Source organism: Futiania mangrovi, from assembly GCF_024158125.1.
In the GTDB taxonomy this organism is placed as follows: domain Bacteria; phylum Pseudomonadota; class Alphaproteobacteria; order Futianiales; family Futianiaceae; genus Futiania; species Futiania mangrovi.
Map to the genome: position 1 here is coordinate 391,580 of NZ_JAMZFT010000001.1, position 110,710 is coordinate 502,289.

119 protein-coding genes, 5 tRNA genes and 1 pseudogene (2 of these 125 cut by a window edge) are annotated in these 110,710 nt (G+C 66.7%); 91 read left to right on the plus strand and 34 right to left on the minus strand.

Features of this window, described 5'->3' with window-relative positions:
• A protein-coding gene (locus NJQ99_RS01895) for a tyrosine-type recombinase/integrase (RefSeq protein ID WP_407933353.1) crosses the window boundary here: on the minus strand, positions 1-790 show its 5' portion. Its footprint begins 89 nt before the window's first position; the window shows 790 of its 879 coding nt (coding positions 1-790); it begins with the start codon at positions 788-790; the stop codon falls past the left edge of the window.
• Between the two features lie 7 nt (positions 791-797).
• Between NJQ99_RS01895 and NJQ99_RS01900 the strand changes: the two genes are divergently transcribed.
• From NJQ99_RS01900 to NJQ99_RS01940, 9 genes and pseudogenes are all read left to right on the plus strand, one after another.
• Complete coding sequence (locus NJQ99_RS01900) at positions 798-1,955, plus strand: tyrosine-type recombinase/integrase (RefSeq protein WP_269331108.1); 1,158 nt, start codon at positions 798-800, stop codon at positions 1,953-1,955.
• Positions 1,952-2,617 carry a hypothetical protein gene (locus NJQ99_RS01905; RefSeq protein ID WP_269331109.1) on the plus strand — a complete coding sequence of 222 codons (666 nt, stop codon included), beginning with the start codon at positions 1,952-1,954 and terminating at the stop codon, positions 2,615-2,617. The genes NJQ99_RS01900 and NJQ99_RS01905 overlap by 4 nt, the downstream gene beginning before the upstream one ends.
• A gap of 467 nt (positions 2,618-3,084) precedes the next feature.
• Positions 3,085-3,465, plus strand: coding sequence for a hypothetical protein (locus NJQ99_RS01910; protein ID WP_269331110.1), 381 nt, complete (start codon positions 3,085-3,087; stop codon positions 3,463-3,465).
• Positions 3,462-5,228: an AAA family ATPase gene (locus NJQ99_RS01915; RefSeq protein ID WP_269331111.1), complete on the plus strand. Its 1,767-nt coding sequence runs from the start codon at positions 3,462-3,464 to the stop codon at positions 5,226-5,228. The genes NJQ99_RS01910 and NJQ99_RS01915 overlap by 4 nt, the downstream gene beginning before the upstream one ends.
• Before the next feature lie 583 nt (positions 5,229-5,811).
• Positions 5,812-5,967 (plus strand): hypothetical protein, encoded by a 156-nt coding sequence (locus tag NJQ99_RS01920; RefSeq protein WP_269331112.1) that lies wholly within the window; start codon positions 5,812-5,814, stop codon positions 5,965-5,967.
• 15 nt (positions 5,968-5,982) lie between these two features.
• Complete coding sequence (locus NJQ99_RS01925) at positions 5,983-6,654, plus strand: uracil-DNA glycosylase family protein (RefSeq protein WP_269331113.1); 672 nt, start codon at positions 5,983-5,985, stop codon at positions 6,652-6,654.
• A 47-nt stretch (positions 6,655-6,701) separates the two neighbouring features.
• Entirely contained in the window at positions 6,702-7,700 is a 999-nt protein-coding gene (locus NJQ99_RS01930) for a restriction endonuclease (RefSeq protein WP_269331114.1), read from the plus strand.
• Positions 7,701-7,863: 163 nt separating this feature from the next.
• Complete coding sequence (locus NJQ99_RS01935; protein ID WP_269331115.1) at positions 7,864-8,955, plus strand: DUF262 domain-containing protein; 1,092 nt, start codon at positions 7,864-7,866, stop codon at positions 8,953-8,955.
• Positions 8,956-9,817: 862 nt separating this feature from the next.
• Positions 9,818-10,211 (plus strand): annotated as a pseudogene (locus tag NJQ99_RS01940) (transposase); the annotation flags it as partial.
• A gap of 71 nt (positions 10,212-10,282) precedes the next feature.
• Here the strand turns inward: NJQ99_RS01940 and NJQ99_RS01945 are convergent.
• The 4 genes from NJQ99_RS01945 to NJQ99_RS01960 form a co-directional block, all read right to left on the minus strand.
• A complete protein-coding gene (locus NJQ99_RS01945) occupies positions 10,283-10,699 on the minus strand; it encodes a very short patch repair endonuclease (protein ID WP_269331116.1) in 417 nt (138 codons plus the stop codon).
• A 1-nt stretch (position 10,700) separates the two neighbouring features.
• Positions 10,701-11,579 carry a NaeI family type II restriction endonuclease gene (locus tag NJQ99_RS01950; protein WP_269331117.1) on the minus strand — a complete coding sequence of 293 codons (879 nt, stop codon included), beginning with the start codon at positions 11,577-11,579 and terminating at the stop codon, positions 10,701-10,703.
• Positions 11,580-11,637: 58 nt separating this feature from the next.
• Positions 11,638-12,594 carry a DNA cytosine methyltransferase gene (locus NJQ99_RS01955; RefSeq protein WP_269331118.1) on the minus strand — a complete coding sequence of 319 codons (957 nt, stop codon included), beginning with the start codon at positions 12,592-12,594 and terminating at the stop codon, positions 11,638-11,640.
• A 367-nt stretch (positions 12,595-12,961) separates the two neighbouring features.
• Positions 12,962-13,037: transfer RNA gene (locus NJQ99_RS01960), tRNA-Thr, on the minus strand.
• Between the two features lie 263 nt (positions 13,038-13,300).
• Between NJQ99_RS01960 and metG the strand changes: the two genes are divergently transcribed.
• Together metG and NJQ99_RS01970 are read left to right on the plus strand one after the other, a co-directional pair.
• Positions 13,301-15,010 (plus strand): methionine--tRNA ligase, encoded by a 1,710-nt coding sequence (metG, locus tag NJQ99_RS01965; RefSeq protein ID WP_269331119.1) that lies wholly within the window; start codon positions 13,301-13,303, stop codon positions 15,008-15,010.
• Between the two features lie 4 nt (positions 15,011-15,014).
• The gene (locus NJQ99_RS01970) at positions 15,015-15,596 is read left to right on the plus strand and encodes a hypothetical protein (RefSeq protein WP_269331120.1); all 582 of its coding nucleotides are present in this window, start codon (positions 15,015-15,017) and stop codon (positions 15,594-15,596) included.
• Between the two features lie 3 nt (positions 15,597-15,599).
• Here NJQ99_RS01970 and rlmB read toward each other — a convergent pair whose 3' ends face one another.
• A complete protein-coding gene (gene rlmB / locus NJQ99_RS01975; RefSeq protein ID WP_269331121.1) occupies positions 15,600-16,412 on the minus strand; it encodes a 23S rRNA (guanosine(2251)-2'-O)-methyltransferase RlmB in 813 nt (270 codons plus the stop codon).
• A gap of 97 nt (positions 16,413-16,509) precedes the next feature.
• Here rlmB and NJQ99_RS01980 point away from each other — a divergent pair, with 97 nt between their 5' ends.
• The 48 genes from NJQ99_RS01980 (at position 16,510) to NJQ99_RS02215 (ending at position 53,227) form a co-directional block, all read left to right on the plus strand.
• Positions 16,510-16,821, plus strand: coding sequence for a YrhK family protein (locus NJQ99_RS01980; protein ID WP_269331122.1), 312 nt, complete (start codon positions 16,510-16,512; stop codon positions 16,819-16,821).
• A 112-nt stretch (positions 16,822-16,933) separates the two neighbouring features.
• A tRNA-Tyr gene (locus tag NJQ99_RS01985) sits at positions 16,934-17,018 on the plus strand.
• A 54-nt stretch (positions 17,019-17,072) separates the two neighbouring features.
• Positions 17,073-17,146: transfer RNA gene (locus tag NJQ99_RS01990), tRNA-Gly, on the plus strand.
• Positions 17,147-17,309: 163 nt separating this feature from the next.
• The gene (gene tuf / locus NJQ99_RS01995) at positions 17,310-18,500 is read left to right on the plus strand and encodes an elongation factor Tu (protein WP_269331123.1); all 1,191 of its coding nucleotides are present in this window, start codon (positions 17,310-17,312) and stop codon (positions 18,498-18,500) included.
• Positions 18,501-18,723: 223 nt separating this feature from the next.
• Positions 18,724-18,799: transfer RNA gene (locus NJQ99_RS02000), tRNA-Trp, on the plus strand.
• A gap of 96 nt (positions 18,800-18,895) precedes the next feature.
• Positions 18,896-19,093, plus strand: coding sequence for a preprotein translocase subunit SecE (secE, locus tag NJQ99_RS02005; protein WP_269331124.1), 198 nt, complete (start codon positions 18,896-18,898; stop codon positions 19,091-19,093).
• Positions 19,094-19,108: 15 nt separating this feature from the next.
• Complete coding sequence (gene nusG, locus NJQ99_RS02010; RefSeq protein ID WP_269331125.1) at positions 19,109-19,639, plus strand: transcription termination/antitermination protein NusG; 531 nt, start codon at positions 19,109-19,111, stop codon at positions 19,637-19,639.
• A gap of 126 nt (positions 19,640-19,765) precedes the next feature.
• A complete protein-coding gene (gene rplK / locus NJQ99_RS02015; protein ID WP_269331126.1) occupies positions 19,766-20,194 on the plus strand; it encodes a 50S ribosomal protein L11 in 429 nt (142 codons plus the stop codon).
• A gap of 2 nt (positions 20,195-20,196) precedes the next feature.
• Complete coding sequence (gene rplA, locus NJQ99_RS02020; protein ID WP_269331127.1) at positions 20,197-20,895, plus strand: 50S ribosomal protein L1; 699 nt, start codon at positions 20,197-20,199, stop codon at positions 20,893-20,895.
• A gap of 263 nt (positions 20,896-21,158) precedes the next feature.
• A complete protein-coding gene (rplJ, locus tag NJQ99_RS02025; RefSeq protein WP_269331128.1) occupies positions 21,159-21,674 on the plus strand; it encodes a 50S ribosomal protein L10 in 516 nt (171 codons plus the stop codon).
• A 46-nt stretch (positions 21,675-21,720) separates the two neighbouring features.
• A complete protein-coding gene (gene rplL, locus NJQ99_RS02030; protein WP_269331129.1) occupies positions 21,721-22,098 on the plus strand; it encodes a 50S ribosomal protein L7/L12 in 378 nt (125 codons plus the stop codon).
• Between the two features lie 173 nt (positions 22,099-22,271).
• Positions 22,272-26,375, plus strand: a complete 4,104-nt coding sequence (gene rpoB, locus NJQ99_RS02035) for a DNA-directed RNA polymerase subunit beta (protein WP_269331130.1) — start codon at positions 22,272-22,274, stop codon at positions 26,373-26,375.
• Positions 26,376-26,410: 35 nt separating this feature from the next.
• On the plus strand, positions 26,411-30,616 hold the full coding sequence (gene rpoC / locus NJQ99_RS02040; RefSeq protein WP_269331131.1) for a DNA-directed RNA polymerase subunit beta': 4,206 nt from the start codon (positions 26,411-26,413) through the stop codon (positions 30,614-30,616).
• Between the two features lie 332 nt (positions 30,617-30,948).
• Positions 30,949-31,320 (plus strand): 30S ribosomal protein S12, encoded by a 372-nt coding sequence (gene rpsL / locus NJQ99_RS02045; protein ID WP_269331132.1) that lies wholly within the window; start codon positions 30,949-30,951, stop codon positions 31,318-31,320.
• Positions 31,321-31,332: 12 nt separating this feature from the next.
• On the plus strand, positions 31,333-31,803 hold the full coding sequence (gene rpsG / locus NJQ99_RS02050; RefSeq protein WP_269331133.1) for a 30S ribosomal protein S7: 471 nt from the start codon (positions 31,333-31,335) through the stop codon (positions 31,801-31,803).
• A 57-nt stretch (positions 31,804-31,860) separates the two neighbouring features.
• Positions 31,861-33,957, plus strand: coding sequence for an elongation factor G (fusA, locus tag NJQ99_RS02055; RefSeq protein ID WP_269331134.1), 2,097 nt, complete (start codon positions 31,861-31,863; stop codon positions 33,955-33,957).
• A 59-nt stretch (positions 33,958-34,016) separates the two neighbouring features.
• Positions 34,017-35,207, plus strand: a complete 1,191-nt coding sequence (gene tuf, locus NJQ99_RS02060; protein ID WP_269331123.1) for an elongation factor Tu — start codon at positions 34,017-34,019, stop codon at positions 35,205-35,207.
• Between the two features lie 64 nt (positions 35,208-35,271).
• Positions 35,272-35,580 carry a 30S ribosomal protein S10 gene (gene rpsJ, locus NJQ99_RS02065; RefSeq protein WP_269331135.1) on the plus strand — a complete coding sequence of 103 codons (309 nt, stop codon included), beginning with the start codon at positions 35,272-35,274 and terminating at the stop codon, positions 35,578-35,580.
• 16 nt (positions 35,581-35,596) lie between these two features.
• Positions 35,597-36,337 carry a 50S ribosomal protein L3 gene (gene rplC, locus NJQ99_RS02070; RefSeq protein WP_269331136.1) on the plus strand — a complete coding sequence of 247 codons (741 nt, stop codon included), beginning with the start codon at positions 35,597-35,599 and terminating at the stop codon, positions 36,335-36,337.
• Positions 36,334-36,954 (plus strand): 50S ribosomal protein L4, encoded by a 621-nt coding sequence (gene rplD / locus NJQ99_RS02075; RefSeq protein ID WP_269331137.1) that lies wholly within the window; start codon positions 36,334-36,336, stop codon positions 36,952-36,954. Before rplC ends, rplD begins: the two co-directional genes overlap by 4 nt.
• Positions 36,951-37,244, plus strand: a complete 294-nt coding sequence (locus tag NJQ99_RS02080; protein WP_269331138.1) for a 50S ribosomal protein L23 — start codon at positions 36,951-36,953, stop codon at positions 37,242-37,244. Before rplD ends, NJQ99_RS02080 begins: the two co-directional genes overlap by 4 nt.
• 22 nt (positions 37,245-37,266) lie before the next feature.
• On the plus strand, positions 37,267-38,103 hold the full coding sequence (gene rplB / locus NJQ99_RS02085) for a 50S ribosomal protein L2 (RefSeq protein WP_269331139.1): 837 nt from the start codon (positions 37,267-37,269) through the stop codon (positions 38,101-38,103).
• 12 nt (positions 38,104-38,115) lie between these two features.
• A complete protein-coding gene (rpsS, locus tag NJQ99_RS02090; protein WP_269331140.1) occupies positions 38,116-38,394 on the plus strand; it encodes a 30S ribosomal protein S19 in 279 nt (92 codons plus the stop codon).
• A gap of 4 nt (positions 38,395-38,398) precedes the next feature.
• Positions 38,399-38,779, plus strand: a complete 381-nt coding sequence (gene rplV, locus NJQ99_RS02095) for a 50S ribosomal protein L22 (RefSeq protein WP_269331141.1) — start codon at positions 38,399-38,401, stop codon at positions 38,777-38,779.
• Positions 38,779-39,471: a 30S ribosomal protein S3 gene (gene rpsC, locus NJQ99_RS02100; protein ID WP_269331142.1), complete on the plus strand. Its 693-nt coding sequence runs from the start codon at positions 38,779-38,781 to the stop codon at positions 39,469-39,471. The genes rplV and rpsC overlap by 1 nt, the downstream gene beginning before the upstream one ends.
• A gap of 37 nt (positions 39,472-39,508) precedes the next feature.
• Complete coding sequence (gene rplP / locus NJQ99_RS02105; RefSeq protein WP_269331143.1) at positions 39,509-39,922, plus strand: 50S ribosomal protein L16; 414 nt, start codon at positions 39,509-39,511, stop codon at positions 39,920-39,922.
• A 16-nt stretch (positions 39,923-39,938) separates the two neighbouring features.
• Positions 39,939-40,136, plus strand: a complete 198-nt coding sequence (gene rpmC, locus NJQ99_RS02110) for a 50S ribosomal protein L29 (RefSeq protein WP_269331144.1) — start codon at positions 39,939-39,941, stop codon at positions 40,134-40,136.
• 16 nt (positions 40,137-40,152) lie between these two features.
• Positions 40,153-40,401, plus strand: a complete 249-nt coding sequence (gene rpsQ, locus NJQ99_RS02115) for a 30S ribosomal protein S17 (RefSeq protein WP_269331145.1) — start codon at positions 40,153-40,155, stop codon at positions 40,399-40,401.
• Positions 40,402-40,441: 40 nt separating this feature from the next.
• Complete coding sequence (gene rplN, locus NJQ99_RS02120; RefSeq protein WP_269331146.1) at positions 40,442-40,810, plus strand: 50S ribosomal protein L14; 369 nt, start codon at positions 40,442-40,444, stop codon at positions 40,808-40,810.
• Positions 40,811-40,817: 7 nt separating this feature from the next.
• Positions 40,818-41,135, plus strand: a complete 318-nt coding sequence (rplX, locus tag NJQ99_RS02125) for a 50S ribosomal protein L24 (RefSeq protein WP_269331147.1) — start codon at positions 40,818-40,820, stop codon at positions 41,133-41,135.
• On the plus strand, positions 41,128-41,682 hold the full coding sequence (gene rplE / locus NJQ99_RS02130) for a 50S ribosomal protein L5 (RefSeq protein WP_269331148.1): 555 nt from the start codon (positions 41,128-41,130) through the stop codon (positions 41,680-41,682). Before rplX ends, rplE begins: the two co-directional genes overlap by 8 nt.
• A 24-nt stretch (positions 41,683-41,706) precedes the next feature.
• Positions 41,707-42,012, plus strand: a complete 306-nt coding sequence (gene rpsN, locus NJQ99_RS02135; protein WP_269331149.1) for a 30S ribosomal protein S14 — start codon at positions 41,707-41,709, stop codon at positions 42,010-42,012.
• Positions 42,013-42,025: 13 nt separating this feature from the next.
• The gene (gene rpsH / locus NJQ99_RS02140; RefSeq protein WP_269331150.1) at positions 42,026-42,424 is read left to right on the plus strand and encodes a 30S ribosomal protein S8; all 399 of its coding nucleotides are present in this window, start codon (positions 42,026-42,028) and stop codon (positions 42,422-42,424) included.
• Positions 42,425-42,457: 33 nt separating this feature from the next.
• Positions 42,458-42,991, plus strand: coding sequence for a 50S ribosomal protein L6 (gene rplF / locus NJQ99_RS02145; protein ID WP_269331151.1), 534 nt, complete (start codon positions 42,458-42,460; stop codon positions 42,989-42,991).
• Positions 42,992-43,001: 10 nt separating this feature from the next.
• Positions 43,002-43,358 carry a 50S ribosomal protein L18 gene (gene rplR / locus NJQ99_RS02150; protein WP_269331152.1) on the plus strand — a complete coding sequence of 119 codons (357 nt, stop codon included), beginning with the start codon at positions 43,002-43,004 and terminating at the stop codon, positions 43,356-43,358.
• A 14-nt stretch (positions 43,359-43,372) separates the two neighbouring features.
• Positions 43,373-43,927 (plus strand): 30S ribosomal protein S5, encoded by a 555-nt coding sequence (rpsE, locus tag NJQ99_RS02155; protein ID WP_269331153.1) that lies wholly within the window; start codon positions 43,373-43,375, stop codon positions 43,925-43,927.
• A gap of 11 nt (positions 43,928-43,938) precedes the next feature.
• Positions 43,939-44,130, plus strand: a complete 192-nt coding sequence (gene rpmD / locus NJQ99_RS02160) for a 50S ribosomal protein L30 (RefSeq protein WP_269331154.1) — start codon at positions 43,939-43,941, stop codon at positions 44,128-44,130.
• 43 nt (positions 44,131-44,173) lie between these two features.
• On the plus strand, positions 44,174-44,653 hold the full coding sequence (rplO, locus tag NJQ99_RS02165; RefSeq protein ID WP_269331155.1) for a 50S ribosomal protein L15: 480 nt from the start codon (positions 44,174-44,176) through the stop codon (positions 44,651-44,653).
• A gap of 71 nt (positions 44,654-44,724) precedes the next feature.
• Complete coding sequence (gene secY, locus NJQ99_RS02170; RefSeq protein WP_269331156.1) at positions 44,725-46,059, plus strand: preprotein translocase subunit SecY; 1,335 nt, start codon at positions 44,725-44,727, stop codon at positions 46,057-46,059.
• A gap of 13 nt (positions 46,060-46,072) precedes the next feature.
• Positions 46,073-46,729 carry an adenylate kinase gene (locus tag NJQ99_RS02175; protein ID WP_269332059.1) on the plus strand — a complete coding sequence of 219 codons (657 nt, stop codon included), beginning with the start codon at positions 46,073-46,075 and terminating at the stop codon, positions 46,727-46,729.
• A 142-nt stretch (positions 46,730-46,871) separates the two neighbouring features.
• Entirely contained in the window at positions 46,872-47,240 is a 369-nt protein-coding gene (rpsM, locus tag NJQ99_RS02180) for a 30S ribosomal protein S13 (protein ID WP_269331157.1), read from the plus strand.
• A 27-nt stretch (positions 47,241-47,267) separates the two neighbouring features.
• Positions 47,268-47,663 carry a 30S ribosomal protein S11 gene (rpsK, locus tag NJQ99_RS02185; RefSeq protein WP_269331158.1) on the plus strand — a complete coding sequence of 132 codons (396 nt, stop codon included), beginning with the start codon at positions 47,268-47,270 and terminating at the stop codon, positions 47,661-47,663.
• Positions 47,664-47,793: 130 nt separating this feature from the next.
• Positions 47,794-48,810: a DNA-directed RNA polymerase subunit alpha gene (locus tag NJQ99_RS02190; RefSeq protein ID WP_269331159.1), complete on the plus strand. Its 1,017-nt coding sequence runs from the start codon at positions 47,794-47,796 to the stop codon at positions 48,808-48,810.
• A 34-nt stretch (positions 48,811-48,844) separates the two neighbouring features.
• The gene (gene rplQ / locus NJQ99_RS02195) at positions 48,845-49,273 is read left to right on the plus strand and encodes a 50S ribosomal protein L17 (RefSeq protein WP_269331160.1); all 429 of its coding nucleotides are present in this window, start codon (positions 48,845-48,847) and stop codon (positions 49,271-49,273) included.
• A 157-nt stretch (positions 49,274-49,430) separates the two neighbouring features.
• Complete coding sequence (locus NJQ99_RS02200) at positions 49,431-50,765, plus strand: replication-associated recombination protein A (protein WP_269331161.1); 1,335 nt, start codon at positions 49,431-49,433, stop codon at positions 50,763-50,765.
• An 88-nt stretch (positions 50,766-50,853) separates the two neighbouring features.
• Entirely contained in the window at positions 50,854-51,843 is a 990-nt protein-coding gene (locus NJQ99_RS02205; protein WP_269331162.1) for an RluA family pseudouridine synthase, read from the plus strand.
• Complete coding sequence (locus NJQ99_RS02210; RefSeq protein WP_269331163.1) at positions 51,840-52,529, plus strand: HAD-IA family hydrolase; 690 nt, start codon at positions 51,840-51,842, stop codon at positions 52,527-52,529. The genes NJQ99_RS02205 and NJQ99_RS02210 overlap by 4 nt, the downstream gene beginning before the upstream one ends.
• The gene (locus tag NJQ99_RS02215; protein WP_269331164.1) at positions 52,526-53,227 is read left to right on the plus strand and encodes an ATP12 family chaperone protein; all 702 of its coding nucleotides are present in this window, start codon (positions 52,526-52,528) and stop codon (positions 53,225-53,227) included. Before NJQ99_RS02210 ends, NJQ99_RS02215 begins: the two co-directional genes overlap by 4 nt.
• Before the next feature lie 13 nt (positions 53,228-53,240).
• Here the strand turns inward: NJQ99_RS02215 and NJQ99_RS02220 are convergent, their stop codons facing one another.
• Positions 53,241-54,086, minus strand: coding sequence for a hypothetical protein (locus NJQ99_RS02220; protein ID WP_269331165.1), 846 nt, complete (start codon positions 54,084-54,086; stop codon positions 53,241-53,243).
• A 296-nt stretch (positions 54,087-54,382) separates the two neighbouring features.
• On the opposite strand from NJQ99_RS02220, the gene NJQ99_RS02225 reads away from it, so the two are divergent.
• Complete coding sequence (locus NJQ99_RS02225; protein WP_269331166.1) at positions 54,383-55,915, plus strand: acyl-CoA carboxylase subunit beta; 1,533 nt, start codon at positions 54,383-54,385, stop codon at positions 55,913-55,915.
• Positions 55,916-55,959: 44 nt separating this feature from the next.
• Here the strand turns inward: NJQ99_RS02225 and fghA are convergent, their stop codons facing one another.
• Complete coding sequence (gene fghA / locus NJQ99_RS02230; protein WP_269331167.1) at positions 55,960-56,805, minus strand: S-formylglutathione hydrolase; 846 nt, start codon at positions 56,803-56,805, stop codon at positions 55,960-55,962.
• Positions 56,805-57,914: an S-(hydroxymethyl)glutathione dehydrogenase/class III alcohol dehydrogenase gene (locus NJQ99_RS02235; RefSeq protein ID WP_269331168.1), complete on the minus strand. Its 1,110-nt coding sequence runs from the start codon at positions 57,912-57,914 to the stop codon at positions 56,805-56,807. The genes fghA and NJQ99_RS02235 overlap by 1 nt, the downstream gene beginning before the upstream one ends.
• Positions 57,915-58,030: 116 nt before the next feature.
• On the opposite strand from NJQ99_RS02235, the gene NJQ99_RS02240 reads away from it, so the two are divergent.
• The 9 genes from NJQ99_RS02240 to NJQ99_RS02280 all read left to right on the plus strand — a co-directional run bounded on the left by NJQ99_RS02240 (position 58,031) and on the right by NJQ99_RS02280 (position 65,059).
• On the plus strand, positions 58,031-58,354 hold the full coding sequence (locus NJQ99_RS02240; RefSeq protein WP_269331169.1) for a heavy metal-binding domain-containing protein: 324 nt from the start codon (positions 58,031-58,033) through the stop codon (positions 58,352-58,354).
• Positions 58,355-58,447: 93 nt separating this feature from the next.
• Positions 58,448-59,461 carry a hypothetical protein gene (locus NJQ99_RS02245; RefSeq protein ID WP_269331170.1) on the plus strand — a complete coding sequence of 338 codons (1,014 nt, stop codon included), beginning with the start codon at positions 58,448-58,450 and terminating at the stop codon, positions 59,459-59,461.
• Positions 59,462-59,544: 83 nt separating this feature from the next.
• Positions 59,545-60,000, plus strand: a complete 456-nt coding sequence (locus tag NJQ99_RS02250) for a chorismate mutase (protein WP_269331171.1) — start codon at positions 59,545-59,547, stop codon at positions 59,998-60,000.
• A 174-nt stretch (positions 60,001-60,174) separates the two neighbouring features.
• Positions 60,175-60,465, plus strand: a complete 291-nt coding sequence (locus NJQ99_RS02255) for a chorismate mutase (RefSeq protein WP_269331172.1) — start codon at positions 60,175-60,177, stop codon at positions 60,463-60,465.
• Between the two features lie 104 nt (positions 60,466-60,569).
• Positions 60,570-60,887 carry a chorismate mutase gene (locus NJQ99_RS02260; RefSeq protein WP_269331173.1) on the plus strand — a complete coding sequence of 106 codons (318 nt, stop codon included), beginning with the start codon at positions 60,570-60,572 and terminating at the stop codon, positions 60,885-60,887.
• Between the two features lie 71 nt (positions 60,888-60,958).
• The gene (locus tag NJQ99_RS02265; protein ID WP_269331174.1) at positions 60,959-62,218 is read left to right on the plus strand and encodes an MgtC/SapB family protein; all 1,260 of its coding nucleotides are present in this window, start codon (positions 60,959-60,961) and stop codon (positions 62,216-62,218) included.
• An 83-nt stretch (positions 62,219-62,301) separates the two neighbouring features.
• The gene (locus NJQ99_RS02270; RefSeq protein ID WP_269331175.1) at positions 62,302-64,326 is read left to right on the plus strand and encodes an acetyl/propionyl/methylcrotonyl-CoA carboxylase subunit alpha; all 2,025 of its coding nucleotides are present in this window, start codon (positions 62,302-62,304) and stop codon (positions 64,324-64,326) included.
• Between the two features lie 23 nt (positions 64,327-64,349).
• Complete coding sequence (locus tag NJQ99_RS02275) at positions 64,350-64,772, plus strand: gamma-glutamylcyclotransferase family protein (protein WP_269331176.1); 423 nt, start codon at positions 64,350-64,352, stop codon at positions 64,770-64,772.
• Positions 64,769-65,059, plus strand: a complete 291-nt coding sequence (locus NJQ99_RS02280; protein WP_269331177.1) for an acylphosphatase — start codon at positions 64,769-64,771, stop codon at positions 65,057-65,059. Before NJQ99_RS02275 ends, NJQ99_RS02280 begins: the two co-directional genes overlap by 4 nt.
• A 49-nt stretch (positions 65,060-65,108) precedes the next feature.
• Here NJQ99_RS02280 and lipB read toward each other — a convergent pair whose 3' ends face one another.
• Positions 65,109-65,813 (minus strand): lipoyl(octanoyl) transferase LipB, encoded by a 705-nt coding sequence (lipB, locus tag NJQ99_RS02285; protein WP_269331178.1) that lies wholly within the window; start codon positions 65,811-65,813, stop codon positions 65,109-65,111.
• A 13-nt stretch (positions 65,814-65,826) separates the two neighbouring features.
• On the opposite strand from lipB, the gene NJQ99_RS02290 reads away from it, so the two are divergent.
• From NJQ99_RS02290 to NJQ99_RS02305, 4 genes are all read left to right on the plus strand, one after another.
• On the plus strand, positions 65,827-66,096 hold the full coding sequence (locus tag NJQ99_RS02290) for a FliM/FliN family flagellar motor switch protein (RefSeq protein WP_269331179.1): 270 nt from the start codon (positions 65,827-65,829) through the stop codon (positions 66,094-66,096).
• 80 nt (positions 66,097-66,176) lie between these two features.
• Positions 66,177-66,263 (plus strand) — tRNA-Leu (locus NJQ99_RS02295).
• Positions 66,264-66,406: 143 nt separating this feature from the next.
• Entirely contained in the window at positions 66,407-67,792 is a 1,386-nt protein-coding gene (gene mgtE / locus NJQ99_RS02300) for a magnesium transporter (protein ID WP_269331180.1), read from the plus strand.
• 107 nt (positions 67,793-67,899) lie between these two features.
• The gene (locus NJQ99_RS02305; RefSeq protein ID WP_269331181.1) at positions 67,900-69,072 is read left to right on the plus strand and encodes an isovaleryl-CoA dehydrogenase; all 1,173 of its coding nucleotides are present in this window, start codon (positions 67,900-67,902) and stop codon (positions 69,070-69,072) included.
• Between the two features lie 4 nt (positions 69,073-69,076).
• Here NJQ99_RS02305 and NJQ99_RS02310 read toward each other — a convergent pair whose 3' ends face one another.
• A complete protein-coding gene (locus tag NJQ99_RS02310) occupies positions 69,077-69,346 on the minus strand; it encodes a DUF3253 domain-containing protein (protein ID WP_269331182.1) in 270 nt (89 codons plus the stop codon).
• Positions 69,347-69,433: 87 nt separating this feature from the next.
• Here NJQ99_RS02310 and NJQ99_RS02315 point away from each other — a divergent pair, with 87 nt between their 5' ends.
• The 9 genes from NJQ99_RS02315 to NJQ99_RS02355 all read left to right on the plus strand — a co-directional run bounded on the left by NJQ99_RS02315 (position 69,434) and on the right by NJQ99_RS02355 (position 78,784).
• A complete protein-coding gene (locus NJQ99_RS02315) occupies positions 69,434-71,056 on the plus strand; it encodes a carboxyl transferase domain-containing protein (RefSeq protein ID WP_269331183.1) in 1,623 nt (540 codons plus the stop codon).
• 10 nt (positions 71,057-71,066) lie between these two features.
• On the plus strand, positions 71,067-73,085 hold the full coding sequence (locus NJQ99_RS02320) for an ATP-binding protein (protein WP_269331184.1): 2,019 nt from the start codon (positions 71,067-71,069) through the stop codon (positions 73,083-73,085).
• A 25-nt stretch (positions 73,086-73,110) separates the two neighbouring features.
• The gene (locus NJQ99_RS02325) at positions 73,111-73,398 is read left to right on the plus strand and encodes a TMEM165/GDT1 family protein (RefSeq protein WP_331283237.1); all 288 of its coding nucleotides are present in this window, start codon (positions 73,111-73,113) and stop codon (positions 73,396-73,398) included.
• A 48-nt stretch (positions 73,399-73,446) separates the two neighbouring features.
• Positions 73,447-73,890 (plus strand): DUF1489 family protein, encoded by a 444-nt coding sequence (locus tag NJQ99_RS02330; RefSeq protein ID WP_269331185.1) that lies wholly within the window; start codon positions 73,447-73,449, stop codon positions 73,888-73,890.
• A gap of 101 nt (positions 73,891-73,991) precedes the next feature.
• A complete protein-coding gene (locus tag NJQ99_RS02335; RefSeq protein ID WP_269331186.1) occupies positions 73,992-74,855 on the plus strand; it encodes a division plane positioning ATPase MipZ in 864 nt (287 codons plus the stop codon).
• A gap of 221 nt (positions 74,856-75,076) precedes the next feature.
• On the plus strand, positions 75,077-75,646 hold the full coding sequence (locus tag NJQ99_RS02340) for a vWA domain-containing protein (protein ID WP_331283238.1): 570 nt from the start codon (positions 75,077-75,079) through the stop codon (positions 75,644-75,646).
• A 13-nt stretch (positions 75,647-75,659) separates the two neighbouring features.
• Positions 75,660-76,415, plus strand: a complete 756-nt coding sequence (locus tag NJQ99_RS02345) for a J domain-containing protein (protein ID WP_269331188.1) — start codon at positions 75,660-75,662, stop codon at positions 76,413-76,415.
• A 96-nt stretch (positions 76,416-76,511) separates the two neighbouring features.
• On the plus strand, positions 76,512-77,402 hold the full coding sequence (gene galU, locus NJQ99_RS02350) for a UTP--glucose-1-phosphate uridylyltransferase GalU (RefSeq protein ID WP_269331189.1): 891 nt from the start codon (positions 76,512-76,514) through the stop codon (positions 77,400-77,402).
• Between the two features lie 62 nt (positions 77,403-77,464).
• A complete protein-coding gene (locus NJQ99_RS02355) occupies positions 77,465-78,784 on the plus strand; it encodes a UDP-glucose dehydrogenase family protein (protein ID WP_269331190.1) in 1,320 nt (439 codons plus the stop codon).
• Positions 78,785-78,839: 55 nt separating this feature from the next.
• On the opposite strand, the gene NJQ99_RS02360 is transcribed toward NJQ99_RS02355, so the two are convergent.
• Positions 78,840-80,141, minus strand: a complete 1,302-nt coding sequence (locus NJQ99_RS02360; RefSeq protein ID WP_269331191.1) for a D-alanyl-D-alanine carboxypeptidase — start codon at positions 80,139-80,141, stop codon at positions 78,840-78,842.
• A 349-nt stretch (positions 80,142-80,490) separates the two neighbouring features.
• On the opposite strand from NJQ99_RS02360, the gene NJQ99_RS02365 reads away from it, so the two are divergent.
• The 3 genes from NJQ99_RS02365 to clpA all read left to right on the plus strand — a co-directional run bounded on the left by NJQ99_RS02365 (position 80,491) and on the right by clpA (position 83,894).
• Complete coding sequence (locus NJQ99_RS02365) at positions 80,491-80,913, plus strand: phasin family protein (RefSeq protein WP_269331192.1); 423 nt, start codon at positions 80,491-80,493, stop codon at positions 80,911-80,913.
• Between the two features lie 214 nt (positions 80,914-81,127).
• Positions 81,128-81,469 carry an ATP-dependent Clp protease adapter ClpS gene (clpS, locus tag NJQ99_RS02370; RefSeq protein ID WP_269332061.1) on the plus strand — a complete coding sequence of 114 codons (342 nt, stop codon included), beginning with the start codon at positions 81,128-81,130 and terminating at the stop codon, positions 81,467-81,469.
• A 10-nt stretch (positions 81,470-81,479) separates the two neighbouring features.
• Positions 81,480-83,894, plus strand: coding sequence for an ATP-dependent Clp protease ATP-binding subunit ClpA (clpA, locus tag NJQ99_RS02375; protein WP_269331193.1), 2,415 nt, complete (start codon positions 81,480-81,482; stop codon positions 83,892-83,894).
• 89 nt (positions 83,895-83,983) lie between these two features.
• Here clpA and NJQ99_RS02380 read toward each other — a convergent pair whose 3' ends face one another.
• From NJQ99_RS02380 to NJQ99_RS02400, 5 genes are all read right to left on the minus strand, one after another.
• Positions 83,984-84,409 carry a PA2169 family four-helix-bundle protein gene (locus NJQ99_RS02380; protein WP_269331194.1) on the minus strand — a complete coding sequence of 142 codons (426 nt, stop codon included), beginning with the start codon at positions 84,407-84,409 and terminating at the stop codon, positions 83,984-83,986.
• 136 nt (positions 84,410-84,545) lie between these two features.
• Entirely contained in the window at positions 84,546-85,124 is a 579-nt protein-coding gene (locus NJQ99_RS02385) for a hypothetical protein (protein ID WP_269331195.1), read from the minus strand.
• A 76-nt stretch (positions 85,125-85,200) separates the two neighbouring features.
• Positions 85,201-86,358 (minus strand): GNAT family N-acetyltransferase, encoded by a 1,158-nt coding sequence (locus NJQ99_RS02390; protein WP_269331196.1) that lies wholly within the window; start codon positions 86,356-86,358, stop codon positions 85,201-85,203.
• A gap of 64 nt (positions 86,359-86,422) precedes the next feature.
• A complete protein-coding gene (locus NJQ99_RS02395; protein ID WP_269331197.1) occupies positions 86,423-87,157 on the minus strand; it encodes a glycerophosphodiester phosphodiesterase family protein in 735 nt (244 codons plus the stop codon).
• A 29-nt stretch (positions 87,158-87,186) separates the two neighbouring features.
• A complete protein-coding gene (locus NJQ99_RS02400) occupies positions 87,187-87,657 on the minus strand; it encodes a RidA family protein (protein ID WP_269331198.1) in 471 nt (156 codons plus the stop codon).
• Positions 87,658-87,947: 290 nt separating this feature from the next.
• Here NJQ99_RS02400 and NJQ99_RS02405 point away from each other — a divergent pair, with 290 nt between their 5' ends.
• Positions 87,948-88,739, plus strand: coding sequence for an EipB family protein (locus NJQ99_RS02405; RefSeq protein ID WP_269331199.1), 792 nt, complete (start codon positions 87,948-87,950; stop codon positions 88,737-88,739).
• A 6-nt stretch (positions 88,740-88,745) separates the two neighbouring features.
• Here NJQ99_RS02405 and NJQ99_RS02410 read toward each other — a convergent pair whose 3' ends face one another.
• Genes NJQ99_RS02410 through NJQ99_RS02425 form a run of 4 tightly spaced genes read right to left on the minus strand, consistent with a single transcriptional unit; the run spans position 88,746 to position 91,929 of the window.
• Positions 88,746-90,023, minus strand: a complete 1,278-nt coding sequence (locus NJQ99_RS02410) for a DNA polymerase IV (RefSeq protein ID WP_269331200.1) — start codon at positions 90,021-90,023, stop codon at positions 88,746-88,748.
• A 4-nt stretch (positions 90,024-90,027) separates the two neighbouring features.
• Entirely contained in the window at positions 90,028-90,942 is a 915-nt protein-coding gene (locus tag NJQ99_RS02415) for an ROK family protein (protein ID WP_269331201.1), read from the minus strand.
• Complete coding sequence (locus tag NJQ99_RS02420) at positions 90,939-91,676, minus strand: hypothetical protein (protein WP_269331202.1); 738 nt, start codon at positions 91,674-91,676, stop codon at positions 90,939-90,941. Before NJQ99_RS02420 ends, NJQ99_RS02415 begins: the two co-directional genes overlap by 4 nt.
• Before the next feature lie 4 nt (positions 91,677-91,680).
• Positions 91,681-91,929, minus strand: a complete 249-nt coding sequence (locus NJQ99_RS02425; RefSeq protein WP_269331203.1) for a DUF3572 domain-containing protein — start codon at positions 91,927-91,929, stop codon at positions 91,681-91,683.
• 217 nt (positions 91,930-92,146) lie between these two features.
• Here NJQ99_RS02425 and NJQ99_RS02430 point away from each other — a divergent pair, with 217 nt between their 5' ends.
• Together NJQ99_RS02430 and NJQ99_RS02435 are read left to right on the plus strand one after the other, a co-directional pair.
• A complete protein-coding gene (locus NJQ99_RS02430) occupies positions 92,147-92,512 on the plus strand; it encodes a response regulator (RefSeq protein WP_269331204.1) in 366 nt (121 codons plus the stop codon).
• Positions 92,513-92,534: 22 nt separating this feature from the next.
• Positions 92,535-93,914 (plus strand): PleD family two-component system response regulator, encoded by a 1,380-nt coding sequence (locus NJQ99_RS02435; RefSeq protein ID WP_269331205.1) that lies wholly within the window; start codon positions 92,535-92,537, stop codon positions 93,912-93,914.
• A 128-nt stretch (positions 93,915-94,042) separates the two neighbouring features.
• On the opposite strand, the gene rpmG is transcribed toward NJQ99_RS02435, so the two are convergent.
• The 12 genes from rpmG to ruvX form a co-directional block, all read right to left on the minus strand.
• Positions 94,043-94,210 (minus strand): 50S ribosomal protein L33, encoded by a 168-nt coding sequence (gene rpmG / locus NJQ99_RS02440; protein WP_269331206.1) that lies wholly within the window; start codon positions 94,208-94,210, stop codon positions 94,043-94,045.
• Between the two features lie 62 nt (positions 94,211-94,272).
• Complete coding sequence (locus NJQ99_RS02445) at positions 94,273-95,427, minus strand: MFS transporter (protein ID WP_269331207.1); 1,155 nt, start codon at positions 95,425-95,427, stop codon at positions 94,273-94,275.
• 31 nt (positions 95,428-95,458) lie between these two features.
• On the minus strand, positions 95,459-96,139 hold the full coding sequence (locus NJQ99_RS02450) for an NUDIX hydrolase (protein ID WP_269331208.1): 681 nt from the start codon (positions 96,137-96,139) through the stop codon (positions 95,459-95,461).
• A complete protein-coding gene (locus NJQ99_RS02455; protein WP_269331209.1) occupies positions 96,136-96,543 on the minus strand; it encodes a DUF983 domain-containing protein in 408 nt (135 codons plus the stop codon). The genes NJQ99_RS02450 and NJQ99_RS02455 overlap by 4 nt, the downstream gene beginning before the upstream one ends.
• 87 nt (positions 96,544-96,630) lie before the next feature.
• Positions 96,631-98,907 carry a ribonuclease R gene (rnr, locus tag NJQ99_RS02460; RefSeq protein ID WP_269331210.1) on the minus strand — a complete coding sequence of 759 codons (2,277 nt, stop codon included), beginning with the start codon at positions 98,905-98,907 and terminating at the stop codon, positions 96,631-96,633.
• Between the two features lie 7 nt (positions 98,908-98,914).
• The gene (gene topA, locus NJQ99_RS02465; protein WP_269331211.1) at positions 98,915-101,497 is read right to left on the minus strand and encodes a type I DNA topoisomerase; all 2,583 of its coding nucleotides are present in this window, start codon (positions 101,495-101,497) and stop codon (positions 98,915-98,917) included.
• A 52-nt stretch (positions 101,498-101,549) separates the two neighbouring features.
• Complete coding sequence (gene dprA, locus NJQ99_RS02470) at positions 101,550-102,677, minus strand: DNA-processing protein DprA (RefSeq protein ID WP_269331212.1); 1,128 nt, start codon at positions 102,675-102,677, stop codon at positions 101,550-101,552.
• Complete coding sequence (gene plsY, locus NJQ99_RS02475; RefSeq protein ID WP_269331213.1) at positions 102,674-103,303, minus strand: glycerol-3-phosphate 1-O-acyltransferase PlsY; 630 nt, start codon at positions 103,301-103,303, stop codon at positions 102,674-102,676. Before plsY ends, dprA begins: the two co-directional genes overlap by 4 nt.
• Positions 103,296-104,615 carry a dihydroorotase gene (gene pyrC / locus NJQ99_RS02480; protein WP_269331214.1) on the minus strand — a complete coding sequence of 440 codons (1,320 nt, stop codon included), beginning with the start codon at positions 104,613-104,615 and terminating at the stop codon, positions 103,296-103,298. Before pyrC ends, plsY begins: the two co-directional genes overlap by 8 nt.
• Positions 104,612-105,583, minus strand: a complete 972-nt coding sequence (locus NJQ99_RS02485; RefSeq protein WP_269331215.1) for an aspartate carbamoyltransferase catalytic subunit — start codon at positions 105,581-105,583, stop codon at positions 104,612-104,614. The genes pyrC and NJQ99_RS02485 overlap by 4 nt, the downstream gene beginning before the upstream one ends.
• Before the next feature lie 63 nt (positions 105,584-105,646).
• Positions 105,647-106,567 carry an AEC family transporter gene (locus NJQ99_RS02490; RefSeq protein ID WP_269331216.1) on the minus strand — a complete coding sequence of 307 codons (921 nt, stop codon included), beginning with the start codon at positions 106,565-106,567 and terminating at the stop codon, positions 105,647-105,649.
• Positions 106,564-107,055, minus strand: a complete 492-nt coding sequence (gene ruvX, locus NJQ99_RS02495) for a Holliday junction resolvase RuvX (protein WP_269331217.1) — start codon at positions 107,053-107,055, stop codon at positions 106,564-106,566. Before ruvX ends, NJQ99_RS02490 begins: the two co-directional genes overlap by 4 nt.
• Before the next feature lie 164 nt (positions 107,056-107,219).
• Here ruvX and gatC point away from each other — a divergent pair, with 164 nt between their 5' ends.
• From gatC to gatB, 3 genes are read left to right on the plus strand one after another with little or no spacing between them, the layout of a single operon-like run.
• Positions 107,220-107,507 carry an Asp-tRNA(Asn)/Glu-tRNA(Gln) amidotransferase subunit GatC gene (gene gatC / locus NJQ99_RS02500; protein WP_269331218.1) on the plus strand — a complete coding sequence of 96 codons (288 nt, stop codon included), beginning with the start codon at positions 107,220-107,222 and terminating at the stop codon, positions 107,505-107,507.
• 10 nt (positions 107,508-107,517) lie between these two features.
• Positions 107,518-108,993 carry an Asp-tRNA(Asn)/Glu-tRNA(Gln) amidotransferase subunit GatA gene (gatA, locus tag NJQ99_RS02505; RefSeq protein ID WP_269331219.1) on the plus strand — a complete coding sequence of 492 codons (1,476 nt, stop codon included), beginning with the start codon at positions 107,518-107,520 and terminating at the stop codon, positions 108,991-108,993.
• Positions 108,994-109,013: 20 nt separating this feature from the next.
• Complete coding sequence (gene gatB / locus NJQ99_RS02510; RefSeq protein WP_269331220.1) at positions 109,014-110,498, plus strand: Asp-tRNA(Asn)/Glu-tRNA(Gln) amidotransferase subunit GatB; 1,485 nt, start codon at positions 109,014-109,016, stop codon at positions 110,496-110,498.
• A gap of 61 nt (positions 110,499-110,559) precedes the next feature.
• Here gatB and NJQ99_RS02515 read toward each other — a convergent pair whose 3' ends face one another.
• A protein-coding gene (locus NJQ99_RS02515; protein WP_269331221.1) for an RcnB family protein crosses the window boundary here: on the minus strand, positions 110,560-110,710 show its final stretch. The gene runs 197 nt beyond the window's last position; only the last 151 of its 348 coding nucleotides appear in the window; its start codon lies off the right edge, out of view — the gene reads right to left on this strand; its stop codon occupies positions 110,560-110,562.

Genomic DNA, 110,710 nt, shown 5'->3' on the forward strand with positions numbered 1-110,710 from the left:
CGGTCATGTTGCCCGCAGCGTGACCCATCTGCGCCGCGCGCTGCGCATGGGGGATACCGATCTCGGTCGCGATGGAATCCCATTCGTTGCGCGTGTCCTTCGGACGCCATGTCTGCGTCTTGTAAGTCAGGGTCGGCAGAGACTGGAGGTAGCCCTTCGACGAGTGCGACGGGAAGACCCAGAACCCACCCGACTTGATCTCGCGCAGGCGCTTCAACTGGCGCACTGTCCAGGTCGAGATCGCCACATCACGCGGCAGGCCGCGCTTCGGGTCGCGGACGTGAATCTTCGCGCCGTCGAGGTCAACGTCCTGCCACCGGAGCGAGAGCACCTCGCCTTTGCGCAGGCCCGTCAGCAGCAGAACCTTGAGCGCGCTCTTGGAATAGAGGTCGTCGATCCGATCAACCTCGCGCCACCAATGGAACACGTCCTTGATCCGCTTCGGGTTGCGGATCACCGTCGACCAACCCTTCGGGAGCGAGGTCGTCGGAACTCGCGTGATCACCTCACGCCGCTGGGCATCGTGCATCACAGCCGAGACGACGCGCATCAGCGCCTTCGCTGTCACCACGCTCGAACGAGACAGCCGCCTCCACGTTGTCAGCACGTCCTGCGGGGTGATCTCGACGGTCGCGCGCTCGAACCAGTCGGGGACATGGACCTTCAAGGTGCGCTCATACTCAGTCAAGGTCGAGGACTTTGCCTTGGAGCCGAAGTGACGGTACTCGTGCCACGTCTGCGCGAACGTCTCGACCTGACCCGGCTGCGGGCGGGGATCGTCGCGCGAGATACGCGCCTTGCGCTACCGCCGGCACGGGCGCACGCACAAGCTGACGGTGGGGCCTTATCCGGCGATCGAACTAGCCGAAGCGCGCGAAGAGGCGCGGGCGGCGCTGCGCGACGTGGACAGGGGCGAAGACCCGAAGCTGAAGCGCGAGGCGGCAGGCATTGCCCGGCGCACGGCCCCGGAAACTTACCGCGAGGCCGTCGAAGACTACCACACGCGCTATCAGGTGGGGCAGCGGGGTAACGCCACCGCGGGCGAGGTTCTGCGCGCGTTGCTCAAGGAAGGCGGCCTGCGCGTATCCAAGGACGGCCACGAAAGGATCGTGCACCCCAAATGGATCAACCGACCCGTTGCGGACATAGACGCGCGGGCGATCCGCAAGCGGCTGGAAGAAATCCGCGACGGCAGGGAAGGGGAAGAGCCGCGCCCCTACATGGCGAACCGCGCGTTCGCGTACTGGTCCCGGTTCTTTGCATGGGCGGCCGAGCCGGGAATCGAGAAGGTGCCTCTATCGCCCATGATCGGGCTCAAGAAGCCCTGGGACGGCGAGGAAAGCCGCTCGCGCGTCTTCAATGACGACGAACTGAAGGCGCTTTGGCAAAGCTGCGACAAGCTGCCCGCGCACCGGGGCGCATTCGTCCGCCTTCTCATGCTGACCGGCAAACGCAAGCGTGCGCTCGCGGGCATGCGTTGGGCGGACGTTGACGAGGCGGGAATATGGACCCCGCCGACCGATCCGAGGCGACGGGCGCGGACTAAGCGACAGCACCCCATTACCCTGCCGCAGCGGACGCGCGAGATACTGGCGAGCCTGCCGCGCGATCCCGAAAACCCCTTCGTATTCGTGGGCAGGCACAAGGGGCGGCCGCTCTACCCCGGTTCCGACCTTCAAGAGGCGGTGCAGGAAGCATCAGGGGTGCCGGACTTCTATTTCCACGCCCTTCGCCACACTGTCGAGACACGGCTTGCCGTCTTGAAGATACCGCCACACGTCCGCGACGCGGCTCTGGACCATGTTCCGGCACGCGGGGCGGGTGCGGGATACGATCACCACGACTATCGCGAGGAAGTGGCCGGGGCCCTCGAAAAGTGGTCTCGCGAAGTGGGGCGGCTGATCGGCGATGAGCCAGGCAAAGTGATCGATCTCTTTGCGGAGGGCGGGCGATGAACTCTACAAAGAAACGACCGGACCGATCCAAAGATTTAAATATGAAGGGTGGTGGAATCGAGCGAATCCTTCGGAAAGCTGTCGGTCTTCCGGAATCTACGAATTCGGGTGATAAATTTGAAAGATTAAGAATTGCCGTAGCTCGAATTGATATTGCTTCATCTAGATACGGAAAATTTCCAAACCCTAAGGAAACGCAATCTCAAATAAGAGAATTAATTGATGGCATGCAGAGCACAATTAAGATGCTCAGTGCGATGGATTCAGAGGTTATTATTTCGTGTGACGCAAGGGATCCATTTAAGGGTCAACATTGGGCTGGATTAACTGGAACAACATCGATAATGCTTATTCGAATGGAGACAATTCTTAAGGAAATTTCGGAGCGAGTTGATGCACAAGTAGATATTCAATTTTCTGGACGCAATCGCCCTCCAAACTTGAGGGCCCGATTCATCGCGTTTGAGCTGGCTCAATACCTTAAGGATGAAACTGGCAAAATGCCTGGGTTCACGTGGAATGCGGAAAAGGGAGTGGCGTATGGCCAGTATGGCAAGACGCTTCATCAACTCTTCCACCACTTGGACGTCCAGGCGGATCTGCGCGCGCCCGCAAAATGGGCACTAGAACACCTCCGAAAGCAGGAGACTTCTGATACCTAAACAGGTCCTGGGGGGAACCCTACGCTCCGCATAGAAACGCTTCAGAGCGGCTTGAGATGCGGAGAAAGAGATGACCGATAGTCTTTCGGACCACGCTTTGGTCAGCGCCCACCGCGTACGTGAGTTGTTGGGCGGGATCTCGCGGGCAACGCTCTTCCGGTGGCGTCAGTCTGTCCCGGACTTCCCGCCTGCCGTACGGATTGAAGGTCGGACCTACTACCGTGTGCGGGATGTAGCCGCTTGGCTGCAGTTGCGGCAACGCCGCATAGGCCAATGAGCTGGAACCAAAACGCCCCGCCCGCGATGGCGCGCGGAACGGGGCGGGATAGGAAAGCAGCGGCGGCGCTTCCAGAGCCCGATAATATCCAACGCCTTACCGAGCGGCAAGCGCGCAGGCTGGTCCGCACGCGCCCGCTGTCCTGGCCCATCGCCCGCCCCATCGCGCGCATCTGTTTCGGGGAGGGCCGGTGATGGCTGCCCTCGACGATCAGACGCGCGACCGGCTGGCGAAGCTGCTCGGCATGCTGGGCAGCGACCACGACGGCGAACGGGCCGCCGCGGGGCTCAAGGCCGACCGTCTCGTCAAGAAGATCGGCGCGAGTTGGTACGACATCCTCAAGCCACAGGAGACGACCAGGGCGGCCGACCCCGTCTGGCGTGATCCGCGCGACTGGCGCGAGGCATTGGCCTTGTGCCTGAGGTACTCGGAGTGGCTTAACGATTGGGAAGACGAGTTCTGTCGCTCCGTCTGGAAACGCCGGACCATCACCGAGCGGCAGGAGTTTTACGTCTGGACGGCGCTCGAGAAGGTCCGCGCCGCCGTAACCACGGGCGGGGGTGACGCATGAGGGACCTTGCGCGCCACATGGAAGCCGTCGCCCGCCATCTCCTCGGGGAGCCGAATGCGCGCCTGTCGAGCAAGACCGAGCTGCGCTACGGCACCCACGGGAGCCTGAGCGTCGACCTGAAGAAGGGCACCTACTACGACAACGAGGCGGGCAAAGGCGGCGGCGTGCTGCACCTCATCGGCCGCGAGACCGGCCATCGCAACGGCGCGGCCTTCGATTGGCTGCGCAACGAACTGGGCATCGAGATCGGCGAGACGGAGCAACAGAGCCGCATCGTTGCCGAGTACGACTACCGCGCCGCCGACGGCGACCTCCTGTTTCAGGTGGTACGGTTCGAGCCGAAGGCCTTCCTTCAGCGCAGGCCGGCCGGCGGGGGCGGCTGGATCTGGAACTTGAAAGGCATCGACCTTGTGCCGTACCGCCTTCCCCAGATCCTCGAGGGCGGCGACCGGACCATCTACATCGCCGAGGGCGAGAAGGACGTTCACGCGCTCGAAGGGCTCGGCCTGCTGGCGACATGCAATCCGGGCGGTGCGGGCAAATGGCGGGAAGGATTCTCGCAATACCTGGCCGGCGCCGACGTCGTCATCCTGCCGGACAATGACGAGGCCGGGCGCGATCACGCGGAGAAGGTGGCCGCATCGCTCCGGGGCAAGGCTGCCCGCGTCCGCATCGTGCATCTGCCGGGGCTGCAGGAGAAGGGCGATGCCGCCGACTGGATCGCGGCGGGCGGGACGGCCGAAGAACTGGACCGGCTGGCCGAGGCAGAGGCAGAGGCAGAGGGGCCCCGCGTGCGGTTCCAACTGCTGACCATCGACCGCCTCGGCCTCAGCACCGCGCCCGACTACACCATGAAAGGCATGCTGCCGCGCGAGGGCATGGCGGTTTTCTGGGGGCATCACTCGACGGGCAAGTCGTTCCTTCAGCTCGACATGGCGATGAGTATCGCACGGGGCGCCGAGTGGCGCGGACATCGTGTCCGGCAGGGCGCTGTCGTCTACATCGCCGGAGAAGGGCAGCACGGCTTCCGGCGGCGGATCGAAGCCTACCGCCGCATGCGGATGGCGCACGATGAGACCGCCCCGCCCTTCTACCTGATGCCCGAACCGCTCGACCTGATCGATGCGCACGGCCAGCTGATCGCCGACATCCGCGCCCAGGGCGTCACGCCCGCGGTGGTGGTGCTCGACACCCTCAACCGGACCCTGCGCGGCTCGGAGAACAAGCCCGAGGACATGGCCGCCTACATCGCGGCGTCGGATGCAATCCGCGACACCTTCGGATGCCTCGTCTCGATTGTGCATCACTGCGGCGTTGATGGTGACAGGCCGCGCGGACACACGAGCCTCAGCGCAGCTGCCGACGCCATCTTCGCCGTCAAGGATCACGGCAAGGTGAAGGCGCTCACTGCAGAGAAGCAGAAGGACGGCCCGATTGGCGAGGCGATGCACTTCCGCCTCGATGAGGTCGACCTGGGCGAAGACGACGAAGGCGACCCGATCAGCTCATGTGTCGTCGAACACGTCGAGACGCAGGCCGAAACCTTCACCGGCCCGAAGCTCACCCGCAACCAGGACACCATGCTGATGATCCTCGACGGCGCGGGGCCGGGCGGCTTGAGCACCGAGGAATGGAATGGACGCGCCCGCATCGCCGGACTGGCGGCAAAGCGCGCGGCCGATCTGTGGGACCTGCGCAATGCCCTGAAGGACAAGAGCCTCGTCTACTGCTCGGGAGATCTCTGGCATGTGCGTCGGGACTGACGTCCGCCGGGAAGTGTACGGAGGTACGGGTCCTAAAGGACCCCGTACCGTACATCCGTATCCCTCACAGGGCGTATCCGTATCGTATCCGTACCGTACATCCGTATCCCTTAGCAGGCAGATGCAAGGCCGGACTGGGGGGAGGGACCCAGCCCCCTTCCGTGTTCGATGCTCCTAGGGCAAACTGCACGCGCCGCGCCCCCATGGGGGGGAGGGCGGCGAAAAAGTCTGGAGGGGCAGAAGGCGGAACCGCGCCCCCCCCCGTGTTTTTTTCTGACCGCGAAATTAGGGAGGGGGTCTGAGGAGGTGCGCAGTCGACTTCATTCATGCTCCAGGATCGGATTCTTGCTGCATTTCAGACTGGTTGGCTTTCTTTCCCAAAAACTTGAATATTTTTGAAGTTAACCTGTCTGAATTTTGCTTAATGTTCATTGCGGCGATCGAGTGGTTTTTATGCTAGTGGCGTCATCTGGGAAGAACGTGCCAAGTGCGCACAAGCGTATTAATGATTCTTCGAGAGCATACTGTTCAAGCTACCGAAAACACGCCCTGACCGAAAACCCTGCCCGAGCAGATCGCCGCGGTGCGCCACACACTCACCGACATGGGAACGGCTACGCCGGAGCAGATCGCCCGCCGTTTCCTCCGCGCCCGCACGACCGCCGTGCAGTCGCTGCTCGAAAGCCTCGCGGCACTCGGGCAGGCCGAGGTGCAGGAGGACGGCCGCTACGCCGCGTGAGGAATGGAGGCGCAGATGATCGACGAGATCGCACGCAACATCGACCCGAGGCTCAACAACGTGAATGGCCGCGTTTTCTATTCGGGCCGCGCGGCCTTCGAAGGCCAGGGCCGGGTCTATGTGCTGGGGTACAACCCCGGCGGCGCCCCGGACGAACACGAAGGAGAGACGATTTCCGCTCACACACGCTACGTGCTGGATGAAACGCCTGCGTGCTGGTCCGCCTATTGCAACGATAGCTGGATGGGGAAGGCGCCCGGGCAAAAGCCCCTCCAGAGGCGAGTGCGGCATTTGCTGAATGCGCTGGGCCTCGACCCGCGAGAGACACCCAGCAGCAATCTGATCTTCAAGCGGTCGTCAAACAGTTCGGCCTTCACAACGGCTGAGAAGAAGGAATTGGCGGAGGCCTGCTGGCCTGTGCACGATGCAGTCCTGCGCCTGCTGGCCCCTTCGGCAATCATCTGCCTCGGCCATGAAGCCGGAGACCAAGTACGCCGCCGCGTCGGTGCGACCCAGAAACTCGACACCTTTACCGAGCGCAACGGCCGTGAATGGAGCAGCCATGCCTATAAAGCTCCAAGTGGTTTGCTGGTGTTCTCGCTCACTCATCCAGGCCGCGCGGACTGGACCGCTGCCCCATCCGACCCCTCCCCCTTCGTCCGGGATATGCTGCGACAGACAGCCTGACGGGCGGGAATGATGCAGAACTCAACCGTGGCCAAGGAGTGCGCCGAATGACGATGTGGATGGTCCGCGCGGAAGTGGGCGGCAGGCTCTTTCAGGCCTTTGTCGAGCGCAGCCTCGTTGCCGTTGGCGGTGCGGAATTCGGGGACTTGAGTACGCTCACGACGCGCGAGCAAGTGCTTGCCCGCGTGAAGGCCCACCGGCCGGAGTGGAAGCCCCAAACCCAGATCGTTTCGGCGGGTGTGCTGTTCCGCATGCTGCGCCAGATCGAGGAAGGCGACCGCGTCGTCACCTACGACCCACAGCGCCGGGTCTACCGGATCGGTATCATCGCCGGCCCCTACCGCCACGACATGAACTTCGACGGGGAGCACCCGGCCGTCCGCCCGGTGCGCTGGGAGAGCCAGGAAATCCCACGCGACACGCTATCGACCAGTACAAAGAACTCACTGGGCTCGACGCTGGCGGTGTTTCGCGTGCCCGACGATGCCGCGGCAGACGTCCTTCGCGCGCTGCGGAACGAGCCGGAGGCAGCAGCCAACGTCGCGGAGACGGAGGAAGTCGAAGAGCAGTTCCTGCTTCACGACATCGAAGAGCGCAGCGTCGAGTTCATCAAGGACCGAATCGTCCGGCTGGACTGGAACGAGATGCAGGAGCTTGTGGCGGGCTTGCTACGCGCGATGGGCTACAAGACCCGCGTGTCGCCCAACGGCCCGGATCGAGGCAAGGACATCGTTGCCTCGCCCGATGGTTTCGGCTTCGAGGACCCGCGTATCGTCGTCGAAGTGAAGCACCGGCCTGGCACCCAGATGGGGGCCCCGCAAATCCGCGGCTTCCTGGGCGGCCGGCATCCCGGCGACAAGGGCCTTTACGTCAGCACCGGCGGCTTCTCCAAGGACGCCCAATACGAGGCCGAGCGGGCAAACATCCCGATCACGCTCATGGACCTGGACGAGCTCGTGAAGGCGATCCTCGACAACTACGACGCAATGGACACCGAAACCCAGCGGCTCGTCCCACTCAAGCGGATCTTCTGGCCGGTAGCGTGAAGGGGCTTGGGGTGCGCCATTCCGGCTTAAAGGCCGGCTCTATGGGGTGGTACTTGTGACTCGGTAGATACTGTTTGGATGGACCACCTCCTCGATGAGGGCTAGCCTTGTTGCTGCCTGGGAGCGAAAATGGTCATATGGCGAGAAAATAGGATAACCCGTGATGTCTCAGGAAGCAGACGAATTAGAAGAGCTAAACGATCCAGAATTTACCGAGGACGATACGTCGGAGACACCCCCGAGCGATATTGTAGCGTACAATGAACTTCGCTCGTGTGCTGACTTGGCGCGAATGACAGAAGACGGGACCATTGAGCTGCAGCCGGACTTTCAAAGAGACGTTGTTTGGAATTCCGCCGAGCAATCGCGATTTATCGATTCCTTGGTAAAGCAGCTTCCGATTCCAAGTATGTGTTTTGCTCTGGATCACACTAAAGATACATGGATCGTAATTGACGGTCTTCAGAGAATGACTTCGATCGTTAATTTCCTCACGGGTGGAGACTGGCGACTATCGCGCCTAGATGACATTGACGCCCGCCTTTCCGGCAAGCTCGCTGCTTCATTCAAGACGGGTAAAGGCGAAGAGAAGCGAATTTACGATCGGGTCCAAAATAAGACGCTGCCCATTACGGTGCTTCGATGCGAATTTTCGAAGCGATCTCACATGGAGTACCTGTTTACGGTTTTTCACAGGCTGAATTCGGGTGGTGCAAAGCTGAACAACCAGGAAATACGGAATTGTATCTTTAGTGGACCGTTCAACAATCTCTTGCGAGACCTTGATCAACTTGAGAGTTGGCGAAGGTTTAATCAAATGCAACCGGGTAAAAATTACCGCTTTGTAAAGCAAGAGGTAATACTAAGGATATTTGCGTTTGCAGAGGAGCTGAGCAGTTACTCGGGCCAGATTGGCAAGTTTTTAAACGACTATATGCACCCTCGGCGACACCTGAGGGCTGAAGAAATCGAAACAAAGCGCCAGCTCTTTACACAAACCTGCGATGCCATCGATAGGATCTATCCCGACGGCCCCGGTGACCGCTTCCCGACTGCTGTAACGGAGGCCCTATTTGTCGGTGTGATGAAAAACATTGATCACGTGGCGGCCCTGTCAGGCGATGAGTTGGCGGCACGCTTCGCCGAGCTAAGGGCCTCTAAGCCTTTCAGTGAAGAGGATCTATCTGAGGGGCTTTCGAAAAGGGACAAGGTCACCCGGCGCATCGAAAAGGCGGTTGATATTTTCGCGCCATGATTTCCTATTCCTATATAGAGCGGAATTTAAAGTCCTTGGACCTCCGTTATCGTAATAGCAGGAGTATACAGGATGCAAATTTTGCAAGTAAATTAGCAATCTTAGAACTCTGCGGGTGGATTGAAGAGTCGATGGATGATTGTATATTAAGGGCGAGCGTTAGATCTCTTAATGATTATAATAATAGGAAATATTTGGTGAATAAACTAAATAAAATATATGGATTCGATTATGAAAATCATTTTAAATCAATGATAGTGCAGATCGTTGGAATAATTGGTTATGAGAAGCTTTCAAAGATGGTTTCAACGCCTGTGCGCGTAAAATTTGTCGAAGAGTTAAAAAATTTGAAGCGTAAAAGAGATTCGTTGGCGCATACCTATACAAGAGGCGTGACCAATCATTATGATGCGCCTTCGATAACGATTGGTCGATATTCTGATCTGAAGGCAGGGCTTGGTGAATATGATTCCGCGCTACGAAGATACTGTCGCTAGAATTCTACCCATAGCGCCAAAGGTTTCCGAGGTGTGGCGATCAGCTATCCATCATTGAATCTGGTGGGCAACATCAGTTGGTCGCAAAACTGAAGCGCCTGCAGTCATAAGGGGGGTGTGTGTGGGGTGGGCTCCCGGTGGGCTAGTGCGCCGTGCGCCGGAGATGCCCATTACACCATGCTTCCCCTTCCGGCTATTAAGCGTCCCCTCACTAATCCGGCGGCTTTTCTCAGGGGAGCGCACTTAGCATGGCCCTCGTAGCCGCGCAGCGCCTCGGTTGCTAAGATTTCTCTTAATGGCCTGATCTGAGCGCCGTTTGGTCCCTCATCTGAATGGGGAGTCCGTCAACCCAGAGGAGACGGACGATGCGCAAGAGCAGGTTCACCGAGGAGCATATAATCGTGATCTCTGCGGATCAGGAGTGTGGCCTGGCGGCAGCAGAGGTTTGACGCCGGCACGGGATCCACCAGACGGGGTTTTTCAAGTGGAAGAGGAAGTTCGGCGAGATGGATGTGTCGCACGCGCGGCAACTAAAATGCTGGAAGCTGAGAACACCCGGCTGAAGACGCTACCGGCCGACCAGATGCTGGACGATGTTGTCTTGACAAATCTGCTAGGGAAGTCCTGACGACGCCCCTGGAACGAGGGACGGCAGCTCTGCGGGCGATGTCAGCGCACGACATTTCCAAGCGCCGGGCCCGCGGGCTCCTCGGCGTCGATCCGAATACCGTCAGACGCGAGCGCGTGTCGGGCAACGCTCAATTCGTCCCTTGCACCACCGGGGCCGGCCACACATGACAACACCCTTGCAAGTGTGTCAGGTATGGAGCTCATTCGGGTGCGAGAAAGCTTTGCAGGCAGCTTTCAAGTAAGCACTGGTCTCGTGTCTCGCACTCCCAAACGACCAAAACCCGCCATCCGGCTTCAGCCAACGCCTTTTGTGCGGCGGCGTCGCGCTCGACGTTCCGCTTGAGTTTCGGTCCCCAGTAGGCAGTGTTCGACTTCGGTACTCGACCGTCGAGGCAGGCAGCCTTATCGTGCTGGTGCCAGAAGCACCCGTGGACGAAGATCGCGGCACGCCGTGGACCGAACACGAGGTCGGGTTTGCCGGGGAGGTCCTTTCGATGGAGGCGATACCGGTAGCCAAGACGGTGAACAAGACGGCGAACCACCATCTCGGGTTTCATGTCTTTGCTGCGGATGCGGCGCATATTCTCGCTTCGCCGCTGCGGCGATAGCTTGTCCATTCTAAATCGGTCGCCCGTACTTTTCCGCTAGGTCCTTTTCGGCCTGTGTCGAGGGCCTGAAGGGAACAAAGTCAGCAATAGGTAACCCGAGCGCAGTCATGAGCTTGCGATCATATTCCTTCGACAGAATCAGAATGCCTTCATTTCTTAAAATGTCGCGAGTTCCCCTGCCACCATCCGCTCTGACCCGTCGCATGAAGTCCTTCTGCTGCCCGACGCCCTGGACCGCCTCACGAGTGACCGGCATATTCAGTGTTGCCCGAAAGAGACGCTTCATGCGTTCATTTCCATGCTTTCCAGCGAAGATATGATCTACCTCATCATCGCTAAGGCTGCGCCAGAAGTTGGGGGGATACGGTAACTGTTTGAATATCCATAGTATGTTTTCCCAAGCTTCGGCCCTAAGGCTGGTCTTCTTGTCCTTGTTCTGTCCTTGGCGCAGGTATTCGGGGCGGGCGATGACGAGGCCGAGGTAGCAAAGGGCGGTCTTTTCATCTGCTGCACTTAGGATACAGGGATGGCCGATTGCCTCAGTTGGGATCATCCATCCACTGCTCATAGTGTGCTTGATGTCCACGTCATGACCGCAAAGAACGGTATCCAACCGGCCGCGCGGCAGGTTCAACTCTGCCCGCAACATAATCTCAACAAGCGTGCCGATGTAAGTGCGCTCGACCTTCTCAAGTTGCGCATAGCTCCGGCGTCGCGTTGTGGCGGTCTTGATTACCCAATCAATTTCCCGGCGAAGCATCGCTGGAATCCGGGACTCCAAACCGTCAGGTCCACCCGCTCGCTCCTGAATGTCTTTGAGAATCTTGTCGAGAACCACGAAATCAGGGTGACCGGGGGCGACGATGCTCGCTGGGATCTTTTTCTTCATGAACTCCAACCCTTTCGGGCCGGAGTCTTCTCACGCGGTTCGCGACGAGTCCACTAGCTCAAGCAGTGAGCCGTGCCGTCCGTCCGGATAGGGCTTCCTTGATCTGGGCCGAGACAGCACGCGCGACCGGAGGAGGGAACGCGTTGCCTACTTGCCGATACGCGTTCGTCTTTCGGCCAACAAATTTCCAGTCATCAGGGAACCCTTGGATTCGGGCGACCATTTGAACGGTTAATCGAGGCATTCCAACAAAGTCAGGACCAGGCGCCGTTTCCGCAATCGTCTTGCCGTTCACGCCCAGCATCTGCCAAGCTCGACGTGCCCGGGTCGGACCGAGATCAGGTCCACCATGCTTCTTCGATCCACCCACAATGGTGGGCGCAATCTCGTCCGCGCGCTCGGCCCAAGCCTTGGCACCCGGCCAGCCACCCTCAGCCATTAGGTCGCGAAGAACCTTTCCTACCGTCGGCGGGTTTTGGTGCCGTTCCTCCGGCCACTCAAACCCGTCAGCATGGTCTCTCTGGACCGCGACAATCACGACCCTTGGGCGCAGTTGCGGAACGCCGAAGTGAGAGGCATTCAGGAGCCGCCAGTCGGTCACGTATCCGAGCTGACTCAATTGCCGCTTGAGCCCCTCCCGGTAATCGAAGAACACGGCGTCCAAGAAGCCCCGGACATTCTCGATCATCACGGCGCGGGGTCGGATAGCATCGACGATGTCCAACGCGTCGGGAAACAGGTTGCGCTCGTCTTTTTCACCGAGTTGCTTCCCCGCAACTGAGAAGGGTGGGCACGGCAGACCTCCGGCGACGAGATCGATGCCACGAAACTTGTGGGCATCCTCTTTGAAGCGGCGGAGATCATCCTCGATAACGTTCCAGCTTGGCCGGTTTGCCGTCAGTGTCGCGCAGCAGTGGGCGTCAATCTCGACCAGTGCCTCATGGCCGAAGCCAGCCTGTTCTAGTCCTAGCGCTTGGCCACCTGCGCCTGCGCAGAGTTCCACCGACGACAACATGTAGATGGCTCCTTCTTGTAGGCCCCCATCCCTGCTCTAATCGACTCCTGCTCTGCTGTCAGCAGCGAATCGATGTTCCGGCTTTGTTTTGAGCGCTTGGTTGCGGATCAGCAATGAGTACCCGCTGCCCCCAAGCTTAATTGTATCCGGCTCATTTTGGCGTCTCCCCAAGCTTGTATCGGTGCCCAAGGCTGTGCGGCGAAACCCTCGCGCGGCATCCGTAGTCGGGCTAAGGGCAGCTGCCAATTCTGCGGGTGAGGGGCTGCGAGTTATGTTTGCTGTTACCCCACATGTTACCCCATCGTCAAAATCACCTTTTGTGGCCTTTGAGGAATTCCAATAAATCATTATTATGTATCAATAATATTGGTGCCGGCTGAGGGACTTGAACCCCCGACCCCCTGATTACAAATCAGGTGCTCTACCAACTGAGCTAAGCCGGCGCCGGGGCCGGGTCGGGGCGTCCGTAATTTGACGCGCACCATTGCCTCCCGGGCGATGCCGCGCGTTTTAGCCGATCGCGGCGCAGCTGGCCAGATGCCTTCCTCTGCGGGCGCGGTTTGCTCCGCCTGTGCGCGTGCGCGTCCCCTCGCGTGACGGCCATGCGCGCCGCCTTCGGTCCTCGCGCGCTCAGGGGATGCGTTCGGGCGTGCAATCCTCTATATCTCGCGCCCGGCGCCGCCCCTTCGAAGAGAGAGTCCCACGCATGGCCCGCATCCTGATCACCAGCGCGCTCCCTTACATCAACGGCATCAAGCACCTGGGCAATCTCGTCGGCTCCATGCTGCCGGCCGATGCCTATGCCCGCTTTGCCCGCTCGCGCGGCCACGAAGTCATGCTGATCTGCGCGACCGACGAGCATGGTACGCCGGCGGAACTTGCCGCGCACGAGGCGGGCCTTCCCGTCGAGGACTATTGCGCGCAGATGCACGAGGTACAGAAGGGTCTGGGACTCCGGTTCGGCCTTTCCTTCGACTGGTTCGGCCGCTCGCACTCCTCACAGAACCACGATATCACGCAGCACCTCTACAAGAAGCTCGACGAGAACGGGCTGCTGGAGGAGGTGACCACGCGCCAGGTCTATTCCATCGACGACGGGCGCTTCCTGCCCGACCGCTACGTCATCGGCACCTGCCCGCATTGCGGCTACGAGCGGGCGCGCGGCGACCAGTGCGAAAGCTGCACGCGCGTGCTCGACCCGACCGACCTGATCGGGCCGCGCTCGGCGGTTTCCGGCTCCACCCGCATCGAGATCCGCGAATCGAAGCACCTCTTCCTGCGCCAGTCGCTGATGGTCGACCGGCTGCGCACGTGGATCGACAGCAAGACCGACTGGCCGCTGCTCGTCACCTCCATCGCGAAGAAGTGGCTGGACGAGGGGCTGAACGACCGCGGCATCACCCGCGACCTCAACTGGGGCATCCCGGTCGCCTACAAGGGCGAGGTGCGTCCCGGCTTCGAGGGCAAGGTGTTCTACGTCTGGTTCGACGCGCCCATCGAATATATCGGCGCGACGATGGAGTGGGCGGACGCCACGGGCGGCGACTGGCGGCGCTGGTGGCGCGAGGACCAGGGCGCCGGCGACGTGCGCTACATCCAGTTCATGGGCAAGGACAACGTGCCCTTCCACACGGTCGGCTTTCCCGTGACGCTGTTCGGCTCCGGCGAGCCGTGGAAGGTCGTGGACTACATCAAGGGCCTCAACTGGATGAACTATTACGGGGGCAAGTTCTCGACCTCCGGCAAGCGCGGCGTGTTCATGGACCACGCGCTAGAGCTTCTGCCAGCCGACTACTGGCGCTGGTACCTGCTTGCGAACGCGCCGGAATCGGACGATTCGAACTTCACCTGGGAGCAGTTCCAGTCCGCCATCAATCGCGACCTCGCCGACGTGTTCGGCAATTTCGTCAACCGCGTGGCGAAGTTCTGTGCCGCCCGGTTCGATGCGAAAGTGCCCGAGGGCGGCGACTACGGCCCGCTGGAGCTTGAGACGATCGCTGCGCTGGAGACCCGACTCGGCGCGCTGACCGGCCACATGGAGGCGATGGAGTTCCGCAAGTCCGCGCAGGAGCTGCGCGCGATCTGGGTCACGGGCAACGAATACCTCCAGAAGGCGGCACCCTGGACGGTCTTCAAGGCCGATTCCGTGGCGGCAGGGGCGTCGATACGTTTCGCCCTGAACCTTGGCGTGCTGTTCGCAACGCTGGCGCGGCCCTTCGTGCCGGAGACCGCGGACCGCGTCGCCGGCGCGCTTGCACCCGGCGGGACCGCGTCCGGCTGGCCGGAGAGCGTTGCGGACGCGGCTGCCCAACTTTCGCCCGGTGCGGCCATCAGCGTGCCGGAGGTGCTGTTCGCCAAGCTCGACGACGAACAGATCGCCAGCTGGAAAGCCCGCTTCGGAGGAGAGGATGCCTGAACCCATGCGTGACCTGACGATGCCCCGTGCCCGCCTGATCCCGCTCGCCCTCTGCCTTGCGCTCGCTCTGCCCGCGGGCGCGCCGGCGCTGGCGCAGCAGTCCCAGGGCGGCGCGCAGCAGCAGGGTGGCCAGCCCGAGCCGCAGCGCAAGGAAATCGACCTCTCCGCCGAGGACCTGGAGCGTCTGGCCGCCGCCTGTACCGGCGCGGTGACCGAGATCGCCGCGCGCCGGGCGCCCGCGCCCTCCATCCGGCACGGCTTCAGCGACGGTCACGTGGCCCTGATGGTCGATTACCTGCTCGACCCCTCGCTCGACGATGCCAACTGGATCGAGGCGCTGTCGCAGGCTCTCAACCGCAAGGTACAAAGGGGCGAGCTTGGCCGGATCGAGGAGCGGGAGCCCAGGGGCACCTATCTCGCGACCGGCGTGGTCGCCACGCTCGACAATGACGATGGACGCCGCGCCTTCGCGTTCTGCGAGTTCCGCGACTACCGGAAGGGGCAGGGGCCCCAGTTCGCGCGCATCCGTCTTGCCCGGTCCGAGCCCGCGCTGTTCGGGCGCTGGGTCGGCGTTCCGATGTTCTGACGCTCAGGGTCCTGTTCCGGCGGCGGGGTGGCTGCGCCGGAACAGGTCGTAGAGTGCGATGGCGGCGGCATTGGAGACGTTGAGGCTTTCCATCGCCTCGCTCATCGGAATGCGGGCGAGCAGGTCGCAGGTTTCCGCCGTGAGGCGCCGAAGACCCGTGCCCTCCGCGCCCAGTACCAAGGCCACGCGTGCGCCCATCTCCACGGTGTCGAGCCTGGCAGAAGAGCCGCCCGCCAGCCCGATTCGCCAGTAGCCGAGGTCGGCAAGCTCCTCCAGCGCGCGGGCGAGGTTGGTTTCCCGCGCGATCGCGACGGTTTCCGCCGCACCGGACGCGGCCTTCGCAAGCGCGCCGAAGAGCGGGGGGGAGTGCCGCTCCTGCATCACCACGCCCGCGACGCCGAAGGCGGCCGCGCTGCGCAGGATCGCGCCCACATTGTGCGGGTCGGTAACCTGGTCGAGGACGAGGACGGGCCCTTCGCGCCGGGCAATGTCCGACAGCGCGACGGAGGGCAGGTCCGCCGCCTCGATCGCGAGTCCCTGGTGCACCGTGCCCGGCCCGAGGAGGCGGTCGAGGTCGCGTGCCTCCATCGATTCGGGTTTGGGATGGTCGGCGGCGAGGTGCGGGGCTGCCTGATCGAGCATGGCGGGCGTGCCGGCGATGCGGCGCACCCGCCGCGCCGGATTGGCGAGCGCGGCCAGCACTGCATGGGTGCCCCAGATCCAGCCGCCATGGCCGGCGGGACGCTGCGGGCCTTTCGGACCGTGGCGGGCGGCATGGGAACGGATATCGCGGCGGGAGACTTTCTTCGGTCGCATGGGCGAAAGGGATAGCCGATCCCGGGGCTGCGTGCCAGCGGGTGCGCGAGGCTCTCTTGCGGCGGCCTGACCGGCACTCGACAGGGAAGGGGCGGAGATGACGGAAGAGATGATGCAGAGCGACGTACGCCGAAAAGACGTGGGCCGCAGGGTACGGGACGTCGAGAGCGCCTACGCCCTGTTGCGCCTGACGGCGGACTTTCTCGCCGCCATCCTGTTCCTCGCCGGAAGCGTCGCATTCCTCTGGCCGTCATGGGCAGATTTCGCCGTCTGGTGCTTCATCGTGGGCAGCGCCTTCTTCCTGATGAAGCCTGCGATGCGGCTGGCGAGCCTTGCCCACGCCCGTTCCATCGCGCACGAGGCGAAGCTCGAGCTTGGCATGCTCGAACGGCGGATCAGGCCCTTCTGACGGGGTGCCCCGCCGCCCGGTGCGGAATTCGGCCGGGCGGGGCTTGACACACCTTCGTCAGGAAGGATAGTTCCCCGGCCTCAGCCGGAGTTCTGGCTTCGGTTGCGCGGGCGGAGGGGTGCCCGAGTGGTTAAAGGGGACGGACTGTAAATCCGTTGGCTTTGCCTACGTTGGTTCGAATCCAACCCCCTCCACCATCCGCGCACTAGGGCCATGCATCCCGGCCGGTGCCGCCGCGGGCGCGCCAAGGCGCGGGTGTAGCTCAATGGTAGAGCAGCAGCCTTCCAAGCTGACGACGAGGGTTCGATTCCCTTCACCCGCTCCATCCGCCGCGCGTGCGGCCCCGATGCGGGCAATCGCGCGCGTCCTCGCCCATCGGCACTTGAATTTTGCGGAATTTCGACCTAAACGCCGCCCCTAGTCAGCCGCTGGGGGATGGGCCCGCTGCGGCCACCCTTGTGCAATGCCGGTCAAATCAGGGAAGTACCATGGCGAAGAGCAAGTTTGAGCGGACGAAGCCGCACTGCAACATTGGGACGATTGGTCACGTTGACCATGGGAAGACCTCGTTGACGGCAGCGATCACGAAGGTTCTTGCGGAGACGGGTGGGGCGACCTATTCGGCGTACGACCAGATCGACAAGGCACCTGAGGAGAAGGCGCGGGGGATCACGATTTCGACGGCGCACGTGGAGTATGAGACGGAGAACCGTCACTACGCGCACGTCGACTGCCCGGGCCACGCGGACTATGTGAAGAACATGATCACGGGCGCGGCGCAGATGGACGGCGCGATCCTGGTTGTTTCTGCTGCTGACGGCCCGATGCCCCAGACGCGCGAGCACATTCTGCTGGCGCGCCAGGTTGGCGTTCCGGCTCTGGTTGTGTTCCTGAACAAGGTCGACATGGTCGACGACGAGGAGCTTCTGGAGCTTGTGGAGATGGAAGTTCGGGAGCTTCTGAGCTCGTACGACTTCCCCGGGGACGACATTCCGATCGTGAAGGGCTCTGCGCTGTGCGCGCTGGAGGACCGGAGCCCGGAGATCGGCCACGACGCGATCCTGGAGCTGATGCGTGCGGTTGACGCCTACATTCCGCAGCCGGAGCGTCCGAAGGACCAGCCGTTCCTGATGCCGATCGAGGACGTGTTCTCGATTTCGGGCCGCGGCACGGTCGTCACGGGCCGGGTTGAGCGCGGCGTGGTGAAGGTGGGCGAGGAAGTCGAGATCGTGGGCATCCGCCCGACGACGAAGACGACGGTCACGGGCGTTGAGATGTTCCGCAAGCTGCTTGACCAGGGCGAGGCTGGCGACAACATCGGCGCGCTGCTGCGGGGTGTGGACCGCGAGGGTGTGGAGCGCGGCCAGGTGCTGTGCAAGCCGGGCTCTGTGAAGCCGCACACGAAGTTCAAGGCGGAAGCGTACATCCTGACGAAGGAAGAGGGCGGGCGTCACACGCCGTTCTTCACGAACTACCGTCCGCAGTTCTACTTCCGGACGACGGACGTGACGGGCGTGGTTCACCTTCCCGAGGGTGTGGAGATGGTGATGCCGGGCGACAACATCGCGATGGAGGTCGAGCTGATCGCGCCGATCGCGATGGAAGAGAAGCTGCGCTTTGCGATCCGCGAAGGCGGCCGCACGGTCGGCGCCGGCGTCGTCGCCGCGATCATCGAGTAACACGAAGGAACGAGAGCGCCCCCGGCCAAAACAAACCGGCCGGGGCAGCTCACGCCGCGACACCTTGGGCGCCTCCACCCGGAATACCGGGCGGGGGCGCCCTCGCGTCTTCGGCGGGACCGGGCAGGGGGCGGCTGCAGGCCTCCGAAAGGGCACGATTCGGCCTTGCCGTGGCCGCCCCGGTTCGGTAAGAAGCGCCGGCCTGAAGTGAGAATTCGCTTGCAGGGGTGTAGCTCAGTTGGTAGAGCAGCGGTCTCCAAAACCGCAGGTCGGGGGTTCGAGTCCCTCCGCCCCTGCCACCTCCGACCGGAGTGTGGCGGGACCGGACTTTCGAGTGACGGCGCGGCGCCGCGGGAAAGCTGGCGTGTCGCGCCATTGCGCATTGAGGGTAGACGATGGCCAAACCAAGCCCCGGACAGTTTGCCCAGCAGGTCCGGCAGGAAGCGAACAAGGTCACCTGGCCGACGCGGAAGGAGACCGCGATCACCACGGTGATGGTGTTTATCATGGTCGCGGTGATGGCCGTCTTCTTCCTGCTCACGGATCAGGTGGTCAGCTTTGCGGTCCGCACGATTCTTGGTCTTGGCGGCTGAGGCGCAGGGAAGTCGATGACGCATCAGTGGTATATCGTCCACACCTACTCGAACTTCGAGAAAAAGGTGGCGGAATCGATCCGCGAGGAGGCGCACCGCAAGGGCCTCGACGACAAGTTCGAGGAGATCCTCGTGCCGACCGAGGACGTGGTGGAGGTGCGCCGCGGCCAGAAGGTGAAGGCCGAGCGGCGCTTCTTCCCCGGTTACGTCATCGTCAAGATGCAGATGACCGACGACACCTATCACCTGGTGAAGGACACGCCGCGCGTGACCGGCTTCCTGGGCTCCGGCAAGAAGCCCATGCCGATCTCGGAGCGCGAGGTCGCCAACATCATGCACCAGGTCCAGGAAGGCGTGGAGCGGCCGAAGCCGTCCGTGTCCTTCGAGGTGGGCGAGCAGGTGCGCGTGATCGATGGCCCGTTCCAGTCCTTCTCCGGCCTCATCGAGGAGGTCGACGAGGAGCGGTCGCGGGTCAAGGTCGCCGTTTCGATTTTCGGCCGGGCTACCCCGGTCGAGTTGGAGTACGGCCAGGTCGAGAAGACCTGACCGTCGTCCGCGTGGGAGGCGCATCCGTCCTTGTCGCCAGGGGCGGGGGTGGCCGGACCACGCACCCTTCGGGGAACTGAACGGGCCCGGGCGCTTCCGGGCCGGATTTGAAGGGAGTTGTGAGCTATGGCGAAGAAGATCGTCGGCAGCCTGAAGCTGCAGGTGCCTGCCGGCAAGGCCAACCCGTCCCCGCCGATCGGTCCGGCGCTGGGTCAGCGCGGCCTGAACATCATGGAATTCTGCAAGGCGTTCAATGCCCAGACCCAGGGCATGGAGCCGGGCATGCCGATTCCGGTCGTGATCACCGTCTACCAGGACAAGTCCTTCACCTTCGCGATGAAGACGCCGCCGGCGAGCTTCTTCCTGAAGCGGGCAGCCAGCGTCGGCAAGGGCTCCAAGGCCCCGGGCCGCGAAGGCGCCGGCTCGGTGACGATGGCGCAGGTGCGCGAGATCGCCGAAGCCAAGATGAAGGATCTGAACGCAAACGACGTCGAGGCCGCCATGCAGATGGTCATCGGCTCCGCGCGTTCGATGGGCCTCGAGGTGAGGGACTGACCATGGCCAAGATCGGAAAGCGCCTCAATGCACTGAAGTCGGGCGTAGATGCCCGTCAGCTTTACCCGCTGGGTGAGGCGATCAGCCTCGTGAAGGCGAACGCGAACGCGAAATTCGACGAGACGGTCGAGGTCGCCGTGAACCTCGGCGTCGATCCGCGCCACGCCGACCAGATGGTTCGCGGCGTCTGCGCCCTGCCGCATGGCACGGGCAAGACGGTGCGCATCGCGGTCTTCGCGCGCGGCGACAAGGCGGACGAGGCGAAGGCGGCGGGCGCCGACATCGTCGGGGCCGAGGAGCTGGTCGAGCAGATCCAGGGCGGCAAGATCGACTTCGATCTCTGCATCGCGACGCCGGACATGATGGGCCTCGTCGGCCGCCTCGGCAAGGTGCTGGGCCCGCGCGGCCTGATGCCGAACCCGCGTGTCGGTACCGTGACGCCGGACGTCAAGGGCGCCATCGACAGCGCCAAGGCCGGCCAGGTGCAGTTCCGCGTCGAGAAGGCGGGGATCGTGCACGCCGGCGTCGGCAAGGCTTCGTTCGACGCGGACAAGCTGGAAGAGAACATCCGGGCCTTCGTCGACGCGGTCGTGAAGGCGAAGCCCACGGGTGCCAAGGGCACCTATGTGAAGAAGGTTGCGCTGAGCTCCACGATGGGGCCCGGCGTGCGGATCGACGTCTCGAGCGTGGCAAGCGCCTGAGACGCCGGTGGAGGGGCGCGGCCGGTTCGCCGGATGCGCCTCGCCTCCTGTCCGAGACTGCAGGTGTCTCAAGGGTTTGCCCGAGGGACTTAATGTCTGCCTGCAATAGACAGGGTTGCAAGTTTTTGGGGCTGGGAACGGCCCGGACGGCTTGAGCCCTGGGACAGGCTAGCGCGCCGCACATCCGTTTCGGCGGGTTTGCGGCGGTCCCGAAGCGGGCGGACGGGGAATGAGCCCCGCCGTCCTGAAGTGTGGAGCGAGAGGTGGATAGAGCCGAGAAGAAAGCACAGGTCGAGGAGCTCGGTCGGGTGTTTTCCGAGGCCGGCGTGGTAGTGGTTACGCACTACTCCGGGCTCTCCGTCGCCGAAATGACGGACCTGCGCGTGCAGATCCGTGATGCGGGGGCGAACTTCAAGGTCATCAAGAACCGCCTCGCCAAGATCGCTCTCGAAGGCACGGACGTGGCATCGATCGGCGGGCTCCTGACGGGCCCCACGGCGATTGCCTGGTCCGCGGATCCCGTGGCCGCACCGAAGGTCGTCAGTGAGTTCTCCAAGAAGAAGGAGAAGCTCGTGATCATCGGTGGCGCGCTCGGTCAGCAGGCGCTCGATGCGGATGGGGTGAAGGCACTTGCCTCGCTGCCGTCGATCGACGAACTGCGGGCCAAGCTCGTCGGCCTGTTGCAGACGCCCGCAAGCCGGGTTGCCGCGGTGCTTCAGGCGCCGGGCGGCCAGGTGGCGCGCGTGCTCAACGCCTACGCCACGAAGGACGCCGCCTGAGAGGCGGTCTTTGCGTCAGGGTTCAAGCGTCTAAGGAAACTGAGAAATGTCTAAGCTGGAACAACTCGTTGAAGAACTCTCCTCGCTGACCGTCATGGAAGCCGCCGAGCTTTCCAAGATGCTCGAGGAGAAGTGGGGCGTCTCTGCCGCGGCTCCGGTCGCGGTTGCGGCTGCGGCCGCTCCGGGCGCGGCTGCGGAAGCCGCCGAGGAGAAGACCGAGTTCGACGTGATCCTCGCCGATGCCGGCGACAAGAAGATCAACGTCATCAAGGAAGTCCGTGCGATCACGGGCCTCGGCCTCAAGGAAGCCAAGGACCTGGTCGAGGGCGCGCCGAAGCCTGTGAAGGAAGGCGCCTCCAAGGACGAGGCCGAGAAGATCAAGAAGCAGCTCGAAGAAGCCGGCGCGAAGGTCGAGCTGAAGTAAAGAGATCGGTGGGCCGCATCTTGTCACTGGCCCCCGACCCAATGCGGCGGCGGCTCCGGGAGGGTTCTCCCGGGGCCGTCCGCCTGCGTTTTGGAACAGGCATTTGCGTTTTTACATATTCGATTGTTTCCGCCGGCAGATTTTGGGCCGGCAGACGCTGAGCGAGGCAGGACATGACGAAGGTTGAAACCTTTTCCGGCGTGAAGCGGGTTCGCAAGCATTTCGGGCACATCCCCGAGGTCGCGCGCATGCCGAACCTGATCGAGGTCCAGAAAAGCTCGTACGATCAATTCCTGCTCATGGACACCACCCATGAGGAGCGCGGCGACGACGGTCTGAACGGGGTCTTCAAGTCGGTGTTCCCGATCAAGGACTTCTCCGAGACTGCGATCCTGGAGTTCGTGCGCTACGAGTTTGAGGCGCCGAAGTTCGACATGGACGAGTGCATGCAGCGCGGCATGACCTATGCCGCGCCGCTCAAGGTGACGCTTCGCCTCATCGTGTTCGATGTCGACGAGGACACCGGCGCGAAGTCCGTGAAGGACATCAAGGAGCAGGACGTCTACATGGGCGACATGCCGCTCATGACGCAGCACGGCACGTTCATCGTGAACGGGACCGAGCGCGTGATCGTCTCGCAGATGCACCGCTCGCCGGGCGTGTTCTTCGACCACGACAAGGGCAAGACGCACTCCTCGGGCAAGCTGCTGTTCGCCGCGCGCGTGATCCCGTATCGCGGCTCCTGGCTCGACTTCGAATTCGACGCCAAGGACATCCTGCACGTCCGCATCGACCGGCGCCGCAAGCTGCCGGTGACGACGCTGTTCTATGCGCTCGGCATGGACCGCGAGGAGATCCTCAAGAACTTCTACGACGCCGCCGTTTACCGGAAGGTGAAGAACGGCTGGGCGACGCCCTTCCACCCCGACCGGATGCGCGGCGTGAAGCTCGCCCACGACCTTATCAACGCCAAGGACGGCTCGGTCGCGGCGGAAGCGGGCAAGAAGATCACACCGCGCCTGGCCCGCAAGCTGAAGGAAGAGGGACTCGACGATGTCCTCGTAACCGACGAGGAACTGGCGGGCCGCTACGTTGCCGAGGACCTGATCAACCCGGAGACGGGCGAGGTCTATGTCGAGGCCGGCGACGAGCTGGACGTCAACAAGATCGCTGCCCTGGTCGAGGCGGGCTACGACGAGCTGGCGGTGCTCGACATCGACCACGTGTCGAAGGGCGCACACCTGCGCAACACGCTGGCCATCGACAAGAACGACGGGCGCGAGCAGGCGCTGATCGACATCTACCGGGTGATGCGCCCGGGCGAGCCGCCGACGCTCGAGACGGCGGAGGCGCTGTTTCACGGTCTGTTCTTCGATTCCGAGCGCTACGACCTTTCCGCGGTCGGCCGCGTGAAGATGAACATGCGCCTCGAACTCGACGCCGCGGACACGGTCCGCACGCTGCGCAAGGAAGACATCCTGGCCGTCGTGAGGGCGCTGCACGACCTGCGCGACGGGCGCGGCGAGATCGACGATATCGACCACCTCGGCAACCGCCGGGTGCGCTCGGTCGGCGAGCTGATGGAGAACCAGTACCGTATCGGCCTGCTGCGCATGGAGCGCGCGATCAAGGAGCGCATGAGCTCCGTCGAGATCGACACGGTCATGCCGCAGGACCTGATCAACGCCAAGCCGGCGGCGGCCGCGGTGCGGGAATTCTTCGGTTCCTCGCAGCTGTCGCAGTTCATGGACCAGACGAACCCGCTGTCGGAAGTGACGCACAAGCGGCGCCTATCCGCGCTCGGGCCGGGCGGCCTCACGCGGGAGCGGGCGGGCTTCGAGGTGCGGGACGTGCACCCGACGCACTACGGCCGGATCTGCCCGATCGAGACGCCGGAAGGTCCGAACATCGGCCTCATCAACTCGCTCGCGACCTATGCGCGCGTAAACAAGTACGGCTTCATCGAGACGCCGTACCGCAAGGTGAAGGACGGCCAGGTCTCGAATGACGTGGTCTATCTCTCCGCCATGGAGGAAGGCCGCTACACGATCGCCCAGGCGAACGCCGACCTCGACGAGAACGGCCGCTTCGTCCGCGATCTCGTGTCGTGCCGGACCGGCGGCGACTTCACCATGACGACGCCGGACCAGATCGAGTACATGGACGTCTCGCCGAAGCAGCTCGTTTCGGTGGCCGCGGCGCTCATCCCGTTCCTCGAGAACGACGACGCCAACCGCGCGCTCATGGGCTCGAACATGCAACGCCAGGCCGTGCCGCTGGTGCGCGCCGAGGCGCCGCTCGTCGGCACCGGGATGGAGGCTGTCGTGGCCCGCGATTCCGGCGCCGCCATCGCCGCGCGCCGCACGGGCGTGATCGAGCAGGTGGACGCGACCCGGATCGTGGTCCGCGCGACCGAGGAGAAGGATCCGGCAAGGCCAGGCGTCGACATCTACCGTCTGCTGAAGTTCCAGCGCTCCAACCAGAACACCTGCATCAACCAGCGTCCGCTGGTGAAGGTGGGCGACAAGGTGCAGGCGGGCGACATTATCGCCGACGGCCCGTCGACGGACCTGGGCGAGCTTGCGCTCGGCCGCAACATGCTCGTCGCCTTCATGCCGTGGAACGGCTACAACTTCGAGGACTCCATCCTGCTGTCGGAGCGCGTGGTGCGCGACGACGTCCTCACCTCGATCCACATCGAGGAGTTCGAGGTGATGGCCCGCGACACCAAGCTCGGGCCGGAGGAGATCACCCGCGACATCCCGAACGTGGGCGAGGAAGCGCTGCGCAATCTCGACGAGGCCGGCATCACCTATGTCGGTGCCGAGGTCGAGGCGGGCGACATCCTGGTCGGCAAGGTCACGCCGAAGGGCGAAAGCCCGATGACGCCGGAGGAGAAACTGCTCCGCGCGATCTTCGGCGAGAAGGCGTCGGACGTGCGCGACACCTCGTTGCGGCTGCCCCCGGGCGTCTCCGGCACGGTGGTCGAGGTGCGCGTGTTCAACCGCCACGGCGTCGACAAGGACGAGCGCGCCCAGCAGATCGAGCGTGACGAGATCGAGCGGCTGGCAAAGGACCGCGATGACGAGCGCGCCATCCTCGAGCGGTCGATCTACGGTCGCCTGAAGGAGATCCTGCTCGGCAAGGAAGTGGCGAAGGGGCCGAAGGGCGTGAAGTCCAAGGCGCCGGTCACCGAGGAGATGCTGGGCGAGCTTTCGCGCGGGCAATGGTGGCAGATCGCCATCGCCGACGACCAGGTCATGGCCGAGATCGAGGCGCTCAAGGCCCAGTTCGACCAGTCGACCGACCGGCTGAACCGCCGCTTCGAGGACAAGGTCGAGAAGGTGCGGCGCGGCGACGAACTGCCGCCGGGCGTGATGAAGATGATCAAGGTCTTCATCGCCGTGAAGCGCAAGATGCAGCCGGGCGACAAGATGGCTGGCCGCCACGGGAACAAGGGTGTCGTCTCCAAGATCATCCCGGTCGAGGACATGCCCTATCTCGAGGATGGCACGCCCGTCGACATCGTGCTGAACCCGCTGGGCGTGCCCTCGCGCATGAACGTCGGCCAGATCCTCGAGACGCACATGGGCTGGGCGTCGGCCGGTCTCGGCCGGCAGGTCCGCGTGGCGGTCGAGGCGTGGCAGCGCACCGGTGACACCGGGGCCGTGCACGAGGCGCTGCAGAAGGTCTATGGCGAGGACGTCTACAAGGACGCGTTCGATGGCCGCGGCGAGGACGAGGTCATCGAGGCCGCACGCAACGTCCAGACGGGTGTGCCGATCGCGACGCCGGTGTTCGACGGCGCGCGCGAGGAGGACATCGTTAACGCGCTGAGCGAGGCCGGGCTCGATTCCTCGGGCCAGGTGACGCTCTACGACGGGCGCACGGGCGAGGCGTTCAAGCGCAAGGTGACCGTCGGCTACATCTACATGCTGAAGCTGCACCACCTCGTGGACGACAAGATCCACGCGCGCTCCATCGGCCCCTACAGCCTCGTGACCCAGCAGCCGCTGGGCGGCAAGGCGCAGTTCGGCGGTCAGCGCTTCGGCGAGATGGAGGTGTGGGCGCTGCAGGCCTACGGTGCGGCCTACACGCTGCAGGAAATGCTGACCGTGAAGTCGGACGACGTTGCCGGCCGCACGAAGGTCTACGAGTCGATCGTCCGCGGAGAGGACAATTTCGAAGCCGGTATCCCCGAAAGCTTCAACGTTCTCGTCAAGGAAATGCGCTCGCTCGGCCTCAATGTCGAGCTGATCGATTCGGCTGAATACTGATTGGCTGCCCAGAGCGACGCCAGAGAGGAGTCCTCATGAACCAGGACCTGATGAACGTCTTCAATCCTGCGGCGACCCCGCAGACCTTCGACCAGATCAAGATCTCGATCGCGAGTCCCGAGAAGATCCTGAGCTGGTCGTACGGCGAGATCAAGAAGCCGGAGACGATCAACTACCGCACCTTCAAGCCGGAGCGGGACGGCCTGTTCTGCGCCCGGATCTTCGGTCCGGTGAAGGACTACGAGTGCTTGTGCGGCAAGTACAAGCGCATGAAATACCGCGGCATCATCTGCGAGAAGTGCGGCGTCGAGGTCACGCTGTCGAAGGTCCGGCGCGAGCGCATGGGCCACATCGAGCTGGCCTCGCCCGTCGCGCACATCTGGTTCCTGAAGTCGCTGCCGAGCCGGATCGGCCTGCTGATCGACATGCCCCTCAAGGATCTCGAGCGGGTTCTCTATTTCGAGAACTACATCGTGATCGAGCCGGGCCTGACCCCGCTGAAGCCCAAGCAGCTTCTGTCGGAGGAAGATTACATCTCCGCCCAGGATGAATATGGCGAGGACAGCTTCACCGCCGGCATCGGCGCCGAGGCGATCCGCGAGATCCTTGTCAACATGGACCTCGAGCAGGAACGCGACACGCTGCGCGTCGACCTGGCCGAGGCGACGGGCGAGCTGAAGCCGAAGAAGATCATCAAGCGGCTCAAGCTGGTCGAGGCGTTCATCGAATCCGGCAACCGGCCGGAATGGATGATCCTGACCGTCGTGCCGGTCATCCCGCCGGAGCTGCGCCCGCTGGTGCCGCTCGACGGCGGCCGGTTCGCGACGTCGGACCTCAACGATCTCTACCGCCGCGTCATCAACCGCAACAACCGCCTGAAGCGGCTGATGGAACTGCGCGCGCCCGACATCATCATCCGCAACGAGAAGCGGATGCTGCAGGAGGCCGTGGACGCGCTGTTCGACAACGGCCGGCGCGGCCGCGTCATCACCGGCGCCAACAAGCGTCCGCTGAAGTCGCTCGCGGAGATGCTCAAGGGCAAGCAGGGCCGCTTCCGCCAGAACCTGCTCGGCAAGCGCGTCGACTATTCGGGCCGTTCGGTCATCGTGGTCGGCCCGGAGCTGAAGCTGCACCAGTGCGGCCTGCCGAAGAAGATGGCGCTCGAACTGTTCAAGCCCTTCATCTACTCGCGCCTCGACGCCAAGGGCCTCAGCGCGACCGTGAAGCAGGCGAAGAAGCTCGTCGAGAAGGAGCGTCCGGAGGTGTGGGACGTGCTCGAGGAGGTGATCCGCGAGCATCCGGTCCTGCTCAACCGCGCGCCGACGCTGCACCGCCTCGGCATTCAGGCGTTCGAGCCGACGCTGATCGAGGGCAAGGCGATCCAGCTGCACCCGCTCGTCTGCGCGGCGTTCAACGCCGACTTCGACGGTGACCAGATGGCGGTCCACGTGCCGCTGTCGCTCGAGGCTCAGCTCGAAGCCCGCGTGCTGATGATGTCGACGAACAACATTCTCAGCCCGGCGAACGGCAAGCCGATCATCGTGCCGAGCCAGGACATCGTCCTCGGCATCTATTATCTGACGCTCGACCGGCCGAACGAGCCGGGCGAGGGGATGGCGTTCTCCAGCATGGCGGAGATCGAGCAGGCGCTGGAGACGGGTGCGATCACGCTGCACTCGAAGATCCAGACCCGCTACAAGACCGTCGACGACGACGGCAACCCGATCGTCCGCCGGGTCGAGACGACGCCGGGGCGCATGTTCATCGCCGAACTGCTGCCGCGCGACCCGAAGGTCAAGTTCGAGATCGTCAACCGCCTTCTCACCAAGAAGGACATCGGCGCGGTCATCGACACCGTCTATCGGCACACGGGCCAGAAGGAGACGGTCATCTTCTGCGACCGTCTGATGAAGCTGGGCTTCGCGCACGCCTGCCGGGCGGGCATCTCCTTCGGCAAGGACGACATGGTCATCCCCGAGGAGAAGCACGACCTCGTCGAGAAGACGCGCGCGCTGGTGAAGGAGTTCGAGCAGCAGTACCTCGACGGCCTCATCACGCAGGGCGAGAAGTACAACAAGGTGGTCGACGCCTGGGCGAAGTGCACCGACGCGGTTGCGGCGGCCATGATGCAGAAGATCCAGGCGGTGGAGACGGACCCGGAGAGCGGGCGCGTCAAGGACACCAACTCGATCTACATGATGTCGCACTCCGGGGCGCGCGGTTCGCCAGCCCAGATGAAGCAGCTTGCCGGCATGCGCGGCCTGATGGCCAAGCCGTCGGGCGAGATCATCGAGACGCCGATCATCTCGAACTTCAAGGAAGGCCTCTCGGTGCTGGAGTACTTCAACTCCACGCACGGCGCGCGCAAGGGCCTCGCGGACACGGCGCTCAAGACGGCGAACTCGGGCTACCTGACCCGCCGCCTGGTCGACGTGGCGCAGGACTGCATCATCCGCGAGGTCGACTGCGGCACCTCGCGCGGCCTGACGGTGCAGGCGATCATCGAGAGCGGCGAAGTCGTCGAATCCCTCGGTGAGCGTGTGCTCGGCCGGACGGCGGCGGAGGACGTCGTGCACCCCGCGACCGACGAGGTCCTGGTGAAGGCGGGCGACGAGATCGGCGAGACGATGGCGGAGACCATCGACGAGCTGGGCGTCCAGTCCGTCCTCATCCGCTCGGTGCTGACCTGCGACACCAAGAACGGTGTCTGCGCCAAGTGCTATGGCCGCGACCTCGCGCGCGGCACGCCGGTCAACATCGGCGAGGCGGTGGGCGTCATCGCCGCCCAGTCGATCGGCGAGCCGGGCACGCAGCTGACCATGCGCACCTTCCACATCGGCGGCACCGCCCAGGTGGCGGAGCAGTCGTTCGTGGAAACCTCGCAGGAGGGCACGGTCGAGCTGCAGAACAAGTCCATCGTTTCGGACAGCCAGGGCCGCGCGGTCGTGATGAACCGCAACACGCTGCTCGTCGTGCGCGACACGCATGGCAAGGAGCGGGCGAGCTACAAGCTCGCCTACGGTTCCCGCCTCATCGTGGCCGAGGGCGACAAGGTCAAGCGCGGCCAGCGCGTGGCCGAGTGGGATCCCTACACGCTGCCGATCATCACCGAGCTTTCGGGCAAGGTGAAGTTCATCGACCTCGTCGAGAACGTGTCGGTCCGTGAAGTGACGGACGAGGCGACGGGCATCTCCAGCCGCGTCGTGGTCGACTGGCGCTCCAACGCGCGCGGCGGCGACCTGCGTCCAGCCATCGCGCTGGTGGATGACAAGGGGGAGCCGGTCCGGCACGAGAACGGCAATCCGCTGCTCTATCTCCTCTCGGTGGACGCGATCCTCTCGGTCGAGGACGGCCAGCAGGTCCACGCGGGCGACGTCCTTGCGCGGATTCCGCGGGAAAGCGCCAAGACGCGCGACATCACGGGCGGTCTGCCGCGCGTGGCTGAGCTGTTCGAGGCACGCCGTCCCAAGGATCACGCGGTCATCGCCGATGTCGACGGCACCGTGCGGTTCGGTAAGGACTACAAGAACAAGCGCCGCATCATCATCGAGCCGGCGGACGAGAGTCGCGAGCCGATCGAATACCTGGTGCCGAAGGGCAAGCACATCGCCGTGCAGGAGGGGGACTTCATCTCCCGTGGCGACTATCTGCTCGACGGCAATCCGGCGCCGCACGACATCCTGGCCGTGCTCGGGGTGGAGGAGCTAGCCCGCTACCTCACCAACGAGATCCAGGACGTCTACCGGCTGCAGGGCGTGAAGATCAACGACAAGCACATCGAGGTGATCGTTCGCCAGATGCTGCAGAAGGTCGAGATCACCGACGGCGGCGAGACCACGCTGCTGGCGGGAGAGCAGGTCGACGTGCAGGAGCTGGAGGAGGTGAACGCCCGTGCCGAGCGCGAGGGCTACCGTCCGGCCACCGGGACGCCGGTTCTGCTCGGCATCACCAAGGCCAGCCTGCAGACCCGCTCGTTCATCTCAGCGGCCTCGTTCCAGGAGACCACGCGCGTGCTGACCGAGGCGTCGGTGATCGGCAAGGTCGACACGCTCGACGGCCTCAAGGAGAACGTCATCGTCGGCCGTCTGATCCCCGCGGGGACGGGTGCGATGATGAATACGCTCCGCCGCGTTGCAGGGCAGCGCGACCGCGACATCCTCGCGGCGCGCGAGGAGGCGCAGGCGCGCGCCCTCGGCGATGCCGGTGCAGCCGAGGGCGACTCGGAATCGAGCGCGGCCTGACTGGCGGCCGGAAGGCTTGAAGAACAGGGACAGGGGGCGGCCCGCGCTGCCCCCTGTCGCCTTTCAGGCCCCAGGATTTCCGGGGAATTTTCAGCTTCTGAAGATTTCGCAAACAGGGCTTGACGGGGCAGGGGGCCACCCATAGTATCCGCGCACCTTTTACGGCGGGGTACGTGGCTGCCACCAAACGGCCCCGACAGAAAGCTGCAAAAGGTCGGAACATGACGGGGCTTTTGGGCTTCGTCCTCTGAATGGCAAGCGCCGCGGGATCATCCCGACGTGCGCTGATGTTTTTTTGTTGGGCGCAAGCCCTGGAGAGCAGAGCGAGCAGGATGCCGACGATCAATCAGTTGATCCGCAAGCCGAGGAAGGCTCCGGTCGACCGGAACAAGGTTCCGGCGCTGGAGGCGTGCCCTCAGCGCCGCGGCGTGTGCACCCGCGTTTACACGACGACGCCCAAGAAGCCGAACTCGGCGCTGCGCAAGGTGGCCAAGGTCCGCCTGACGAGCGGCTACGAGGTGATCGGCTATATCCCGGGCGAAGGTCACAACCTTCAGGAGCACTCGGTGGTGCTGATCCGCGGTGGCCGCGTGAAGGACCTTCCGGGCGTGCGCTATCACATCGTTCGCGGCGTGCTCGACACGCAAGGCGTCAAGGATCGCAAGCAGCGCCGGTCGAAGTACGGCGCCAAGCGGCCGAAGTAAGGAGGGGCGCGCATGTCACGGCGGCATCGTGCAGAGAAGCGGGAAATCCTTCCCGACGCCAAGTTCGGCGACATCGTGGTTGCGAAGTTCATGAACAACCTGATGCGCGACGGCAAGAAGTCGGCGGCGGAAGGCATCGTCTACGGCGCGTTCGACCGGATCTCCGAGCGGACGAGCAAGAACCCGATCGACGTGTTCCACGAAGCGATGGGCAACGTAAGCCCGGCGATCGAGGTGCGGTCCCGCCGTGTCGGCGGTGCGACCTACCAGGTTCCGGTCGAGGTGCGCACCGAGCGCCGCCAGGCGCTGGCGATCCGCTGGCTGATCACGGCGGCGCGGGCGCGGTCCGAGCCGACCATGGTTGACCGGCTTTCGGGTGAGCTGGTCGACGCTGCCAACAACCGCGGCAACGCGGTGAAGAAGCGCGAAGACACCCACAAGATGGCAGAGGCGAACCGCGCCTTCTCCCACTACCGCTGGTAATCGACGGATATCTGGACGGCCCTACCCGGTACGGGACGAGGCGAAAGGCAGGACACCATGGCTCGCGAGACAGACCTCTCGCTCTATCGCAACATCGGCATCATGGCGCACATCGATGCCGGCAAGACGACGACGACGGAGCGCGTTCTCTTCTATACCGGCCGCAGCCACAAGATCGGCGAGGTGCACGAGGGCGCCGCGACGATGGACTGGATGGAGCAGGAGCAGGAGCGCGGCATCACCATCACGTCCGCCGCGACGACCGCCTTCTGGCCGGGCCGTGATGGCATCCGCTACCGCGTGAACATCATCGACACTCCGGGCCACGTCGACTTCACGATCGAGGTCGAGCGTTCGCTGCGCGTGCTCGACGGTGCGATTTGCGTGCTCGACGGCAACCAGGGTGTGGAGCCGCAGACCGAGACGGTGTGGCGCCAGGCCGACAAGTACAAGGTTCCCCGCATCGCGTTCGTCAACAAGATGGACAAGATCGGCGCCGACTTCTTCAACTGCGTCGAGATGCTGCAGTCGCGCGTCGCGGCCAACCCGGTTGCGCTGCAACTCCCGATCGGCGCGGAGAGCGATTTCCGCGGCGTGATCGACCTCATCGAGATGAAGGCGATCATCTGGGAAGACGAGACGCTGGGCGCGAAGTTCAACACCGTCGACATCCCCGAGGACCTGCTGGCGCAGGCTGAGGAGTGGCGCGGCAAGATGCTCGAGACAATCGTCGATCTCGACGACGACGTGATGGAAGCTTACCTCGAGGGGAACGAGCCGGATCACGCGACGATCCGCCGTCTCATCCGCAAGGGCACAAACACCTTCAAGTTCGTGCCCGTGATGTGCGGTTCTGCGTTCAAGAACAAGGGCGTGCAGCCGCTTCTCGATGCGGTTGTCGACTTTCTGCCCGCGCCGACCGACGTTGCGTCCGTGCGGGGCTTCAAGCCGGACAATGCCGAGGAAGAGGTCGTTCGCAAGACCTCCGACGAGGAGCCGTTTGCCGCGCTTGCGTTCAAGATCATGAATGATCCGTTCGTGGGGTCGCTGACCTTCGTGCGCATCTATTCGGGCGTGCTGCGCTCGGGCGACTCGGTGCTCAACTCGGTGAAGGACAAGCGTGAGCGCATCGGCCGGATGCTGCAGATGCACGCGAACCACCGCGAGGAGCTCAAGGAAGCCTTCGCCGGCGATATCGTCGCGCTTGCCGGTCTCAAGCTGACCACGACGGGCGAAACGCTGTGCGATCCGTTGAAGCCGGTCGTGCTGGAGTCGATGGAGTTCCCCGATCCGGTCATCGAGATCGCGGTGGAGCCGAAGACGAAGGCCGACCAGGAGAAGATGGCCAACGCCCTGCAGCGTCTGGCGCAGGAGGATCCGTCCTTCCGCGTCTCGACCGACCAGGAGTCGGGCCAGACGATCATCAAGGGCATGGGTGAGCTTCACCTCGACATCATCGTCGACCGCATGCGGCGCGAGTTCAAGGTCGAGGCGAACGTTGGCCAGCCGCAGGTCGCCTACCGGGAGACGATCTCGAAGTCGGCCGAGATCGACTACACCCACAAGAAGCAAACCGGCGGTTCGGGCCAGTTTGCCCGCGTGAAGATCGTTCTGGAGCCGAACGAGGTCGGCGCGGGCCGCGAGTTCGTGTCCGAGATCGTCGGCGGTTCGATTCCGCGGGAATACATCCCGGGTGTCGAGAAGGGCGTCGCGTCGGTGTCGGATTCCGGTGTGATCGCCGGGTTCCCGGTTATCGACTACAAGGTTCGCCTGATCGACGGCGCGTTCCATGACGTCGACTCGAGCGTTCTGGCGTTCGAAATCGCCTCGCGCGCGGCCTTCCGCGAAGGTCTGCAGAAGGCGGGGCCGGTGCTGCTCGAGCCCGTGATGAAGGTCGAGGTCCTGACGCCGGAAGACTTCATGGGCGACGTGATCGGCGATCTGAACTCCCGCCGCGGCCTGATCCGCGGCACGGAAGCCCGGGGCAACGCCCAGATCATCCAGGCGTTCGTCCCGCTGGCCAACATGTTCGGCTACGTGAACACGCTGCGGTCCATGACCCAGGGGCGGGCGCAGTACACGATGCAGTTCGACCATTATGAGCAGGTGCCGCAGAACGTCTCCGACGAAGTGCGCGCCAAGTACGCATCCTGAGCGGCGGGTTCGCCCGTCTGACGCTGGACTGACAGAGTAGAAGGCACGGAGAGGCCACCATGGCGAAGAGCAAGTTTGAGCGGACGAAGCCGCACTGCAACATTGGGACGATTGGTCACGTTGACCATGGGAAGACCTCGTTGACGGCAGCGATCACGAAGGTTCTTGCGGAGACGGGTGGGGCGACCTATTCGGCGTACGACCAGATCGACAAGGCACCTGAGGAGAAGGCGCGGGGGATCACGATTTCGACGGCGCACGTGGAGTATGAGACGGAGAACCGTCACTACGCGCACGTCGACTGCCCGGGCCACGCGGACTATGTGAAGAACATGATCACGGGCGCGGCGCAGATGGACGGCGCGATCCTGGTTGTTTCTGCTGCTGACGGCCCGATGCCCCAGACGCGCGAGCACATTCTGCTGGCGCGCCAGGTTGGCGTTCCGGCTCTGGTTGTGTTCCTGAACAAGGTCGACATGGTCGACGACGAGGAGCTTCTGGAGCTTGTGGAGATGGAAGTTCGGGAGCTTCTGAGCTCGTACGACTTCCCCGGGGACGACATTCCGATCGTGAAGGGCTCTGCGCTGTGCGCGCTGGAGGACCGGAGCCCGGAGATCGGCCACGACGCGATCCTGGAGCTGATGCGTGCGGTTGACGCCTACATTCCGCAGCCGGAGCGTCCGAAGGACCAGCCGTTCCTGATGCCGATCGAGGACGTGTTCTCGATTTCGGGCCGCGGCACGGTCGTCACGGGCCGGGTTGAGCGCGGCGTGGTGAAGGTGGGCGAGGAAGTCGAGATCGTGGGCATCCGCCCGACGACGAAGACGACGGTCACGGGCGTTGAGATGTTCCGCAAGCTGCTTGACCAGGGCGAGGCTGGCGACAACATCGGCGCGCTGCTGCGGGGTGTGGACCGCGAGGGTGTGGAGCGCGGCCAGGTGCTGTGCAAGCCGGGCTCTGTGAAGCCGCACACGAAGTTCAAGGCGGAAGCGTACATCCTGACGAAGGAAGAGGGCGGGCGTCACACGCCGTTCTTCACGAACTACCGTCCGCAGTTCTACTTCCGGACGACGGACGTGACGGGCGTGGTTCACCTTCCCGAGGGTGTGGAGATGGTGATGCCGGGCGACAACATCGCGATGGAGGTCGAGCTGATCGCGCCGATCGCGATGGAAGAGAAGCTGCGCTTTGCGATCCGCGAAGGCGGCCGCACGGTCGGCGCCGGCGTCGTCGCCGCGATCATCGAGTAACACGAAGGAACGAGAGCGCCCCCGGCCAAAACAAACCGGCCGGGGCAGCTCACGGGGAAGTGCGATGCAAGGACAGAACATTCGCATTCGGCTCAAGGCCTTCGATCATCGGGTTCTCGATGCATCGACTCTTGAGATCGTAAATACGGCACGCCGGACGGGTGCGCAGGTGCGCGGCCCGATCCCTCTGCCGACGAGGATCGAGAAGTTCACGGTGCTGCGCTCGCCGCACATCGACAAGAAGAGCCGTGAGCAGTTCGAGGTCCGCACGCACAAGCGTCTGCTCGACATCGTCGAGCCCACGCCGCAGACGGTCGATGCGCTTATGAAGCTCGACCTCGCGGCAGGGGTTGACGTCGAGATCAAGCTTTAAGGGGAGCGGCACCGAGATGCGCTCTGGTGTAATCGCACAGAAAGTCGGGATGACCCGTCTCTATTCGGACGACGGTCGTCAGGTTCCGGTCACCGTGCTCAAGCTCGACGGCTGCCAGGTCGTCGGTCAGCGCACGGTGGAGCGGGACGGCTATGCTGCCGTCCAGCTTGGCGCCGGTCTTGCCAAGGTGAAGAATGTCACCAAGGCGATGCGCGGCCACTTCGCCGTCGCCCAGGTTGAGCCGAAGCGCCGTCTCGCGGAGTTCCGCGTGAGCGAGGACAATCTGATCGACGTTGGGGCGGAGATTACTGCCGACCACTTCGTGACGGGTCAGTACGTGGACGTCTCTGGCGTGTCGATCGGCAAGGGCTTCGCCGGTGCCATGAAGCGGCACAACTTCGGCGGCCTGCGCGCCTCGCACGGTGTGTCCATCTCGCACCGCAGCCACGGTTCGACGGGTCAGAACCAGGATCCGGGCCGTGTCTTCAAGGGCAAGAAGATGGCGGGTCACATGGGGGCCGTGAAGGTCACCACCCAGAACCTGGAGGTTGTCCGCACGGACCCTGAGCGTGGCCTGATCATGGTCAAGGGCGCGGTCCCTGGCTCCAAGGGCGGTTGGGTGACGATCCGTGACGCCGTCAAGCGGTCTCTGCCGGAGGGCGTTCCGCTTCCCGGTGCATTCCGCAAGTCCGATGGCGTAGCCATCCCGGCGGCGGACGAGGGCGCGGCTCAGAACGAGAAGGGCGGCGAGGAATGAAGGCCGAGGTAAAGACGCTCAGCGCCGGGAGCGCGGGTTCGATCGAGCTGTCCGACGATGTGTTCGGGCTCGAGCCGCGCGCCGACATCCTGCAGCGCGTGGTGACGTGGCAGCTTGCGAAGCGGCAGGCGGGTACGCACAAGACCAAGACCCGCAGCGAAGTGCGTGGGTCGCGCAAGAAGATCTATCGCCAGAAGGGCACCGGCGGCGCCCGTCACGGTGACCGGTACGCACCGCAGTTCCGCGGCGGCGGCAAGGCGCATGGGCCCCAGGTCCGCAGCCACGCCATCGACCTGCCCAAGAAGGTGCGTCAGCTGGGCCTCAAGCTCGCGCTTTCTGCGAAGGCGAAGGCCGGCCAGCTCATCGTGATCGACTCGCTCGCGGTCGATGCGGCGAAGACGAAGACGGTGCTCGAGGCGCTCGGCAAGCTCGGGATCAACTCTGCTCTCATCATCGACGGTGGGGCGGTGGATACGAACTTCGGCCGTGCGGCGCGCAACATCGTCGGCGTCGACGTGCTGCCGTCGGTGGGCGCCAACGTCTACGACATCCTTCGCCGCGACACGCTTTGCCTGACCAAGGCTGCGGTCGAGCAACTGGAGGCGCGTCTGAAATGACCGACGTGAAGCACTACGACATCCTGCTGGCTCCGGTAATCACGGAGAAGTCGACGCTCGGGTCCGAGCACGGGCAGGTAACCTTCCGCGTCCCGCTGACTGCGACCAAGCCGGAGATCAAGGCCGCCGTCGAGGCGCTGTTCGAGGTCAAGGTCAAGGCGGTCAACACGCTCCGCGTGAAGGGCAAGACCAAGGTGTTCCGCGGCATTCGTGGCCGTCGGAGCGATTACAAGAAGGCGGTCGTGACGCTTGCCGAAGGGCAGATGATCGACGTCACGACGGGTCTCTGAGACGGCCAGTGGGTGAAGCGCGATGGCATTGAAGCAATACAAGCCGACGACGCCGGGCCAGCGTGGCCTCGTTCTCGTCGATCGTTCGGCGCTCTGGAAGGGTGAGCCCCTCAAGCGTCTGACCGAGGGCCTGACCAAGAAGGGCGGGCGCAACAACTACGGCCGGATCACGGCGCGGCGCCGCGGCGGCGGTGCGAAGCGGCTCTATCGCATCGTCGATTTCAAGCGGCGCAAGTTCGATGTGCCCGCGACGGTCGAGCGGATCGAATACGACCCGAACCGGACGGCGTTCATCGCGCTGATCACCTACCAGGACGGCGAGCAGGCCTACATCCTTGCTCCGCAGCGCCTGAAGGAAGGCGATACGGTGGTGGCCGGTGAGCGGGTCGATGTGAAGCCCGGCAACGCGATGCCCTTCACGGGAATGCCGGTCGGCACGATCGTTCACAATGTCGAGCTGAAGCCCGGAAAGGGCGGTCAGATCGCGCGTTCTGCGGGTGCCTACGTGCAGTTCGTCGGCCGCGACCAGGGCTATGCGCTGCTGAGGCTTTCCTCCGGCGAGACCCGGATGGTCCGGCAGGAGTGCATGGCGACGGTGGGTGCGGTGTCGAACCCGGACCACTCGAACCAGAACCTCGGCAAGGCCGGCCGGACCCGTTGGGCGGGCAAGCGCCCGGCGGTTCGCGGCGTGGCCATGAACCCGATCGACCACCCGCACGGTGGTGGTGAGGGCCGCACCTCGGGTGGCCGTCATCCGGTCACGCCTTGGGGCAAGCCGACCAAGGGCAAGAAGACCCGCCGCAACAAGGCGACGGACAAGTACATTTCGCGCAGCCGCCACGCGCGCAAGAAGCGGTAGGGGAAGAGCACCATGGCGCGTTCTGTCTGGAAGGGCCCGTTTGTCGATCCGTATCTTCTGAAGAAGGCGGAGGCGTCAGCGGAGTCCGGACGCAAGGATGTGATCAAGATCTGGTCGCGGCGGTCGACGATCCTGCCGCAGTTCGTTGGCTTGACCTTCGGGGTCTACAACGGCCAGAAGCACATCCCCGTTTCCGTCTCGGAAGAGATGATCGGCCACAAGTTCGGCGAGTTCGCGCCGAGCCGGACCTACTACGGTCACGCGGCCGACAAGAAGGCGAAGAGGAAGTAACGCCATGGGCAAGCAAGCGAGATCGCGCAGCCTCGGCGACAACGAGGCGCTGGCTCTGGGCCGCATGATCCGGGTCAGCCCGCAGAAGCTGAACCTGGTGGCGGGCATGATCCGCGGCAAGAAGGTCGACCAGGCGCTCAACCTGCTCGCCTTCTCGACCAAGAAGGCGGCCGCCGACGTCCGCAAGGTGCTGCAGTCGGCGATTGCCAATGCCGAGAACAACCACGACCTCGACGTCGACGACCTGGTGGTCGCCGAGGCGACGGTCGGCAAGAACCTGGTGATGAAGCGGTTTCATGCCCGGGCGCGTGGCCGCGCCTCGCGCATCGAGAAGCCGTTCAGCCAGATCCGCATCGTCGTGCGTGCCCAGGAGGAGCAAGCCTAATGGGACAGAAGGTTAATCCGATCGGGCTGCGTCTTGGCATCAACCGCACCTGGGACTCGCGCTGGTTCGCCGGCAAGAAGGAGTATGGCTCCCTTCTGCACGAGGACCTCGCCATCAAGTCCTTCCTCAAGAAGCGGCTGAAGCAGGCGGGTGTGTCCAGCATCGTTATCGAGCGTCCGCACAAGAAGTGCCGCGTGACGATCTATTGCGCGCGTCCGGGGGTTGTGATCGGCAAGAAGGGCGCCGATATCGAGCGTCTGCGCCGCGACCTGTCGAAGTTCACAAACTCCGAACTGCACCTCAACATCGTCGAGATCCGCAAGCCGGAGATCGACGCGACGCTGATCGCCGAGTCGATCGCGCAGCAGCTGGAGCGCCGGGTCGCATTCCGCCGCGCGATGAAGCGGGCGATGCAGAACGCGATGCGGCTGGGTGCGCTGGGCATCCGGATTCAGTGTTCGGGCCGTCTCGGGGGTGCCGAGATTGCACGGATGGAGCAGTACCGCGAAGGGCGGGTGCCGCTGCACACGCTGCGCGCGGACATGGACTTCGGGACCGCGACTGCGTTCACGGCTTACGGCACGTGCGGCGTGAAGGTCTGGGTGTTCAAGGGCGAGGTCATGGAGCATGACCCGATGGCCCACGAGCGCCGTGTCACCGAGATGCAGGAGGGGGGGCGCCCGCGTCCGTAATGGATGCGGTGCGGCCAGGCCTTGAGGAACTGACGCGATGTTGCAACCGAAGAAGACCAAATTCCGCAAGCAGCACAAGGGGCGCATCAAGGGCGTTGCGACCCGCGGCACCGACCTGAACTTCGGCTCGTTCGGGCTGAAGTCGGTCGAGCCGGAGCGGGTGACGGCGCGCCAGATCGAGGCTGCTCGCCGTGCCATCACGCGCCACATGAAGCGTGCGGGTCGTGTGTGGATCCGCCTCTTCCCGGACGTGCCGGTGTCGAAGAAGCCGACCGAGGTGCGGATGGGCAAGGGCAAGGGCAGCCCGGAATACTGGGTGTGCCGCGTAAAGCCCGGCCGCATCATGTTCGAGATCGATGGCGTGCCCGAGGCAGTCGCCCGCGAGGCCCTGCGCCTGGGCGGTGAGAAGCTGCCGGTGCGCTGGCGCATCGTGACGCGCCTTGGCGAATGATCCGGAGGGAAGTGTGATGACCGCCGTTTCCGAATTCCGGGACATGACGCCCGACCAGCTCCAGGACGAGCTTGCAAAGCTCAAGAAGGAGCAGTTCAACCTGCGCTTCCAGAAGGCGACGGGTCAGCTTGAGAACGTTGCGCGCGTGCAGGCCGTTCGCCGCGACATCGCGCGGGTGAAGACGGTGCTGCGCCAGAAGGCGGCGCAGGCCTGAGAGAGGGACGAACGACATGCCGAAGCGGATCCTTATGGGGACTGTGGTGAGCGACAAGGGCGACAAGACCGTCGTGGTCAATGTCGAGCGTCGCTTCAGGCACCCTCTCCTGAAGAAGATCATTCGCCGCTCGAAGCGCTTCCATGCGCACGACGAGGGCAATACGAAGAAGGCGGGCGACACCGTGTGGATTCGCGAGTGCCGTCCGGTATCCAAACTGAAGCGGTGGGAAGTGATCGAGCCAGAGGCCGGCAGCAACGCCTGAGACCAACGGTCCGATATCGTCCGACTTTGAGGAGCAGACCATGATTCAGATGCAGACCAACCTGGACGTTGCCGACAACTCCGGCGCGCGCCGGGTCCAGTGCATCAAGGTGCTGGGCGGGTCGAAGCGCAAGTACGCGCACGTCGGCGACATCATCGTCGTCAGCGTGAAGGAGGCCATTCCGCGCGGCCGTGTGAAGAAGGGCGACGTGCGCAAGGCCGTCGTCGTCCGCACGGCCAAGGAAGTGCGCCGTGCCGACGGCAGCGCGATCCGTTTCGATCGCAACGCTGCCGTCATCATCAACAACCAGGGCGAGCCTGTGGGCACGCGCATCTTCGGCCCGGTGCCGCGGGAACTGCGCGCGAAGAACCACATGAAGATCATCTCGCTCGCGCCTGAGGTGCTGTGAGGACGTCATGGCTGCGAAAATCAAGAAGGGCGATACGGTCGTGGTCCTCACGGGCCGCGACAAGGGCCGGAAGGGCGAGGTTCTGCGGGTGATGCCTGCTGAGAACCGCGCCATCGTGTCCGGCATCAACATGGTGCGCCGCCATCAGCGGCAGACGGCTGCTGCCGAGGGCGGCATCGTCTCCAAGGAGGCGTCGATCCATCTGTCGAACCTCGCCATCGCCGACCCGAAGTCGGGCGAGGCGAGCCGGGTGGGGTTCAAGGTTCTGGATGACGGCCGCAAGGTGCGCGTCGCCAAGAAGTCGGGAGAGGTGATCGATGTCTGAGGCGTATGTTCCGCGCCTTCAGCGCGAGTATGCGGAAACCATCCGGCAGTCGATGGTCGACCGCTTCGGCTACACGAACCCGATGCAGGTGCCCAAGCTCGACAAGATCGTGCTGAACATGGGTATCGGCGAGGCGACCCAGGACCGCAAGAAGGTCGATTGGGCCGTGCGCGACATGACGCTCATTGCTGGTCAGAAGCCGGTCGTGACGTCGGCACGCAAGTCCATCGCCGGCTTCAAGCTGCGCGAGGGCATGGCAATCGGCTGCAAGGTGACGCTGCGCCGGGCCCGGATGTACGAGTTCATGGACCGCCTGGTGAACATGGCTCTTCCGCGTGTCCGCGATTTCCGCGGCGCCAACCCGAAGAGCTTCGACGGCCGCGGCAACTTCGCCATGGGCCTGAAGGAGCACATCGTGTTCCCCGAGATCGACTACGACAAGGTCGAGCAGGTGTGGGGCATGGACATCATCATCTGCACCACCGCGAAGACGGACGACGAAGCGCGCGAGCTTCTGCGCGGTTTCCAGATGCCGTTCAACAAGTGACGGCACGGGGAACGGGAGAACGAGATGGCTAAGAAAAGCGCAATCGAGAAGAACAAGCAGCGCGAGAAGCTGGCGAAGAGCTATGCGTCCAAGCGTGCGCGGCTGAAGGCGATCGCGATGGACAAGTCTGCGACGGCCGAGGAGCGGTTCGCGGCGAGCATGAAGCTGGCGGAACTGCCGCGGAACGCATCGCCGACGCGCGTGCGCAACCGCTGCGAGGTGTCGGGCCGTCCGCGTGCCTACTACCGCAAGTTCCGCATGTCGCGGATCGCGCTGCGTGATCTGGGCTCGACCGGCCAGGTGCCCGGTCTGGTGAAGTCCAGCTGGTAAGGAGAAAGCGGAGATGGCGATCACCGATCCGATCGGCGACATGATCACGCGCATCCGCAATGCGCAGGAGCGTGGGCGTCCCACAGTGGCGTCCCCGGCATCCACCCTGCGGGCCCGGGTGCTGGACGTGCTTCAGGAAGAGGGCTTCATCCGCGGTTATGCGCGGGTCGAGCACGACAATGGCAAGGTTGAATTCGAGATCGAGCTCAAGTACTTCGACGGGCAGCCGGTGATCCGCGAGATTTCGCGGGTGTCGACGCCGGGGCGCCGCGTGTACTCGCAGGTCAAGGAAATCCCGCGGGTGCGCAATGGCCTCGGCATCTCGATTCTCTCCACATCGCGTGGCGTGATGTCCGATGCGAAGGCGCGCGAGGCGAATGTTGGCGGCGAGGTTCTGTGCACCGTCTTCTGACGGGGGCCTGGAAGTAGGGACGGAGACGGGCAAATGTCTCGTATTGGAAAGAAGCCCATCGAGCTGCCGAGCGGTGTAACCGCGACGCTCGACGGCCAGTACCTGGAAGTGAAGGGGCCCAAGGGCACCCGCTCGCTGACCCTGGTCGACGAGGTGAAGGGCACGGTTGAGGGCAATGTCGTCACGGTGATGCCGCGCGACGAAACGAAGCGTGCGCGGTCGATGTGGGGCATGAGCCGGACGCTCGTGAACAACCTCGCGGTCGGCGTGTCGGCGGGCTACACGAGGGATCTGGAAATCACCGGCGTCGGCTATCGCGCGGCGGTGCAGGGCCGGAACCTTCAGATCCAGCTCGGGTTCAGCCACGACGTGGTCTACCCGATCCCCGAGGGGATCGAGATCAAGTGCGAGAAGCCGACCTCGATCTCGATCAGCGGTGTGGACAAGGACCGTGTCGGCCAGGTGGCCGCCGAGATCCGCGCCTTCCGTCCGCCGGAGCCCTACAAGGGCAAGGGCGTGAAGTACGCGGGCGAGTACATCTTCCGCAAGGAAGGCAAGAAGAAGTAAGGGCGGAGCCATGGCAAACCGGAATAAAGTGCTTGCACAGCGTCGCACCCGCGTGCGCAACAAGCTCAAGTCGGTCGCGGGTGCGCGTCCCCGGCTCAGCGTCTTTCGCTCGTCGAAGCATATCTATGCGCAGGTGATCGACGACGTGGCCGGACGAACGCTGGCGTCGGCATCGACGATCGAGGCGGAGCTGCGCGGCAAGGCGAAGAACGACAGCGCCGGTGCGGCCGAGGTCGGCCGCCTGGTGGCGGAGCGGGCGAAGGCCGCGGGCGTGACCGAGGTCGTGTTCGACCGCGGTGCGTACATCTATCACGGCCGTGTGAAGTCGCTCGCCGATGCGGCGCGCGAAAACGGTCTTAACTTCTGAAGGCGGGACGAGCGATGGCACGACCGGAAGCAATGGACAGCCGCGAGTCGGAATTCGTCGACAAGCTGGTCCACATCAATCGCGTCGCCAAGACGGTGAAGGGCGGCAAGAACTTCGGTTTCGCGGCGCTGGTCGTCGTCGGCGACCAGAAGGGCCGGGTTGGCTTCGGCCACGGCAAGGCGCGCGAGGTGCCGGAGGCGATCCGCAAGGCGACGGAAGCCGCCAAGCGCGATCTCGTCCGCGTTCCGCTGCGCGAGGGCCGTACCCTGCACCACGATATCGACGGGCATTGGGGCGCGGGCCACGTTGTGCTTCGTGCAGCCCCTCCGGGTACCGGGATCATCGCCGGCGGCCCGATCCGCGCGGTGTTCGAGACGCTGGGCGTCCAGGACGTAGTTGCGAAGTCGCTGGGGTCCTCGAACCCCTACAACATGGTTCGCGCCGTGTTCGATGCGCTGAAGAAGCAGCAGAGCCCGCGTTCGGTTGCTGCACGCCGCGGCCTGAAGGTCGGCGATCTCGTTTCGCGCCGTCAGGACGGCGTGAGCGGCGACGCCGCCGTGAGCGAGTGAGGAGAAGCCCGATGGCGACGAAGAAGACCGTCACGGTCGAGCAGATCGGCAGCCCGCTGCGCCGCCGCAACGACCAGCGCCAGACCCTGATCGGGCTGGGCCTCAACAAGATGCATCGGACGCGCACGCTGGAAGACACGCCTTCCGTGCGCGGCATGATCGCCAAGGTAAGCCACCTCGTCCGTGTCGTGGACGAGGCCTGAACCGCTGAACGCCCGGATCGGGGCGATTGGGAGTGCCGGTAGAATGAAACTGAACGAGCTCAGCGACAATCCGGGCGCCCGCAAGGCGCGGATGCGCGTCGGCCGGGGCATCGGCTCGGGCAAGGGCAAGACCGCCGGGCGCGGCGTGAAGGGCCAGACCTCGCGGTCGGGCGTCGCGATCAAGGGCTTCGAGGGCGGCCAGATGCCGATCCATCGGCGCCTGCCGAAGCGCGGCTTCAACAAGCCGAATGCGAAGGAATTCGCCGAACTCACGCTCGGCAAGCTCGAGGCGGCGGTTGCCGCTGGCAAGGTCAAGGCCGGCGAGACGCTGACCGAAGACCTGCTGGTCGAGCGTGGCGTCGTGCGGCGCAAGCTGGACGGTATCCGCCTGCTGGCGAAGGGCGAGCTGAACACCAGGCTCTCCATCGAGGTGACCGGGGCAACCCGGAACGCCGTCGCCGCCGTCGAGAAGGCGGGCGGCTCGATCAAGACGGCGGCGCCCGCTCAAGAGGCGTCGGCCTGAATGAACGTCTGGCCGGACGCGCGGCGCGCGACCGGCCGCTCCTCCTGTTGATCCGGTTCGGGAACACGTGAATGGCGTCGGCAGCCGAACAACTCGCGGCCAACCTCAATTTCGGGGCGCTGGCCAAGGCGACGGAACTCAAGAAGCGCATCTGGTTCACGCTGGGTGCGCTGATTGTGTATCGGCTGGGCACCTATATTCCGCTTCCGGGCATCGACCCGGCGGCGTTCTCGCAGGCATTCAGCAGCCAGGCGGGCGGCATCCTCGGCATGTTCAACGTGTTCGCCGGGGGTGCGGTGTCGCGCATGGCGATCTTCGCGCTGAACATCATGCCCTACATCTCGGCCTCGATCATCATCCAGCTCCTCACCGCCGTCGTTCCGACGCTGGAGCAGATGAAGAAGGAGGGGGAGCAGGGCCGCAAGAAGATCAACCAGTACACGCGGTACTTCACCGTCGTCCTGGCGGCGTTGCAGGCCTATGGCATCGCGGTCGGCCTCGAGGGGTCGACGGGCGTGGTGGCGGACCCGGGCTGGGGTTTCCGCATCTCGACCGTCATCACGCTCACGGGCGGCACCGTCTTCCTGATGTGGCTGGGCGAGCAGATAACGGCGCGGGGCGTCGGTAACGGCATCTCGCTCATCATCTTCGCGGGCATCGTCGCCGAATTGCCGAGTGCGCTCGTCTCGACGCTCGAACTTGGCCGCCAGGGCGCACTTGCGCCGTGGGTCATCATCGGCCTCCTGATCATGGCCGTGGCCGTTATCGCCTTCATCGTGTTCATGGAGCGGGCGCAGCGCCGGTTGCTGATCCAGTATCCGAAGCGCCAGGTGGGCAACAAGCTCTACCAGGGCGACAGCTCGCACCTGCCGCTGAAGCTCAACACGGCAGGCGTCATTCCGCCGATCTTCGCGTCGTCGCTTCTGCTGCTTCCGCTGACGGTTGCAGGCTTCGCGGGCACGCAGGACACCGGTGGCTGGCTGACCACGATCACGGCGGCCCTGGGGCATGGGCAGCCGCTCTATCTGCTGCTGTACGTGACGCTGATCGTGTTCTTCTGCTTCTTCTACACCGCCATCGTCTTCAACCCGCAGGACACCGCGGACAATCTGAAGCGGTATGGCGGCTTCATCCCCGGCATCCGGCCGGGCAAGCAGACGGCGGAGTACATCGACTACGTCCTGACACGGATCACGGTTGTTGGCGCTGCGTACCTCGCGTTCGTCTGCCTCATTCCGGAGTTTCTGACGGCGAGCTTCCGGGTGCCCTATTATTTCGGCGGCACGTCCCTCCTGATCGTTGTCAGCGTGACCATGGACACGGTTTCGCAGATTCAGAGCCATCTGCTCGCGCACCAGTACGAGGGTCTCATCAAGAAGTCGAAGTTGAGGGGGGCGCGTCGCTGACATGTCCAAGGGGTTGAACATCATCCTGCTCGGCCCTCCGGGGGCGGGGAAGGGAACCCAGGCCAAGCGCCTCGAGGCCGCGCACGGCCTCGTCCAGCTTTCGACCGGCGACATGTTGCGCGCGGCCGTTGCCGCCGGGACCGAGACCGGCCTTAAGGCCAAGGCGATCATGGACCGCGGCGAACTCGTTCCCGACGACGTGGTCGTGGGTATCATCGCCGACCGCATCGCGGAGCCGGACGTGAAGAACGGATTCATCCTCGACGGTTTCCCGCGCACGGTTGCGCAGGCCGTGGCGCTCGACGCCCTGCTGGCGAAGACCGGCGAAGACCTTGATGCCGTCATCGAGATGCAGGTCGACGATGCCGCCCTGACCGAGCGGATCACTGGCCGCTACACTTGCGCCAAGTGCGGTGCGGGCTATCACGATACGTTTCAGAGGCCGAAGATCGAGGGCGTGTGCGACCGCTGCGGCGGGACGGAGTTCAAGCGCCGGGCCGACGACAATGCCGAAACGGTGAAAAGCCGGCTCGAGGCCTACCATGCGCAGACGGCGCCGCTGCTGCCTTATTACGAGGCGCGGGGGATCCTGAAGCGGGTGGACGGCATGGCCGACATCGACGAGGTGACAGGTCAGATCGAAGGGGTGCTTGCCGGCGCGAAAGATTGATGGATCGCTGCGGTTGACGGCAGGGCGGCGGTTCATATAATGCGCGGCTTCGTGACGAGGCAGATTACGGTTCGTCGCGCAGTCGGGCTTTCGCGAAACAAGCGAGTTTGAAAACCACTGGCGACGGATCAGGAGACAAGACGTGGCGCGCATTGCAGGCGTAAACATTCCGACGAACAAGCGCGTGGTCATCGCGCTGACGTACATTCACGGCATCGGCGATCACAAGGCTCGGCAGATCTGCGGCCAGCTGGGCATTCCCGCCGAGCGCCGGGTCAACGAGTTGACGGAGGCCGAGGTGATCCAGATCCGCGAGACGATCGATCGCGAGCACCTGGTGGAAGGCGACCTGCGCCGCGATGTCGCGATGAACATCAAGCGCCTGATGGACCTCGGGTGCTACCGCGGTCTGCGCCACCGCCGCGGCCTGCCGGTCCGTGGACAGCGCACGCACACGAACGCCCGTACCCGCAAGGGGCCGGCCAAGCCGATTGCCGGCAAGAAGAAGTAAGCGGACGGGTTTCGAGGAGTAGGATCCATGGCGAAGCAGCCTGACAAGACGCGCGTCCGCCGCAAGGAGCGCAAGAACATTTCCGCCGGTGTGGCGCACGTCCTTGCGACGTTCAACAACACCATGATTACCATCGCCGACGCGCAGGGAAACGCGATCTCCTGGTCGTCCGCAGGGTCCATGGGCTTCAAGGGGTCGCGCAAGTCCACCCCCTACGCCGCGCAGGTTGCCGCTGAAGAGGCAGCCCGCAAGGCGCAGGAGCATGGGATGCGCACGCTGGAGGTCGAAGTGAGCGGTCCCGGTTCGGGCCGCGAGTCGGCGCTGCGCGCGCTGTCGGCTGCCGGGTTCACGATCACGTCGATCCGGGACGTGACGCCGATCCCGCACAACGGGTGCCGGCCGCCCAAGCGCCGGCGCGTCTGACGCGCGTTTCGCATGTCCGCGCGGGTGCCTCTCGCACCGGTGCGGTCAGGCTTCTGACGCCGCCCGCGGGGCGGCGTCGAATGGTGCGGCCGCCGCTTCCGGCGCCGCACGCAGAGAACAGGGGTGACCCGTGATTCAGAAGAACTGGCTCGACCTGATCAAGCCGACCGGCCTCAATGTGAAGGCCGGCCCCGATCCCAAGCGCACTGCGACCATCGTCGCAGAGCCGCTGGAGCGTGGGTTCGGCACGACGCTGGGCAACTCGCTGCGGCGTGTCCTGCTGTCCTCGATCCAGGGCGCGGCGGTTACCGCCGTGCAGATCGACGGCGTGCTGCACGAGTTCTCCTCGATCGCCGGGGTGCGCGAGGACGTGACGGACATCGTCCTCAACATCAAGGAAATCGCGCTGCTCATGCACGCGGAGGGGCCCAAGCGCCTGACGCTGCGTGCCACGGGGCCCGGCGAGGTGACCGCCGGCCAGATCACGCCGAGCGCGGACATCGAGATCCTCAACCCGGATCACGTGATCTGCACGCTCGACGACGGCGTGAGCCTGCACATGGAATTCACCGTCGGCTCCGGCAAGGGCTATGTCCCGGCCGACCGCAACCGGCCCGAGGATGCGCCCATCGGCCTCATCCCGGTCGATGCGCTCTACAGCCCGGTCAAGAAGGTCTCCTACCGCGTGGAAAACACGCGCGAAGGCCAGATCCTCGACTATGACAAGCTGACGCTGGAGATCGAGACCAATGGCGCGCTGACGCCGGAGGATGCGCTGGCCTATGCCGCGCGCATCCTGCAGGACCAGCTGCAAACCTTCATCAATTTCGAGGAGCCGAGCGAGCGGCGCGAGGAGGGCGAGAAGCCCGATCTCGAGTTCAACCCGGCGCTTCTGAAGAAGGTGGACGAGCTGGAACTGTCGGTCCGCTCGGCGAACTGCCTGAAGAACGACAACATCGTCTACATCGGCGACCTGATCCAGAAGACGGAGGCGGAAATGCTCCGCACCCCGAACTTCGGCCGCAAGTCGCTGAACGAGATCAAGGAGGTGCTCTCCGGCATGGGCCTGCATCTCGGCATGGAAGTGCCGAACTGGCCGCCGGAGAACATCGAGGAGCTTGCGAAGAAGCTCGAGGACCAATACTGATCCGGCCAGGGCCGGCCTCCGGGAGTAAAGAGCCATGCGTCACGGCATCGCGCACCGCAAACTGAACCGCACCAGCACCCACCGTCAGGCGATGTTCGCCAACATGGCGGCGTCGCTCATCACGCACGAGCAGATCAAGACCACGCTGCCGAAGGCGAAGGAACTCCGCCCCATCGTTGAGCGTCTCGTGACGCTCGGCAAGCGGGGCAACCTGCACGCCCGCCGTCTGGCGGTCTCCCGCCTGCGCGACGATGCGGCGGTGAAGAAGCTGTTCGATGTGCTCGCCACCCGTTATGCGGAGCGGCCGGGCGGCTACGTCCGCGTTCTGAAGGCGGGCATCCGCGCGGGCGATGCCGCGCCGATGGCGATCATCGAGTTCGTGGACCGCGACCCGGCGGCCAAGGGCGCTGCCGACAAGGCGCGCGTCGAGGCGGAGCGGGAGGCGGAGGAGGCTGCGGCCTGAGGCCTCGCCTCTCATTGCTGATCGGATCGGGGCCGCCTTCGGGGCGGCCCTTTTCCGTTCAGGGCCTTGTCTGCCCCATGCGCCCTGCGCCGGGCGCTGCTAGAGTGCAAGGGTGGGCGGAAAGACCCGGCCGGACGCCGCCCGCCGGAGGGAGCACATGTCTGACCTGTTCGAAAAGCCTGTGCCGGACGATGCGTCCGCCCGCAAGGCCGCGCCGGCAGCCGATGCGCCGCTTGCCGAACGGCTGCGGCCGCGCCGGCTTGAAGACGTGGTGGGCCAGCAGGATGCGCTGGGCCCCGAGGCGCCGCTCGGCCGCATGTTGGCGCATGGCCGGATCGCCTCGCTGATCCTCTGGGGGCCTCCGGGAACGGGAAAGACCACCATCGCGCGCCTCCTGGCCGAGCGGGTGGGAATGCGATTCGTGCAGATCTCGGCGATCTTCTCGGGCGTGGCCGATCTCAAGAAGGCGTTTGCCGAGGCATCGGAGCGCCGCAAGCTGGGGCAGGCGACGCTGCTCTTCGTCGACGAGATCCACCGCTTCAATCGCGCCCAGCAGGACGGATTCCTTCCTTTCGTCGAGGACGGCACGATCACGCTCGTCGGTGCGACGACCGAGAACCCGTCGTTCGAACTCAATGCCGCGCTCCTGTCGCGCTGCCAGGTCATCACGCTTGCGCGGCTCGACGACGATGCGCTCGAAGCCCTGCTGGTGCGTGCGGAGGAGGCTGAGGGGCGCGCGCTACCTCTGACCCCCGACGCGCGCGCCACGCTGCGGGCGCTGGCCGACGGCGACGGGCGCTTCCTGCTCAATCTCGTGGAGGAGGTGCTGACGCTCCCGGCGGGCGCCGTCCCCCTCGACCCCGCGCGCCTGGTCGAGGCCGTGCGGGCCCGCGCGCCGGTCTACGACAAGGGGCAGGAGGGGCACTACAACCTCATCAGCGCGCTGCACAAGTCGGTGCGCGGCTCCGACCCCGACGCGGCGCTCTATTGGCTCGCGCGGATGCTGCAGGCGGGGGAGGATCCGCTGTTTCTCGCCCGCCGCCTCATACGCATGGCGGTTGAGGACATCGGCATGGCCGACCCTGCCGCGCTGACGCAGACGCTGGCCGCGCGCGACGCCTACGAGGCGCTCGGCAGTCCGGAGGGCGAACTGGCGCTGGCACAGGCCACCGTCTATGTGGCGACGGCGCCGAAGTCGAACGCGCTCTACATGGCCGACAAGCGTGCGCACAAATCCGCCCGCCAGCACGGCAGCCTGATGCCGCCCGCCCACATCCTCAACGCGCCCACGAAGCTGATGCAGGAGCAGGGCTATGGCGCGGGCTACCGCTACGACCATGACGAGCCCGACGCATTCTCCGGCCAGGACTATTTCCCCGACGAGATGGACCGCCCGGTCTATTACGAGCCCGTCGAGCGCGGGTTCGAGCGTGAGATCGCCAAGCGCCTGCAATGGTGGACGAAACTGCGGCGCGAGCGCGGCGTCCGCTAGGCCCGCTCCCGCGATTGCGCGCAGGCCCGCCCGCGCCTATGTTCCGGGCTCCCGCCCATCCCTTCCGCCCGCGAGGTTGCCCAGCGCCATGACAGGGGTCGAAACCCGTACCGTGACCCGCGACGAGGACGGCATGCGCCTCGACCGCTGGTTCAAGGCGCATTACCCGGGCCTCGGCTTCGGGCACCTGCAGAAACTCGTGCGCACCGGCCAGGTGCGCGTTGACGGCGGGCGCGTTAAGACGGCGACCCGGCTCGCCGCGGGACAGGCCGTGCGCGTGCCGCCGATCTCCGCCGACGATGCCCCCCGGCCGCAGAAGCCGGGCGCGGGCGGGCTGGGGGATGCCGATTTCCTGCGCTCGATCCTGCTGCACGAGGATCCGCAGGTCTTCGTCTTCAACAAGCCCGCGGGCCTCGCGGTGCAAGGCGGCTCCGGCGTCGCGCGCCATGTCGACGGGATGCTGCCGTCGCTTGCCAAGCGCAACGGCAACCAGCCGCGCCTCGTCCACCGGCTCGACCGGGATACGAGCGGCGTGCTCGTCGTCGCGCGCACGCGCACCGCGGCCGCCGCGCTCGCCAAGTCCTTCCGCGGCCGCGACGCGCACAAGGTCTACTGGGCGCTGGTGAAGGGCGTACCGCGCGAGCGGGAGGGCCGCATCTCCACCTGGCTCGCCAAGGTGCAGGGGCCGCAGGGCGACCGCATGAAGGTCGCGCGCCACGGCGACGAAAGCGCCGACCACGCGCTCACCCACTACCGCGTCGTGGACCAGGCGGGCCAGCGTCTCGCCTGGCTCGCCATGGAGCCGGTGACGGGCCGCACCCACCAGCTTCGCGCCCACGCCGCCCACATAGGCCACCCGATCGTCGGCGATCCCAAATATTTCGACGTGGAGAACTGGGAGCTTCCAGGGGGCATCCAGAACCGGCTGCACCTGCACGCCCGGCGGATTGTCCTGCCGCACCCGGCGGGGGGCATGCTGGATGTCACCGCGCCGCTGCCGCCCCATATGCGGCAATCCTGGAACCTCTTGGGCTTCGACGAGGACGAGCCCGGCGCAGGAGACATCGACAGCGCATGACCCGGCCCAACCCCCTCGTGCTGTTCGACTGTGACGGCACCCTGATCGACAGCCAGCACGTGATCGTCGCGTGCATGGAGAACGCCTTTGCCCGCCACGGCCACCCCTCGCCGGGGGCGGAAGCGGTGCGCCGCATCGTCGGCCTCTCCATCGAGGAGGCGGTGACGGCCCTGATGCCGGGCGCGGACCCGCACCACATCGGCCCCGTCGCCACCGCTTACCGCGACGGCTTCCGCACCCTGCGCCTGTCCGGCGAGCTGCAGGAGCCGCTCTTCCCCGGCGCGCGCGCGGCAGTCGAGGCGCTGGATGCCGCCGGGCACCTGCTGGGCGTCGCCACGGGCAAGTCGCGCCGCGGTCTCGACGCGGTGCTCGCGCTCCACGGGTTGAGGGAGCGGTTCGTAACGCTGCAAACCGCGGATACGCATCCCTCGAAGCCGCATCCCTCGATGATCGTCACCGCGATGGCGGAAGCGGGCGCCGCGCCGGAGACGACCGTGATGATCGGCGACACGACCTATGACATCGAGATGGCGCGGGCCGCGGGCGCACACGCCATCGGTGTTGCCTGGGGCTATCACCCGGCAGACGAGTTGCGCGATGCGGGCGCGCATGTGGTGCTCGACCGGTTCGACGCACTTGCACCCTATGTCGCCGCCCTGTTCGACGGGGAGAAGGCCGCGCCATGAAACGCTTCTACAAGACCGCCAGCGCCGAACCCGCCGAGGGCGGCGGCTGGCGGATCCTGCTCGACGGGCGCGAGGTAAAGACACCAGCGCGCCGCACGTTGGTTGCGCCCGCGCGCGCCCTGGCAGACGCCGTCGCGGCCGAGTGGGAGGGGCAGGGCGAGGAGGTGCAGCCCGCCACCATGCCGCTCACCCGCGCGCTCAACAGCGCGCTCGACCGCGTGGCGCCGGAGCGGGACGCGGTGCTCGCCGACCTCGCGGGCTATGCCGAGAGCGACCTGCTCTGCTACCGCGCCGAAAGCCCGGAGGAACTGGCGGCCCGTCAGCGCGCCGCCTGGGACCCCCTGCTCGATTGGGCGCGGGAGGCGCACGGCCTGCGCCTGACGCTGACCGAGGGCGTGATGCCCGTGGCCCAGCCCGAAGGCACGGGTGCCTGCGCCCGCGCGCTGATCGACCCGCTCGACGCCGCGCGCATCGCCGCGCTCCATGCCTTCGTGACGATCACCGGCTCCTTCGTCCTCGGGCTTGCGGTGGTGCATCGGCGGATCGGGTGGGAGGAGGCGTGGACGCTCTCCACGCTCGACGAGGATTGGCAGGGCGGGCTCTGGGGCCGCGACGCAGAGGCCGAAGCGCGCGCCGCCCGCCGCCGCGCGGAGATGGAGAACGCAGGCCACCTGCTCGACCTGCTCGACGCGGACTGATCCTGCCGCCGTCCTAGAGGTCGAAGATCCGGCGCAGCGCGTCCTCGCGTTCCGGCGCGCTCAAGCCCTGCGGAAAGCCCGGGAAGCCGTCGGGCGGCAGGAACAGGCCGCCGGGTCCTGCCTGTGGGGTCGCATCCTCCGGGAGAGCCGCGAGGACGGCTGCGTTCCAGGCGTCGGGCGCGCCGCCCCACAGCCGCCGCTGTGCCGCGATCCAGTCGCCGCTGCTGCGTCCCTCCGGCTCAAGGTCGACGATCCGTCCCTGCCGGTCGTCGGCGCGGGGATTGAGCGACAGTTGCGCGCCGTCCGGCGAGATGCTGAGGTCCGCGCCGCGCAACTCGACCGTGCGCACGATGTCGCTCGCCATGCGGATGCCGGCGAATGCGTCGAACTCTTCCGCCTGCTCGGGGCCGAGCGCCTCCCGGTCGACGGAGCCGAGTGGCAGGTTGGGCCAGTCGACCTCCGACCAGTCGGCACCGGAAAGATCGATGCGGCCCGAGGCATCGATCCGCGCCGGTACGCCGGTGCCGACATTGAGCGCAGCTTGCGTCTCCTCCGGCAGCGCGGCGATCCGCTGACCGACCGCCGCGCGCACCTGGTCGTCCACCTCCGCGACCAGCGCGGGCGGGTTCACGTCCAACGGGTTCAGGGGCTGGACCGTCCCCGCGCCAATGGCATGGACCGAGCGTGCGCTGGCAGGCGGGGTCAACCCGGCACCCGGCCAGATGCCGCCTGGCGCGGCGGTGAGTGCGAGCGCGAAATCGCGGTCGGCACGGGCGCGCAGGTCGGAGTCGAGCGGGCCGAGCGCCGGTGCACCCGGGCCCAGTCCTCCGCTTCCATCCTCGCTCACCGGCGGCGCCATGCCAGTCCTCGTCCCGTTTCATCGGCGGGGCCCATGTGGAGGGCCGTGTGTCTGCCGGTTCTCCTGTCGTGTCCACTTTGTATTATTGTGGTTGATATTGCATATACATCGACAAGATCGTGCTCCCACTTTGGACGATACCATGAAAGTTTGACGCCGGGAAGTCCGGGGCGCTCGGGTGCTTCATGCATGGCCCTTGCCCGAAGGTTGGCCTTGGTCGCGTCCCGGCGGCTCGGTATAAGGGCGCGAGGGGAGCGCCTCCCGGGCCGATCAACAAGAATGGGGTGACGAGGACCATGCAGCACATTCTCGACGAACTGGAGCGCAAGCGCGCGCAGGCCCGGCTCGGCGGTGGCCAGAAGCGGATCGACGCGCAGCACGCCAAGGGCAAGCTGACCGCGCGGGAGCGGATCGAGGTGCTGCTCGACGAGGGTTCGTTCGAGGAATACGACATGTTCGTCGAACACCGGGAGACGAACTTCGGCATGGCCGACCAGCGCTTCTCCGGCGACAGCGTCGTGACCGGCTGGGGCACGGTGAACGGGCGCAAGGTCTTCGTCTTCAGCCAGGACTTCACGGTCTTCGGCGGTTCGCTGTCCGAGGTGCATGCCCAGAAGATCTGCAAGATCATGGACATGGCCGTGAAGGTTGGCGCGCCCGTGATCGGCCTGAACGACAGCGGCGGCGCGCGTATCCAGGAAGGCGTGATGAGCCTTGCGGGCTATGCCGACGTGTTCCTGAGGAACGTGCTCGCCTCCGGCGTCATTCCGCAAATCTCCGTCATCATGGGGCCGTGCGCGGGCGGCGCGGTCTATTCGCCCGCCATGACCGACTTCATCTTCATGGTGAAGGATTCCAGCTACATGTTCGTGACCGGTCCCGACGTGGTGAAGACCGTGACGAACGAGGTCGTGACCGCGGAGGAGCTGGGCGGCGCCAGCACGCACACCGCGAAATCCTCCGTCGCAGACGGCGCCTACGAGAACGACGTCGAGGCGCTGATCCAGACGCGCCGGATGATCGACCTTCTGCCGCTGTCGAACCGCGAGAAGCCGCCGGTGCGTCCGACCGACGATCCGGCCGACCGCGTGGAAATGAGCCTCGACACGCTCATCCCCGACAATCCCAACAAGCCCTACGACATGAAGGAGCTGATCCTGAAGGTCGTGGACGAGTACGATTTCTTCGAGGTGCAGGAAGCCTTCGCCAGGAACATCATCACCGGTTTCGGCCGGATCGAGGGGGCGACGGTGGGCTTCGTCGCCAACCAGCCGATGGTGCTTGCGGGCTGCCTCGACATCGATTCCTCCCGCAAGGCGGCGCGTTTCGTGCGCTTCTGCGACGCCTTCAACATCCCCGTCGTGACCTTTGTCGACGTTCCGGGCTTCCTGCCGGGCACGACGCAGGAGTACGGCGGCATCATCAAGCACGGGGCGAAGCTCTTGTTCGCCTATGCCGAGGCAACGGTGCCCAAGGTGACGGTCATCACCCGCAAGGCCTATGGCGGCGCCTATGACGTCATGAGTTCCAAGCACCTGCGCGGCGACGTGAACTACGCCTGGCCGACGGCGCAGATCGCGGTGATGGGCGCGAAGGGCGCGGTCGAGATCCTCTACCGCTCCGACCTCGGCGACGCGGAGAAGATCGCCGAGAAAACGAAGGAATACGAGGACCGCTTCGCCAATCCCTTCGTGGCGGCTGCCCGCGGCTTCGTGGATGAGGTCATCATGCCGCACTCGACGCGGCGCCGGCTTGCCCGCGCACTCGCCATGCTGCGGACGAAGGAGCTGACCAACCCGCCGAAGAAGCACGACAACATACCGCTCTGACGCGCGGGGCGGGGCGGTCCGGGGGCAGTCCGGCGTGGGCGGGATCAGGCCTTAAGCCGGCCGGCCGCCCAGGCGACATGCGCTTCCATGAAGGTCGCGACGAAGAAATAGGAGTGGTCGTAACCCTCCCGCAGGGTGAGTGTCAGCGGGATGCCTGCCTTCCGGCACGCCTCCGCCAGCAGTTCCGGCTTCAGCCCGCTGTCGAGGAACTGGTCCGCCGTCCCCTGGTCCACGAGGATTTCGTCGAGGCGGTGGCCGTCCTCGATCAGGGCGACCGTGTCGTGCGCGCGCCACGCGGTCTCGTCGCCGCCGAGATAGGCCCGCAGCGCCTTCTGCCCCCAGGCGACGCGCCCTGGCGCGGTGATCGGCGCGAACGCCGAGACGGAGCGGTAGCGGCCCGGATTGCGCAGCGCGAGCGTCAGTGCCCCGTGTCCGCCCATGGAATGCCCGGTGATCCCCTGCCGGTCCATGTCGAGCGGGAAATGCGCCGCGACGACGTCCGGCAACTCCCGCGCGACATGGGTCTCCATCCGGTAATGCGCGGCCCACGGGTCTTGCGTGGCGTCCACGTAGAAGCCCGCGCCCTGGCCCAAATCGTAGGCCGCGTCGTCGGCCACCTCCTGCCCGCGCGGGGAGGTGTCGGGAAAGACCAGGGCCAGCCCGTGCCGCGCCGCCCAGCCCTGCGCGCCGGCCTTCACCATCGCGTTCTCGTGTGTGCAGGTCAGGCCCGACAGGTACCAGAGCACCGGCACGGAACCGTCCTTGGCCTGCGGCGGCAGGTAGAGCCCGAACGTCATGTCGCAGGCGCACGTGTCCGAGGCGAATGTATAGACCCCTTGCACGCCGCCGAAACAGGCGCTCTCCGAGACTTTCTGAAGCTTGCCCGCCATCAGTAGACCACGACCGAGCGGATGCTCTTGCCCTCGTGCATCAGGTCGAACGCCTCGTTGATGCGGTCGAGCGGCAGAACGTGCGTGATCATCGGGTCGATCTCGATCTTGCCGTTCATGTACCAGTCCACGATCTTCGGCACATCGGTGCGCCCGCGCGCGCCGCCGAAGGCAGACCCGCGCCACGACCGCCCGGTGACGAGCTGGAAGGGGCGGGTGGAGATTTCCTGGCCCGCGCCCGCAACGCCGATGATGATGCTCTCGCCCCAGCCCTTGTGCGCACATTCCAGCGCCTGGCGCATCACGTTCACATTGCCGATGCACTCGAAGGAATAGTCCGCGCCGCCGCCCGTCAGTTCCACGAGATGCGCGACGAGGTCGCCCTCGACCTTCTTCGGGTTGACGAAGTGCGTCATGCCGAAGCGGCGGCCCCAGTCCTCCTTGTCGTCGTTGAGGTCGACGCCCACGATCATGTTCGCGCCGACCATGCGCAGGCCCTGGATGACGTTGAGGCCGATGCCGCCCAGCCCGAACACGACGCAGTTCGATCCCGGCTCGACCTTGGCCGTGTTGATCACCGCGCCCACGCCCGTGGTGACGCCGCAGCCGACGTAGCAGACCTTGTCGAAGGGCGCGTTCGTGTCGATCTTCGCCAGCGCGATCTCCGGCAGGACCGTGTGGTTGGCGAAGGTCGACGTGCCCATGTAGTGGAAGATCGGCTGGCCCTTGTAGGAGAAGCGCGAGGTGCCGTCCGGCATCAGCCCCTTGCCCTGCGTCGTGCGGATCTTCTGGCAGAGGTTGGTCTTGGGATGCAGGCAATATTCGCACTCCCGGCATTCTGGTGTGTAGAGCGGGATCACGTGGTCGCCGGGCTTCACCGAGGTCACGCCTTCGCCGACCTCCAGCACGATGCCCGCGCCCTCGTGGCCGAGCACGGCGGGGAAGAGGCCCTCCGGATCCTCGCCCGAGAGCGTGAAGGCGTCCGTGTGGCAGATGCCGGTCGCCTTGACCTCGACCAGGACCTCTCCGGCCTTCGGGCCCTCGAGGTCCAGTTCCACGATCTCCAGCGGCTTGCCCGCTTCGAACGCCACGGCCGCGCGCGTCTTCATTCCCGTCGTCCCCCGTTCCTTAACCTGTTTTCCCGAGAATCGTGGCAGACCGGGCCAGCACAGGCAAGGCGCGCGGGCGCCGGGCGGGCCTGACATGCGAGAAGGAGAACGGGCACATGATCGTGACGACGACCGGCAGGGTGGAGGGGCGCGAGGTTGCCGCCGTGATGGGCATCGTGGCAGGGGAGACCGTGCTGGGCGTGAACATGTTTCGCGATCTCTTCGCCTCGATCCGCGACATCGTGGGCGGGCGCGCGGGCGGCTACCAGAAGGCCTTGCGCGACGCGCGCGAGATTGCCATCGCCGAGATGGTGGAGGAGGCGCGTGCGCTGGGTGCCGACGCGGTCGTCGGCGTCGACATCGATTACGAGGCGATCGGCGCCAACGGATCCATGCTCATGGTCTCGTGCAACGGCACGGCGGTGCGCCTTGCCCGCTGAGCGCCGGAGCGGGCAGCATTAACGCGGGGCTAACGCCCGCTCGGGCATGATCTCAGCCGGAATCTTTCGTGCGTCCGGGCAGAGGGCAAACCCATGAGCGTGACCAGCTTCGCAGGCGAGCCGTTCGCCAGCATCCTCAACAAGGGCTTCGTGGACGAGCAGGACGTGCTCGACATGCGCCGTGCCGTCTGGAAGGACGGCGCGGTCTCCATCGACGAGGCGGAGGGGCTGTTCGCCGTCGACGAGGCCTGCCCGGAGCGGCACGAGACCTGGGCGCCCATGTTCGTCGAGGCCGTCGTCGAGCTTCTGGTGAACCAGCTTCCGCCGCGCGGCTACCTTGGCGAGGAGAACGCCCGCTGGCTGATGGAGCGGATCGAGCAGGACGGTCACGTCAAGACCGCGACGGAGCTGGAGGTGCTGGTGCGCTGCCTCGAAGCCTCCCGCGCGGCGCCGCGTCCGCTCGCCATGTTCGCGCTGGGCGAGGTGGAGCATGCCGTGCTCCACGGCACCGGGCTGACCCGCGCGGGCGAGGCCCTGACCCCCGGCGTGATCGGCGAACCTGAAGTGAAGCTCTTGCGCCGCGTACTCTACGCCGCGGGCGGCGACGGAAACATCGCGATCACGAAGCCGGAGGCGGAGGTGCTCTTCAACCTCAACGACGCGACCGCGCACGCAGAGAACCATCCGTCATGGTCCGACCTCTTCGTCAAGGCGATCGCCAACTACCTGATGTTCGTCTCGCACTATGAGCCCGTGAGCCGCGCGGACGCCCTGCGCCGCGACCGCTGGCTGACCGATGGCGAGGGAATCGACTGGAGCTCCTGGAGTGTCGGCGGCGTACTGCGCGAGTTGCGCGGGCTCATGGGCGTGGGCGATTTCTTCGGCTCGAGCGATCTCCAGAAGCGCTGGGAGGAAAAGAACCGGGAGGTCGCCGCCCAGACCGCCGAGGCCGAGAAGATCACCGCCGACGAGGCCGCCTGGCTCGCAGACCGGATCGGCCGCGACGGGAGGTTGCACCCGAACGAGCAGGCGCTGCTCGCATTCCTCCGGGAAGAGGCGGTGAACCTGCCGCCCGTGCTCCAACCGCTCCTGCGCCGGGTGGCCTGAAGCCGCGTCAGGAAATATGGCAGTAGTGCTGCCATTAAATCTTTGTTACACTTCGCATCCGTGAACCAGACGGATGCGGATCCATGCACGATCCTGAGCTGCTGAAGTTACGCCTGTTGCGCCTCGACGAGAAGATCGTCGAGTTGCTGGCGGAGCGTCTGGCGGCTGCGCGATGGCTGCTTGAGGCCGAAAGCAGTGGCGAGCATCGCGAAAGCCTGGATCCCTCGACGATCTCGGTTCTCCTCGCGGAACGCGCCCGCGAACATGGGTTGGACCCGCTGATCCTGCGCTCGGTATATGACGCGCTCCTCTCCCCCATTGGGGGCGGGCATCTGGACGACGGCGCTCCGCCGCAGCCGCCGCCCGTGGAAGACGAGGCCGTGCCGCAGGCCGGCGCAGCGACGCTGCCGCCTGTCCAGGGAACGCCCTGTGCGCCGGCCGAGCGGCCGCTGACAGATCTGCTGCCATCCGCACATGAAGCAAATCGGGACAGTCGCGATGGGCCGGATAGCCTTATGGATCGCATGAATTTTCTTTAGCTTACGGCTCGCTGGCGGAAAACAACGCGAATTTACCGTAAAACTAAGTGTTGTCCGAAACTTGAGGGCTTGTCGTGTTGGTTGTATTGTCTCTGCATGGTACGGGTGGCATGGCTCGCTGCCTGTTCTCGTAGTGATTTCAATGGGGCATATCTCGTGAGAGAAATCCAACTGTTGCAGCAGAAGCTGGACAGAATCGACGATCAGTTGGTCGATTTGCTGGCAGAGCGGTTCGCGGTGGCGCGCTGGCTGGGGGAAACAAAGGCCGTCTATGGCCTGCCCGCCGTATCGCCGGAGCGCCGTGGACATGAGGTAACGCGGGCGGAGTACCGCGCGATCGAACGGGGCATCCCCCAGGGGCTTGTACGTGCGCTCCTGGGACAGGTGGTGGATGCGACGGCGCAGACCGTTGGCGTCCCGGACGATCTGGACGATGAACCGGTCGCGCTGGCGGTCGGGCACTAGGGGGAAGCGCCTGGATTCGCAGGTGTATCGGTGCGGCACCCTCTGCGGGGGTAGGGCTGCCAGGGATCGAAGCGGACGGTGAGACAGGGCGAGGGGAGCCACCGATGGAGGAGTTGAAGGATCTGCGCGCGCGGATCGATTCGATCGACACCCGCATCATGGATCTGTTGCAGGAGCGGTTCGCGACCGTCCGTGAGGTCATCGTGGTCAAGGACGGGGCGGGGATCCCCGTGCGCATCCCGGCCCGGATCGACGAGGTGATCGACCGGGCGGAGCGTCTGGCGCAGGACCGCGGCCTGCCTCCGGGACTCGGCCGCGCCCTTTACGAGCACATCGTGGAGGCCACCTGCCTGTTCGAGGAAACGCGCCTTGGCGAGGACACGCCCGAAAACCGGCGTTTCGCTGTCGCAGGCCGGGCCTGAGCCGCAGCACCTGTCGCCCACGGGCCCGATGCGGTTAAGCTGACCCCACGCGCTGGGAGGCGCCGGGTGTCATGGATGTGATCCAGATCTTCGAACGGCTGGGGCTTGCGCTCGCCATCGGCCTGCTCATCGGAATCGAGCGGGGCTGGCAGTCGCGCAGCGAGGCCTCCGGCGACCGGACGGCGGGCCTCAGGACCTTCGCCCTCATCGGGCTTCTCGGAGGTGCCCTGGGCGCGGCGGCGCGCTGGTCGGACATGATGCTTGCGGCGGCCGGGTTCCTGGCGGTCACGGCGGTGGTGGCCGTCTACCGCTACCGGGAAACCGCCCGCGAGGGCACCTTCGGCGTGACCACGGTGGTGGCGGCGATGCTCACCTACGGGCTCGGCGTCTATGCGGCGGTCGGCAACATGCAGGCGGCGGCCGCGGCGGGCGTCATGGCGGCGGGGCTCCTCGCGATGAAGCAGTCGCTGCACGGGTTCCTCAGCCGGGTGACCTGGCCCGAGTTGCGCGCGGCTCTTCTTCTCGCGGCGATGTCGCTCATCCTGCTGCCGATCCTGCCCGACCGCGGCATGGGTCCCTATGGCGCGATCAACCCGCGCGAGGTCTGGCTGCTGACCATCCTGATCGCACTGGTGTCGAGCGCGGGCTATGTCGCCGTGCGCGTCGCGGGGACGCGCGCGGGCGTTCCTCTTGGCGGGCTGGCAGGCGGGCTCGTCTCCTCGACGGCCGCGAGCCTCAGCTTCGCACGCATGGGACGCGAGGCGGGCGGGCCGGCGCCGCTCTTCGCCGGCGCGGTCGTGCTTTCGGGCGGGGTGATGTTCGTGCGGCTGTGGATCGTCGTCTCGCTGGTTCGCGCCGATCTCGCGCCCGTGCTCGCCGCGCCGCTCATTGCCGCGACGCTGGTCTCGGTCGGGATCGGGGCGTTCATGGTGCACGCACACCGCGAGGCAGAGGTGGGGGCTCTCGACCTGAAAAGCCCGTTCGAACTGGGCTTCGCCTTGAAGTTCGGTGGCCTGCTGGCGCTCGTCTCCCTGCTGGCGCGTGCCGCGGAGGCGGAGATCGGGGCGGCCGGTCTCTACGTGCTCGCGCTCGTCTCGGGGCTCGCGGACGTCGACGCGGTCAGCCTGTCTGCCGCACGTTCGACGGAGCTGGACGCGCACGAGGTGGGGCTGGCGATCCTGATCGCCGCTGTCGCGAACACGGTCGCAAAGGCAGTCCTGGTGCGCGGTGCCGGTACGCCCGAGATCTTCTGGCGCGTGGCAGGCGCATGGGCGTTGGCGCTGGCGGCGGGCACGGGGGCCTATGCCGCTGCATGGGGGCTAGCCGTTTGACTGTGTGGACGCAAGGGGGCGCTTGCCCTTAAAAAGGCGGCAAAGGCCCTGCCACCCTCACCAATGAGAGGCCAGTCCACCGGATGTTCTCAAAGATCCTGATCGCCAACCGCGGCGAGATCGCCTGCCGCGTCATCAAGACCGCCCGCCGCATGGGTATCAAGACGGTGGCCGTCTTCTCCGACGCCGACCGGGATGCGCTGCACGTGCAGATGGCGGACGAGGCGGTGCACATCGGCCCGCCGGCGGCGGCGCAGTCCTATCTCCTGATCGACAAGATCGTGGAGGCCTGCAAGGCGACGGGGGCGGAGGCGGTGCACCCCGGCTACGGCTTCCTGTCGGAGCGGGCGGCCTTCGTCGAGGCGCTGGACGCCGCGGGCATCGTCTTCATCGGCCCGCCGGTCCGCGCGGTCGAGGCGATGGGCGACAAGATCGAATCGAAGAAGCTCGCGGCGGCTGCGGGCGTGAACACGGTTCCGGGCGTCCTCGGCGTCATCAAGGACACTGACGAGGCGGTGAAGATCGCCACCGACATCGGCTTCCCCGTGATGATGAAGGCGTCCGCGGGCGGCGGCGGCAAGGGCATGCGCGTCGCCTGGAACGAGAAGGACGTGCGCGAGGGCTTCGAGAGCGCGATGAACGAGGCGCGCTCCTCCTTCGGCGACGACCGCGTCTTCATCGAGAAGTTCGTGACCGAGCCGCGCCACATCGAGATCCAGGTGATCGGCGACAAGGCGGGCAACATCCTCTTCCTGGGGGAGCGGGAATGCTCCATCCAGCGGCGGAACCAGAAGGTGATCGAGGAGGCGCCGTCGCCCTTCCTCGACGCGGAGACGCGCAAGGCGATGGGGGAGCAGGCGGTCGCGCTCTCCGCCGCGGTCGGCTACCACTCCGCGGGCACGGTCGAGTTCATCGTCGACAAGGACCGCAACTTCTACTTCCTCGAGATGAACACCCGCCTTCAGGTCGAGCATCCGGTGACCGAGATGATCACCGGCCTCGACCTCGTGGAACTGATGATCCGGGTCGCGGCGGGCGAGAAGCTGCCGTTCGGGCAGGAGGACGTCTGCCTCGACGGCTGGGCGATCGAGAGCCGCATCTATGCCGAGGATCCCTACCGCAACTTCCTGCCGTCGACGGGTCGCCTCGTGCGCTACCGGCCGCCCGCGGAATCGTCGGAAGGCGGCCTGACCGTGCGCAACGACACCGGCGTCTTCGAGGGCGGCGAGGTGTCGATGTTCTACGACCCGATGATCGCCAAGCTTGTGACGCACGGGCCGACGCGGCTCGCCGCCATCGACCACATGGCGGACGCGCTCGACGAGTTCTTCATCGACGGCCTCGGCCACAATGTGCCCTTCCTCTCCGCCGTGATGGGGCAGGAGCGGTTCCGCAAGGGCACGCTCACCACGAACTACATCGCCGAGGAGTTTCCCGAGGGCTTCTCCGGCGTCGAGCTTGCGCCCGAGCGGGTGGAGGCGCTCGCCGCCATCGTCGCCTCGCTGCATGTGCGCGCGCTGGGGCGTGCCCGCCACGTCAGCGGCCAGCTCGAAGGCCATGTCCCGCCCGTGCCGCGCGACTGGGTCGTCATGCGCGGGCAGCCGGGACGGATCGAGGCCGAGTATCCGGTGCATGTCGAGCCGCTGGCGGAAGGCTTCGCGGTCACGCTGCACAAGCAGGGCGGCGAGCAGCGCTTCGAGGTCCGCTCCAACTGGCGGCCGGGTGACCCGGTGTTCCACGGCCAGGTCAACGGGGAGCGCATGGTGGCGCAGATCGCGCCCCTGAAGGACGGCTATCTTGTCGCGCATCGCGGCGCGTCCATCCGGCTGCAGGCACGCAGCGCGCGCGAGGCCGCGCTCGTCCGCCTCATGCCCTACAAGGAGCCGCCGGACACCTCGAAGATGCTGCTCTGCCCGATGCCGGGCCTCGTCGTCTCCATCCTCGTCGAGGAGGGCGCAGAGGTGCAGGAGGGCGAGGCGCTCGCGGTGGTCGAGGCCATGAAGATGGAGAACGTGCTGCGGGCCGAGCGCAAGGCGACCGTCGCCGCCATCAAGGCCGCGCCGGGCGATAGCCTCGCGGTCGACGCGGTCATCATGGAGTTCTCCTGATCCGCAACGGTGCGGGAGGGGCGATGGGTCTCTATTTCGCCTATGGGTCCAACCTGCTTCGCCGCCAGATGGCGGAGCGTTGCCCGGCGGCGCGCGGCCTGACGGTCGCGCGGCTTGAGGGCTGGCGCTTCCTCATCAACGAGCGCGGGGTGGCGACCATCGCGCCCGCCGATGGGCAGACGGTGATCGGCGCGCTGTGGGAATTGACCGGGGCGTGCGAGGCCGCGCTCGACCGGTTCGAAGGCGTCGCCGACGGCAAGTACGAGAAGCGCATCGTCCCCGTGATCGCGGACAGCGGCACGCGGCACGATGCGCTGACCTACGTCGATTTGCGCCGGACGCACGGCAAGCCCTATCCGGGCTATCTCGACACCCGCGTGCTGCCGGGCGCGCGGGAGTGGGGCCTGCCCGCGCCCTATCTCGCCATGCTGGAGGCGTGGCTATGAGCGGCGCTCATCCCGCCATCCGCATCCATGTGCGCGGCCGCGTGCAGGGCGTGGGCTTCCGCGCCTTCGTGGAGCGGCGGGCGCAGATGCTGGGCCTCTCGGGCTGGGTGCGCAACCGCGCCGACGGCAGCGTTGAGGCGGTGGCGGCGGGCCCGCAGGAGAGCCTCGACGACCTCGTGGCGGCCTGCCGCGAGGGGCCGCGCGCCGCCCGCGTCAGCGCCGTCGAGGTGCTGGCCGAGGCAGACGCGCCGCAGACCCGCGATTTCGCAGTGCGCCCGACGCTTTGACCCGACGCTTTGACCCGACGCTCTGACGGGGCGCCTGAGGCCCCGGCGCTCAGCTGCCGAACACCTCCTCGAATGCAGACCGCAAAGCCATGTCGACCTCCGGCATGGTCACGGGCAGGCCAAGGTCGGCAAGGCTCGTCACCCCATAGCGCGAATCGGCGATGCCGCACGGCACGATGCCGGAGAAGTGCTCAAGCTCCGGCTCCACATTCAGCGAGATACCGTGAAAGCTCACCCAGCGGCGCAGGCGGATGCCGATGGCGGCGATCTTGTCCTCGTGCCCCGGCCCCTTGTCCGGGCGCTTGACCCAGACGCCGACGCGTCCCTCGCGCACTTCGCCCGCCACGTTGAAGCGGTCGAGCGTGGCGATCACCCAGCGTTCCAGCAGCGTGACGAAGGCGCGCACGTCCTGCCCGCGCGTACGCAGGTCGAGCATCACATAGGCGATGCGCTGGCCCGGCCCGTGATAGGTCAATTGCCCGCCGCGCCCGCTCTCGAACACCGGGAACCGGTCCGCCGCCAGCAGGTCGGCGGGCTTGGTACTTGTGCCGGCAGTGTAGAGGGGCGGGTGCTCCAGCAGCCACACCTGCTCGCCCGCCGTGCCCGCGGCGATGGCGGCGACGCGCGCCTCCATGTCGGCGACCGCCTGCACATAGGGGACGGGCGCGTCGCTGATGCGCCATTCGGGCGGGCGTGCGTGTTCACGGTCCGTAAACCCTGACGCGCCAGTGTGATTGGGTGACTGCGTGCTCATGGGATGAGATGAGATGCTTCCAGTCGACGCCGTGTCAATCGAGGTGGTGGCGGTCCTCGGCCGTACGACCATGCCGATCGGCCGCCTGCTGCGCATGGGCCGCGGCGCGCTGATCGAGCTGGATGCCCATGTGAGCGCGCCTGTCCGGCTCTATGCGAACGATGTGCTCATCGCACATGGGGAGCTTGTGATCCAGGGCGACCGTCTTGCGATCCAGGTGACCGGGGTGCCCCGCAAGGGCGGTGCGGCGGGCGAAACGCCGGACGCCCGCGACGCCGCCTGAGCGCGCGTGCGCGCCCGCAGATTTTCCCGCGCAAGAGGGCTTCACAAGGGGCGGGGCATTTGCTACACCCCCGCCACCTCGCGGCCGTGGCGGAACTGGTAGACGCGCAAGCTTGAGGTGCTTGTGGGGTAACACCCGTGGAAGTTCGAGTCTTCTCGGCCGCACCAGAATTCAGGCCGGCGCTCTTCGGATCGCCGGCCTTTTTCGTTTCCCGCGCCAAGCGGCGCTTCCCGGTGTAGTCTGCCGGCGGGGCGCGACGGCGCCGGGCTGAACCAAGGGCACGCGATCGGACGATACCTTCGGAGGGGACATGGCGGACGGCAACCGGCCGGCGTTCGAGCAGGAGGACGAAGGCGGCGCGACGCTCGGTCCGCGCTTCGTCGCGTCGGTCGTCGCGGCCCTGGATGCCGCCGACGGGACGCAGATCCGCGACCTGTGCGCCGAACTGCACCCTGCCGACCTCGCGGATCTCATCGGCCTTCTGAACCGGGACGAGCGGCGCGATCTGGTCGCGCTGCTGGGATCGCTGCTGACCGCCGACGTGCTCTCGGAACTGGACGAGGGCATCCGCGACGACGTCCTGGATCAGCTCGACCCGAAGGCGGTCGCGGCGGCGATCTCCGAACTCGACACCGACGACGCGGTCTACCTTCTCGAAGACCTCGACCCCGAGGTGCAGCAGGAGATCCTGAAGGAGGTCGCGCCCGAGGACCGCACCGCGGTCGAGCAGGGCCTGCAATATCCCGAAGGCTCTGCCGGGCGCCTCATGCAGCGGGAACTGATCGCGGTCCCGTCCTACTGGACGGTCGGCCAGGTCATCGACTACATGCGCGAGACGCCGGACCTGCCGGACGACTTCTACGAGCTGATCGTGGTCGACCCGGCCTACAAGCCCGTGGGCACGGTCGCGCTGTCGGACCTCCTGCGCTCCCGCCGCGCCGTCATCATCGAGGACATCGCCGACACTGACGTCGAGACCATCGCGGTCGAAACCGACCAGGAGGACGTCGCTTACCGGTTCGAGCAGTACGGCCTCGTGTCCGCCCCGGTCGTAGACGAGAGCGGCCGCCTGGTCGGCGTCATCATGGTCGACGACGTGGTCGACATCATCGCCGAGGAGGCGGACGAGGACATTAAGCGCCTCGGCGGCGTCGGCGACGAGGATCTCTCCGACACCGTGGTCGCAACCACGCGCTACCGCTTTCCCTGGCTGGTGGTGAACCTCGCGACCGCGCTGCTCGCCTCCTGGGTCATCTCCTGGTTCGAGGGGTCGATCGCGCAGATCGTGGCGCTCGCGGTCCTCATGCCCATCGTCGCCTCCATGGGCGGAAACGCGGGAACCCAGTCGCTGACAGTCGCCGTGCGCGCCATCGCGACCAAGGAGCTGACCTCGCTCAACTCCGCCCGCGTCATCTGGCGCGAGACGGCGGTGGGGCTGCTGAACGGCGTGCTGTTCGCGGTCCTCATGGGCGCGGTCGCGGGCTTCTGGTTCGACAGCGTGCCCCTCGGCCTCGTCATGGCGGCGGCCATGGTCATCAACATGCTGGCGGCGGGCCTTGCGGGGGTGCTGATCCCGGTCGCACTCGACAGGCTGAAGATCGACCCGGCGGTGGCGTCCAGCGTGTTCGTGACGACGGTGACGGATGTCGTGGGCTTCTTCGCCTTTCTGGGGCTTGCGGCGCTGGTGCTGCTCTAGGCGGCCTTGACCGGAGTGTCGAAAGTCTGACACTCGGCGCCCGAACGATCTTCGGCCGGGGCGTGAGGTGTCCGCCGCCGGCCCCTTGCGAGCCGAAAGGGGTAGCGATGATTCCGAACGATTTCCCGTCGATGAACTTCAACCTCGGCGAGACGGCCGAGATGATCCGCGACACGGTGCGCTCCTTCACCGCCGACCATGTGGCTCCGCTCGCTGCCGAGATCGACCGCACGGACGAGTTTCCGCGCCAGCTCTGGCCGAAGCTGGGGGAGATGGGGCTCCTCGGCATCACGGTGGAGGAGGAGTGGGGCGGGTCCGGCCTCGGCTATCTGGAGCATTGCATCGCCATGGAGGAGATCAGCCGCGGTTCGGCCTCGGTCGGCCTGTCCTACGGCGCGCATTCGAACCTGTGCGTCAACCAGCTGCGCCGCTGGGGCACGGACGAGCAGAAGCGCCGCTATCTGCCCAAGCTCGTCTCGGGCGAGCATGTGGGCGGCCTCGCCATGTCGGAGCCGGGGGCAGGCTCCGACGTCGTCTCCATGCGCCTGAAGGCGGAGAAGAAGGGCGACCGCTACATCCTCAACGGCTCGAAGTTCTGGATCACCAACGGTCCCGGCGGCGACCTGCTGATCGTCTATGCCAAGACCGATCCGCAGGCAGGTCCGCGCGGCATCACCGCGTTCCTGATCGAGAAGGGGTTCAAGGGCTTCTCGGTCGCGCAGAAGCTCGACAAGCTCGGCATGCGCGGGTCGAACACGGGCGAGCTGGTGTTCGAGGATTGCGAGGTGCCCGAGGAGAACGTGATGGGCGCCGTCGGCAAGGGCGTGAACGTCCTCATGTCCGGCCTCGACTATGAGCGCGCGGTGCTGGCTGCCGGCCCCCTCGGCATCATGCAGGCGTGCATGGACGTGGTCATGCCTTACGTGCACGAGCGCAAGCAATTCGGCCAGGCGATCGGCGAGTTCCAGCTGATGCAGGGCAAGATCGCCGACATGTACGTCACCATGAACGCCGCGCGCGCCTATGTGTACGCCGTGGCGAAGGCGTGCGACGCGGGCCAGACGACGCGCAAGGACGCCGCGGGCGCTATCCTCTTCGCCGCGGAGAAGGCGACGTGGATGGCGTTGGAGGCGATCCAGGCGCTGGGCGGCAACGGCTACATAAACGAGTATCCGACGGGCCGCCTGCTGCGCGACGCGAAGCTCTACGAGATCGGCGCGGGCACGAGCGAGATCCGCCGCTGGCTGATCGGCCGGGAACTGTTCCAGGAGACGGCGTGAGGCGTCATGCCTCCGGCGGCAGGGCGAGCCGGTAGACGCCCTTGAAGGCGTCGGGGTCTGCGGGCTTGCCCTTGCGCAGGATGACGATGCGCCCGTCCTTCGCCAGCGCGACGGCGGCGGCGCGCACGGCGGGCATCAGCCGGCTCCACGCCTTCTCGTCGGAACCTGCCAGCGCGCGGGCCGCCTCCGACGGGCAGATCGACTTGCCGGCCCCGCGTTCGCCCGCGAGGCGCAGGATCGCGGCCTCGATGTCCTCTCCCGGCGTGTCTGCCATGTGCCCGTTCCCGCGCGATTGCCAAGGGTCCCGTTCCGGCCTATCCAGAAGGAGCTAGACATACCCCGGTGGCAAGAGGTGTGAGGGATGGCCGTTCTGCGCACGACATTCAACCCCCGCGATCCCGCGACGCGCGAAAATGCGGACGCGATGGCAGCGATCGTCGCGGACCTGCGGGAGAAGGTGGCAGCGGCAGCCCTGGGCGGGCCGGAAAAGGCGCGCACCCGGCACGTCCAGCGCGGCAAGCTTCTGCCGCGGGAGCGGGTGGAGCGCCTGCTCGACCCCGGCACCCCGTTCCTTGAGTTGTCGCAGCTTGCCGCCCACGACATGTACGGCGGCGACATCGCGGGCGCGGGCGTCATCACCGGCGTGGGCCGCGTCGCGGGCACGGAATGCATGATCGTGTGCAACGACGCGACCATCAAGGGCGGCACCTACTACCCCATGACGGTCAAGAAGCATGTCCGCGCGCAGGACATCGCGCGCGAGAACAATCTGCCGTGCGTCTACCTGGTCGATTCCGGCGGCGCGAACCTGCCGAACCAGACCGAGGTGTTCCCCGACCGCGACCATTTCGGCCGCATCTTCTACAATCAGGCGAACCTTTCGGCACTGGGCATCCCGCAGATCGCGGTGGTGATGGGAAGCTGCACGGCGGGCGGCGCCTACGTCCCCGCCATGTCGGACGAATCCATCATCGTGAAGGGCCGCGGCGAGGAGAGCCAGGGTACGATCTTCCTCGGCGGGCCGCCGCTGGTGCGCGCCGCGACGGGGGAGGTGGTGAGCGCGACCGACCTCGGCGGTGCCGACGTTCATACGCGCGAGTCGGGCGTGACCGATCATCTCGCGGTTGACGATTTCCACGCGCTGGCCCGCGCCCGCGCCATCGTGGCGGGGCTGAACCGGACCAAGGCGCACGGGCTCGCGCTGCGCGATCCCGTGCCGCCTGTCTACGACCCGGCGGAGCTTGAGGCCGTGGTGCCCGTGGATCTCAAGCGCCAGTACGACGCGCGCGAGATCATCGCCCGCATCGTCGACGGGTCGGAGTTCGACGAGTTCAAGAAGCTCTACGGCACCACGCTCGTCTGCGGCTTCGCGCACATCTGGGGCATGCCGGTCGGCATTATCGCGAACAATGGCATCCTCTATTCGGAATCGGCGCTGAAGGGCGCGCACTTCGTCGAGCTGTGCTGCCAGCGCAAGATCCCGCTGCTGTTCCTGCAGAACATCACGGGCTTCATGGTGGGCCGGAAGTACGAATCGGGCGGCATCGCGCGCGACGGCGCCAAGATGGTGATGGCGGTCGCCTGCGCCCAGGTGCCCAAGATCACCGTGGTCGTCGGCGGCTCTTACGGGGCGGGCAATTACGCCATGAACGGAAGGGCTTACGCGCCGCGCTTCATGTTCACCTGGCCGAATGCGCGCATCTCCGTCATGGGCGCGGAGCAGGCGGCGAGCGTGCTCGCTACCGTCCGGCGCGACGGGATCGAGCGCGAGGGCGGACAGTGGAGCGCGGACGAGGAGGAGGCCTTCAAGGCCCCGATCCGCGCGCGGTTCGAGGACGAGGGGCATCCCTATTTCGGTTCGGCCCGGCTCTGGGACGACGGCGTGATCGCGCCCTCCGACACGCGCCGGGTGGTGGGCCTCGCGCTGTCGGCCACGCTCAACGCGCCGATCCCCGATCCGCGCTTCGGCGTCTTCCGGATGTGATGGGGCTGACATGATCCGTTCTCTGCTGATTGCGAACCGCGGCGAGATCGCCTGCCGCATCATCCGGACCGCCCGCGCCATGGGCGTGCGCACCGTCGCCGTCTATTCGGACGCCGACGCGGCGGCCCAGCATGTCCGGCTGGCCGACGAGGCGTGGCGGCTGGGTCCTGCGCCCGCGCGCGAGAGCTATCTCAAGGCCGACCTCATCCTCGACATCGCGCGCCGGGCGGGCGCCGACGCGATCCATCCGGGCTACGGCTTCCTGTCGGAGAACGCGGGCTTCGCGGAAGCCTGCGCCAAGGCCGGCGTGATCTTCGTCGGCCCGCCCGCGTCCGCGATCCGGGCGATGGGCGGCAAGGACGCGGCCAAGGCGCTGATGGAGAAGGCGGGCGTGCCTGTCGTGCCCGGCTACCACGGCGAGGACCAGGCGCCCGACCGTCTTCGCGCGGAGGCCGAGCGGATCGGCTTCCCTCTGCTCGCCAAGGCGGTTGCGGGCGGCGGCGGCAAGGGCATGCGCCTCATCCGCACGATGGCGGAGTTCGACGACGCGGTAGCAGGTGCTGCGCGCGAGGCAGAGGCGTCCTTCGGCGACGCGACCCTGCTGCTCGAACGCTATGTGGAGGCCGCGCGCCATATCGAGGTGCAGGTGTTCGCCGACACCCACGGCAACGTGCTTCACCTGAACGAGCGCGACTGCTCCGTCCAGCGCCGCCACCAGAAGGTGCTGGAGGAGGCGCCCGCCCCCGGCATGGACGCGGCGACACGCGCCGCGATGGGGGCCGCCGCCGTCGAGGCCGCGCGCGCCATCGGCTATGTCGGCGCGGGCACGGTCGAGTTCATCGTGGACGCGGGCCGCGGCCTGTCGCCGGAAACCTTCTTCTTCATGGAGATGAACACCCGTCTCCAGGTCGAGCATCCGGTGACCGAGGCGATCACCGGCCTGGACCTCGTCGAGTGGCAATTGCGCGTGGCTAGCGGCGAGGCGCTGCCGATCGGCCAGGGCGAGGTGCCGCTCGACGGCCATGCGATCGAGGCACGCCTCTATGCCGAGGACGTGCCGCGCGGCTTCCTGCCCGCCACGGGGCGGCTCGACGCGCTGACCTTCGGGGCGGGCGTGCGGATCGATTCCGGCGTCGTCGAGGGCGACACGATCTCGCAGCACTACGACCCGATGATCGCCAAGCTGATCGCCCACGGCGCGACGCGCGAGCAGGCGCTGAGCCGGCTGGCGCACGCCTTGCGCGACACGCGCCTTTGCGGCCTGACCACCAACCAGCGCTTCCTGATCGACGTGCTGGAGCACCGGGCATTTCGGGAAGGAGGGGTGGAGACGCGCTTCCTCGACCATTACGCCGCCGAGGTCGTGCGCCCGGAAGGCGAGATCCCGCCGGAGACGGCCTGGCTGATGGCCGCGGCCTATGTCGTGCTGGCCCGCCAGCAGCAGGCCGCCCGCGATCCGTGGGAGGCCGCGGACGGCTTCCGGGTCAATGCGCAGGCCAGCGACCGCGTGGACTTCGCGCCGGAGGCGGGCTCTCATGTCCCGCGCACGGCGGCCGTGACGCCCCATCCCGCATCGGGAGCAGACGCGCGGGGTCTGACGATCGCGTTCGCCGGCGCCGCGCCGGTCGAGGCGGAGGGCAAGGCGTTCGCCGACGGCACGCTGCGGCTATCGCTCGACGGGCGGGTTCATGCTGCGCGCATCCGGGTCGAGCCGGACGCGCTGATCGTGATGTCCGACGGGGCCACCTGGCGGCTGCCGCTGTTCGACGCGCTGGCGGCAGAGGAGGCGCATGCGGGCGAGAGCGGCGCGCTGACCGCGCCGATGTCGGGCCGCATCGTCCGCGTCGCCGTCGCAGAAGGGGCGGAGGTCAAGGCGGGCGACACGATCCTCGTGCTCGAGGCCATGAAGATGGAGCATACGCTGCGCGCGGCGGCCGATGGCACAGTGACCGCGCTGTCGGCGGCGGAGGGCGACCAGGTGGACGAGGGGGCGGTCCTCGCGGTCGTCACCCCGGCTGAGGACGCCTAGAACCTGTCTCGGGAGTTAAGCGCAGGTGATTGATCTTCTGGGTGTTTTCATCACGGTCTTCCTGGCCGAACTGGGCGACAAGACGCAGCTTGCGACCGTGCTGTTCGCCGCCGAGGGGCGCCTGAGCCCGCTGGGCGTCTTCCTGGCCGCCTCTCTTGCGCTGGTCGCGACGACGGCGCTGGGTGTGGGCGCGGGCGTTCTGGCGGAGAAGCACCTGGCGGCCCTGCCGCTCAAGCTCATCGCCGGGGTCGGTTTCGTCGTCATCGGCCTGTGGACGATCTGGGGACATTTCGCGGAGCGGGGCGCGGCCTGAGCCCCGCAGTCTGGAACGCCGGCCGGAATCGGACTAGCCTTTGCCTCCATGACCCTGCATCTGCAAAAGCTGTGCGTCGGTGCCGAGAGCATCGAGGACCTGGCCGCCTGGCAGGCGGGCGGCGGGCGCGCCATCGCGCAGGCGAAGGGCTACGACACGCCGGTGCACACGACCCGCATGTCGCCCAAGCGCGTGGCGGAACTGCTCGACGGCGGCGCGCTCTACTGGATCATCAAGGGGCAGATGCGCGTGCGCCAGCCCCTGCTCGACATCTGTCCCGTGACGCGGGAGGGGCAGAGCGCGTGCGACCTCGTGCTGGCTGCCGACCTCATCCCCGTCGTGCCGCGCCGGGTGCGGCCCTTCCAGGGGTGGCGCTACCTGCGGGCGGAGGATGCGCCCGCCGACCTGACAGGGCTTGCCGAGGGGCAGGCGGCGTTCGAGGATTTCCCGGCGGACCTGCGGCAGGAACTCGCCGAACTGGCCCTGATCTGACGCGGCGCGGGGTCGGGGGAACCCGGTATCCGGCGACTCCTGTTGACGCCCGCCCGATTCCGTCCCCAAGATTTGGTGGCTGTGAAAGGGGCAGTGTCTACATGTCAGTTTTCGTGAATGGTGCCATCCAGGGCAGGCAGCGCCACACCGGGGCGCACGTCATCGTGCTCGGCAACGAGAAGGGCGGCTCGGGCAAGACCACGACGGCGATGCATGTCGCGACCGCGCTGATGGCGCAGGGACGCACTGTGGGCGCCATGGATCTCGACCTGCGCCAGCGCTCCTTCACCCGCTACATGGAGAACCGGCTGGCGTTCGCGGAGCGCCGCGGCCTCAAGCTCGCCATGCCCCGTTACGCCAAGGTGAAGGCGAGCGACCTGCCCGAGCGCGCGGCGGCGGAGGCCGAGGAGACGGAGGCCGTGCGCGCCGCCATCGGCCGCCTGTCCGACTGCGACTATGTCGTGATCGATTCGCCTGGCAGCTACACCGCGGCCTCGCGCGCCGCCCATGCGCTTGCCGACACGATCGTCACGCCGATCAACGACAGCTTCGTGGACTTCGACCTGCTGGCCCATGTCGACCCCGACACGCTGCAGATCGTCGGGCCCAGCCTCTATGCCGAAATGGTATGGGACGCGCGCAAGGTCCGCGCGATCGAGGATGGCGGCTCCATCGACTGGATCGTCATGCGCAACCGCATGGCGCACGTGAACGCCAAGAACAAGGAGCGGGTGGGCGCGCTGCTGAAGAAGCTCGCCAAGCGCATTGGGTTCCGCACCGCGCCGGGCTTCTCGGAGCGCGTGATCTACCGGGAACTGTTCCTCAACGGCCTGACGCTTCTGGATCTGAACGAGAGCGGCGGCGGCCTCAACATGTCTCACGTCGCGGCACGGCAGGAGGTGCGCAACCTCATCGCGGCGCTGCAGCTTCCCGCGCGCGAGGTTCCCGCCGAGGCGGCGGAATAAGGACCCTCCCGGCTTGGAAAGTCTTTACTGCCGCGCCACATATTAGGGCGATGGTGGATCGCAAGAAACGACAGGGCGGACCGGTTACGCCTCAGGCCGAAGGGACGCGCGCTCCGCGTGCGGCCGACGAGGTCGCTTCCTTCCTCGCAAAGGTGCGCTCGGCACCGGCTCCCGTTCCGGACGGGCAACGCGGGCGCCTCGTCTTCGCCATGGACGCAACCATGAGCCGCGCGCCCACCTGGGACCGGGCCATGGCGATCCAGGCCGACATGTTCCAGGAGGCGGGGCGCGTCGGCGGCCTCGACATCCAGCTCGTCTTCTTCCGTGGGCACGGCGAATGCCGGTCCAGCAAATGGGTGAGGCGGTCGGCCGACCTGCTCGGGCTGATGACGGCGGTCCAGGTGCGCGGCGGGCTGACCCAGATCGGCAAGGTGCTGAACCACACCCTGCGCGAGACGCAGAAGGAGCGGGTAAGCGCGCTCGTCTACATCGGCGACATGTGCGAGGAGGATCCCGATCCCCTGTGCGCGACTGCGGCCCAGCTGGGCCTGCGCGGCGTCAAGGCGTTCATGTTCCACGAGGGCGGGAACCCGGCGGCCGCCCAGACCTTCCGGGAAATCGCGCGCCTGACGGGCGGGGCCTATGCGCCCTTCGACCTCGGCGCGGCCGACCAGTTGCGCCAGTTGCTCACGGCGGTGGCGGTCTATGCCGCGGGCGGGCGGCGCGCGCTCGCGGACTATGGCAAGCGCGCGGGCGGCGACGTCCTGCGCATCGCGCACCAGTTGCGTTAGGGAAGCGGCGCACATGCACTATTTCCTCGCAGGGATCGTCCTCCTGCTCCTGCTCATCGGGCTTGCGCACCTGATCGCGAACGCGCAGCCCTCGACCTTGTCGCGCATCGTGAAGGTGGCGGGCGGCACGGTCGCGTCGGTCGCGGCGCTGGCGGCGGCGGCGACGGGCCGGTTCGGGCTCGCGTTCCTGCTGGGCGCGGGCGCGATGGCGCTGTGGACCGGGCGGCTGCCGTTCGCGGGCCGCTTCGGCCGGATGGGTGGACGGCCGACGGGCGGGCAGACCTCCCAGGTCCGCACGGCATGGCTCTCGATGGAACTCGATCACGATTCGGGCGAGATGGATGGCGAGGTGATGCGCGGCAGCCTCGCGGGCGCGCGGCTCACCGACCTGGGCCTCGCGGATCTCGAGGACCTGCTGGCCGAGGTCGCGGACGACAGCCAGACCGTGGCGCTGCTCGAGGCCTATATCGACCGCCGTTTCGGGCCGGACTGGCGCGGGACCGGTGAGCACGCGGGCGACGGGGCCGAAGGGCACCGCGGGCAGGAGAAGGGCAATCACGGCTCCGGTGCGCGGCGCCCGCCTGAGGAGGGCATGACGCGCGAGGTGGCGCTTTCCATCCTCGGCCTCGGACCCGATGCGTCCGCCGCCGACATCAAGGCCTCGCACAAGGCGCTGATGAAGAAGCTGCACCCCGACCAGGGCGGCAGCGACTGGCTGGCCGCGCGGATCAACGCCGCCAAGGACTTCCTCCTCGGCGGTAAGGGTTAAGTCACGGGATGCGTGCTAGGACTGGACCGTCCCGCGCGGTTCGGCCTAATGATCGTGCTGGCGGGCCGAGCAACAACCCAGAGGTGTCCGTAGCCGATGACCCAACGCAAGCGTCTGCGCAAGGCCGTGTTTCCCGTGGCCGGCCTGGGAACCCGCTTCCTTCCGGCGACGAAGGCCATGCCGAAGGAAATGCTCCCCGTCGTCGACAAGCCGCTGATCCAGTACGCGGTGGAGGAGGCGCGCGCTGCCGGGATCGAGGAGTTCATCTTCGTCACCGGCAAGGGCAAGACGGCGCTGGAGGATCATTTCGACCGCTCGGCGGAGCTTGAAGACCTGCTGGGCAAGCGCGGCAAGAAGGCGGAACTGGACGCGCTCCTGAAGACGCAGCTCGGGTCCGGCCAGGTCGCCTATACCCGCCAGCTCGATCCGCTGGGCCTCGGCCATGCGGTCTGGTGCGCGCGCAATATCGTCGGCGACGAGCCGTTCGCGATTCTCCTGCCGGACGATCTCGTGCTGGCCGACCGGCCCTGTCTTGCGCAGATGGTCGAGGTCTACGAGGAAACCGGCGGCAACGTGGTCGCGGTGATGGATGTCCCGCGCGAGCATACTCGCCGCTACGGCATCCTCGACGTGGCGCATGACGACGGGCGGCTCGCCTCCGTGCGCGGACTGGTGGAGAAGCCGGCGCCGGAGGAGGCTCCCTCGACCCTGTCGATCATCGGGCGCTACATCCTGATGCCGGAGGTGTTCGAGCAGCTGGACCGCCAGCAGACCGGCGCGGGGGGCGAAATCCAGCTGACCGACGCCATGGCGACGCTGCTTGGGCGTCAGCCATTCCACGGGCTGAGGTTCGAAGGCACGCGCTTCGACTGCGGCGACAAGGCGGGCTTCGTGCAGGCGCAGATCGCGTTTGCGCTGCAGCGCCCGGACATTGCGCCGGCGGTGCGCAGCTATCTCGGCACGCTGCTTGCTGAAGGGGCGGCCTGACGGCTCCGCGCTTGCGGGGCCTGTCTCCATGTTGAACGGATTGTAAGAGGAAGGGGCGGCGGATGCGTGTCGCGATGATCGGAACGGGCTATGTCGGCCTGGTTTCGGGTGCCTGCTTTTCGGATTTCGGCCACGAGGTCGTGTGCGTCGACAAGGACGCAGCCAAGATCGACCGGCTGAAGCGGGGCGAAATCCCGATCTACGAACCGGGCCTCGACAGCCTCGTCGCGGAGAACGTCAAGGCGGGCCGGCTGTCCTTCACGACGAGCCTCGCCGACGCGGTGCCCGACGCCGACGCGGTATTCATCGCGGTCGGCACGCCTTCGCGGCGCGGCGACGGCTATGCGGATCTTTCCTACGTGTTCGCGGCGGCCGAAGAGATCGCGCATGCACTGCGCGGCTATACCGTCGTCGTCACCAAGTCGACTGTTCCGGTCGGCACCAACCGCGAGGTGATGCGCCGTATCCGGGCGGCGTCGCCGGACGCCGATTTCGACGTCGCGTCGAACCCGGAATTCCTGCGCGAAGGTGCGGCGATCGAGGACTTCAAGCGCCCCGACCGCATCGTGGTCGGCGCCGACAGCGACCGTGCGCGCGAACTCATGCGCGCGCTCTACCGGCCGCTCTATCTCAACGAGACGCCGATGGTCATGACCTCGCCCGAGACGGCGGAGGTGATCAAGTACGCGGCCAACGCCTTCCTTGCGACGAAGATCACCTTCATCAACGAGGTGGCGAACCTTTGTGAGAAGGTGGGCGCGAACGTGCAGGAGGTTGCGCGCGGTATCGGTCTCGATGGGCGCATTGGCTCGAAGTTCCTGCACGCCGGTCCGGGGTACGGCGGCTCGTGCTTCCCGAAGGACACGCTGGCGCTGGTGCGCACGGCGCAGGATGTGGGCAGCCCGCTGCGGATCGTGGAAACCGTGGTCTCCGTGAACGACGCGCGCAAGAAGGAGATGGCCGAGAAGGTGATCGCCGCGTGCGGCGGTAGCGTCGAGGGCAAGTCCATCGCCGTCCTGGGCGTGACCTTCAAGCCCAACACCGACGACATGCGCGAGGCGCCCTCGCTCGACATCATTCCCGCGCTTCAGGCCGCGGGTGCCACGATCCGCGCCCACGATCCGGAAGGCATGGAGGAGGCGGGCAAGCTTCTGGAGGGCGTGTCGTGGTGCGACGGCCCCTATCACGCGATGGAGAACGCCGACGCGACGGTCATCATCACCGAGTGGAATGCCTACCGCGCCCTCGACCTGCCGCGGATCGCGCGCATGATGCGGGGTACCGTGTTCGTCGACCTGCGCAACATCTACAAGCCGAGCGAGGCCGAGGCCGCCGGCCTCAGCTATACGGGCATCGGCCGCGGCAAGGCGCCCGCGGCCTGACGCCTCTCGGGGATGTCCTTGAGAACGTGGAAGCGGCCGGGGCAACCCGGCCGTTTCAGTATTCGGCGACGTTCAGGGTGCCGTCCGGGCCGATCAGGGCGCAGTCGATCGCCCGGCGGGCAAGCGTCGCGCAGGTCTGCGCCGCGGCCGTCTCGGTGAAACCGGCAAGCCGGGAGCGGAACAGCGTCTTGCCGCGTTCCTGCAACGGCACGACATCGGCGAGCGCCAACCCGACGAGGTGGGGATAGGCTGCACGCACCGTCTCCGCGTGCTTCTGGGCGGCCTCGGCCGTGCGGAAGGCGCCGATCTGGATGACCCAGCCGTCCTCGGGCACGTCGGGGCTGTCGCGGCTGCCCATCTCGCCGTTCGCTGCAAGCGCGCCGATCAGGTCGGACAGGGCCTCACGGTCCTTGGCGCGTGGCAGGGGCACCTCGCGCAACGGGTTCGGCTCGGGCACCGCTGCTGCCGCGGCGACCGCGACCGGCAGTTCGGGGCGCATCCGCGGCAGCGGGCGTTCGTCGGCGGCCAGTCGCTGATGGGTCGGCGCCTTGGGAATCCGGGCGAACGCCTCGCTCATCAGGTCGACCATGTGCGCATCCCGGCTGCGCGACGTGCGGCCGCCGAACACGACGCCGACCAGGTGCCGGCCCTTGCGCTTGGCGGACGACGCGAGGTTGAAGCCCGACGCGTTGATATATCCGGTCTTCAGACCGTCGGCGCCCTCGAACCCGGTCAGGAACCGGTTGTGCGTGCGGTGCGTCACGCCCCGGAAACGGAACGTCTCGGAAGCAAAATAGCGATAGTACTGCGGAAAGTCGGTCATCAGGCGCTGCGCCAGGGTCGCCATGTCGCGGGCGGTCGTCTGCTGGGCCCGGTCCGGGAGGCCATGGGCGTTCCGAAATGTCGTCCGCGCCATGCCGAGCTCGTGCGCCTTGCGCGTCATCATCTTTGCGAAGCTGCGTTCTGACCCGCCCAGATGCTCGCCCACGGCGGTGGCCACGTCGTTTGCCGACTTCACGATCAGGGCGACGATGGCATCCTCGACCTCGATCGTCTCCCCCGGCTTGAGGCCAAGCTTCGAGGGCGGTTCTGCCGCGGCGAAGCGCGACACCTCGATGGGCGTCGACAGCCTGACGCGCCGCTCGTCCAGTGCCTCGAACAGCAGGTAGAGCGTCATCATCTTGGTGAGCGAGGCGGGGTAGCGCCTGGCATCCGCGTTGCGGGCATGCAGTACGCGGCCTGTGTCGGCGTCCATGACGATGCTGGCGTATTTGTCCGCGTGCGCCGCCTGTGGCAGTGCGGCAATCCCGCCGAGGATTGCGCAGAGCACCACCAGCCCCCCCCAAACACTTCGCATCGGCTGCCGCCTTTCGTCGCTTTCGCGTCCTGTTTTCGCCGAAGAAATTCTTGCGAATCAGGCCAGAGGTTCCCCTTCAAAGCGATTCGCGTCAAGAAAACCTCTGCGATGTCAGGGTGCGACCTATTGGTTAACGATCGCTTTCCGTGGCCGGTCCGATACCTCCCCGGGATGGGAATTCCCATGCCGGGTCTTGACGCAGTGCAGCAAATCCGTACATATGGCGGCAAGGATGCTGCACTGCAAAATTCCGGTAGGATGCCGGGGGCGCATGGTCAGAGCAGTGCCGATCCGGCGCCGAGCGTTCCGTTACGGGCGCCCCCAAAAGCCAGCTTAGGGAGCTACACCAATGGCCAAGGACACCTACACCGCCGCCTCCTTCGATGCCTTCTTCAAGAAGGGCTTCGAGAACGCCTCCAAGAATTTCGAGGACATGTCTGCCTTTGCGAAGGACAATGTCGATGCGCTGATGGCGAGCGCGAACGTGACTGCGAAGGGCTCGGAAGAGATCGTGAGCGAGATGTTCGCGTTTGCGAAGAAGTCCATGGAAGACAGCGCCGCGATCTCGAAGAACCTCACCGGCGTGAAGTCGGTCGAAGACTTCGTGGCCGTCCAGGCGGACTTCACGAAGACGTCGATGGAGTCGTTCATCGCCGAAATGACCAAGCTCAGCGACATGATGGTCGACACCTCCAAGAAGGCGTTCGAGCCGATCAACGCCCGCGTGGCTGCGGCCGGCGACATGATCAACGCCGCGACCAAGGCCGCCTGACGCGCCTTCGCGTCAGCGTCTGAAGGGTTCGGGGGCCCGGTTCCGCGCAGGCGGGGCCGGGCCCTTTGTCTTGTGCGCGCGGCCCGGCTATGTGCTTCCCAACGGGGGCTTGCGGATGCACTGCCTTGCTTGCACCATTTTAATGATCGAGACGCACACTATGTGGAGAGACGTGGCAGGCTTCGGAGTGATCGGGACGGACGTCGTGCGCATCATGGCGAACCAGAACGGAGAGAATGGCGGCACGGGCGGGTCCGGCGGTCCCGGGACCGGTATTCTCACCCGCACGCGCGAAAAGACCAAGCGGCCCTCGCTGTACAAGGTGCTGCTGCTGAACGACGACTACACGCCGATGGAGTTCGTGATTCACGTGCTCGAGCGGTTCTTCCAGAAGAACCGGGAGGAGGCGACCGCCATCATGCTGCTGGTTCATACGCGCGGCGTGGGCGTTTGCGGCGTGTTCACCTATGAGGTGGCCGAAACAAAGGTCGCGCAGGTACTCGACTTCGCGCGCCAGCACCAGCATCCTCTACAGTGCACCATGGAAAAGGAATAGGACGAGCGACGTGCCCTCATTCTCCCGAAGCCTCGAACAGGCATTGCACCGCGCGCTGGCCTACGCCAACGAGCGGGAGCACGAATACGCGACGCTCGAGCATCTGCTGCTCGCGCTGCTGGACGACCAGGATGCGCTGGCCGTCATGCGTGCGTGCGGTGTCGAGGTCGAGGATCTGCGGGGGACGCTCACCACCTATGTCGACGAGGAACTGTCGAACCTCGTCGTGCATGACGACGAGGACGCCAAGCCCACGACCAGCTTCCAGCGCGTCATCCAGCGCGCGGCGATCCACGTGCAGTCCTCGGGCCGCGAGGAGGTGACGGGCGCGAACGTGCTCGTCGCGATCTTCGCCGAGCGCGAGAGCCATGCCGCCTATTTCCTGCAGGAGCAGGACATGACCCGCTACGACGCGGTCAATTACATCAGCCATGGCATCGCGAAGGTCCCCGGCATGTCCGAGGCGCGTCCGGTGCGGGGCGCTGACGATCCGGTGGACGAGGGGGAAGCCGTGTCCAAGCCGACGAACGAAGCGTTGGATGCCTATTGCGTGAACCTCAACGAGAAGGCGCGCAAGGGTGGCATCGACCCCCTGATCGGCCGGGAGCCGGAAGTCAACCGGACGATCCAGATCCTCTGCCGCCGGCGCAAGAACAACCCGCTCTACGTGGGCGATCCGGGGGTGGGCAAGACAGCGATCGCCGAGGGGCTCGCGCGCCGCATCGTCAACGGCGAGGTGCCGGAGGTGCTGAAGAGCGCCACCATCTTCTCGCTCGACATGGGCTCGCTGCTGGCGGGTACCCGCTACCGCGGCGACTTCGAGGAGCGGCTGAAGGCGGTTGTGAAGGAGCTTGAGGGGTATCCCGGCGCGATCCTGTTCATCGACGAGATCCACACGGTGATCGGCGCAGGCGCGACCAGCGGCGGGGCGATGGATGCCTCCAATCTGCTGAAGCCGGCGCTGCAGTCGGGGACGATCCGCTGCATCGGGTCCACGACCTACAAGGAATACCGGCAGTTCTTCGAGAAGGACCGCGCGCTCACCCGCCGGTTCCAGAAGATCGACGTCAACGAGCCTTCCGTCGACGACACGATCAAGATCCTGCGCGGGCTCAAGCCCTATTTCGAGGAGCATCACAAGGTCCGCTACACGGCCGATGCGATCAAGGCGGCGGTGGAGCTGTCGGCGAAGTACATGCACGACCGCAAGCTGCCGGACAAGGCGATCGACGTGATCGACGAGGTGGGCGCCTCGCAGATGCTCCAGCCGGAATCGCGGCGCAAGAAGACCGTCGGCGTCAAGGATGTCGAGGCGGTGATCGCCACCATGGCCCGCATCCCGCCGAAGACCGTGTCCAAGTCGGATTCCGAGGTGCTGCGGGATCTCGAGAGCGGCCTCAAGCGCGTCGTGTTCGGACAGGATGCTGCGATCGAGGCGCTGTCCAGCGCCATCAAGCTGTCGCGGGCGGGCCTGCGGGATGCGGAAAAGCCCATCGGCAACTATCTCTTCTCCGGCCCGACGGGCGTCGGCAAGACCGAGGTGGCGCGCCAGCTCGCCTCGCTGCTCGGCGTGGAGCTTCTGCGCTTCGACATGTCGGAGTACATGGAGCGGCACTCTGTCAGCCGCCTGATCGGCGCGCCTCCGGGCTATGTCGGCTTCGACCAGGGCGGCCTGCTGACCGACGGGATCGACCAGCATCCGCACTGCGTCCTGCTGCTCGACGAGATCGAGAAGGCGCACCCGGATCTGTTCAACATCCTGCTGCAGGTGATGGACCACGGGAAGCTGACCGACCACAACGGCAAGACGGTCGATTTCCGCAACGTCATCATCATCATGACGACGAACGCGGGCGCCTCCGACCTTGCAAAGCCGGCGATCGGGTTCGGCTCGGGCGTGCGCTCGGGCGACGACGGGGAGGCGATCCGGCGCACCTTCACGCCGGAGTTCCGCAACCGTCTCGACGCGGTGGTGGCCTTCGACAACCTCTCGCCGGAGGTCATCTCCAAGGTGGTCGAGAAGTTCGTGATGCAGCTTGAGGCGCAGCTCATGGACCGCAACGTCACCATCGAGCTGACGGACGCCGCGCGCGACTGGCTGGGCGTCAAGGGCTACGACCCGCAGATGGGCGCCCGTCCGCTGGGCCGCGTCATCCAGGAGAACATCAAGAAGCCGCTGGCCGAGGAGTTGCTGTTCGGCAAGCTGGCCAAGGGCGGGCAGGTGACGGTCGACCTCGACGCGCCCGCGGACGCGCTCGTCTTCCGCTTCTCCGAAGCCGAAGAGATCGCGCGGCCGAAGGCGCCGCCGAAGCGCTCGGGTCCGAAGGGCGGGGGGGGCGGCGGCGGCAGGCGCAGCGGCGGTCCGAAGGGCGATGCCGGACGTGGGACCAGTGGAGTTCCCAAGGTGCCCGCCGCGGTGGAATGACGCCGGCCGACACGGCCCCAGGCATGAAAAAGGCCGCCCTGGAAGGGGCGGCCTTTCTCGTTTCCGTTCAGGCTTTAACGCCCGGCGGCTCAGGCCGCACTTGAGAAGCGCGACACGCGCGCCTGATCGGCCGTGAAGTGGTCGAGCAGTGTGCGGACCACGTCCTTGGACCCACCATCGATGTCGAGTTGCAGCGCCTTGGTGAATTCCTCGATCAGCTGGGCCTCGCACCGCTCGACCTCGGCCAGCGCGGCGTCCCAGCCGTCCGTCACCACAGTCTTCAGCGACGCGAAGAAGCCCGCGTTGACGGCGGCTTCGCTCAGCGGCGTACCGCCCAGGCGCTCGACCTCCCGGACGAGATCTTCGGCTGCGGAGCGGCGGGTCTTTACGCGCTCGGCCAGCCAGATGTTGAGGGCGTCGGTGCGCACGGCATGGGCGGCATCCTCATAGCCCTTCATGGCGTCGTAGCAGAAGTGGATCAGCTGGTTCAGGACGTCGACGGTTTGCTGGCTCATAGGTCTCCCTTCGCTTGAATGAAAAAACGATGGCCGGCGTCAGGCGCCGGCCGCGATGGACCTTATATAGGGCATCGGGAGGGAAAACCCAAATCGGGGCCGCCATGCGCGGGGAGGACGGGTGGTGCGGCCGCCCTCAGAACGGGTCGCGGCTGCGGGCGGGCAGGCGCGGCGTCCCGATGCTCGCATCGAGGATGCGCTCACGGCATTCGGCATGCGCGTGCATGGCCGCTGCCGAGCCGCTCAGCGAAAACCGGGTGATTTCGCGGCCACGGCTGTTCTTCACGACGAGGAGCGATCCCTGGTAGATCTCGCGGAAGAACCGAGGCACGGCCTCGCTGTCCGCGTCGAACACGGTGCGGATCGACTGGTCGCGCTTGGTGCCTTCCACGTTCCAGGGCGTGTTGCGGTCGATCTGGATGACGTATTCGTCGTCCTCGCCAGCCGCCGGGAATTGCCAGTCGTCGCTGTGCAGCAGCATGACGAGCTCGCCGTCCTGGTGCGTGAAATAGGTGAAGGTCACGCCGTCGTCGTTGCGGGTCAGAGATTCGCAGGACAGCGCGCCGTCGTCATGGATGTTGATATCGGTGCGCCAGGCGCCCTTCTCGAACAGGGTTTCCCACTCGATTGCGCGCGCGGGCCCGCCTGCACCCAGCAGGCAGGCGACGGGCAGGGCAATCAGACCGTTGCGTATCCAGCTGCGTGAGGCCTTCATTTCGCACATTCCCGGAGAGCCGTCTCGTCGTGCATCGATTAGACCCTGCAAATCGTGAACGGAGCCTTTGCGTGGGTCACGCACGCGGGTCTCCGCCGCGCCGGTAGGGAGTGAGGCGGGCGAGCATCTCCGCTTCCGCCGCGACGGCGGGGCGTTCGCGCGCAAGATAGCGGGCAACCGCGTCGCGCAGGCCGGTATGCGTGATGACGTGGGCCGAGCGGGTCAGCACAGGCTCGTAGCCGCGCGCGATCTTGTGCTCGCCCTGCGCGCCTGCCTCCACGCGCGCCAGCCCGCGCGCGATGGCCGCCTCGATTGCCTGGTAGTAACAGGCCTCGAAGTGCAGGAACTCGTGGTCCTCCACCGCGCCCCAATTGCGCCCGTATAGCGCGTCCGCGCCGATGAAGTTGAGCGCGCCGCCGATCCAGCGCCCTGCACGCCGGCACATCACCAACAGGATGCGGTCGGCCATCGCTTCGCCCACGAGGCTGAAGAAGGCGCGGGTGAGATAGGGACGGCCCCACTTCCGCGCCCCCGTCTCCAGGTAACCCGCGAAGAAGGCCTCCCAGTGCTCTTCCCGGATATCGGCGCCGGTCAGCGCCACGACCTCCACCCCGCCCTGGAGCGCGCGGGCGCGTTCCTTGCGGATCTGCTTGCGCTTGGAACTGCGCAGCGCGTCGAGAAAGTCGTCGAAGTCCCGGTAGCCCCGGTTGAACCAGTGATATTGCCGGTCCTGCCGCGTCAGCGCGCCGAGCCGGGCGAGCAACGCCTGTTCCGCCTGCGGCAGGAAGGTCCAGTGGACGGAGGAGATGGCGTTCTGCTCCGCCGCCGCGATGGCCGCATGGGCCAGCGCCTCGCGCGCGCCGTCCGCGTCGGGTGCCGCCAGCAGCCGGGGGCCGGTCGCGGGCGTGAAGGGGACGGAGACCTGGAGCTTCGGGTAGTAGCGCCCGCCCGCCCGCTCGAACGCATCGGCCCAGCCCCAGTCGAAGACATATTCGCCGTAGGAGTGCGGCTTCAGGTACATGGGCATGACGCCCTGAACGGTGCCGCTTTCGTCCTCCACCATCACATGATGCGGCGCCCATCCGGTCTCCTCCGTCGCGGAGCCGGAGGCCTCCAGCGCGCCGAGGAAGGCGTGCGCCACGAAGGGATTGCCCGCGCCCGCGCAACGGTCCCAGGTCTCGGCCGGGAAGTCCGCGATCCCGTGGACGATGCGTGCGACGAACTCTTCGCTCATGCCTGAAGCGTGCTCCCTTGCGCCTTGCCGAGATTGGGCCGGATGCCGCTGCCGGCAAGGGGGTTCAGGGCAGGAAGCCCTCGAACGTCATGGTGTCGGCATGTGCCGCGGCGCGGGCCCTGTCTTCGGGTGTGCGCACCGTCCAGGCATTGATGACGACACCCTGTTCCCGCCGCCGGGCCACGTGGGGGGAGGGCAGGCACCACACGCCATAGCTCACGAAATCGACCGGCACCGTGTCGAGCAGGTCGAGACGGGCGCGCGCCTGTTTCTCCTTCAGGGTCAGCAGCCGCACTTTCCTGTAGTCGTAGGAGACGAAGCCGCGCGCGATGTCCCGTGCCGCGCGGGCGAGGTGGGTCACGACAGCGGGCGAGAAGGACATGGCCGCCGCCGGCCCGGCATAGGCTCCAAGCCGCGCGGTCACAGCGTCGGAGAGCGCAATGGGGTCGGGCGCGTCCTGCTTGATCTCCACCAGCAGGGGCACCTTGCCCCCAACCTCCGCCAGCACGGCATCGAGCGTGGGGATCGTGTCGTCCGTCCCACCCAGACGCAAGGTGCCCAGCACCTCGGCCGGGCGCTGCCAGGTGCGTCCCCGCCTGCCCGTCATGCGGGTGAGTGAGGCATCGTGAAACACCATTGGCATCCCGTCGGCGGAGGGTTGCACGTCGACCTCGACCCCGTAGCCGCCGCGCACGGCCGCCCGGACCGCGGCGAGGCTGTTCTCCAGCCCGTCGCCGACGGACCCATGCAGCCCGCGATGCGCGAACGGTACCGCGCGCAACCAGTCGCGTTCGCTCATCGGGGCAAGCTCCTCTCCGGCCGGAGATGTCAGACCAGCTCGAAGATTCCGTCGACCTCGACCGCCGTATTGAAGGGCAGCGAGCCCACACCGATCGCGGTGCGGGCGTGCAGACCCTTCTCCTCGCCGAACACGTCGACCATCAGGTTGGAGCAGCCGTTCATCACGTGCGGCTGCTGCTCGAACTCCGGCACGGCATTGATGTAGCCGCACAGGCGCACGACGCGCGCCACCCGGTCGAGGTCGCCGGCGCAGGCCGCCTTGAGCACCGACAGCATGTTGATGCCCGCCGCGCGCGCCGCCTCGATCCCCTGCTCGGTCGTGTAGTCGGCGCCCAGCTTGCCGCGGAAGGCGACGCCGTTCGCATCCGTCGGCACCTGGCCCGAGACGAAGACCAGCTTGCCCGTCGTGACGAACGGCACGTAGCGGGCGACGGGCTTGGCCGGTTCGCCGAGCGTGATCCCGAGGGCCTTCAGGCGCGCTTCGGTGCTGGAACTCATGTGCATCCCTCCTGCTGTCGTCTCCATGGCGGCGCGCAGTCTAGAGGAGGCGGGAGCGCCGCGTCCATGCACAAGGACCGTTCCATGCGTCGCCGCAGTTACCATGGCTTAACGCGGGCCGTGCGGAGGTGGTATCAGAAGAGGGGGTGCGCACTCCGTCTGCACCTGCTGCCTAGGCCGGACATGAAATGGCCACACACGGATTGGCCAGTGCCAGTACGGCCAATGTCCTCAAGAGTAGTGTCCGTAAGACCAATGCCCGCAAGGCCCGTGACGAAGAAGGATGCCCGATGATCCGCATGACCCTGCTCGCCGCCGGCCTCCTCGCGGGGTTCGCCGCCGCCCTCCCGGCCGCTGCCGCCGAACTGGTGTCGCACAAGGCGTTTTATGCGCTCTCGCTGCGCGCGGCGTCACCCGACGCAGGGATCGCCACCATGCAGGGACGCATGGCGATCACCTTTGACAACATCTGCGAGGGCTATGCCTACGAACAGCGCATCGTCAGCGAGGTGACGGATCCCGACGGGCAGGTGCGCGTCACCGACTTCCTCGTCTCCAGCTTCGAGGCGAAGGACGGCTCGCTCTACCGCTTCAATCACACCAACCGCTTCAATGGTATCGTGGTGGAGCGGCAGGAAGGCGTGGCATCTGCCAGGCCGGGCGAGCGTGCGCGGGTGCGCATCGACGTGCCGGAGCCGCGCGATCTCGCCCTGCCCGAAGGCGTGACGTTCCCGATCGCACACACGCGCGCGCTGCTCGCCGCGCTTCGGGATGGCGCGCGCACCCATGCGGTAACCGTCTTCGACGAGAGCACGGAGGGCTTCGTGCTGCTGTCCGACACCCTGCTGCTGGGCGAGCGTGCGCCCGCGGCGCGCCAGGGCGATCCCCGCGACGGGCAGCGATCCTGGCGCGTGAAGGTCGCCTACTACGACCCTGCCCGGCAGGACGGTACGCCGGAATACGAGGTGACGCTGACCCTCTACGACAACGGGGTCGCGGAGGGGCTGATCATGGACTATGGCGATTTCGTCGTGGACGGAGAACTTGTCGAACTGGTTTCCGGCGTCACCGGAGGCTGCTGAGGCCGCCTAGTTCCGCGGCAACCCCCGGCCCTTGAAGACAGCCTCGGTGCCGAATTTCCGGCGCAGCGCGTCCATGGCGTCTTCCGCGGCGGTCCGCTTGCGCCGTCCCTCCGCGTCCGTGTCGAACAGGTCGTCCGCCAGCGCGTCGGGCCGTGGCGTCACGCGCTGAACCCCGATGCCGAGCAGCCGGTAGCGCGCCTGCCCGATCTCGCCCTCCAGCATCGGGCGCGCCGCGCGGTAAAGCCCGTCTGCGGTCCACTCCGGGCGCGGCAGCGCACGTGTTCGCGTGACGGTGCGGAAGCTGTCGGTCTTAAGTTTCAGGACGAGCGAGAGCCCCGCGAGCTTCTGCTCCCGCAGTCTCCGCGCCAGCTTCTCCGCCATGCGCCAGAGCACCGGGTCGAGCGCGTCGAGCGTCGCAAGGTCCGTCTCGAACGTCGTCTCCGCCGAGACGCTCTTGGCCGGGCTGTCGGGCGTGACCTTGCGGTCGTCCTGCCCCCGCGCGAAGCGGTAGAGGCGGCGCCCGATCTGGCCGTAGCGGGCGAGGAGGTCGTTCTCCTCGAACCGCAACAGGTCCCCGATCCGGCGGATGCCGTGGGCCTCCAGCTGGCTCCCGAGGCTCCGCCCAACGCCCCAGATGGTCGAAACGGGGCGGTCGCGCAGGAAGTCCATCGCTTCCGCCCGGCCGATCACGGAGAAGCCGCGTGGCTTGTCGAGGTCGGAAGCGACCTTGGCGAGGAACTTGTTCGGCGCGAGGCCGGCCGAGGTGGTAACGCGCACCTCGCGCTCTATCCGCCGCAGCAGGCGCGCGAGCGTCAGTGCCGGAGGTCCCTTGTGCAGGCGTTCGGTGCCGGTGAGGTCGAGGAAGGCCTCGTCGAGCGAGAGGGGTTCGACAAGCGGTGTCGCCTCCAGCATCATCGCGCGGATCGTGCGGCCGGCCTCGCGGTACTTGCCCATGTCGGGCGGCAGGACGACCGCGTGCGGGCAGGCCGCGCGTGCCTTGAACATCGGCATGGCGGAGCGTACGCCATAGGTGCGCGCGATGTAGCAGGCCGTGCTGACCACGCCGCGCCGTCCGCCGCCGCCGACGATCAGGGGCTTGTCCTCCAGCGCGGGATTGTCGCGCTTCTCGACCGCCGCGTAGAAGGCGTCGCAGTCGATGTGCGCGATGGACAGCCGGCCAAGCTCCGGGTGCGTGCGCCAGCGCGGGCTGCCGCAGGCCGGGCAGCGGCGGACAGGCGCGTCGCCATCCTCCCAATGCAGGCAGTCGCGGCAAAGACCCGGCACGGCCTTATTCCTTCGCAGGCCAGAGCCAGGCCGCCCCGCGTACCCCGCCGGATGCGCCGTGCCGGGCCTGTCTCAGCTTCACGGCGACCATATCGGAGAACATGTGCGCGCCGAGCCGATCCTCTATGCGCGGGTAGAGCCCGTCGACGTTGGAAACGCCGCCGCCCAGCACGATGACCTGCGGGTCGAGGATGTTGACGACGCCCGCCAGCGCCCGCGCCGCCCGGTCGGCGTAGCGGTCGAGGGTCGCGGAGGCCGCCGCGTCGCCTGCCGCGGCCCGTGCCGCGATCTCTGCGGCGGGGAGGCGGGTGCCTGTCGCCATCCCGTGGTCGCATTCGAGCGCCGGGCCGGAAAGCCATGTCTCGATGCAGCCCCGCCGCCCGCAATAGCAGGCGGGACCGGGAAGTTCGTCCGCCTGCGGGGCGGGCAGGGGGTTGTGGCCCCATTCGCCCGCGATGCCGCACGCGCCTTGCAAGAGGCTGCCGCCGATCACGATCCCGCCGCCGACGCCCGTTCCGAGGATCGCGCCGAACACGATCTCCGCGCCCTGGCCTGCGCCGTCGCGCGCCTCCGACAAGGCAAAGCAGTCGGCGTCGTTGGCGATCCGCACAGGCCTTCCGAGAGCCGCCGCCAGATCCTCGCGGAAGGGGCGGCCGATCAGCCAGGTGGAGTTGGCGTTGCGTACGAGCCCCGTAGTGGGCGAGAGGGAGCCCGGCATGCCCACGCCGACGCGGCAGGGCGGGCCGTCCACCCCCTCCTCCAGCGCCGCGACGAGGCCCGCCATGGCGGCGAGCGTGCCGTCATAGTCGTGGCGCGGGGTCGCCACGCGCGTGCGCCGAACGATGCTGCCGTCGGCCTGCATCAGCACGCCCTCGATCTTGGTGCCGCCGAGGTCGATGCCGATGCGTGAGGGGCTCATCTGCGTTCCCGCGCCTCGTGGGCTTCGTCCAGCGCGCGCCGGATCAGGCCGCCCGCATGGTCCCAGCGGGTCGCATGGCTGTGCGCCTCCTCCGGATCGCCGAGGAACCTCTTCAGCCGATCGTCCGCCACGAAATGGAGCCTGTGGACGTGCGGCGCATGTTCCCGCGCGGCGGCGAGGTGGGCCGGCGTGTCGTCGACGAAAACGCTGGGCGCGGTGCCCGCGCGCTCCGCCAGTGCCGCCACCGCAGCGCCCTTCGGGCCGGAGTTCGTCAGAACCGGATAGGGCATGCCAAGCGCGGAGAGGGCCGCCGTGCGCGCGTCCCGGTGGGCATGCGGCAGGTTGGTCAGCACCACCACCTGCATCTCGCGGGCGGCCTCCTCCAGCGCGCGCGCCGCCCCCTCGACCGCGGGGATGTTCGGTGTCTCGAGATCGAAGAAGCGGGTGATGAGATCGGCGACGCCCGCTGCCTCGACCGCCTCGCGCGTCCTGCGGTGCCGGATGTTGCCGGTGAGCCGGTAGTCGTCGAGTTGCAGGAAGAAGCCTTCGCGTTCGAGAAACCGCTCCAGCGTCTGCAGGAAGATCAGCAGCACCTCGTCGGCGTCGCAGATGAGCAGCGGCCGGTCCGGCGCGAGGTGCAGGCTGTCGATCTGTGCCGCCGTCTTCGGGTGCAGGCCGGGCCGCGGCTTCTTCGGGCCCATCTGCGCGAACAGGTCGTTCGTGCTCTTTGTCACGTCGTCACTCCCAGACCGGTGCGCCGGGCAGCCTCGCCCGCGCGCGCATGACCGTCTCCGGCGAAAGGCCCGCATCCTCGCAGAACGCCAGCAACACCGGCTCGTCGGCAAGCACGAAGTCGAGAATCGCACCCAGCGTGTCGGGATCGCCCGCACCGGCGGCGAGGTCGCCCGGCGCCATCCCGGACAGGCTGAACAGCCGCTCCAGCAGGTCGGGCCGGGCGGCCAGGTGGCCGAGGGCCGCGATGGCCACGGCCTCCGCATCGGGTGCCGGGCCGCGGGATAAACGCGAGTTGTCGTTCAATCGGGGCATTTGCGTAGTCGTCAGGCTTCGCGCACTGGTTTAACATGCATGGGGTCAATCCCGGAATTCCGTCGTCCGCTCGCCGCGCTCGCGGGGCCTGTGTAATGCAGTCTTAACGTCTGGCGGATTAAGGATAAGCCGAAGGCAGCGGATCGCGAGGGTGATTATGGCGAAAAAGGTTCTGATCGTGGAAGACAACGATCTGAATATGAAGCTGTTCCATGATCTCCTGGATGCGCACGGCTATGACACGCTCCAGACGAAGGACGGGATGGAGGCGCTGGAGCTGGCGCGCGTACATCACCCCGACCTCATCCTCATGGACATCCAGCTGCCGGAGGTATCGGGCCTCGAGGTCACAAAGTGGCTGAAGGAGGATGACGACCTCAAGGCGATTCCGGTCATTGCCGTGACCGCCTTCGCGATGAAGGGTGACGAGGAAAAGATCCGGGACGGCGGCTGCGAGGCGTATATCTCCAAGCCGATCTCGGTCACACAGTTCCTCGACACGATCAAGCACTTCCTGGGTTGAGCCTGCGGGAGCCGGTGAAGTCATGACCGCGCGTGTTCTTGTCGTCGACGACATTCCTGCCAATGTGAAGCTGCTCGAAGCCAAGCTTCAGGCGGAATATTTCGATGTTCTCACCGCCTCGAACGGCCTGGAGGCGCTGGAGGCGGCCGAGCGGGAGCATCCCGACATCATTCTGCTCGACGTGATGATGCCGGGCATGGACGGGTTCGAGGTGTGTGCCCGCCTGAAGGCAAATCCCGAGCTGTCCCACATTCCGGTCGTCATGGTCACGGCGCTCGACCAGCCGTCGGACCGCGTCCGCGGGCTGGAGGCGGGGGCCGACGACTTCCTGACGAAGCCGGTGGAGGACGTGGCGCTCTTCGCCCGTGTCCGCAGCCTCGTCCGCCTCAAGGTGATGACGGACGAGCTGCGCATGCGCGAGGCGACGAGCCAGCAGATGGGTGTCGTCGCCGGCGCCAAGCTGACCGATGTCGACACCGATTCGGGGCGCCTGCTGATCGTCGAGGACCGGTCGCGATCCGCCGACCGCATGGTCGAGGCGCTGCCCTCCACGCTCGAATGCGTGATCGAGGCGGAAAGCCAGGCCGCGCTCGCCCGCCTCAAGGAAGAGGAATTCGACATCATCGTCGTGTCGATGTCGCTGGAGGCCTATGACGGGATGCGGCTGTGCTCGCATATCCGCTCGCAGGAACAGACGCGCCAGACGCCGATTCTCATCATCGTGGAGGATGGCGACACGGAACGGCTGGTGCGCGGCCTCGACATCGGCGTGAACGACTACCTGGTCCGTCCGATCGATCCGAACGAACTGCTGGCCCGCGTGCGCACCCAGTTGCGCCGTCGCCGCTATGCCGAACGGCTGCGCTCCAACGTCAAGCTCAGCATCGAGATGGCGGTGACGGATGCGCTTACCGGTCTCTACAACCGCCGCTACATGACGGGCCACCTGTCGACCCTGATCCAGCGCGCGCAGGGGACAGGCAAGCCGGTGTCGCTGCTGATCATGGATATCGACCATTTCAAGCCGATCAACGACACCCATGGCCACCAGGTCGGCGACGTGGTGCTGCAGGAATTCTCGCGCCGCATCTCCGCCAACATCCGCGGCGTCGACATGGCCGCGCGCTATGGCGGGGAGGAATTCGTGGTCGTGATGCCGGATACCGAGCCGGCGTTCGCCTCCATGGTGGCGGAGCGCTTGCGTGCCGAAGTGGCGGGGCGTCCGTTCCGGCTCGAGACGGGGCCAGGCTCGCTGACGGTGACGGTCTCCATCGGCGTCGCGGCGACGTCGGGCGTGGGCGACACCGCGGACCGGCTGCTGAAGCGGGCCGACGATGCGCTCTATCACGCCAAGCACACGGGCCGTAACCGCGTGGTGCTGAACCGCCGCGCCGCAGCCTGATACGCCGCCGCGGCCGTCAAGGCGATCTCCCCGAACCCAGGCGATCTCCCCGAACGACGAAAGCCCCGGATGCGGTCCGGGGCTTTTTCTGTCTGCGCGGCGCGATGCCTGCGCGGCTGGCAGAGATCTTACTTGATCTTGCCTTCCTTGAACTCGACGTGCTTGCGCGCGACCGGATCGTACTTCCGCACGGTCATCTTCTCGGTCATCGTGCGGGTGTTCTTCTTGGTGACATAGAAGAAGCCGGTGCCCGCCGTGGAATTCAGGCGAATCTTGATGGTGGTCGGCTTGGCCATGGCGTGCACTCCGAAAACGATCTTGACCCGGCGCCGGTCAGGTCCGGCCCCGCGTGAGGCGCTTACATGCCTTCGCCCGCGCCGGAAGTCAAGCGCCGCGACCGCATCCCGCGCACGCCTGCGAGAACCGCGTAAACCGCGCAGATGGCCCCCAGCATCACGGCCAGTCCGTGCGGGTCGAGGGCATCCATCGACAGGCCCGCAAGCGGCGGTCCGGCCAGCGCACCGATGCCGTACATGACCGTGAAGGTCGCGGTTGCGGCAACGAGATCGGCGCCCTCGTAGGTGTCGCCCAGCGCCGCCATCGCGGTCGTGTAGAGGCCGGCGACGACGCCCGCCCACAGGAACATGCTGGCGTAGAGAAGGGGCGGGTTCCCCGCGAAGGCCGGCAGGCTGACCGCGCCCGCAACGCCCGTCAGCGCGCACAGGACCAGCACAGGATGGCGCCCGATGCGGTCCGACAGCATCCCGATCGGGTATTGCAGGGCCGCGCTGCCGAGGCCCACGGCGGTCAGCGTCAGCGCCGCCGGGCCCTCTGCCAGGCCGACGCGCAATCCATAGACCGGCAGCAGCGTGAAGATGCCCGCCTCGATGGCCGAGAAGCAGATGATCGCGCCGAACACCGCCGGACGTTCGGCCAGGAAGGACCAGGCCGCCCGCGGCGAGCGTCCGCCGAGGCGCGGCGCCACGTCGCGGCCCCAGGCGATCACTCCGGCTGCCGAAAGGATCAGGACGACGCCTGCGGCGAAAGGGGCAGCGCCTTGCGTGCCAAGTGTGGCGAGGATGGCGGGTCCGCCCGCCCAGCCGACGGAGAAGCAGGTGGTATAGAGCGCCACCAGGCGTCCGCGTGTCTCCCGGGTCGCGACCGCCTGGATCCAGGATTCGCTGATGACGAAGATGCTGACGATGCCGATCCCGTTCAGGAACCGCAGCGGGAACCACCACCAGAGGTTTTCGACAGGATGGAAAAGGGCAAGCGTGCCCGCGGTCAGCAGCAGGCACCACATGAGGACGGGCGCCGTGCCGAAGCGGCCGAGCAGGCGCGGCAGGAACGGCGTCACCAGCAGGATGGCCAGCGCCGGCATGGCGCTGTTCGCGCCGATGAAGGTGGCGGAGGCGCCCGCCTCCTCCATGCGGATGGCAAGCAGCGGCAGGGTGAGGCTCAGCACCAGGCCGACGATGCTGGCACCTGCCACGACGGCTGCGATGGAGCGCACGCGCCCTTCTCCCGCCGCCGCCGGCATGCCCTCAGACCTTGTCCAGGACGCGCTTCCCGTTGCGCATGTAGGTGAAGGGGATGGGACGTTCCGGGCGTTCAGGGTCCGGCATGTTCAGCCATTTGAGCGCGAAGCGCAGGCCGCGCTGGGTCACCGGACGGATGTCGCGGGAGAGCACGTCGTCGACGTCGATCCAGCTCAGGTCGCCCAGCTCCCCGCTCGCGCGCGAGAAATCGTCCGGGTCGCCGGCGATGGCATCGATGGTCGTGGCGAAAAAGCGCGTGTCGTAGCGCCGCTTGGGTCCGGGAGGCGTGATGGCGCGCGCGACGAAGGCGAGGCGGTCGACCGCGGGCTCGAATCCGCCCTCGTTGAACTCCGCCCAGTCGCGGTTACGGCTGCGCAGGGATCGCCCCGTGCGATGGGCGATGCGCAGGCCGGTTTCCTCGAACGTCTCGCGGATGGCGGCGAGCGCCAGTCCGCGTGCGGTGCAGCCGCGCGGCCGGTCGAGCAGGCGCTCCACGCTGTCCCCCGGCAGGTCGAAGGCGCAGGACAGCCGGTGGTCCACCGGGTCGACGGCGCCACCCGGAAAGACCGTCACATTGGGCATGAAGGCATGGCGGCCGTGCCGCTCGCCCATCAGCACGCGCGTCGTCTCTCCCTCGCGGCGCAGGATGATCAGGGTCGATGCGTGGCGCGGCCGGATGACGGTCATGTCTCGTCGCCGCCGAAGCCGTGCATCCTCAGCGCCCATTGCAAGCCCACGACCGCGCCCTTGATCGGCTGGATCAGTCCCAGCGACAGCGCGATCACCAGCGCCGACCACCCGGTCATGTGCATCCACATCGGCGGGGCATATGCGATCTCGACCACCAGCAGCGCGGGGATCACGATGTGCCCGACAACGAAGATGACGAGATAGGCCGGAAGGTCGTCCGCGCGGTGATGGTACATCTCCGCCCCGCAGGCCGGGCAATGGTCCGTCACTTTCAGAAAGCGCCGGAACAGGCTGCCCTTCCCGCAGGAGGGGCAGCGCGACTTCGCGCCGCGCCACATGGATGCGGATACCGGGCGCGGATCGGCGTCGAGCGCAGGCTCGCTGAGATAGGTCTGGGTCATGGCTCAAGGATATGGCCGCAAGCACCGTGCCGGCGCAAGCCCCGGCGCGTCATGGGTGCCCTGATGCGACAACGCTCCGCAGGGGGCTCAGCGGCGCGTTCGGCCCGGCTTCGTCTTGCCCGGGGCCCCGCTGCCCGGCCGCCTGCCGGTCTTTCGTCCCCGCGCAGGCTTGCCGGGCTTGCCGCCCTCGATCAGTTCGAACCGCAGGCCGCCCGTCACCGGCGTCGCCTCAGCCAGCCGAACGGTCAGACTGTCGCCCAGCCGGAAGGTGAGACCCGTGTTCTCGCCCACGAGGGCATGCGCGCTCTCGTCATGCCGGTAGTAGTCGCCGGGCAGCGTCGCGATGGGGATGAGGCCGTCGGCCCCCATCTCGGGCAGGCGGACGAACAGGCCGAAGCGCGTGGCGGAGGCGATGCGCCCCTCGAACTCCAGCCCCACGCGGTCGGCCATGAAGGCCGCGAGATAGCGGTCGGTCGACTCGCGCTCCGCCGCCATGGCGCGGCGTTCGGTCTGGGAGATATGCTCCGCCGTCTCGTCGAGGCGGCCGATCTCCTCGTCCGTCAGTTTGCCCTTGCCGAGGTCGAGCGCACGGATCAGCGCCCGATGGACCACGAGGTCGGCGTAGCGCCGGATCGGCGAGGTGAAATGCGCGTACTTGCCGAGGTTGAGGCCGAAATGGCCGATGTTCTCCGGGCTGTAGACCGCCTGGGACTGGCTGCGCAGCACCACGGTGCTCACCAGCTCCTCGTTGCCGGTGTTGCGGGCGAGCGTGAGGATCCGGTTGAAGATGCGCGGCTCCATGACCTGTCCCAGCGAGAGCTTGAGGCCGATCGTCTGGAGGAAATCCCTGAGCGACAGCAGCTTTTCCCGGTCCGGAGTGTCGTGCACCCGGTAGATCAGCGGGGTGCGCCGCCGCTCCAGCGTTTCCGCCGCCGCCACGTTCGCGAGGATCATGAATTCCTCGATAAGCCGGTGCGCCTCCAGCCGCTCGCGCGGGCGGATGCTTTCCACCTCCCCTGCCTCGTTCAGCACGATCTTGTGCTCCGGCAGGTCGAGGTCGAGGGGCGCGCGCGCCTCCCGTGCGATCTTCGCGGCCTCGTAGGCGGCGAAGAGGGGGGCGAGCACGCCGTCGTGCAGGGCCGTCGTCTCCGGCCCCGGCGCGCCGTCCCACGCCTGCTGCACCTGCGCATAGGAAAGGCTCGCCGCAGAGCGCATCAGGCCGCGCATGAACTCATGGCGCAGCTTGCGGCCATGCGCGTCGAAGGTCATCCGCACCGCGAGGCAGGGCCGGTCCACGCCCTCGTTCAGCGAGCACAGTTCGTTCGACAGCCGCTCCGGCAGCATCGGGACCACGCGGTCGGGGAAATAGCACGAGTTGCCGCGCTCCCACGCCGCGCGGTCGAGGGCGGAGCCCGGCGTCACATAATGCGCGACGTCGGCGATGGCGACGGTGACGATGTGGCCGCCCGGGTTCTTCGGGTCGTCGTCCGGCATGGCGTGCACGGCGTCGTCGTGGTCGCGCGCGTCCTCCGGGTCGATGGTGACGAGGGGCATGTCCCGCAGGTCGGTCCGGTCACCCAGGGTTCGCACCGCGCGCGCCGCCTTCGCCTGCTCCAGCGCGTCGTCGGGGAAGTCGACCGGGATGCCATGTTCGTGCACTGCGATCAGGCTGATCGCACGCGGGTCGTCGAGACGCGGGCCCAGCACCTCGCGCACGCGGGCCGCGCGTCCGCCGCCACGCCGCCCGGCGGGCGCCACCTCCGCCATCACGAGATCGCCGTTCCGCGCGCCGCCCCAGTCCTCGGGCGCGACCTGGTACTCGGTCCGGTCGCGCTTGTCGGTCGGAATGATCCGGGCGTGCCGGTCGACCTTGCGGAAGACGCCGAGCACCTGTTTGCGGCCCTGGCCCAGCTTGCGGATGACGCGCGCTTCGTAGAGGACGGCGCCGTCCTCCTCCGTCCGGGTGAGGCGGGCAAGCACCCGGTCGCCGATGCCGGGCACATGCGCATCGCGGCGCGAGGCGGGCGCGAGAAGGATACGCGGAGGCTCGCCGTCGCCCGTTTCCCGCCCCTTGGCCACGGGCACCGCGATCAGTTCGCCGTCCGGGTCTGCGTCGACGATGTCGAGCACGGCGACCGGCGGAAGTTCGCCCGCCCGCGTGATCGACCGCCGTGCCCGGCCCTCGATCAGGCCCTCCTGCGACATTTCGGCAAGCAGGCGCTTCAGTTCGACCTTTGCCGCACCGCCCTTGATGCCGAACGCGCGCGCGATCTCGCGCTTGCCGACCTTGACCGGGCTGTCGGCGATGTAGCGCAGGATCTCCTCGCGCGAGGGGAGGGTCGCTTCGTGTTTCGTGCGGGCCACCGGCGCCTCAGCCTGCCGCCGTGGACTTGGCGGTCTTCTTCGTTCCGGCTTTCTTGGGCGCAGCCTTCTTCGGGGCGGCCTTCGTCGCAGCCGGCTTGGCCTTTCCGCCCTTGGCCGCCGCCTTGGCCGCGAGAAGTTCGAGCGCACGCTCCAGCGTGATCTCGTCCTTGTCGAGCCCGCGCGGCAGGGTCGCGTTGACCTTGCCGTGGCTCACATAGGGGCCGTAGCGCCCGTCGCGCAGTTCGACCGGGCCGCCGTCGGGGTGCGCCCCCAGCGTCTTCAGTGCGGCCGGTGTGCCGCGCCCGCCCTTGTTCTGCTTCTCCGCGATCAGGGAGACCGCGTGGTTGAGACCGATCGTGAACACGTCGTCGGTCGAGGGCAGATTGGCGTAGGTCCGCCCGTGCTGCACATAGGGGCCGTAGCGCCCGATTCCCGCGTTGATCGGTTCGCCCGTTTCCGGATGAAGGCCGACGGCGCGCGGCAGCGACAGGAGCCGCAGCGCAAACTCCAGATCCACGCGCTCCAGCGGGACATCCTTCGGGACGCTGGCGCGGGGAGGCTTCTCGCCCTCGCCGCGCTGGACGTAAGGCCCGAAGCGGCCGCTGCGCAGCGTGATCGGCGTGCCGTCCTCGTCCTCGCCCAGCAGTTTCGGCCCCTCGTCGGCCCCGTCCTCGCCATTGCCGTTCGCGGCAAGCTGGCGGGTGTAGCGGCACTCGGGATAATTGGAGCAGCCGATGAAGGCACCGAACTTGCCGAGCTTCAGGCTGAGCCGCCCGTCGGCGCACGCCGGGCAGGCGCGCGGGTCGCCGTCCTCGCCCTCCTTCTGGGGGAAGAAGTGCGGTTCCAGCACCTCGTTGAGTTTTTCCAGGACCTCGCCCACGCGCAGGTCCTTGATGTCGTCGATGGCGGCGATGAAATCGCGCCAGAAGTCGCGCAGAAGCTCCTTCCAGCTGACCTTGCCGTCGGAGACGAGGTCGAGCTTCTCCTCGAGGTCGGCGGTGAAGTCGTACTCCACGTAGCGGTTGAAGAAATGCTCGAGGAAATGGGTGACGATCCGCCCCTTGTCCTCCGGCACGAAGCGGTTCTTCTCCATGCGGACATAGTTGCGGTCGCGCAGGACCGAGAGCACCGACGCATAGGTCGACGGGCGCCCGATGCCCAGCTCCTCCATGCGCTTGACCAGCGTCGCCTCGGTGAAGCGGGGCGGCGGCTCGGTGAAATGCTGGTTCGGCGTGACCTTCTCCACCGCGACCGCATCGCCCTGGACGAGCTTGGGCAGAAGCCTCCCGTCCTCGTCGTCGGCGGTGTCGTCGCGCCCCTCCTCGTAGAGCTTCAGGAAGCCGTCGAAGGTCACGACGCTGCCGGTCGCGCGCAGGCCCACGCCGTCCGCCGCGATATCCACGGTGGTGCGCTCCATGACGGCGGCTTCCATCTGGCAGGCTATGGTGCGCTTCCAGATAAGTTCGTAGAGCCGGGCAAGGTCGCCGGACAGGCGCAGCGTCTCCGGCGCGCGGGCCGGGTCGGTCGGGCGGATCGCCTCGTGAGCTTCCTGCGCGTTCTTCGCCTTGGACTTGTAGACGCGGGGGCTGTCCGGCAGGTAGCGGTCGCCGAAGCGCTTGCCCACCGCCGCGCGGATATCGTGCAACGCTTCCGGCGCGAGGTCCATGCCGTCGGTCCGCATGTAGGTGATGAGGCCCACGGTCTCGCCGCCGATCTCGACGCCCTCGTAAAGCTGCTGGGCGACCTGCATCGTCCGCTTGGCGTTGAAGCCGAGCTTGCGCGAAGCCTCCTGCTGCAGCGTCGAGGTGGTGAAGGGCGGCGAGGGATTGCGCCGCACGGGCTTGCTCTCGACCTCCGACACCGAGAAGCGCCCGGCCTCGATCGCCTTGACCGCGCGGGCGGCGGCGGTTTCGTTCTCGAGGTCGAACTTCTTCAGCGTCTTGCCGTCGAGGCTGTGCAGCCGTGCCTGGAAGGGGCTGCCGTCGGGCGCCTTGGCATCAACCGTCACCGACCAGTATTCGCGCGCAACGAACCGCTCGATCTCCATCTCGCGGTCGACGACGAGGCGCAGGGCGACCGACTGCACGCGGCCGGCAGACCGCGCACCCGGCAGCTTGCGCCACAGCACGGGAGAGAGCGTGAAGCCCACGAGATAGTCGAGCGCGCGCCGTGCGAGATAGGCGTCCACCAGTTCCTGGTCGACCTGGCGCGGATGGCGCATCGCCTCCGTGACCGCGGACTTTGTGATCTGGTTGAAGACGACGCGCTGGACCTCCTTGCCCTTGAGCGCGCCGCGCTTCCTCAGCACCTCGAGCACGTGCCACGAGATCGCCTCGCCCTCGCGGTCGGGGTCCGTCGCGAGCACAAGCCGGTCGTCGGCCTTCACCGCGTCCGTGATGTCCTTAAGCCGCTTGGCCGACTTGGGGTCGGCCTCCCACTCCATGGCGAAGTCCTCGTCCGGGCGGACGGAGCCGTCCTTCGCGGGCAGGTCGCGGACATGGCCATAGGAGGCAAGCACCGTGTAGCCGGTGCCCAGGTACTTGTTGATCGTCTTGGCCTTGGCCGGCGATTCGACGATGACGACGGTCATGAGATGCCTTGCGTGCGTGTCCGGTTCGCGGGAGGTTCTCCCCTCGCGAACACTAGATCAGAGATACCTGATGGCCAGCGTGCCGCTCCAGGCGCCCTGCCAGCTCGAGTTCGAGCAAGATCATCGAAACGACCGGGGGTGTCAAACCGCTCATCCGGACGAGGGTGTCGATGTCGACAGGCGTCGGGCCCAGCAGCGAGGTCACCGCGGCGCGGGCGTCGCTCAGCGTTTCCTCCGCCGGTGGGGCGGGGAAGGGCAGCAGAGGCTCGCGGCTGTCGGGCTCCGTCATCGAGCCGCCCATCACGGGCCGCAGCGTGTCGAGCACGTCGTCCGCCGACTGGACGAGCGTTGCGCCCTCGCGCAGCAGCCGGTTCGAGCCCTGGCAGCGCGGGTCGAGCGGGGAGCCCGGCACGGCCATCACCTCGCGCCCCTGGTCGGCAGCGAAGCGCGCGGTAGTCAGCGAGCCCGATTGCCGCGCCGCCTCGATCACCACCGTGCCGTAGGAGAGGCCCGAGATGATCCGGTTTCGGCGCGGGAAATGTCGGCCCTGCGGCTTCATGCCCATTGGCATTTCGGAGAGGATGCAGCCGGTCTCCGCAAGCTCCGCGTAAAGTCCGGCGTTTTCCGGCGGATAGATGTCGTCGACGCCGCCCGCGAGCACGGCCACGGTGCCGGTCGCGAGGCTCGCCCGATGCGCCGCAGTGTCGATGCCGCGCGCAAGACCGGAGGCGACGACGACCCGGCTTTCGCCGAGGCCCGCGGCGATCTGCTGTGCCATCCGCTGACCCGCGGCGGACGCGTTGCGCGCGCCCACGATGGCGACGGCGGGGTCAGAGAGCAGATGGACATGGCCCCGGGCCCAGAGTACGGGCGGCGGCGCGTCGATCAGTGCGAGCAGGCGCGGATAGGTGGCGGCGCCGAGACACAGCATCTCCGCACCCGCCTCTGCCGCCGCGTCCAGTTCGCGCCGCGCCTCGCCCGCCTCCGCGATGCGGATCCGGCGTGCCATGCCGCCGCGTTCGGCGAGCTTGGGAAGCGCCGCGAGCGCTGCGCCCGCGCTGCCGTAGTGGCGCAGAAGCTGGACGAAGGTAACCGGGCCGACGTTCTCGCTGCGGATCAGGCGGAGCCAGTCGATGCGTTCCGCCTCGGTACGCGGCGGAGACACGGGCAATGGGGTCATGCAGTCTTGTCCTTCTTCTCGCCGATCCGGGGTTCTGTCCCCTTGAGAAGGCGCCCGATGTTCGACCGGTGGCGCCAGAAGATCAGGACGGCGAGAGCAAGGAACAGCTCCATCATCTGCGCCGAACCGTACAGATTGAACGCAACGGGCGCCGCCGTGGCGGAGGCGAGCGACGCCAGCGAGGAAAAGCGGAAGACGGCGGCCGCGATGAGCCAGGCGAGGGCGGTCAGCACGCCCGCCGGCCAGAAGGAAACCGCGAGCGCGATGCCGAGGAAGGTCGCGACGCCCTTGCCGCCCTTGAAGCCCAGCCAGACCGGGTAGAGGTGGCCGATAAAGGCGCCGAAGGCCGCGATCGTCATGATGTCCGGGCCCCACATCCGCGCGATCAGCACGGCGGCGGCGCCCTTGCCCATGTCGCCCGCGAGCGTGGCGAGTGCGGCAAGTTTCGAGCCCGTGCGCAGGACGTTGGTCGCGCCGATGTTGCCCGACCCCATGCTGCGCACATCGCCCAGCCCCATCGCCCGCGCGATCAGCAGGCCGAAGGGGATGGACCCAAGCAGGTAGCCGCCGATCAGCGCGGCGAGATAGAAGGGCAGGGCCGTTCCCCAGTCGATGGGATCAGGCACCGCCGCCTCCTTCCGCCGCACCCGCGGCGAGGTCGAACACGGTGCGTCCGCCCACGACGGTACGGATCGCCCGGCCCATGAAACGCCGGTCCTCGTAGGGCGTGTTCTTGGAGCGCGAGCGCAGCGCCTCCCGCTTCAGGATCCACGGGCGGTCGAGGTCGATCAGCACGAGATCCGCGGGCGCACCGGGCGCGAGGCGGCCCGCCTCCAGCCCCAGCAACTCCGCCGGGCGGGCGGTTGCGGCCTTCAGCGCGGTCGCGAGCGGCACCTCGCCCAGATGATGCAGCCAGAGCAGCACGGGCAAGAGCGTCTCCAGCCCTGCCGCGCCATAGGCCGCCTCGCCGAAGGGCAGGCGCTTCGATTCCTCGTCCTGCGGATCGTGCGCGGAGACGACCACGTCGATGGTGCCGTCGGCCAGCGCCGCAACGCAGGCCGCGCGGTCCTCCTCCCGCCTCAGCGGCGGGCGCATCTTGAAGAATGTGCGGTAGCTCGCGATGTCGATCTCGTTGAGCGCCAGGTGCTGCGCCGAGACGCCCGCGGTAACGGGCAGGCCTTGCGCCTTCGCGGCCCGGATCACGTCGAGGCTGGCAGATGTGCTCACCTGGCCCAGGTGATAGCGCGCACCCGTCAGCGCGACGAGCCGCATGTCGCGGTCGACGGTGATCGTTTCCGCCACCGCCGGGCTCCCCGACAGGCCGAGGCGGCCGGAAACTTCCCCTTCGTTCATCACGCCGCCCGAGAGGGTCGGGTCTTCCGCGTGCGCGACGACGAGGGCGTCGAACGCGCTCGCATAGGTCAGGGCGCGGCGCATCACCAGCGCGCTCGGCACCGTCCGGTCGCCATCCGTGAAGGCCAGCGCGCCCGCGTCCTTCAGCAGGCCGATCTCGGTCATCTCCTGACCCGCGGTGCCCTTGGTCAGCGCCGCCATGCACTCCACGTTCACCGCCGAGCGGATCTTGCCGCGCCGGCGCACGAACTCCACGAGTGCCGGATCCTCGATCACCGGGTCGGTGTTGGGTTGCAGCACCATGGTCGTGATGCCGCCCGCCGCCGCCGCGTCGCCCGCGGTTTCCAGCGTCTCGCGGTGGTCGGCGCCCGGCTCCCCGATGAAGACGCGCATGTCGATCAGGCCGGGCGCGAGCACGTGCCCGCGGCAGTCGACGGCCTCGGCGTCCGTGACCGTTCCGGCCGAGAGATGCGGCCCGAGGTCCGCGATCCGCCCATCCTCGACAAGAAGGCCGCCCGCCTCGTCGCGCCCCGTCGCCGGGTCGACGAGGCGTGCATTGTGAAAGAGGGTGCGCGTGCCGGTCATCGCCCTGCCTCCCCACCATCCGAGAGGTTCTGCGACAGGAGGTCCAGCACGGCCATGCGCACCGCCACCCCCATCTCCACCTGGTCGCGGATGACGCTGCGCGACAGGTCGTCGGCAAGCTCGGAATCGATCTCCACGCCCCGGTTCATCGGCCCGGGGTGCATGACGATGGCGTGCGGCTCGGCCAGCGCCAGCTTGCGGTAGTCGAGCCCGTAGAAGTGGAAATACTCCCGGACCGACGGCACGAAGGCACCCTGCATCCGCTCGAGCTGCAGACGCAGCATCATCACCGCGTCGACGCCCTTCAGCCCCTCTTCCATCGAATGGAAGATCTCCGCGCCCAGCCGGTCCGCGGCAGGCGGCAGCAGGGTCGGCGGCGCGATCAGCCGGACCCGCGCGCCCATGGTGTTGAGCAGGAGGATGTTCGAGCGCGCCACCCGGCTGTGCAGGATGTCGCCGCAGATCGCGACCGTCAGGCGCGCGATCTTGCCGAAGCGGCGGCGCATGGTCAGCGCGTCGAGCAGCGCCTGGGTCGGATGCTCGTGCGCGCCGTCGCCAGCGTTCACGACCGCGCAGCGCACCTTCTGCGACAGAAGCTCCACCGCGCCGGACTGGGCGTGGCGCACGACCAGCAGGTCTGGCCGCATGGCGTTGAGCGTCGTCGCCGTGTCGACCAGCGTCTCGCCCTTCTTCACCGCCGAGGAGGCGACCGACATGTTCATCACGTCCGCGCCGAGCCGCTTGCCCGCCAGCTCGAACGAGCTTTGCGTGCGCGTCGACGGCTCGAAGAACAGATTGATCTGGGTGCGCCCGCGCAGCGTGTCACGCTTCTTCGTCGCTTGCCGGTTCAGGTCGACATATGTGTCGGCGAGGTCGAGGATGGTTCCGACGTCCCATTCCGACAGAGCCCGGATGCCGAGCAGGTGGCGGTGGGTGAAGGGAAAGCTGGGGCGCGGCGTTGCGGTCATGAGCCGCAGGAATAGCGAACGCCATCCCCTTGGACAAGCGGCGACGTGCGCCCCTCCGGTCCCTTACGGAAGCAGCAGGGCCAGCATGACGGGCATGGTGGCGAGCGCGATCACGGTCTGCGCGGCGATCAGGCTGGCCGAAAGCTGCGCGTCGCCGCCCAGTTGCTTGGCGAGAATGTAGCCATTGACCGCGGTCGGCGTGGAGGTGGCGATGATCGCGACCGAGAGCGCCAGCCCCTCCACCCCGAAGAGCGGGCCGAGCGCCCAGACGATCAGCGGCATCCCCAGGACGCGCACCAGCGACCAGGTGAGCACTGTGCCGCCCGCGGTCGCGAGCCGTTTCAGATCGAGGCCCGCACCTGCCGCCAGAAGTCCCAGCGCCAGCGTGCCGCCGCCCATGATCTGCAGCGTGTCGGAGAGAAGTTCCGGAAGTTTCCACCCCGATTCCCGGATCGCGAGGCCGACCACGCAGGCCATCAGCAGGGGATTGGTGGCGAGGCTCTTCAGGATCGGCGGGCGCTTCCCGTCCTCGCGCCGCCGCCCGTAGGTCACGAAGCCCCAGACCGCGAGGATGTTGGCGACCGGGATCAGCGCGCCCGCCGCAATGGCGGTGAGCGCCAGCCCGTCGGGCCCGTAAAGCCCCGCCGCGACCGCAAGCGCCACATAGGTGTTCCAGCGCACGTTCGACTGGAAGATGCTGGCGAAGGCCGGGCTGTCGACGGTCTGCGACAGGCGCGAGAGATAGGCGGCGGCCGCGAGCAGAACCTGTGCCGCGACCAGCGTCGCCGCCATCTGGCCGACCGGGGCGCCTTCGAACTCCGCCGTCGCGATGGCCCGCACGATCAGGCAGGGAAAGAGCACGAAATAGACGATCCGCTCGATGGGGCCCCATGTCTCCGGCCCGAAGAGTCGGGTGCGCACCAGCGCCTGCCCGAGCACGAGGATCGCGACGACCGGCAGGAGCGCAAGGACGATGGCGCTCACGGCCGTGCCAGTCTGCCGAGCCGGTCGAGCACGCCCTGCAGGATGTAGGCGGCCGCCGCGCGGTCCACGACCTCGGCCCGCTTTGCGCGGCTCAGATCCGCCTCGATCAGCGTGCGCTCCACAGCCATGGTCGACATGCGCTCGTCCCACAGAAGCACGGGAAGCGACAGCGCGGCGGCGATGTTGCGCGCGAACGCCCGGCTCGCCTGCGCGCGCGGGCCAACCGTGCCGTCCATGTTCAGCGGAAAGCCGATGACGATGCCGCAGACGCCGTGGTCTTGCGCGATGGCGCCAAGGCGCTGCGAGTCCGGCCCGAACTTCGTGCGCTTCAGCGTCTCGAACGGGCTTGCCACCTGCCGGCCCACGTCGGAGAGCGCGACGCCGATGGTCTTGGTGCCGAGGTCGATGCCCATCAGCCGCCCGCCCGGCCTCAGCAGGGCGGCAAAGCTTTCGGCGTCGGGTGACAGGGGATCGGCGCTTGCGTTCATGGGCGACGGCGGTACGGGGCGGGCAGGGGGCTGTCAAGCGGCACCGCGGCATGGATGCGTTGCGAGGCTTGCCGCGCGCCCGCTCCCGGGGCTAAGACAAGGCCCGCGTCCTCGCGACGCCATCTTGCCACCCGCCACGAGACGCCAACGAGGGACAGAGCCCCATGTCGGTCGATGACGCCACCGTCCGCCGGATCGCCCACCTGTCGCGCATTGCGCTGAAGGAGGAGGAGGTCCAGCCGCTCAAGGAAGAGCTGAACGGGATTCTCGCCTGGGTCGAGCAACTGGGCGAGGTGCCGACCGACGACGTGCCGCCCATGACCTCGGTCACGCCGATGGCGCTGACACGGCGCGCCGACTTTGTGACCGACGGCGGCTATCCGGACGACATCGTGAAGAACGCGCCCATGAAGGAAGACGGCTTCTTCATGGTGCCGACCGTGGTCGAGTAAAGGGACAGACATGACCGATCTGACGACCCTCAGCCTCGCCGAGGCGCGCACCGGCCTCGACCGGCGGGAGTTCACGGCGCGGGAGCTGACCGAGGCCTATCTCGGCGCGATCGAGGCAGGCAACGGCGCGCTCAACGCCTACATCACGGTGACGGCGGACGCCGCGCGCGAGATGGCGAACGCCGCCGACGCCGCCATCGCCGCCGACGACATCCGTCCGCTGACCGGCATCCCGCTCGGCGTGAAGGACCTGTTCTGCACGAAGGGCGTGCGCTCCACGGCAGGTAGCCACATCCTCGGCGCGTTCGCGCCGACCTACGAGTCGACCGTGACGGAGAACCTCTGGCGCGACGGGGCGGTCCTGCTCGGCAAGACCAACCTCGACGAGTTCGCCATGGGGTCGTCGAACGAGACGTCCCACTTCGGCAACGCGGTCAACCCGTGGCGGCGCGCCGACGGCAAGCCGCTGGTGCCGGGCGGCTCTTCCGGCGGCTCGGCGGCGGCGGTCGCGGGCGGCCTTTGCGTGGCGGCGACGGGCACCGACACCGGCGGCTCGATCCGCCAGCCCGCGGCCTTCACGGGCACCGTGGGCATCAAGCCGACCTACGGGCGCTGCTCGCGCTGGGGCATCGTGGCGTTCGCAAGCTCGCTCGACCAGGCGGGGCCGATGACGCGCACGGTGCGCGACGCGGCGATCATGCTGGGCTCGATGGCCGGTCACGATCCGAAGGATTCGACCTCCGCCGACCGGCCGGTGCCGGATTTTGCCGCGGCCGTCGGGCGCGGCGTGAAGGGCCTGACCGTCGGCATCCCGAAGGAGTACCGCGTCGACGGCATGGCGCCGGAGATCGAGGCGCTCTGGCAGCAGGGCATCGACTGGCTGAAGGACGCGGGCGCGAAGGTCGTCGAGGTCTCGCTACCGCACACGAAATACGCGCTGCCGGCCTATTACATCGTCGCGCCGGCGGAGGCCTCTTCGAACCTCGCGCGCTACGATGGCGTGCGCTACGGCCTGCGGGCCGCGGAACAGGGCGACGGCATCGTCGAGATGTACGAAAGGACGCGCGCGGCGGGCTTCGGCCGCGAGGTGAAGCGGCGCATCATGATCGGCACCTATGTGCTGTCGGCGGGCTATTACGACGCCTATTACCTCAAGGCGCAGAAGATTCGCACGCTCATCAAGCGCGACTTCGAGCAGGCGTTCGACGTCTGCGACGTGCTGCTGACGCCCGCGACGCCGTCGGCGGCCTTTGCTTCGGGCGAGATCACGGACCCGGTCACCATGTACCTCAACGACGTGTTCACGGTGACGGTGAACCTCGCGGGCCTGCCTGGCATCGCGGTGCCTGCGGGCCGCGACGGGCAGGGGCTGCCGCTCGGCCTGCAGCTGATCGGGCGGCCGTTCGACGAGGAGACGCTGTTCGCCGCCGGCCAGGCGGTCGAGGATGCGGCCGGCGTCATGCCGCGGCCGGACAAGTGGTGGTGACGGGGCAGGAGGGTACGCACATGACGACCGCGGAACTGAAGGCCCCCGAGCCGAAGCTCATCCGGGGCGCGACCGGCGACTGGGAAATCGTGATCGGCATGGAGGTGCATGCCCAGGTCGCGTCGAAGTCGAAGCTCTTCTCCGGCGCCTCGACCGAGTTCGGCGCGGCGCCCAACGAGAACGTGTCGCTGGTCGACGCGGCTTTCCCGGGCATGCTTCCGGTGATCAACGAGTATTGCGTGGAGCAGGCGGTCAAGACCGGCCTCGGCCTCAAGGCGCAGATCAATCTCTGGTCGCGCTTCGACCGGAAGAACTACTTCTATCCGGACCTTCCGGCGGGCTACCAGATCAGCCAGTACCAGTACCCGATCGTGGGCGAGGGGGAGGTCGTGGTCGACCTGCCCGACGGCACGGCGCGGGTTGTGGGGATCGAGCGTCTGCACTTGGAGCAGGACGCAGGGAAAAGCCTGCACGACCAGCACCCGGACTACTCCTTCGTGGACCTTAACCGCGCAGGCGTTGCGCTGATGGAGATCGTGAGCAAGCCCGACCTGCGCTCTTCGGAGGAGGCGGCCGCCTTCATGCGGAAGCTGCGCACGATCCTGCGCTATCTCGGCACCTGCGGCGGCGACATGGAGAAGGGCCAGATGCGGGCGGACGTCAATGTCTCCGTCCGCAAGCCGGGCGCCGACTATGGCACGCGCTGCGAGATCAAGAACGTCAACTCCATGCGCTTCATCCAGCAGGCCATCGAGTACGAGGCGCGCCGCCAGATCGACATCATCGAGGACGGCGGCACCATCGTGCAGGAGACGCGGCTGTTCGATCCGAACAAGGGCGAGACGCGCTCGATGCGGTCGAAGGAGGAGGCACACGACTACCGCTACTTCCCCGATCCCGACCTGCTGCCGCTGGAACTGGACGAGGACTGGGTGGCCGCCGTCCGCACCGGGCTGCCGGAACTGCCGGACGTCAAGAAGGCGCGGTTCGAGAAGGATTACGGCCTCAGCGCCTATGACGCGGGCGTGCTCGTCGCGGACCAGGCGTCGGCGGCCTATTTCGAGCGCGTCGTGGAGGTGGGCGGCGACGCCCGCCTTGCCGTCACCTGGGTCTCGAACGAGCTGTTCGGCCGCCTGAACAAGGAAGGCCTCGAGATCGAGGACGCGCCGATCCCGGCCGACGCGCTGGGGCGGATGTGCGCCCTTATCAAGGACGGCACCATCTCGGGCAAGATCGGCAAGGACGTGTTCGAGATCCTGTGGACCGAGGGCGGCGACCCGGCGGAGATCGTGGAGAAGCGCGGGCTGCGGCAGGTGACCGACACCGGCGCGATCGAGGCGGCCATCGACGCCGTGATCGCCGAGAGCCCCGACAATGTCGCCGCCTACAAGGGCGGCAAGGACAAGCTGATCGGCTGGTTCGTCGGCCAGGTGATGAAGAAGACGCAAGGCAAGGCGAACCCGCAGGCGGTCAACGACCTGCTGAAGGCCAAGCTCGACGCCTGAGGGCGGAGCGACCGGTTCACGGACGGCAAGGGCCGGGCGCTAGCGTCCGGCCCTTTGGCTGTCAGCGGTCCCAGCCGTCGACCACGTCGATGATGATCCCGGTCGCGACCGCGATCAGGTAGAAGTCCTGCGCCACCCGGACCCACTCGCGGCCCTCGCCTGCATAGGGCAGGCGCTTCAGGTGCCAGGCGTCTGCCCGGTTCCAGCAGTCG

Coding starts and splice junctions, on each gene's coding strand:
- NJQ99_RS01905 (WP_269331109.1), top strand. CDS start 1,952: ATGAACTCTACAAAGAAACGACCGGACCGATCCAAAGATTTAAATATG.
- NJQ99_RS01915 (WP_269331111.1), top strand. CDS start 3,462: ATGAGGGACCTTGCGCGCCACATGGAAGCCGTCGCCCGCCATCTCCTC.
- NJQ99_RS01925 (WP_269331113.1), top strand. CDS start 5,983: ATGATCGACGAGATCGCACGCAACATCGACCCGAGGCTCAACAACGTG.
- NJQ99_RS01930 (WP_269331114.1), top strand. CDS start 6,702: ATGACGATGTGGATGGTCCGCGCGGAAGTGGGCGGCAGGCTCTTTCAG.
- NJQ99_RS01935 (WP_269331115.1), top strand. CDS start 7,864: ATGTCTCAGGAAGCAGACGAATTAGAAGAGCTAAACGATCCAGAATTT.
- NJQ99_RS01945 (WP_269331116.1), bottom strand. CDS start 10,699: ATGGACAAGCTATCGCCGCAGCGGCGAAGCGAGAATATGCGCCGCATC.
- NJQ99_RS01950 (WP_269331117.1), bottom strand. CDS start 11,579: ATGAAGAAAAAGATCCCAGCGAGCATCGTCGCCCCCGGTCACCCTGAT.
- NJQ99_RS01955 (WP_269331118.1), bottom strand. CDS start 12,594: ATGTTGTCGTCGGTGGAACTCTGCGCAGGCGCAGGTGGCCAAGCGCTA.
- metG (WP_269331119.1), top strand. CDS start 13,301: ATGGCCCGCATCCTGATCACCAGCGCGCTCCCTTACATCAACGGCATC.
- NJQ99_RS01970 (WP_269331120.1), top strand. CDS start 15,015: ATGCGTGACCTGACGATGCCCCGTGCCCGCCTGATCCCGCTCGCCCTC.
- rlmB (WP_269331121.1), bottom strand. CDS start 16,412: ATGCGACCGAAGAAAGTCTCCCGCCGCGATATCCGTTCCCATGCCGCC.
- NJQ99_RS01980 (WP_269331122.1), top strand. CDS start 16,510: ATGACGGAAGAGATGATGCAGAGCGACGTACGCCGAAAAGACGTGGGC.
- tuf (WP_269331123.1), top strand. CDS start 17,310: ATGGCGAAGAGCAAGTTTGAGCGGACGAAGCCGCACTGCAACATTGGG.
- secE (WP_269331124.1), top strand. CDS start 18,896: ATGGCCAAACCAAGCCCCGGACAGTTTGCCCAGCAGGTCCGGCAGGAA.
- nusG (WP_269331125.1), top strand. CDS start 19,109: ATGACGCATCAGTGGTATATCGTCCACACCTACTCGAACTTCGAGAAA.
- rplK (WP_269331126.1), top strand. CDS start 19,766: ATGGCGAAGAAGATCGTCGGCAGCCTGAAGCTGCAGGTGCCTGCCGGC.
- rplA (WP_269331127.1), top strand. CDS start 20,197: ATGGCCAAGATCGGAAAGCGCCTCAATGCACTGAAGTCGGGCGTAGAT.
- rplL (WP_269331129.1), top strand. CDS start 21,721: ATGTCTAAGCTGGAACAACTCGTTGAAGAACTCTCCTCGCTGACCGTC.
- rpoB (WP_269331130.1), top strand. CDS start 22,272: ATGACGAAGGTTGAAACCTTTTCCGGCGTGAAGCGGGTTCGCAAGCAT.
- rpoC (WP_269331131.1), top strand. CDS start 26,411: ATGAACCAGGACCTGATGAACGTCTTCAATCCTGCGGCGACCCCGCAG.
- rpsL (WP_269331132.1), top strand. CDS start 30,949: ATGCCGACGATCAATCAGTTGATCCGCAAGCCGAGGAAGGCTCCGGTC.
- rpsG (WP_269331133.1), top strand. CDS start 31,333: ATGTCACGGCGGCATCGTGCAGAGAAGCGGGAAATCCTTCCCGACGCC.
- fusA (WP_269331134.1), top strand. CDS start 31,861: ATGGCTCGCGAGACAGACCTCTCGCTCTATCGCAACATCGGCATCATG.
- tuf (WP_269331123.1), top strand. CDS start 34,017: ATGGCGAAGAGCAAGTTTGAGCGGACGAAGCCGCACTGCAACATTGGG.
- rpsJ (WP_269331135.1), top strand. CDS start 35,272: ATGCAAGGACAGAACATTCGCATTCGGCTCAAGGCCTTCGATCATCGG.
- rplC (WP_269331136.1), top strand. CDS start 35,597: ATGCGCTCTGGTGTAATCGCACAGAAAGTCGGGATGACCCGTCTCTAT.
- rplD (WP_269331137.1), top strand. CDS start 36,334: ATGAAGGCCGAGGTAAAGACGCTCAGCGCCGGGAGCGCGGGTTCGATC.
- NJQ99_RS02080 (WP_269331138.1), top strand. CDS start 36,951: ATGACCGACGTGAAGCACTACGACATCCTGCTGGCTCCGGTAATCACG.
- rplB (WP_269331139.1), top strand. CDS start 37,267: ATGGCATTGAAGCAATACAAGCCGACGACGCCGGGCCAGCGTGGCCTC.
- rpsS (WP_269331140.1), top strand. CDS start 38,116: ATGGCGCGTTCTGTCTGGAAGGGCCCGTTTGTCGATCCGTATCTTCTG.
- rplV (WP_269331141.1), top strand. CDS start 38,399: ATGGGCAAGCAAGCGAGATCGCGCAGCCTCGGCGACAACGAGGCGCTG.
- rpsC (WP_269331142.1), top strand. CDS start 38,779: ATGGGACAGAAGGTTAATCCGATCGGGCTGCGTCTTGGCATCAACCGC.
- rplP (WP_269331143.1), top strand. CDS start 39,509: ATGTTGCAACCGAAGAAGACCAAATTCCGCAAGCAGCACAAGGGGCGC.
- rpmC (WP_269331144.1), top strand. CDS start 39,939: ATGACCGCCGTTTCCGAATTCCGGGACATGACGCCCGACCAGCTCCAG.
- rpsQ (WP_269331145.1), top strand. CDS start 40,153: ATGCCGAAGCGGATCCTTATGGGGACTGTGGTGAGCGACAAGGGCGAC.
- rplN (WP_269331146.1), top strand. CDS start 40,442: ATGATTCAGATGCAGACCAACCTGGACGTTGCCGACAACTCCGGCGCG.
- rplX (WP_269331147.1), top strand. CDS start 40,818: ATGGCTGCGAAAATCAAGAAGGGCGATACGGTCGTGGTCCTCACGGGC.
- rplE (WP_269331148.1), top strand. CDS start 41,128: ATGTCTGAGGCGTATGTTCCGCGCCTTCAGCGCGAGTATGCGGAAACC.
- rpsN (WP_269331149.1), top strand. CDS start 41,707: ATGGCTAAGAAAAGCGCAATCGAGAAGAACAAGCAGCGCGAGAAGCTG.
- rpsH (WP_269331150.1), top strand. CDS start 42,026: ATGGCGATCACCGATCCGATCGGCGACATGATCACGCGCATCCGCAAT.
- rplF (WP_269331151.1), top strand. CDS start 42,458: ATGTCTCGTATTGGAAAGAAGCCCATCGAGCTGCCGAGCGGTGTAACC.
- rplR (WP_269331152.1), top strand. CDS start 43,002: ATGGCAAACCGGAATAAAGTGCTTGCACAGCGTCGCACCCGCGTGCGC.
- rpsE (WP_269331153.1), top strand. CDS start 43,373: ATGGCACGACCGGAAGCAATGGACAGCCGCGAGTCGGAATTCGTCGAC.
- rpmD (WP_269331154.1), top strand. CDS start 43,939: ATGGCGACGAAGAAGACCGTCACGGTCGAGCAGATCGGCAGCCCGCTG.
- rplO (WP_269331155.1), top strand. CDS start 44,174: ATGAAACTGAACGAGCTCAGCGACAATCCGGGCGCCCGCAAGGCGCGG.
- secY (WP_269331156.1), top strand. CDS start 44,725: ATGGCGTCGGCAGCCGAACAACTCGCGGCCAACCTCAATTTCGGGGCG.
- rpsK (WP_269331158.1), top strand. CDS start 47,268: ATGGCGAAGCAGCCTGACAAGACGCGCGTCCGCCGCAAGGAGCGCAAG.
- rplQ (WP_269331160.1), top strand. CDS start 48,845: ATGCGTCACGGCATCGCGCACCGCAAACTGAACCGCACCAGCACCCAC.
- NJQ99_RS02200 (WP_269331161.1), top strand. CDS start 49,431: ATGTCTGACCTGTTCGAAAAGCCTGTGCCGGACGATGCGTCCGCCCGC.
- NJQ99_RS02205 (WP_269331162.1), top strand. CDS start 50,854: ATGACAGGGGTCGAAACCCGTACCGTGACCCGCGACGAGGACGGCATG.
- NJQ99_RS02210 (WP_269331163.1), top strand. CDS start 51,840: ATGACCCGGCCCAACCCCCTCGTGCTGTTCGACTGTGACGGCACCCTG.
- NJQ99_RS02215 (WP_269331164.1), top strand. CDS start 52,526: ATGAAACGCTTCTACAAGACCGCCAGCGCCGAACCCGCCGAGGGCGGC.
- NJQ99_RS02220 (WP_269331165.1), bottom strand. CDS start 54,086: ATGGCGCCGCCGGTGAGCGAGGATGGAAGCGGAGGACTGGGCCCGGGT.
- NJQ99_RS02225 (WP_269331166.1), top strand. CDS start 54,383: ATGCAGCACATTCTCGACGAACTGGAGCGCAAGCGCGCGCAGGCCCGG.
- fghA (WP_269331167.1), bottom strand. CDS start 56,805: ATGGCGGGCAAGCTTCAGAAAGTCTCGGAGAGCGCCTGTTTCGGCGGC.
- NJQ99_RS02235 (WP_269331168.1), bottom strand. CDS start 57,914: ATGAAGACGCGCGCGGCCGTGGCGTTCGAAGCGGGCAAGCCGCTGGAG.
- NJQ99_RS02240 (WP_269331169.1), top strand. CDS start 58,031: ATGATCGTGACGACGACCGGCAGGGTGGAGGGGCGCGAGGTTGCCGCC.
- NJQ99_RS02245 (WP_269331170.1), top strand. CDS start 58,448: ATGAGCGTGACCAGCTTCGCAGGCGAGCCGTTCGCCAGCATCCTCAAC.
- NJQ99_RS02250 (WP_269331171.1), top strand. CDS start 59,545: ATGCACGATCCTGAGCTGCTGAAGTTACGCCTGTTGCGCCTCGACGAG.
- NJQ99_RS02260 (WP_269331173.1), top strand. CDS start 60,570: ATGGAGGAGTTGAAGGATCTGCGCGCGCGGATCGATTCGATCGACACC.
- NJQ99_RS02265 (WP_269331174.1), top strand. CDS start 60,959: ATGGATGTGATCCAGATCTTCGAACGGCTGGGGCTTGCGCTCGCCATC.
- NJQ99_RS02270 (WP_269331175.1), top strand. CDS start 62,302: ATGTTCTCAAAGATCCTGATCGCCAACCGCGGCGAGATCGCCTGCCGC.
- NJQ99_RS02275 (WP_269331176.1), top strand. CDS start 64,350: ATGGGTCTCTATTTCGCCTATGGGTCCAACCTGCTTCGCCGCCAGATG.
- NJQ99_RS02280 (WP_269331177.1), top strand. CDS start 64,769: ATGAGCGGCGCTCATCCCGCCATCCGCATCCATGTGCGCGGCCGCGTG.
- lipB (WP_269331178.1), bottom strand. CDS start 65,813: ATGAGCACGCAGTCACCCAATCACACTGGCGCGTCAGGGTTTACGGAC.
- NJQ99_RS02290 (WP_269331179.1), top strand. CDS start 65,827: ATGCTTCCAGTCGACGCCGTGTCAATCGAGGTGGTGGCGGTCCTCGGC.
- mgtE (WP_269331180.1), top strand. CDS start 66,407: ATGGCGGACGGCAACCGGCCGGCGTTCGAGCAGGAGGACGAAGGCGGC.
- NJQ99_RS02305 (WP_269331181.1), top strand. CDS start 67,900: ATGATTCCGAACGATTTCCCGTCGATGAACTTCAACCTCGGCGAGACG.
- NJQ99_RS02310 (WP_269331182.1), bottom strand. CDS start 69,346: ATGGCAGACACGCCGGGAGAGGACATCGAGGCCGCGATCCTGCGCCTC.
- NJQ99_RS02315 (WP_269331183.1), top strand. CDS start 69,434: ATGGCCGTTCTGCGCACGACATTCAACCCCCGCGATCCCGCGACGCGC.
- NJQ99_RS02320 (WP_269331184.1), top strand. CDS start 71,067: ATGATCCGTTCTCTGCTGATTGCGAACCGCGGCGAGATCGCCTGCCGC.
- NJQ99_RS02330 (WP_269331185.1), top strand. CDS start 73,447: ATGACCCTGCATCTGCAAAAGCTGTGCGTCGGTGCCGAGAGCATCGAG.
- NJQ99_RS02335 (WP_269331186.1), top strand. CDS start 73,992: ATGTCAGTTTTCGTGAATGGTGCCATCCAGGGCAGGCAGCGCCACACC.
- NJQ99_RS02340 (WP_331283238.1), top strand. CDS start 75,077: ATGAGCCGCGCGCCCACCTGGGACCGGGCCATGGCGATCCAGGCCGAC.
- NJQ99_RS02345 (WP_269331188.1), top strand. CDS start 75,660: ATGCACTATTTCCTCGCAGGGATCGTCCTCCTGCTCCTGCTCATCGGG.
- galU (WP_269331189.1), top strand. CDS start 76,512: ATGACCCAACGCAAGCGTCTGCGCAAGGCCGTGTTTCCCGTGGCCGGC.
- NJQ99_RS02355 (WP_269331190.1), top strand. CDS start 77,465: ATGCGTGTCGCGATGATCGGAACGGGCTATGTCGGCCTGGTTTCGGGT.
- NJQ99_RS02360 (WP_269331191.1), bottom strand. CDS start 80,141: ATGCGAAGTGTTTGGGGGGGGCTGGTGGTGCTCTGCGCAATCCTCGGC.
- NJQ99_RS02365 (WP_269331192.1), top strand. CDS start 80,491: ATGGCCAAGGACACCTACACCGCCGCCTCCTTCGATGCCTTCTTCAAG.
- clpS (WP_269332061.1), top strand. CDS start 81,128: ATGGCGAACCAGAACGGAGAGAATGGCGGCACGGGCGGGTCCGGCGGT.
- NJQ99_RS02380 (WP_269331194.1), bottom strand. CDS start 84,409: ATGAGCCAGCAAACCGTCGACGTCCTGAACCAGCTGATCCACTTCTGC.
- NJQ99_RS02385 (WP_269331195.1), bottom strand. CDS start 85,124: ATGAAGGCCTCACGCAGCTGGATACGCAACGGTCTGATTGCCCTGCCC.
- NJQ99_RS02390 (WP_269331196.1), bottom strand. CDS start 86,358: ATGAGCGAAGAGTTCGTCGCACGCATCGTCCACGGGATCGCGGACTTC.
- NJQ99_RS02395 (WP_269331197.1), bottom strand. CDS start 87,157: ATGAGCGAACGCGACTGGTTGCGCGCGGTACCGTTCGCGCATCGCGGG.
- NJQ99_RS02400 (WP_269331198.1), bottom strand. CDS start 87,657: ATGAGTTCCAGCACCGAAGCGCGCCTGAAGGCCCTCGGGATCACGCTC.
- NJQ99_RS02405 (WP_269331199.1), top strand. CDS start 87,948: ATGATCCGCATGACCCTGCTCGCCGCCGGCCTCCTCGCGGGGTTCGCC.
- NJQ99_RS02415 (WP_269331201.1), bottom strand. CDS start 90,942: ATGAGCCCCTCACGCATCGGCATCGACCTCGGCGGCACCAAGATCGAG.
- NJQ99_RS02430 (WP_269331204.1), top strand. CDS start 92,147: ATGGCGAAAAAGGTTCTGATCGTGGAAGACAACGATCTGAATATGAAG.
- NJQ99_RS02435 (WP_269331205.1), top strand. CDS start 92,535: ATGACCGCGCGTGTTCTTGTCGTCGACGACATTCCTGCCAATGTGAAG.
- rpmG (WP_269331206.1), bottom strand. CDS start 94,210: ATGGCCAAGCCGACCACCATCAAGATTCGCCTGAATTCCACGGCGGGC.
- NJQ99_RS02450 (WP_269331208.1), bottom strand. CDS start 96,139: ATGACCGTCATCCGGCCGCGCCACGCATCGACCCTGATCATCCTGCGC.
- NJQ99_RS02455 (WP_269331209.1), bottom strand. CDS start 96,543: ATGACCCAGACCTATCTCAGCGAGCCTGCGCTCGACGCCGATCCGCGC.
- topA (WP_269331211.1), bottom strand. CDS start 101,497: ATGACCGTCGTCATCGTCGAATCGCCGGCCAAGGCCAAGACGATCAAC.
- dprA (WP_269331212.1), bottom strand. CDS start 102,677: ATGACCCCATTGCCCGTGTCTCCGCCGCGTACCGAGGCGGAACGCATC.
- pyrC (WP_269331214.1), bottom strand. CDS start 104,615: ATGACCGGCACGCGCACCCTCTTTCACAATGCACGCCTCGTCGACCCG.
- NJQ99_RS02485 (WP_269331215.1), bottom strand. CDS start 105,583: ATGACCGCAACGCCGCGCCCCAGCTTTCCCTTCACCCACCGCCACCTG.
- ruvX (WP_269331217.1), bottom strand. CDS start 107,055: ATGAACGCAAGCGCCGATCCCCTGTCACCCGACGCCGAAAGCTTTGCC.
- gatC (WP_269331218.1), top strand. CDS start 107,220: ATGTCGGTCGATGACGCCACCGTCCGCCGGATCGCCCACCTGTCGCGC.
- gatA (WP_269331219.1), top strand. CDS start 107,518: ATGACCGATCTGACGACCCTCAGCCTCGCCGAGGCGCGCACCGGCCTC.
- gatB (WP_269331220.1), top strand. CDS start 109,014: ATGACGACCGCGGAACTGAAGGCCCCCGAGCCGAAGCTCATCCGGGGC.